The sequence below is a fragment of the Nonomuraea gerenzanensis genome (assembly GCF_020215645.1).
In the GTDB taxonomy this organism is placed as follows: domain Bacteria; phylum Actinomycetota; class Actinomycetes; order Streptosporangiales; family Streptosporangiaceae; genus Nonomuraea; species Nonomuraea gerenzanensis.
Genome location: NZ_CP084058.1, coordinates 10,353,799 through 10,466,260 on the forward strand (window position 1 = coordinate 10,353,799; position 112,462 = coordinate 10,466,260).

The 112,462-nt window shown below is 71.5% G+C and carries 104 protein-coding genes (2 of these 104 running past the window's edge); 45 read left to right on the forward strand and 59 right to left on the reverse strand.

Translation table 11 applies throughout. The features are described 5' to 3' along the window. The 6 genes from LCN96_RS48170 to LCN96_RS48195 all read right to left on the reverse strand — a co-directional run. Positions 1–332 carry the beginning of a serine/threonine protein kinase gene (locus LCN96_RS48170; RefSeq protein WP_225269098.1) on the reverse strand. The gene continues 1,624 nt to the left of window position 1, outside the view, so only the first 332 of its 1,956 coding nucleotides appear in the window; its start codon is at positions 330–332; the stop codon falls past the left edge of the window. Positions 333–463: 131 nt separating this feature from the next. Beyond that, positions 464–976 carry a YbaK/EbsC family protein gene (locus tag LCN96_RS48175; RefSeq protein WP_225269099.1) on the reverse strand — a complete coding sequence of 171 codons (513 nt, stop codon included), beginning with the start codon at positions 974–976 and terminating at the stop codon, positions 464–466. 61 nt (positions 977–1,037) lie between these two features. Then, entirely contained in the window at positions 1,038–2,600 is a 1,563-nt protein-coding gene (locus tag LCN96_RS48180) for a flavin monoamine oxidase family protein (protein WP_225269100.1), read from the reverse strand. After that, complete coding sequence (locus tag LCN96_RS48185; protein WP_225269101.1) at positions 2,593–3,435, reverse strand: M55 family metallopeptidase; 843 nt, start codon at positions 3,433–3,435, stop codon at positions 2,593–2,595. The genes LCN96_RS48180 and LCN96_RS48185 overlap by 8 nt, the downstream gene beginning before the upstream one ends. Beyond that, complete coding sequence (locus LCN96_RS48190; RefSeq protein WP_225269102.1) at positions 3,432–4,643, reverse strand: DUF6395 domain-containing protein; 1,212 nt, start codon at positions 4,641–4,643, stop codon at positions 3,432–3,434. The genes LCN96_RS48185 and LCN96_RS48190 overlap by 4 nt, the downstream gene beginning before the upstream one ends. After that, entirely contained in the window at positions 4,634–5,011 is a 378-nt protein-coding gene (locus tag LCN96_RS48195) for a hypothetical protein (RefSeq protein ID WP_225269103.1), read from the reverse strand. Before LCN96_RS48195 ends, LCN96_RS48190 begins: the two co-directional genes overlap by 10 nt. Positions 5,012–5,244: 233 nt before the next feature. On the opposite strand from LCN96_RS48195, the gene LCN96_RS48200 reads away from it, so the two are divergent. Beyond that, positions 5,245–5,994, forward strand: a complete 750-nt coding sequence (locus tag LCN96_RS48200) for a hypothetical protein (protein ID WP_225269104.1) — start codon at positions 5,245–5,247, stop codon at positions 5,992–5,994. A 131-nt stretch (positions 5,995–6,125) separates the two neighbouring features. On the opposite strand, the gene LCN96_RS48205 is transcribed toward LCN96_RS48200, so the two are convergent. Beyond that, positions 6,126–6,899 (reverse strand): enoyl-CoA hydratase/isomerase family protein, encoded by a 774-nt coding sequence (locus LCN96_RS48205; RefSeq protein WP_225269105.1) that lies wholly within the window; start codon positions 6,897–6,899, stop codon positions 6,126–6,128. 21 nt (positions 6,900–6,920) lie between these two features. Further along, positions 6,921–7,580 carry an endonuclease gene (locus tag LCN96_RS48210; RefSeq protein WP_225269106.1) on the reverse strand — a complete coding sequence of 220 codons (660 nt, stop codon included), beginning with the start codon at positions 7,578–7,580 and terminating at the stop codon, positions 6,921–6,923. Positions 7,581–7,682: 102 nt separating this feature from the next. Between LCN96_RS48210 and LCN96_RS48215 the strand changes: the two genes are divergently transcribed. Next, positions 7,683–7,967 (forward strand): HesB/IscA family protein, encoded by a 285-nt coding sequence (locus LCN96_RS48215; protein ID WP_225269107.1) that lies wholly within the window; start codon positions 7,683–7,685, stop codon positions 7,965–7,967. A 5-nt stretch (positions 7,968–7,972) separates the two neighbouring features. On the opposite strand, the gene LCN96_RS48220 is transcribed toward LCN96_RS48215, so the two are convergent. Together LCN96_RS48220 and LCN96_RS48225 are read right to left on the reverse strand one after the other, a co-directional pair. Next, a complete protein-coding gene (locus LCN96_RS48220; protein ID WP_225269108.1) occupies positions 7,973–8,659 on the reverse strand; it encodes a rhodanese-like domain-containing protein in 687 nt (228 codons plus the stop codon). 144 nt (positions 8,660–8,803) lie between these two features. Continuing rightward, the gene (locus LCN96_RS48225; protein WP_225269109.1) at positions 8,804–9,244 is read right to left on the reverse strand and encodes a PaaI family thioesterase; all 441 of its coding nucleotides are present in this window, start codon (positions 9,242–9,244) and stop codon (positions 8,804–8,806) included. 167 nt (positions 9,245–9,411) lie between these two features. Between LCN96_RS48225 and LCN96_RS48230 the strand changes: the two genes are divergently transcribed. Further along, the gene (locus LCN96_RS48230) at positions 9,412–9,891 is read left to right on the forward strand and encodes a hypothetical protein (protein ID WP_225269110.1); all 480 of its coding nucleotides are present in this window, start codon (positions 9,412–9,414) and stop codon (positions 9,889–9,891) included. A gap of 235 nt (positions 9,892–10,126) precedes the next feature. Here LCN96_RS48230 and LCN96_RS48235 read toward each other — a convergent pair whose 3' ends face one another. From LCN96_RS48235 to LCN96_RS48250, 4 genes are all read right to left on the reverse strand, one after another. After that, positions 10,127–10,408 carry a hypothetical protein gene (locus tag LCN96_RS48235; protein WP_225269111.1) on the reverse strand — a complete coding sequence of 94 codons (282 nt, stop codon included), beginning with the start codon at positions 10,406–10,408 and terminating at the stop codon, positions 10,127–10,129. After that, positions 10,405–11,067: an HNH endonuclease family protein gene (locus LCN96_RS48240; RefSeq protein WP_225269112.1), complete on the reverse strand. Its 663-nt coding sequence runs from the start codon at positions 11,065–11,067 to the stop codon at positions 10,405–10,407. Before LCN96_RS48240 ends, LCN96_RS48235 begins: the two co-directional genes overlap by 4 nt. Before the next feature lie 90 nt (positions 11,068–11,157). Continuing rightward, entirely contained in the window at positions 11,158–12,042 is an 885-nt protein-coding gene (locus LCN96_RS48245; protein WP_404823993.1) for a 2-hydroxy-3-oxopropionate reductase, read from the reverse strand. 50 nt (positions 12,043–12,092) lie between these two features. Continuing rightward, positions 12,093–12,872, reverse strand: coding sequence for a hydroxypyruvate isomerase family protein (locus tag LCN96_RS48250; protein WP_225269114.1), 780 nt, complete (start codon positions 12,870–12,872; stop codon positions 12,093–12,095). Positions 12,873–13,113: 241 nt separating this feature from the next. Between LCN96_RS48250 and LCN96_RS48255 the strand changes: the two genes are divergently transcribed. Both LCN96_RS48255 and LCN96_RS48260 read left to right on the forward strand, forming a co-directional pair. Continuing rightward, a complete protein-coding gene (locus LCN96_RS48255) occupies positions 13,114–13,872 on the forward strand; it encodes a hypothetical protein (RefSeq protein ID WP_225269115.1) in 759 nt (252 codons plus the stop codon). Beyond that, on the forward strand, positions 13,865–15,046 hold the full coding sequence (locus tag LCN96_RS48260; RefSeq protein ID WP_225269116.1) for a helix-turn-helix domain-containing protein: 1,182 nt from the start codon (positions 13,865–13,867) through the stop codon (positions 15,044–15,046). The genes LCN96_RS48255 and LCN96_RS48260 overlap by 8 nt, the downstream gene beginning before the upstream one ends. Before the next feature lie 81 nt (positions 15,047–15,127). Here the strand turns inward: LCN96_RS48260 and LCN96_RS48265 are convergent, their stop codons facing one another. Then, a complete protein-coding gene (locus LCN96_RS48265) occupies positions 15,128–15,766 on the reverse strand; it encodes a TetR/AcrR family transcriptional regulator (RefSeq protein WP_225269117.1) in 639 nt (212 codons plus the stop codon). 104 nt (positions 15,767–15,870) lie between these two features. On the opposite strand from LCN96_RS48265, the gene LCN96_RS48270 reads away from it, so the two are divergent. The 5 genes from LCN96_RS48270 (at position 15,871) to LCN96_RS48290 (ending at position 23,516) form a co-directional block, all read left to right on the forward strand. Then, a complete protein-coding gene (locus LCN96_RS48270; RefSeq protein ID WP_225269118.1) occupies positions 15,871–16,800 on the forward strand; it encodes a zinc-binding dehydrogenase in 930 nt (309 codons plus the stop codon). A 69-nt stretch (positions 16,801–16,869) separates the two neighbouring features. After that, positions 16,870–17,847 (forward strand): zinc-binding dehydrogenase, encoded by a 978-nt coding sequence (locus LCN96_RS48275; RefSeq protein WP_225269119.1) that lies wholly within the window; start codon positions 16,870–16,872, stop codon positions 17,845–17,847. Between the two features lie 67 nt (positions 17,848–17,914). Then, positions 17,915–19,738, forward strand: coding sequence for an ABC transporter transmembrane domain-containing protein (locus tag LCN96_RS48280; RefSeq protein WP_225269120.1), 1,824 nt, complete (start codon positions 17,915–17,917; stop codon positions 19,736–19,738). Further along, positions 19,735–21,486: an ABC transporter ATP-binding protein gene (locus tag LCN96_RS48285; RefSeq protein ID WP_225269121.1), complete on the forward strand. Its 1,752-nt coding sequence runs from the start codon at positions 19,735–19,737 to the stop codon at positions 21,484–21,486. Before LCN96_RS48280 ends, LCN96_RS48285 begins: the two co-directional genes overlap by 4 nt. Before the next feature lie 116 nt (positions 21,487–21,602). After that, positions 21,603–23,516, forward strand: coding sequence for an N-acetylmuramoyl-L-alanine amidase (locus LCN96_RS48290; RefSeq protein WP_225269122.1), 1,914 nt, complete (start codon positions 21,603–21,605; stop codon positions 23,514–23,516). On the opposite strand, the gene LCN96_RS48295 is transcribed toward LCN96_RS48290, so the two are convergent. Further along, a complete protein-coding gene (locus tag LCN96_RS48295) occupies positions 23,479–24,372 on the reverse strand; it encodes a MurR/RpiR family transcriptional regulator (protein WP_187414544.1) in 894 nt (297 codons plus the stop codon). The two genes, LCN96_RS48290 and LCN96_RS48295, sit on opposite strands and share 38 nt — an antisense overlap. A 153-nt stretch (positions 24,373–24,525) precedes the next feature. After that, complete coding sequence (gene glgP, locus LCN96_RS48300; protein ID WP_225269123.1) at positions 24,526–27,108, reverse strand: alpha-glucan family phosphorylase; 2,583 nt, start codon at positions 27,106–27,108, stop codon at positions 24,526–24,528. A gap of 243 nt (positions 27,109–27,351) precedes the next feature. Here glgP and LCN96_RS48305 point away from each other — a divergent pair, with 243 nt between their 5' ends. The 3 genes from LCN96_RS48305 (at position 27,352) to LCN96_RS48315 (ending at position 32,571) form a co-directional block, all read left to right on the forward strand. Then, entirely contained in the window at positions 27,352–29,463 is a 2,112-nt protein-coding gene (locus tag LCN96_RS48305) for an alpha-1,4-glucan--maltose-1-phosphate maltosyltransferase (RefSeq protein ID WP_225269124.1), read from the forward strand. A gap of 72 nt (positions 29,464–29,535) precedes the next feature. Then, positions 29,536–31,236 carry a maltose alpha-D-glucosyltransferase gene (treS, locus tag LCN96_RS48310; protein WP_225269125.1) on the forward strand — a complete coding sequence of 567 codons (1,701 nt, stop codon included), beginning with the start codon at positions 29,536–29,538 and terminating at the stop codon, positions 31,234–31,236. Between the two features lie 3 nt (positions 31,237–31,239). Beyond that, a complete protein-coding gene (locus LCN96_RS48315) occupies positions 31,240–32,571 on the forward strand; it encodes a maltokinase N-terminal cap-like domain-containing protein (RefSeq protein WP_225269126.1) in 1,332 nt (443 codons plus the stop codon). Positions 32,572–32,633: 62 nt separating this feature from the next. Here the strand turns inward: LCN96_RS48315 and LCN96_RS48320 are convergent, their stop codons facing one another. Beyond that, positions 32,634–33,485, reverse strand: a complete 852-nt coding sequence (locus tag LCN96_RS48320; protein WP_225269127.1) for an NAD(P)-dependent oxidoreductase — start codon at positions 33,483–33,485, stop codon at positions 32,634–32,636. A gap of 90 nt (positions 33,486–33,575) precedes the next feature. Here LCN96_RS48320 and LCN96_RS48325 point away from each other — a divergent pair, with 90 nt between their 5' ends. From LCN96_RS48325 to LCN96_RS48345, 5 genes are all read left to right on the forward strand, one after another. Next, the gene (locus LCN96_RS48325) at positions 33,576–36,860 is read left to right on the forward strand and encodes a BTAD domain-containing putative transcriptional regulator (RefSeq protein WP_225269128.1); all 3,285 of its coding nucleotides are present in this window, start codon (positions 33,576–33,578) and stop codon (positions 36,858–36,860) included. A gap of 169 nt (positions 36,861–37,029) precedes the next feature. Continuing rightward, positions 37,030–39,192: a 1,4-alpha-glucan branching protein GlgB gene (gene glgB, locus LCN96_RS48330; RefSeq protein ID WP_225269129.1), complete on the forward strand. Its 2,163-nt coding sequence runs from the start codon at positions 37,030–37,032 to the stop codon at positions 39,190–39,192. Between the two features lie 97 nt (positions 39,193–39,289). After that, entirely contained in the window at positions 39,290–41,269 is a 1,980-nt protein-coding gene (locus LCN96_RS48335; protein WP_225269130.1) for a S8 family peptidase, read from the forward strand. A gap of 192 nt (positions 41,270–41,461) precedes the next feature. Continuing rightward, positions 41,462–42,853: a S8 family peptidase gene (locus LCN96_RS48340; protein ID WP_225269131.1), complete on the forward strand. Its 1,392-nt coding sequence runs from the start codon at positions 41,462–41,464 to the stop codon at positions 42,851–42,853. 155 nt (positions 42,854–43,008) lie between these two features. Further along, on the forward strand, positions 43,009–44,364 hold the full coding sequence (locus LCN96_RS48345) for a S8 family peptidase (protein WP_225269132.1): 1,356 nt from the start codon (positions 43,009–43,011) through the stop codon (positions 44,362–44,364). A 20-nt stretch (positions 44,365–44,384) separates the two neighbouring features. Here the strand turns inward: LCN96_RS48345 and LCN96_RS48350 are convergent, their stop codons facing one another. Both LCN96_RS48350 and LCN96_RS48355 read right to left on the reverse strand, forming a co-directional pair. Next, a complete protein-coding gene (locus LCN96_RS48350) occupies positions 44,385–44,696 on the reverse strand; it encodes a DMT family transporter (RefSeq protein ID WP_225269133.1) in 312 nt (103 codons plus the stop codon). Positions 44,697–44,723: 27 nt separating this feature from the next. Beyond that, positions 44,724–45,071 carry a DMT family transporter gene (locus LCN96_RS48355; RefSeq protein WP_225269134.1) on the reverse strand — a complete coding sequence of 116 codons (348 nt, stop codon included), beginning with the start codon at positions 45,069–45,071 and terminating at the stop codon, positions 44,724–44,726. Between the two features lie 119 nt (positions 45,072–45,190). On the opposite strand from LCN96_RS48355, the gene LCN96_RS48360 reads away from it, so the two are divergent. Genes LCN96_RS48360 through LCN96_RS48370 form a run of 3 tightly spaced genes read left to right on the forward strand, consistent with a single transcriptional unit; the run spans position 45,191 to position 47,532 of the window. Then, positions 45,191–45,652: a MarR family winged helix-turn-helix transcriptional regulator gene (locus LCN96_RS48360; protein WP_225269135.1), complete on the forward strand. Its 462-nt coding sequence runs from the start codon at positions 45,191–45,193 to the stop codon at positions 45,650–45,652. 24 nt (positions 45,653–45,676) lie between these two features. Next, complete coding sequence (locus LCN96_RS48365) at positions 45,677–46,825, forward strand: sensor histidine kinase (RefSeq protein WP_225269136.1); 1,149 nt, start codon at positions 45,677–45,679, stop codon at positions 46,823–46,825. Next, positions 46,822–47,532: a response regulator gene (locus tag LCN96_RS48370; RefSeq protein WP_225269137.1), complete on the forward strand. Its 711-nt coding sequence runs from the start codon at positions 46,822–46,824 to the stop codon at positions 47,530–47,532. The genes LCN96_RS48365 and LCN96_RS48370 overlap by 4 nt, the downstream gene beginning before the upstream one ends. Positions 47,533–47,598: 66 nt before the next feature. Here the strand turns inward: LCN96_RS48370 and LCN96_RS48375 are convergent, their stop codons facing one another. Next, positions 47,599–48,249, reverse strand: a complete 651-nt coding sequence (locus LCN96_RS48375) for a DUF2306 domain-containing protein (protein WP_225269138.1) — start codon at positions 48,247–48,249, stop codon at positions 47,599–47,601. Positions 48,250–48,409: 160 nt separating this feature from the next. On the opposite strand from LCN96_RS48375, the gene LCN96_RS48380 reads away from it, so the two are divergent. From LCN96_RS48380 to LCN96_RS48390, 3 genes are all read left to right on the forward strand, one after another. Next, a complete protein-coding gene (locus tag LCN96_RS48380; RefSeq protein WP_225269139.1) occupies positions 48,410–49,399 on the forward strand; it encodes an NAD(P)-dependent alcohol dehydrogenase in 990 nt (329 codons plus the stop codon). A 79-nt stretch (positions 49,400–49,478) separates the two neighbouring features. After that, positions 49,479–51,176, forward strand: coding sequence for a signal peptide peptidase SppA (gene sppA / locus LCN96_RS48385; RefSeq protein WP_225269140.1), 1,698 nt, complete (start codon positions 49,479–49,481; stop codon positions 51,174–51,176). A gap of 153 nt (positions 51,177–51,329) precedes the next feature. After that, positions 51,330–52,778: a sialidase family protein gene (locus LCN96_RS48390; protein WP_225269141.1), complete on the forward strand. Its 1,449-nt coding sequence runs from the start codon at positions 51,330–51,332 to the stop codon at positions 52,776–52,778. A 51-nt stretch (positions 52,779–52,829) separates the two neighbouring features. Here LCN96_RS48390 and LCN96_RS48395 read toward each other — a convergent pair whose 3' ends face one another. From LCN96_RS48395 to LCN96_RS48415, 5 genes are read right to left on the reverse strand one after another with little or no spacing between them, the layout of a single operon-like run. Continuing rightward, positions 52,830–53,318, reverse strand: coding sequence for a flavin reductase family protein (locus LCN96_RS48395; RefSeq protein ID WP_225269142.1), 489 nt, complete (start codon positions 53,316–53,318; stop codon positions 52,830–52,832). Positions 53,319–53,358: 40 nt separating this feature from the next. Beyond that, positions 53,359–54,288 (reverse strand): ABC transporter substrate-binding protein, encoded by a 930-nt coding sequence (locus LCN96_RS48400; protein WP_225269143.1) that lies wholly within the window; start codon positions 54,286–54,288, stop codon positions 53,359–53,361. 39 nt (positions 54,289–54,327) lie between these two features. After that, complete coding sequence (locus LCN96_RS48405) at positions 54,328–55,020, reverse strand: ABC transporter permease (RefSeq protein WP_225269144.1); 693 nt, start codon at positions 55,018–55,020, stop codon at positions 54,328–54,330. Further along, complete coding sequence (locus LCN96_RS48410) at positions 55,017–55,697, reverse strand: ABC transporter permease (RefSeq protein WP_225269145.1); 681 nt, start codon at positions 55,695–55,697, stop codon at positions 55,017–55,019. Before LCN96_RS48410 ends, LCN96_RS48405 begins: the two co-directional genes overlap by 4 nt. Then, positions 55,690–56,748 carry an ABC transporter ATP-binding protein gene (locus tag LCN96_RS48415; RefSeq protein ID WP_225269146.1) on the reverse strand — a complete coding sequence of 353 codons (1,059 nt, stop codon included), beginning with the start codon at positions 56,746–56,748 and terminating at the stop codon, positions 55,690–55,692. Before LCN96_RS48415 ends, LCN96_RS48410 begins: the two co-directional genes overlap by 8 nt. A gap of 292 nt (positions 56,749–57,040) precedes the next feature. Between LCN96_RS48415 and LCN96_RS48420 the strand changes: the two genes are divergently transcribed. Then, positions 57,041–58,636, forward strand: coding sequence for an RNA polymerase sigma factor (locus LCN96_RS48420; RefSeq protein WP_225269147.1), 1,596 nt, complete (start codon positions 57,041–57,043; stop codon positions 58,634–58,636). A 51-nt stretch (positions 58,637–58,687) separates the two neighbouring features. On the opposite strand, the gene sigJ is transcribed toward LCN96_RS48420, so the two are convergent. The 7 genes from sigJ to LCN96_RS48455 all read right to left on the reverse strand — a co-directional run bounded on the left by sigJ (position 58,688) and on the right by LCN96_RS48455 (position 65,905). Beyond that, the gene (gene sigJ, locus LCN96_RS48425; RefSeq protein ID WP_225269148.1) at positions 58,688–59,578 is read right to left on the reverse strand and encodes an RNA polymerase sigma factor SigJ; all 891 of its coding nucleotides are present in this window, start codon (positions 59,576–59,578) and stop codon (positions 58,688–58,690) included. Positions 59,579–59,688: 110 nt separating this feature from the next. Then, a complete protein-coding gene (locus tag LCN96_RS48430; RefSeq protein ID WP_225269149.1) occupies positions 59,689–60,846 on the reverse strand; it encodes a lipid-transfer protein in 1,158 nt (385 codons plus the stop codon). Further along, positions 60,843–61,220: a MaoC/PaaZ C-terminal domain-containing protein gene (locus LCN96_RS48435; protein WP_225269150.1), complete on the reverse strand. Its 378-nt coding sequence runs from the start codon at positions 61,218–61,220 to the stop codon at positions 60,843–60,845. Before LCN96_RS48435 ends, LCN96_RS48430 begins: the two co-directional genes overlap by 4 nt. Further along, a complete protein-coding gene (locus tag LCN96_RS48440; RefSeq protein ID WP_225269151.1) occupies positions 61,217–62,122 on the reverse strand; it encodes a bifunctional MaoC family dehydratase N-terminal/OB-fold nucleic acid binding domain-containing protein in 906 nt (301 codons plus the stop codon). The genes LCN96_RS48435 and LCN96_RS48440 overlap by 4 nt, the downstream gene beginning before the upstream one ends. Beyond that, the gene (locus tag LCN96_RS48445) at positions 62,119–63,273 is read right to left on the reverse strand and encodes an acyl-CoA dehydrogenase family protein (protein ID WP_225269152.1); all 1,155 of its coding nucleotides are present in this window, start codon (positions 63,271–63,273) and stop codon (positions 62,119–62,121) included. The genes LCN96_RS48440 and LCN96_RS48445 overlap by 4 nt, the downstream gene beginning before the upstream one ends. Continuing rightward, entirely contained in the window at positions 63,273–64,286 is a 1,014-nt protein-coding gene (locus LCN96_RS48450; RefSeq protein WP_225269153.1) for an acyl-CoA dehydrogenase family protein, read from the reverse strand. The genes LCN96_RS48445 and LCN96_RS48450 overlap by 1 nt, the downstream gene beginning before the upstream one ends. Beyond that, a complete protein-coding gene (locus tag LCN96_RS48455; protein ID WP_225269154.1) occupies positions 64,286–65,905 on the reverse strand; it encodes an AMP-binding protein in 1,620 nt (539 codons plus the stop codon). Before LCN96_RS48455 ends, LCN96_RS48450 begins: the two co-directional genes overlap by 1 nt. Positions 65,906–66,092: 187 nt before the next feature. On the opposite strand from LCN96_RS48455, the gene LCN96_RS48460 reads away from it, so the two are divergent. Next, the gene (locus LCN96_RS48460) at positions 66,093–66,743 is read left to right on the forward strand and encodes a TetR family transcriptional regulator (protein ID WP_225269155.1); all 651 of its coding nucleotides are present in this window, start codon (positions 66,093–66,095) and stop codon (positions 66,741–66,743) included. An 18-nt stretch (positions 66,744–66,761) separates the two neighbouring features. Here LCN96_RS48460 and LCN96_RS48465 read toward each other — a convergent pair whose 3' ends face one another. Genes LCN96_RS48465 through LCN96_RS48475 form a run of 3 tightly spaced genes read right to left on the reverse strand, consistent with a single transcriptional unit; the run spans position 66,762 to position 68,196 of the window. After that, positions 66,762–67,388 (reverse strand): dihydrofolate reductase family protein, encoded by a 627-nt coding sequence (locus tag LCN96_RS48465; protein ID WP_225269156.1) that lies wholly within the window; start codon positions 67,386–67,388, stop codon positions 66,762–66,764. Then, a complete protein-coding gene (locus LCN96_RS48470; RefSeq protein WP_225269157.1) occupies positions 67,385–67,861 on the reverse strand; it encodes an SRPBCC domain-containing protein in 477 nt (158 codons plus the stop codon). The genes LCN96_RS48465 and LCN96_RS48470 overlap by 4 nt, the downstream gene beginning before the upstream one ends. Next, on the reverse strand, positions 67,858–68,196 hold the full coding sequence (locus LCN96_RS48475; RefSeq protein WP_225269158.1) for an ArsR/SmtB family transcription factor: 339 nt from the start codon (positions 68,194–68,196) through the stop codon (positions 67,858–67,860). Before LCN96_RS48475 ends, LCN96_RS48470 begins: the two co-directional genes overlap by 4 nt. 104 nt (positions 68,197–68,300) lie before the next feature. Here LCN96_RS48475 and LCN96_RS48480 point away from each other — a divergent pair, with 104 nt between their 5' ends. The 6 genes from LCN96_RS48480 to LCN96_RS48505 all read left to right on the forward strand — a co-directional run bounded on the left by LCN96_RS48480 (position 68,301) and on the right by LCN96_RS48505 (position 74,038). Continuing rightward, positions 68,301–69,290: a sigma-70 family RNA polymerase sigma factor gene (locus LCN96_RS48480; RefSeq protein ID WP_225269159.1), complete on the forward strand. Its 990-nt coding sequence runs from the start codon at positions 68,301–68,303 to the stop codon at positions 69,288–69,290. 42 nt (positions 69,291–69,332) lie between these two features. Then, entirely contained in the window at positions 69,333–70,448 is a 1,116-nt protein-coding gene (locus LCN96_RS48485) for a steroid 3-ketoacyl-CoA thiolase (protein WP_225269160.1), read from the forward strand. A gap of 65 nt (positions 70,449–70,513) precedes the next feature. Continuing rightward, the gene (locus LCN96_RS48490) at positions 70,514–71,536 is read left to right on the forward strand and encodes an MBL fold metallo-hydrolase (RefSeq protein WP_225269161.1); all 1,023 of its coding nucleotides are present in this window, start codon (positions 70,514–70,516) and stop codon (positions 71,534–71,536) included. A gap of 25 nt (positions 71,537–71,561) precedes the next feature. After that, a complete protein-coding gene (locus tag LCN96_RS48495) occupies positions 71,562–72,242 on the forward strand; it encodes a FadR/GntR family transcriptional regulator (protein WP_225269162.1) in 681 nt (226 codons plus the stop codon). Between the two features lie 82 nt (positions 72,243–72,324). After that, entirely contained in the window at positions 72,325–73,272 is a 948-nt protein-coding gene (locus LCN96_RS48500) for a DNA polymerase ligase N-terminal domain-containing protein (RefSeq protein ID WP_225269163.1), read from the forward strand. 82 nt (positions 73,273–73,354) lie between these two features. After that, complete coding sequence (locus tag LCN96_RS48505) at positions 73,355–74,038, forward strand: ATP-binding protein (protein ID WP_225269164.1); 684 nt, start codon at positions 73,355–73,357, stop codon at positions 74,036–74,038. A 30-nt stretch (positions 74,039–74,068) separates the two neighbouring features. On the opposite strand, the gene LCN96_RS48510 is transcribed toward LCN96_RS48505, so the two are convergent. The 7 genes from LCN96_RS48510 to LCN96_RS48540 all read right to left on the reverse strand — a co-directional run bounded on the left by LCN96_RS48510 (position 74,069) and on the right by LCN96_RS48540 (position 81,537). Beyond that, the gene (locus LCN96_RS48510) at positions 74,069–75,004 is read right to left on the reverse strand and encodes an aldo/keto reductase (RefSeq protein ID WP_225269165.1); all 936 of its coding nucleotides are present in this window, start codon (positions 75,002–75,004) and stop codon (positions 74,069–74,071) included. A 108-nt stretch (positions 75,005–75,112) separates the two neighbouring features. Further along, positions 75,113–76,093, reverse strand: coding sequence for an ABC transporter permease (locus LCN96_RS48515; protein ID WP_225269166.1), 981 nt, complete (start codon positions 76,091–76,093; stop codon positions 75,113–75,115). A 5-nt stretch (positions 76,094–76,098) separates the two neighbouring features. Further along, positions 76,099–77,580, reverse strand: coding sequence for a sugar ABC transporter ATP-binding protein (locus LCN96_RS48520; RefSeq protein ID WP_225269167.1), 1,482 nt, complete (start codon positions 77,578–77,580; stop codon positions 76,099–76,101). Continuing rightward, entirely contained in the window at positions 77,581–78,603 is a 1,023-nt protein-coding gene (locus LCN96_RS48525) for a sugar ABC transporter substrate-binding protein (RefSeq protein WP_225269168.1), read from the reverse strand. It abuts the gene before it with no gap. Between the two features lie 32 nt (positions 78,604–78,635). After that, positions 78,636–79,370, reverse strand: a complete 735-nt coding sequence (locus LCN96_RS48530) for an SDR family NAD(P)-dependent oxidoreductase (protein WP_225269169.1) — start codon at positions 79,368–79,370, stop codon at positions 78,636–78,638. Beyond that, positions 79,367–80,695 carry an L-fuconate dehydratase gene (locus LCN96_RS48535; RefSeq protein WP_225269170.1) on the reverse strand — a complete coding sequence of 443 codons (1,329 nt, stop codon included), beginning with the start codon at positions 80,693–80,695 and terminating at the stop codon, positions 79,367–79,369. Before LCN96_RS48535 ends, LCN96_RS48530 begins: the two co-directional genes overlap by 4 nt. Then, the gene (locus tag LCN96_RS48540; RefSeq protein ID WP_225269171.1) at positions 80,692–81,537 is read right to left on the reverse strand and encodes a fumarylacetoacetate hydrolase family protein; all 846 of its coding nucleotides are present in this window, start codon (positions 81,535–81,537) and stop codon (positions 80,692–80,694) included. Before LCN96_RS48540 ends, LCN96_RS48535 begins: the two co-directional genes overlap by 4 nt. Before the next feature lie 710 nt (positions 81,538–82,247). Between LCN96_RS48540 and LCN96_RS48545 the strand changes: the two genes are divergently transcribed. Beyond that, complete coding sequence (locus tag LCN96_RS48545; protein ID WP_225269172.1) at positions 82,248–83,432, forward strand: cytochrome P450; 1,185 nt, start codon at positions 82,248–82,250, stop codon at positions 83,430–83,432. Positions 83,433–83,585: 153 nt separating this feature from the next. Here the strand turns inward: LCN96_RS48545 and LCN96_RS48550 are convergent, their stop codons facing one another. The 4 genes from LCN96_RS48550 to LCN96_RS48565 form a co-directional block, all read right to left on the reverse strand. Next, positions 83,586–84,275, reverse strand: a complete 690-nt coding sequence (locus LCN96_RS48550) for a DUF559 domain-containing protein (protein ID WP_225269173.1) — start codon at positions 84,273–84,275, stop codon at positions 83,586–83,588. A 576-nt stretch (positions 84,276–84,851) separates the two neighbouring features. Further along, positions 84,852–85,688, reverse strand: a complete 837-nt coding sequence (locus LCN96_RS48555; protein WP_225269174.1) for an SRPBCC family protein — start codon at positions 85,686–85,688, stop codon at positions 84,852–84,854. Further along, positions 85,681–86,262, reverse strand: a complete 582-nt coding sequence (locus LCN96_RS48560) for a transcriptional regulator (protein ID WP_225269175.1) — start codon at positions 86,260–86,262, stop codon at positions 85,681–85,683. The genes LCN96_RS48555 and LCN96_RS48560 overlap by 8 nt, the downstream gene beginning before the upstream one ends. Positions 86,263–86,373: 111 nt before the next feature. Beyond that, entirely contained in the window at positions 86,374–87,402 is a 1,029-nt protein-coding gene (locus LCN96_RS48565; RefSeq protein WP_225269176.1) for a GDP-mannose 4,6-dehydratase, read from the reverse strand. Between the two features lie 251 nt (positions 87,403–87,653). On the opposite strand from LCN96_RS48565, the gene LCN96_RS48570 reads away from it, so the two are divergent. The 4 genes from LCN96_RS48570 to LCN96_RS48585 all read left to right on the forward strand — a co-directional run bounded on the left by LCN96_RS48570 (position 87,654) and on the right by LCN96_RS48585 (position 91,784). Beyond that, entirely contained in the window at positions 87,654–88,904 is a 1,251-nt protein-coding gene (locus LCN96_RS48570; protein ID WP_225269177.1) for a glycosyltransferase family 4 protein, read from the forward strand. Between the two features lie 3 nt (positions 88,905–88,907). Then, positions 88,908–89,618 (forward strand): class I SAM-dependent methyltransferase, encoded by a 711-nt coding sequence (locus LCN96_RS48575; protein ID WP_225269178.1) that lies wholly within the window; start codon positions 88,908–88,910, stop codon positions 89,616–89,618. Further along, positions 89,615–90,658, forward strand: coding sequence for a glycoside hydrolase family 15 protein (locus tag LCN96_RS48580; RefSeq protein WP_225269179.1), 1,044 nt, complete (start codon positions 89,615–89,617; stop codon positions 90,656–90,658). Before LCN96_RS48575 ends, LCN96_RS48580 begins: the two co-directional genes overlap by 4 nt. Positions 90,659–90,803: 145 nt before the next feature. Continuing rightward, positions 90,804–91,784 (forward strand): DUF1702 family protein, encoded by a 981-nt coding sequence (locus LCN96_RS48585; RefSeq protein ID WP_225269180.1) that lies wholly within the window; start codon positions 90,804–90,806, stop codon positions 91,782–91,784. Between the two features lie 7 nt (positions 91,785–91,791). Here the strand turns inward: LCN96_RS48585 and LCN96_RS48590 are convergent, their stop codons facing one another. Then, positions 91,792–92,433 (reverse strand): class I SAM-dependent methyltransferase, encoded by a 642-nt coding sequence (locus LCN96_RS48590; protein ID WP_225269181.1) that lies wholly within the window; start codon positions 92,431–92,433, stop codon positions 91,792–91,794. 74 nt (positions 92,434–92,507) lie between these two features. Between LCN96_RS48590 and LCN96_RS48595 the strand changes: the two genes are divergently transcribed. From LCN96_RS48595 to LCN96_RS48605, 3 genes are read left to right on the forward strand one after another with little or no spacing between them, the layout of a single operon-like run. Further along, positions 92,508–92,957 carry a pyridoxamine 5'-phosphate oxidase family protein gene (locus LCN96_RS48595; RefSeq protein WP_225269182.1) on the forward strand — a complete coding sequence of 150 codons (450 nt, stop codon included), beginning with the start codon at positions 92,508–92,510 and terminating at the stop codon, positions 92,955–92,957. Between the two features lies 1 nt (position 92,958). After that, positions 92,959–93,150, forward strand: a complete 192-nt coding sequence (locus LCN96_RS48600) for a ferredoxin (RefSeq protein ID WP_225269183.1) — start codon at positions 92,959–92,961, stop codon at positions 93,148–93,150. 27 nt (positions 93,151–93,177) lie between these two features. Next, a complete protein-coding gene (locus tag LCN96_RS48605) occupies positions 93,178–94,263 on the forward strand; it encodes a Zn-dependent alcohol dehydrogenase (RefSeq protein WP_225269184.1) in 1,086 nt (361 codons plus the stop codon). Positions 94,264–94,308: 45 nt separating this feature from the next. Here LCN96_RS48605 and LCN96_RS48610 read toward each other — a convergent pair whose 3' ends face one another. The 9 genes from LCN96_RS48610 to LCN96_RS48650 all read right to left on the reverse strand — a co-directional run bounded on the left by LCN96_RS48610 (position 94,309) and on the right by LCN96_RS48650 (position 104,447). Beyond that, positions 94,309–95,316: a sugar phosphate isomerase/epimerase family protein gene (locus tag LCN96_RS48610; RefSeq protein WP_225269185.1), complete on the reverse strand. Its 1,008-nt coding sequence runs from the start codon at positions 95,314–95,316 to the stop codon at positions 94,309–94,311. Continuing rightward, positions 95,313–96,464 carry a Gfo/Idh/MocA family protein gene (locus tag LCN96_RS48615; RefSeq protein ID WP_225269186.1) on the reverse strand — a complete coding sequence of 384 codons (1,152 nt, stop codon included), beginning with the start codon at positions 96,462–96,464 and terminating at the stop codon, positions 95,313–95,315. Before LCN96_RS48615 ends, LCN96_RS48610 begins: the two co-directional genes overlap by 4 nt. Before the next feature lie 17 nt (positions 96,465–96,481). After that, positions 96,482–97,537 carry an ABC transporter substrate-binding protein gene (locus tag LCN96_RS48620; RefSeq protein WP_225269187.1) on the reverse strand — a complete coding sequence of 352 codons (1,056 nt, stop codon included), beginning with the start codon at positions 97,535–97,537 and terminating at the stop codon, positions 96,482–96,484. Then, positions 97,534–98,511 carry an ABC transporter permease gene (locus LCN96_RS48625; RefSeq protein ID WP_225269188.1) on the reverse strand — a complete coding sequence of 326 codons (978 nt, stop codon included), beginning with the start codon at positions 98,509–98,511 and terminating at the stop codon, positions 97,534–97,536. The genes LCN96_RS48620 and LCN96_RS48625 overlap by 4 nt, the downstream gene beginning before the upstream one ends. An 11-nt stretch (positions 98,512–98,522) precedes the next feature. After that, on the reverse strand, positions 98,523–100,007 hold the full coding sequence (locus tag LCN96_RS48630; RefSeq protein ID WP_225269189.1) for a sugar ABC transporter ATP-binding protein: 1,485 nt from the start codon (positions 100,005–100,007) through the stop codon (positions 98,523–98,525). Between the two features lie 13 nt (positions 100,008–100,020). Beyond that, positions 100,021–101,178, reverse strand: a complete 1,158-nt coding sequence (locus LCN96_RS48635; protein ID WP_225269190.1) for an ROK family transcriptional regulator — start codon at positions 101,176–101,178, stop codon at positions 100,021–100,023. A 176-nt stretch (positions 101,179–101,354) separates the two neighbouring features. Then, positions 101,355–102,227, reverse strand: coding sequence for an SDR family oxidoreductase (locus LCN96_RS48640; protein WP_225269191.1), 873 nt, complete (start codon positions 102,225–102,227; stop codon positions 101,355–101,357). Between the two features lie 29 nt (positions 102,228–102,256). Further along, entirely contained in the window at positions 102,257–103,204 is a 948-nt protein-coding gene (locus LCN96_RS48645) for a zinc-binding dehydrogenase (protein WP_225269192.1), read from the reverse strand. Positions 103,205–103,388: 184 nt separating this feature from the next. Then, positions 103,389–104,447 carry an MBL fold metallo-hydrolase gene (locus tag LCN96_RS48650; protein ID WP_225269193.1) on the reverse strand — a complete coding sequence of 353 codons (1,059 nt, stop codon included), beginning with the start codon at positions 104,445–104,447 and terminating at the stop codon, positions 103,389–103,391. 45 nt (positions 104,448–104,492) lie between these two features. On the opposite strand from LCN96_RS48650, the gene LCN96_RS48655 reads away from it, so the two are divergent. Then, positions 104,493–105,338, forward strand: a complete 846-nt coding sequence (locus LCN96_RS48655; protein ID WP_225269194.1) for a glutathione S-transferase family protein — start codon at positions 104,493–104,495, stop codon at positions 105,336–105,338. Here the strand turns inward: LCN96_RS48655 and LCN96_RS48660 are convergent. Continuing rightward, a complete protein-coding gene (locus LCN96_RS48660) occupies positions 105,286–106,569 on the reverse strand; it encodes an MFS transporter (RefSeq protein WP_225269195.1) in 1,284 nt (427 codons plus the stop codon). The two genes, LCN96_RS48655 and LCN96_RS48660, sit on opposite strands and share 53 nt — an antisense overlap. After that, positions 106,566–107,132: a winged helix-turn-helix domain-containing protein gene (locus LCN96_RS48665; RefSeq protein ID WP_225269196.1), complete on the reverse strand. Its 567-nt coding sequence runs from the start codon at positions 107,130–107,132 to the stop codon at positions 106,566–106,568. Before LCN96_RS48665 ends, LCN96_RS48660 begins: the two co-directional genes overlap by 4 nt. A 73-nt stretch (positions 107,133–107,205) precedes the next feature. On the opposite strand from LCN96_RS48665, the gene LCN96_RS48670 reads away from it, so the two are divergent. The 4 genes from LCN96_RS48670 to LCN96_RS48685 form a co-directional block, all read left to right on the forward strand. Continuing rightward, positions 107,206–107,850, forward strand: a complete 645-nt coding sequence (locus LCN96_RS48670) for a B3/B4 domain-containing protein (protein ID WP_225269197.1) — start codon at positions 107,206–107,208, stop codon at positions 107,848–107,850. 205 nt (positions 107,851–108,055) lie between these two features. After that, the gene (locus tag LCN96_RS48675; RefSeq protein ID WP_225269198.1) at positions 108,056–111,715 is read left to right on the forward strand and encodes a multifunctional oxoglutarate decarboxylase/oxoglutarate dehydrogenase thiamine pyrophosphate-binding subunit/dihydrolipoyllysine-residue succinyltransferase subunit; all 3,660 of its coding nucleotides are present in this window, start codon (positions 108,056–108,058) and stop codon (positions 111,713–111,715) included. Between the two features lie 113 nt (positions 111,716–111,828). After that, positions 111,829–112,008: a DUF6104 family protein gene (locus LCN96_RS48680; protein WP_080045373.1), complete on the forward strand. Its 180-nt coding sequence runs from the start codon at positions 111,829–111,831 to the stop codon at positions 112,006–112,008. A gap of 130 nt (positions 112,009–112,138) precedes the next feature. Next, positions 112,139–112,462 carry the 5' portion of a DUF4097 family beta strand repeat-containing protein gene (locus tag LCN96_RS48685; RefSeq protein ID WP_225269199.1) on the forward strand. Its footprint extends 480 nt past the window's final position, so 324 of the gene's 804 nt are visible here — the first part of the coding sequence; it begins with the start codon at positions 112,139–112,141; its stop codon lies beyond the right edge, outside the window.

Consider the following 112,462-nt stretch of genomic DNA (forward strand, 5'->3'; position numbering starts at 1 on the left):
ATCCGCAGCAGCGCCGGCAGGTCGAGCGGCCCGTCGTTCTTGACGATCTCGTCAAGCGGCGGGCCCGGCACGTAACGCGTGACGATGTACGGACGATGACCGGTCACATCGGCGTCGAGCACCTCGGCGATGTACTTGCTGCGCACCCGGCGCATGGTCTCGACCTCGCGCGAAAGCCGCCGCCTGGCGACCTCGTCGCCGGCGACCTCTCCGCGCAGGACCTTGATCGCCACCTGCCGCCCCTGAGGGTCGACAGCCAGGTGGACAACGCCCATCCCGCCTTCACCGAGCCGCCTGAGCAGCCGGTAAGGGCCTAGTCGGTCATCGTTCATGGCATGAAGCACCATACCGGCTTAATCCCCGCCCACGAGATGAACCATGAGGCCACATTCCCACTCGTACAACGTCCAGAACGGCCTCATCGGTTTCCCATCCAACGGTCTCGAATCGGCCTCGATTTCGTTCAGCCTGCCAGCGAGAGCACCTCTGCCCTCTTCAGGCCGGCCAGCGTGGCACCGGAGAGGGCCAGCTTCGACCTGCGCACCCCGCTGCCGATCACCACCTTCTGGTGCTCCGCGACGTGCGTGTCCACCAGGATCGGCCACTCCTCGGGCAGGCCGAGGGGCGTGATGCCGCCGTACTCCATGCCGGTCAGCTCGACCGCCTCCGCCATCGGGGCGAAGCTGGCCTTGCGGGCGTCGAGGTGCCTGCGCACCACGCCGTTCACGTCGACCCGCATCGTGGCGAGCACCATGCACGCGGCATGACGCGTCTCACCGCCCCGCTTGGCCGCCACGACGACGCAGTTGGCGGACTCGTCGAGGGTCACGCCGTACTTCTCGCAGAACGCCGCGGTGTCGGCCAGATCGGGATCGATCTCGGCCACCTCGACACCCTCCAGGTCCTGTACGGCACGCGCCACCGGGTCGGCCAGCAGGTCGATCCGTGCGGTGGCGGGCACCCAGTGCAACGTCATTCCATCTCCTCGATCGCCTTTCCCAGGAGCCTACTTGCGCTTCCGGGAGCAGCGGGCGGCGTCACGGAGACTGCAGCACTCTCCTGTGCAGTTGAGTGACGGCGCTACGGGCGGACTCCATGGCCCCCGCCTGCCAGGCGATCAGATGGGTGAGCCAGTCGCCCGCGAAGTAAACCCTTCCGGCGGGGCGTTGCAGAAGAGTGAAGGACGAATCAACGGACGGCCAGCGCACCCAGCCGCCCTGGATGTGCTCCTGACGTTCCCAGGCGATGGAGACGCTGGACAGGACGTTCTGGCGGTACTTCTCACCGTGGATCTTCTTGCCCTGGGTGAGCGCCCTGCGCCGCCTGTCCTCCGGGGTCAGGGCGCCGTACAGCTCGGCTGCGCGCTCGGTGTTGTAGTAGCCGACGAGCAGGCCGCGCTCGGCGTGGTAGTCGTGCGAGGGGTACCAGATGTGGGTGAGGTCGAGGTCGGTCTCTGTGACGCCGCCGTAGATCCGGTCCTCCAGCTCCCACCAGCGCCTGCCGTACTCCAGGCCGATCTTGCCGGCGGCGATCGGGACGGGGGTGGCGAGCGCGGTGCCGACCTGGGCGCCGAGGTTGTGCGGGATTCCGGCGAGCAGGTGGGGCGGGAGGGTGGCGATGCAGTAGTCGGCCTTGATCGTGCCGCCGGTGTAGGCGACCTCGACGCCGTCGGCCAGGGTGGTGATCTTCGTGACCTTGGCGCCGGTCCTGATCCGGTCCTGGCCGACGGCCTGCTGGAGCTTGGTGACGATGGCGTCCATGCCGCCGACGGGCTGGAACATGGGGGTGGCCTGCTCGTAGCCGAAGTCGTTGGTGATGGCGCGGCCGGTGCCGGCGGCGAGGACCTGGTGGAGCGTGCCCGGGTCGGGCAGGGCGGTGCCACCGTCCAAGGCCGGATATCTCGTGAAACCGCGGCGCTCGGAGCCCGCGTAGTCCAGCTTCGGGCCCAGGTCGCCGAAGCGCCTGAGGAACTCCAGCAGGCGCTCCCTGTCGTGCTCGGTGAGGGTCTTGTCCAGGGCTCCGAGGTTCGTGGCCTTGGCCAGTAGTTCGGCGATGTATCCGTACATGTCGGCTCGGGCCGTGCGGGCCCTGACCGTCTGGCCGTTGGTGTGGACGTAGGCGGAGGCGTTGTTGTTGATGAACGTCTCGATGGGGATGCCCAGCTCACGGCAGTAGTCGAGGGTCACCATCCACTGGGCGATGCGGCCGGGGCCGGCGTTGAAGTACACGCCCGCGCCGAACTTCACGTCCTGCGCGGAGCCGTTCAGCTCGGTCAGGCGGTCGCCGCCGCGCAGCGTGAGGTTCCGGCCGCCGGCCCGCTGCCGGGCTTCGAGCAGCGTGCAGTCGTAGCCGGCCTTGCCCAGCTCGTACGCGGCGGTCAGCCCCGCCACGCCCGCGCCGAGGATCACCACCTTGGCCGACGCCCTGCCGCTCAGCGTGAAGTCGCTGCGCCGCGGCGGCGTGTACGCCTTGTCCTGCTCGGCCGGGGCCAGCCCGAGCGCGCCCATCGCGGCGTACATGGCGCCCGCGCCACCGGCCGCGCCGATCCCGACGAGCAACCCCCGCCGGGTCAGCGCGCCCTTCCCGCTCCCCTCAGCCATAGGGCCCGCTGCCGCAGGCGACCTGCCCCGCGATGCTGGCGAACAGGCCGAACAGGGCCATGATCTGCGCGAAGTCGTCGGTGGTGAACTCGGTGTGCCGCGTCCCCGCCGCCTTGACGCCCGGGATCAGCGACACGGCCGCCGCGATGGCGGTGGAGTTCCACTCCACCCCGAGCGTGTACGGCGCCTCCACCACGTACGGCGTGAAGTCGGTCAACCGCCCCAGTGCCCGCGCCGTGGCCTCACGGATGCGGGCCTGGGCGACGACCGGCGGCAGCAGCTCGGCCGAGAACTTGTCGATCCCCTTCTTCACCGCGACGGTCTCGACGTCGCCGAGCAGCTCGCGGGCCTCCTCACCGACGGCCTCGTCCCCGGTCACCAGCGCCACCGGCACCCCGTGGAACCCGGCGCACGCCGCGACCAGCCTGGTCTCGCCGCACAGCTCGCCGTTGAGGTAGACGTTCTGGATCTCCTTGCCCATCCACGTGTGGTTGAGCACCCCGTGCGGCACGCCGGCGCGGGCGTGGTAGCCCACGAAGCACGCCGCCTGGAACGACCCGTCGAGCCCGTGCGCCATCCGCTGCGCCTTGCCGGGCCCCCTGATCAGGCTCGCCCGGGGGTCGAGCAGGTCGATGCGGAGGTTCTTGGTGGAGCCGTGGGCGTCGTTGACCAGCACGCCGCTCGCCCCGGCCGCGAACGCGCCCTCCACCGCGGCGTTCGCGTCGGCCGTCATCAGCTCGCAGCCCCGCTCGTACCCGCGCTTGCCCGCGTGCATCTCCTCCGGGTCGGTCAGACCCGTCACGCCCTCCATGTCCACCGACAGATAGACCTTCACGCACTCCCCCAAGACTCGACCCTGGCCACTTCGGACTCCGTCATCAGCCCCACGTTCGCCTCGATGAACGCGGCCGCCTGCGCCCGCCACCGCTCCGGGATCTCCTCCAGGGCCGGCGGGTAGCAGTGGTCCAGCCAGCTCGTGGACTCCTCCGAGACGTCGAAGTAGTCGAGCGCCGGGGCGAACACCGTGTTCTCGATCCCGGGGACGCGGGCCAGTCCGTACTGGATCATCTCCTGACCCCCGTACGGCGGCTTCTTGAGGTACTTGCGGGCCATCGGACGGTCGGCGGTGATCGGCGTGTCGAGCGGGCGGCGCTCCACGGCGGCCTGGATCAGCTCCTTGTACAGGCACTTGCCGCAGTTGCGGCACGGCCCGTCGGTGCCGCGCAGGCACCAGCGGACCTGCTCCCTGAGCGGCGACCCCAGAGCCAGGCGCATGGTGACGGCCTCGCTCACGCCGCCCACGGGCAGCACGATGTGCACGCCCGCGGCGGCGAACAGGCGGCCCCACCTGCCGTGGGGCGCCCACATGGGATTGTCGGGGGTGAAGCGCCACAGGTAACGCCCGCCGCCCAGCCAGCGCGAGCCCATCTCGTAGCCGAAGCCCAGGCCGCCCAGGTCCAGCCGGTCGGCCAGGAGCAGGGCGCCGGCGGCCACCGCGTGGTGCTCCGGGTAGCCCGGGCGGGGCTCGGCCAGGGTGTACTCCAGGTCGGAGGTGACCGTGCTCAGCTCGCGGCCGGTCCCGGCGGCCAGCTTGGCCAGCACGTCGGAGCGGTAGTGCGGCCAGCGGTTCGGGACGCGTGGGTGAGCGACCCTGCGGAAGTGCACGAACGGGGCCTCGGGGAAGATCGTGGCCGCGGCCACGGAGTCGGCGCCGCCGCTGTAGGAGATCGCCAGCCTGGCCCCCGGCCGCCGGGGCTCGGCGCCCACCGGCCCGGCCTCGACGCCCCAGCCGTCGTGCAGCGCCCGCGCCAGCTCCGCCGAGACGGCCCGGTCGAAGGTGATCCGCTTCCTGGTCCACGGGGCCACGATCGTCCAGGCGGCCACGGCGAACAGGTCGGGGTGCGCGTCGTCGGGGACGCCGCCGATGGAGCACGAGTTGATGGCCAGCTTGATCGGGTACTCGTCGGACGCCTGGCCGGTGATCTCGTCCTCGGGGTCCAGGCGGAACGTCAGGTTCGCGCCCGCGCTCCAGGTCACGCGCACGGTTGCTCCTCCGGCCTCCCCGGCTCCCCACGCCTGGCCCGCAGCTCGTCGATGGCCTGCCAGACCAGCACCTCGTTCTGCAGCACGCCGTCCATGGCCCTGGCCGTCTCCTGGGCCAGGCGGTGGGTGTCGTCGAGCTTGGCCTTCAGCGCCGGGTCAGGCTTGGCAGCCGGAGCCGCCGCCGCGGGGCGGGCGTCGCGCAGCCGCTCGACCTCCCGCTGCAGCGTCGCCATCTCCCGCCTCAGGGTCTGGACCTCCCAGAGCGCGTCCCGGATGTCCTGACGGTGATCGGCGATGGAGATGTAGCGGGAGTCGAACCACGTACGCACGGCCTTCCTGAGCCGGGCTGGGACGGGGACGCGCATCATGAAACGCCACCATAGTGGCAAACCCCCATCGAGATGGACGACCCTTACCGAATGCGTTGACTTCCCGTTGCGGGTGCCACGTCCGGCGTTTCACGGGTCTCGGATATGCCGAACGGTCGGACACGTCCCGCACATGAGTGGTAACGTTCCGCGACATGCCCTCCTCCGTGCATGAGGCGTTGAACGCCTTGTTTCGGAACCGGCCCTCTCTCGCCGTCGATCTGCTCTGCGACGTGTTCGACATCGATCTGCCCTCCGACACCCTGGTCGAGGTGGCGCCGGCCGGGCTGGGCGTACCGGTGTCACTGAGCTGGTGCGAGCCTGCGCACAGCGTCATCGTGGAGCTCCAGCACACCGTGTCCGAGGAGGACCGGCAGGGCTGGGCGCGCCGCAGCGCCGCGCTCTGGCTGCGGCTGCGGCGCCCGGTGCTGGTGCTGGTCCTCGCCCCGGACGCCGGGGTCTACGACTGGGCGGCCCAGCCCGTGGTCACCAGCCTGCCCGGGTACGTGCTGCACCCGCTGGTCGTCGGGCCCGAGCAGGTGCTGCCGATCTCCGACCCCGCGCACGCGGCGGAGTGCCTGGAGCTGGCGGTGCTGTCCGTCCTGTCCCACGGGGACGACGAGGCGGTGGTGGGGACGTTCCTGGAGGCGCTGGCCAAGACGGAGGAGAGCCATGGCGCCCGCTACTACGAGTACGCCTACCGGCTGGCGTCCACGGACGTCCGGCGGGTTCTGGAGGAGACCATGGCGTCCGCCACGTGGCCTGTCTACAGTCCGTTCGCCCGCGAGCACTTCAGCAGGGGGCGGGCGGCCGGGCTGTCGGAGGGCAAGGCGCGGGCCGTGCTGGCGGTGCTGCGGGCGCGGGGCGTGAACATCACGGACGACGCGCTGACGGCCATCACGGCCTGCGCCGACCAGGCGCAGCTCGACGAGTGGGCGCATCGCGCGGCGACCGCCCTGACCATCGAGGAGCTGTTCGTCTGACCCGTTCGGGGTGCGGCGGGGCAGGGCCGGCCGACGGCCGGCCCAGGAGATCGGGGCGGCCGACGGCCCGCCCGGCAACGGGCTGCCGGCCCCGTGAACTTCGGGCGGCCGACGGCCCGCCCGGCAACGGGCTACCGGCCCGTGAACTTGGGCTTGGCCTTCTCCGCGAACGCCCGCAGCCCGATCTTGGCGTCGTCGGTGGCGAACAGCCCGGAGAAGTGCAGCCGCTCGATCTCCATCCCGGTGTCCAGATCCGTCTCCAGCCCGTGGTCCACGGCCTGCTTGGCGGCCCGCAGCGCGACCGCGGGCCCGCCCACGAAGGTGGCGGCCCACTCCAGCGCGGCGGTGTAGACCTGCTCGTCCGGCACTACCCGATCCACCAGCCCGAGCGCCAGCGCCTCGGCGGCGGCCACGTGCCGGCCGGTGAAGATGAGGTCCTTGGCCCGGGCGGGCCCGATCAGCCGGGGCAGCCGCTGGGTGCCGCCCGCGCCCGGGATGATGCCGAGCAGGATCTCCGGCTGCCCCAGCTTGGCCGACTCGCCCGCGACCCGGAAGTCCGCGCAGAGCGCCAGCTCGCAGCCGCCGCCCAGGGCGTAGCCGGTGATGGCGGCGAGGACCGGCTTGCCGATCTTGGCCACCGCGGTGAAGCAAGCCTGGAGTGTCCCGGAGTGGGCGGCCATGTCGGCGTACGACATGTCGGCCATCTCCTTGATGTCCACGCCGGCGGCGAACACCCGCTCCCCGCCGTACAGGATCACCGCCTGCACCTGCGGATCGGCGTCCACGAGAGCCGCAGCCTCCGCCAGCTCCTGCTGGACCTGGCCGTTGAGGGCGTTCATCTTCGGCCGGTCGAGACGGATCGTGGCGATCTGGTCGGCCACCTCGACGCTCACAAACTCACCCATGTGATCGAACCTAACAGGTGCTCACCGGCCCGCCGCCGCGGACTTGACGGCGTCCACGGACTTCTTGCTGCGCGAGACCCGCACCAGCGCGGCCGACAGGCGGGCCAGCTCGTCGCCCGAGTGCGCCAGCTCGGCCAGCGGGCGGGCCTGGCGGGGCAGCCCCAGCTTGCCCGCGCCGTCCAGCACCCGCCGGTCCAGGTGCGGCGCGACCTGCGGCCAGACGGCCTGGACCTCGCGCAGGAAGATGTCGGCGCCGGTCGGCCCGATGCCGGGGAACTCCATCAGCAGATCCATGAGCCGCCGCTCGTCGCCGCCCGCCTCGTCGCGCAGGCGGCGCAGGTCGCCCTTCCAGCGGTCCATGATCAGGTCGGCGCCGTCGCCGAGCATCGTGGCGGTGCGCTCGTCGTAGCGACGGTAGTGGCCGCGGCCCAGCGCGTCCACCCGGTCCTGCCAGCTCGCCTCGCGCATCCCCCTGGGCGTGCCGTACCCGGCCGCGAACAATTCCTTGGCGGCGGCCACCGCGACCTCCGCCGAGATGCGGGCGCTGAGCAGGGTGGCCAGGACCAGCAACTGGTAGAGCGGTTTGGGCTGGTCCGCCAGCTTGATGCCGGCCTCGGCCGCGTACGTGCGGCCGTAGCGGTCGAGCAGGGCGTCCAGCACGGCTGCGTCGGTCTTCCCCATGCCGCTGCGCCTACCCGGGACCCGCCGGGGCATGCCGGGCCCGGGTTTGGGCCGGTGGACGAGGGGGAGGCGGAGTTCTTCCACTGAGTGAAGGAGCAGGTCGTGCTGACATTGACCGACAACGCCGTGGTCGCCATCCGGGACCTCATGGTCGGGGAGGACGTGCCCGCCGACGCGGGCCTGCGCATCTCCCCCAAGGCCGACGAGGCGGGCACGCTGGAGGTCTCGCTGGCGAGCACTCCACAGGCCGGGGACCAGGTGGTGGAGAAGGAGGACGTGCGCGTGTTCGTCGCCGAGGAAGCGGTGCCGATCCTCGACGACAAGTCGCTGGACGCCCAGCCGGGCGCGCCGGGGCAGCCGACGTTCCGGCTCGACCGCCGGACCTGACCTCTTCAGCCCTGGTCGGAGTCGTTCTCGGGCGGCCGGGTGTCGCCGAGGCCGAACAGGCCCACCAGCGTCCCGTCCGCCTGGGTGACCACCACGTGGTCCACCTTCGCCTGGTCCATGCGCCGCACCAGCGGGTCGATCTCCTCGCTCGGGCGTACGGTGGTGGCGCCGACCCGCATCACGCCCTCGGCGGTGCCGTCGAGGTCGGCGCCCTTGAGCTCGCGGGAGCCGATCACGCCCTGAACGACGTCGTCCTCGTCCACCACGACGGCCAGGCCCGCCGGGTCGGCGATGATGCGCTCGGTCAGCATGTCCAGCGGGTCGTCCAGGGCGGCGGTCACCGGGTCTCTTCGCACGTTCCTGGACACCAGGGCGGCGTGGCCGTCGTACGGCAGGTCGGCGGAGAGCCAGTCCATCTTCCCGACCCCGTAGTCGTACACCTCCTCGAACCCCAGCCGTCCGAGCCGGTGCGCGGCCCGCGGGCTCAGGTCGCAGAGCCAGTCGTGGCAGTAGACGATGACCGGACGCCCCCGTTCGAGCGGCGGCGCGCCGTCGATGCGGCCGAGCGGCAGGTTGACGGCGCCCGGCAGGTGCGCCCACTGGTACTCGCGTTCGGGCAGCACCTCGACGAGCTGCGCCTGTCTGGTGGCGAGCAGGTCGTGCACGGCGTCGCGGTCGATGATGTGCGTCATGCCCGCCCCGTACCCGGTGATCTGTCTGGGGCACCGCCTGCCTCGGCAACCGCTGCGGCAACTCGGGCCCGCGGCGGCTCGTCCGGCGGCGCCGGTGGCCGGGTACGTGGTGGTGTCCGACCGCCTGAACGTGCGCGGCCTCGATCAGCCCTGCTTGACCGCCTGGATGTGCGCGGTCGCGGTCGCCACGGCGACGGGCTCGCCGTCGGGGCCGAGTAACTCACCGGACATGAAGCACACCTGACGCCCGCGCCGCACCACCCTGCCCCGCCCCACCAGCCGGCCGGGGCGGGCCGGGCGGAGGAACTGGACGTGCAGGTCGAGCGTCGGCGCGAATCGACCCGGCGGCAGCGTCGCGACCAGCGCCGGCCCGAGCGTGTCATCGAGCATCGCCGCCAGGAAGCCGCCCTGGACGACACCCACCGGGTTGGTGAAGCGCTCATCCGCCGTGAACGCCACCTCGATCGTCCCCTCGTCGGGGTCCACGTGCAGCAGCTCCCAGCCGAGGGTGGTGGCGGCGGGGGGCGGCTGCGCGCGGCCGGCCAGCACGTCCCAGAACGGGCCTTCGCGGGTGGGTGTCTCCATGGAGCCATTGAACGGGACGGGACCGACAGAAATCCGTGCGGAGAAGGGGCTTTCACACCTCGGGTTAGGCTGCTGTGAGTAAGCCGATGGACGAGCAGAGGAAGGCGGCTGGCCACATGAGCGCGCCGGGCCATCTGACGACGGAGGCCGGAAAGGATCGTGGAGTTGTGCTCGCTGACCAGATGGATCGCATGATCGCGCTGGCGGAGGAGGCGCAGGGGGAGGAGACCTGGGCGTTCGATGCGCTCAGCCGGTTCGTGGTGGGTTGTGTGGGGGCGGGGCTGGATCCGCTGGGGGCCGTCTCGGGGGCGCGGGCGGGGGATGTCGCCGCCGCCACCGAGACCCGTACGGCCGGCGCCGCGGCGGGCGACGGTGCGGCGGGCGGGCGGCTGCTGAAGGTGCTCGGAGAGATCGTGCAGGCGGGGCATGGTGAGGGTGCGCTGCGGGCCGATGTGGGGGTCGGTGACGTGGTGGGGGTCGTCGGGCTGCTCGTCCGGGGGGTGCCCACGGTGCCTGGAGGGCTGGGCGAGGAGCTGCGGGAGCGGGGGGCGCGGCTGGTGCTCGCCGGGATGCGGGCCCATCCCGCGCCGCTGCCGCCTGGTGCGGCGTTGACGGCCGAGGAGTTGGTGCGGCGGGTGTCGGGGTAGGGCCGGGCGCCGTTCGCGTTGCGCCGGACTCCGCCGCACGACGACTCGCCGACCCGGCGCCTGCAAGGCGACGCGTGGTTGCGCCGGCGGTCCCGGTTGTCACGCGGGGCCGTGCGGTGCCGCCATGGTCACTGGTCCTCGTCGGGTGTGCCGGAGGCGAGGCGCCGCTGCCCGGCGCACCGCCGCCCCCACGCGTCAGGCGAGGACGGCGGCACGAAGCCGGGCAAGGCAGGGGTCAAACGGGCGGCGGGAAGCCCGTCAGGCCATGGGGGATCCCGCGTCGTACGGCCTGGACGATCTCCTGGTGGAGGCGGGGCCCGGGATCGGTGGCGGGCGCCAGAGGGCTGCCCTCGATCTCGTACCACTCGTCGGCGTCCAGATACTGCACCCGCACAGTCACCCGCTCCCCCACCACCACCGTCCGCACCGTCACCTCACCGGTGATGACGCCGACCTCCTCGGTCATCACCCCGCCGGGCCCGGCGACGACGCTGGTCTCGTAGGTTTCGGCGCTCACTGCGCCCCGTAGCAGGTCGCCACCATCTCATCCAGCGCGTCCCGCTCGGCGGCGGTGACGGTGAGGTCGTAGCGGGACTTGACGTCGATCCAGGCCCGGCTGTACGTGCACCAGTACGACCGCAGCGGCGGCCGCCACTGGTCGGGTGACTGGTCGCCCTTGGAGCGGTTGGAGGCGGCCGAGACCGCGAGGAGCTGGGGCCCGTCCAGGTCGTTGGCGAACTGCCTGCGCCGGGCGTCCGTCCAGGTGTCGGCGCCCGAACGCCAGGCCTGGGCCAGCGGCACCATGTGGTCGATGTCGAGGCTGGAGGCGTCGGTGAAGTCCTTGCCGTCGTACACGCTGTGCCAGGTGCCGCTGATGGCGCGGCAGTTCTCGTCCTGCTTGACGTCGGCGCCGTCGCGGGCGAGGACGGTCTCGCGGGTGTCGCAGGAGTGGCCCTGCTGGGTCCAGTGCGGGAAGCGGGAGCGGCTGTAGCCGGTCATCGGGCGGGGTTCGGCGGTGACGAGCTGCTGGAGCTGGGCCTGGGCGGCTGGGGCGGAGAGGGTGGGTGGGAGTTCGGTGGGGGAGGCGGCGCTCGTGCCGGTCGCCGGGATGAGGACCAGGAGGGTCGTGGTCGCGGCGGTGGCCGTGCGAGCGGGCCATGATCGCAATGAGAACATGGCTCACGACTACAGTGTTGATTACTTTCTGTAGTCGGAGACACCGCCCACTTGTCACTTACAGTGACGACCTTGGGGTGGTCTTGGGATTCAGTCGGTGCCCGAGAGGCGTTCGACGCCGCGGAGCAGCGCCGAGTGGTCGAGGGCGCCGTCGCCGACCGCGTTCGCCGACGCGACGAGCTGCGCCACCAGGGCGCCGAGCGGCAGCACGACCCCCGCCTCGCGGGCGGCCGAGGTGACGATGCCCAGGTCCTTGTGGTGCAGGGCGAGGCGGAAGCCCGGCTCGAAGGAGTGGCCGACCATGTTGGCGCCCTTCTGGGTCAGCACGGCCGAGCCCGCCAGCCCGCCGCCGAGCACCTCCAGCGCCGCCTCCAGATCCACCCCGTACGCCCGCAGGAACACCACCGCCTCCGCCAGCGCCTCGAGGTTGGCCGCCACGATGAGCTGGTTCGCGGCCTTGACCGTCTGGCCGGAGCCGCTCGGCCCCACGTGCACGACGGTTCTGCCGACCGCGTCGAACACCGGCCTGGCCGCCTCGAACGCGTCGGCCTGCCCGCCGACCATGATGGACAGGGCCGCGTTCCTGGCGCCGGCCTCACCGCCAGAGACGGGCGCGTCGAGGTAGCGCAGGTCGCGGCGGCCCGCCTCCGCGGCCAGCTCGCGGGTGACGTCGGGGCGGATCGAGGAGAAGTCGATGATCAGCGTGCCCGGGGCGGCGTGCTCGAAGACGCCGCCGGGGCCGGTCAGCACCTCCTGGACGTCGGGCGAGTCGGGCACCATGAGCGCGACGACCTCGGCGCCCGCCACGGCGTCGGCGATCGACTCCGCCACCCGCCCGCCGGCCTCCGCCAGCGGCCGCGCCTTCTCGGGCGTGCGGTTGTAGCCGGCCACGGCGTGCCCGGCCCGGACCAGGTGGACGGCCATGGGGCTGCCCATGATGCCGAGGCCGATGAAGGCGATGGCGGTCACGTCGATGTACCTTCCCTCCGGTTGTGGGTGGTCGCGCGCCTGTGGCGTACAGGTCGTCACGCTGACGCGCGTTGTTCCCGGGGCAGCCAGGCGAACGCGTCCGGCCCCTTGGCCTGGTACTCGAGGCCGACGTAACCGTCGTACCCGGCGGCGCGCACGGCGTCGATCCACTGCCGCAGCGGCAGCTCGCCGCTGCCCGGGGCGCCCCTGCCGGGCGCGTCGGCGATCTGTACGTGGGCGACGCGCGAGCCGTACCGCTCGATGACGGCCGGGACGTCGTCACCGTTGACGGCCAGGTGGTAGAAGTCGGCGAGCAGCCCCGCGCCGGGCACCCGGTCGAGCACGGCCACCGCGTCGGCCACCGTGCGCAGCGGGTAGCGGGGTGCGCCGCTGACCGGTTCGAGCAGCACGGTGCCCGGCACGCCGGCCACGCAGGCGGCCAGCAGCTCGGCGGCCAGCTCGTCCTGCTCCTCGGCGGAGGCGCCCTCGACGCGGTTGCCGTACAGGGCGTTGAAAGCGCGGCAGCCGAGCCGCTCGCCGATCTCCGCCACCACGGGGATGTTGTCGAGCAGCTCGCGCGAGCGGCCCGGCCACGACACCACGCCGCGGTCGCCGCCCGGCATGTCGCCGGCGAAGAAGTTGAGCCCCGTGAGCCGGACCCCGGCGTCCTCGACCGCCCGGACGAACGCGTCCACCTCCCGGTCACCCGGCACCGCCACGGGCCACGGCCACCAGAACTCCACGGCCGCGAACCCGTCGGCCGCCGCCGCGGCGGGGCGTTCGAGCAGCGGCAGGTCCGTGTAGAGGATGGAGCAGTTGACGGTCCACTCGGTCACGCGAAGGCCCTCTTCCGGATGGCTCGGCGGGCGCCCCTCGCCTGGTCGGGACGGTGGACAGGCGCGGACGTGCCCGCTCGGGGTTCGTCATACTAGTCCTCCCGATCTCCGGCGTTCCTGGCGGAACCATGCGCCGGCCCTCGCCCCGTACGAGATCCAGGGGTGGCAGGTGTGTCGCAGGGGCAACATGAAGCCAGGGCGGGTCTATGATGTTGGAAAGTAAAGCGGCTGGAGGTCGGGCATGCGGATGTCGCAGTGGGCGCACGACACGTTCGGGCAGCGCGTCCCCCTGATCAGACAGGGCATCGCCGAGGCGCTGTCGGTGGCGCTGGAGAATGCGCTCGACGCGCAGAAGGTGGCGCAGACCGACCATCTGCACCCGTTCGGGTTCACGCTGATGTCGCGCAAGTTCGAGGCGCTCGCCGAGGCCTTCGAGGACCTGGGTGACGTGCGCGTGGTCAAGCCCGGCGGCTCCCAGCACGAGCTGGTGGTGCTCGACGGCAAGCTGCTGTTCCCCTTCCGCTACGCCAAGGACCGCTCGATCAGCGTGATGAGCGCGCGCATCGGCGACGGGCGGCCGTCGGCGCTGGTGCAGGCGCTGTTCAACCGGTTCGGGCCCGAGCCCCGGATGCGGCAGCTCGCGCTGCACGACATCGCGCCGCACGCCGTCCCGGTCGCCGAGGCGCTGGGCGACCTGCCGGAGGACACCCGGCTGGTGCTGATCGCCTACGCCTGCAACGCGCACGCCGGGCTGCTCGACGCCTGGTGGGGCGAGGCGGAGCTGCTCGACCGCACCGGCAGCCTGCGCTGGCACCACTGCGAGGAGATCCCGCTCGTCCAGGAGAGCGCGGCGCCCGCCCGGCGCGAGGGCGAGGCCGCGGCCTTCGACCAGGGGGTGCTCCCCTCCCCCGCGCTCAACCCGCGCACGGGCGCCGCCCGGCTCGCGGCGCCCGTCAGCGAGCCGCTCCCGTTCGGGCCAGAAGCCGCCAGCGGTGCATGACTCCGGCACGCGACCGCCGCGTGACGCGGCCGGGCAGGTCTCCAGGGCGGGCGGGCCGAGCCCGCAGGCGGTCGCCGACGCGTTCGACGCCACCCGCCTCACCCAGGCCCGCCACCTGGCCGCGCTCACCAAGAAGGAGGTCGCCGAGCACCTCGGCGTCTCCCCCGCCGCGGTCGGCCAGTACGAGTCCGGCGTCACCCGGCCACGCCCCGACCTGATCCCGCGGCTGGCCGAGGTGCTGTCGGTGCCGATGGCGTTCTTCCTGCCCGGGCGCCCGCACGGCAAGCTCGACGGCTCCATGGCGCACTTCCGCAGCCTCCGCTCCACCCGCGCCTACCAGCGGGCCAAGGCCGTGGCGTTCGTCGAGCAGGTGTGGGAGCTCACCTACGCGCTGGAGAAGCGCGTGCAGCTGCCCCTCGTCGACCTGCCCGGGTTCGCGGGCGGCGAGATGCATTCCGACCTGCCGCGCGACCCGGCGGGGGCGGCCCGCGCGCTGCGCGCCCACTGGGGGCTGGGCACCGGCCCGATCAGCCATCTCGTACGCCGGATGGAGTCGCACGGCATCGTCGTGGCCTTCCCCCGGCACGATCCCGACGCGGTCACCGTCGACGCCTTCTCCACCTCCAGCCTGCCGCGCCCGATCGTGGTGCTGACGCCCAACCGGTTCGACGACATCTACCGTCACCGGTTCACCGCCGCCCACGAGCTGGGGCACCTGGTGCTGCACGGTGACACGGCGGCGGGTGACACGCAGCAGGAGCGGGAGGCCGACGCGTTCGCGGCCGAGTTCCTCACGCCGCGTGACAGCATCCTGCCGCAGCTTCCGCTCCGTGCCGATCTGCGGCGGCTGGCCGAGCTGCGGCAGACGTGGGGGGTGTCGGTCGACTCGCTGCTCTATCGGTGCAGGGAGACGGGGCTGCTGTCCGACTCCGCCGCCGGGCGGGCCTACCAGCGGCTGGCGGCGCTGCGCGATCAGCCCGGGTTCACCAACGAGCCGGTCTCGGGGTATCCGGGGGAGCAGCCGGTGCTGCTGGCGGAGGCGTTCGAGCTGGCCGGGCGGGAGAGCGGGCTGAGCGCGGCCACGCTGGCGCAGGAGCTGGCCTGGCCCATCGCACGGGTGCGCGAGCTGATCGGGCTGCCGGATCGGCGGCCTTCGCTGAAGCTCGTCCCCTGAACTCGTCCACTGACCTCGTCCACTGAACTCGTCCCACTGAAGCTCGTGCCCTGACCCCGGGCGCCACCCGTGTGGTGGCGGTCACCGGGGCTCGGCGCGTGGGGTGGCGGTCAGGGTGAGGCTGCCCGGCAGGGCGGCGACGGCTTCGTGGAAGCGGGCGGCGAGGGCCGGCACGGAGGGGCGCTCGCCCGCCGTGGCGGCCCACCCGCCGACCGCGACCCGCCACGCCGCCACCAGCATGTCGCCCGCCAGCCGCGTACGCGGATCGTCGGGCAGGTCGAGCCGCCGGTGCAGCACCTCCAGCACCGCCCCCAGGGTGCTCTCGCAGAAGTGCAGGTTGTGGGCGTCCATCGAGGACGTCTCACGTGACAGCCGGTGGCTCAGCGCCGCCCGCCCCGCCCACGCCTCGTCGGCCACCCGGTCCAGCGCGGCCAGCAGGGTCGCCTCCATCAGCTCCATCAGCGGCCGCCCGTCCGCCGGGATGGTCTCCAGCTCCTCCAGGAAGGCCCGCCACATGTCGTGCAGCGGCGCCATCGCGACGTCCTCCTTGCCGCCGAAGTAGCGGAAGAACGTGCGCTTGGAGACCTCCACCTCCTCGCACAGCTCGTCCAGCGTGACCGCGCCGTAGCCGCGCGTGCCGAACAGGTCGAGTGCGGTGTCGATCAGGGCCTGTCGGGTGCGCAGCTTCTTGCGCTCGCGCAGCGGCGGGGCGGTGGTCATGCCAGGCAGTGTATGCGAGCGGCGAACGCCCCTTGAGCGCTAACGCCACTGAGTGGCATATGGTGGTCCTGCTTCTGGCAGCCAGACAAGAAAGGCGCCCGCTCATGCGTGCTCTGCTCATCGACCGTTCGACCGACTCCGGCCTGCGCCTCGCCGATACCACCGACCCCGTGCCCGAGCCGCACCAGGCCCTCGTCCGCGTGCATGCCACCTCGCTCAACTTCGGGGAGGTCAAGCACGGCCTCGCCGGTGCCGCCGACGGCGCCGTGCCGGGCTGGGACGCGGCGGGCGTGGTCGAGCGCGCCGCCGCCGACGGGTCGGGCCCGGCCGAGGGCACCCCGGTGATCACCATCGGGCTCGACGGCGCGTGGGCGGAGCTGCGGGCCGTGGACACCTCGACGCTCGGCGTCGTCACCGCCGGAGCCGACCTCGGGGCGATCAGCACGGTCCCGGTCGCGGGCGCCAGCGCCCTGCGCGCGCTGCGCAGGATCGGGCCGCTGCTCGGCAGGCGCGTGCTGGTGACGGGCGCCACGGGCGGCGTCGGCCGGTACGCCGTGCAGCTCGCCCGCCGCGCCGGCGCCCACGTCCTCGCCTCCACCTCGAACCCGGCGAGGCACGGCGACGAGCTGCGCGCGCTGGGCGCCCACGAGGTCGTCGCGCACCCCGGGGAGACCGGCGGCCTGGTGGACGGGGTGATCGACAACGTCGGCGGGCCCCAGCTCGTGGCGGCGTTCGACAGGCTGGCGGCGCACGGCACGCTGGTGTCCGTCGGGCACGGGACGGGCGAGGCGGAGACGTTCCCGTTCGGCGCGATGTTCGGCGACGAGGGGCGGCACGACCGCTCCATCGTCACCTTCTACCTGCTGGACGGCGCGGACCTGGTGCCCGACCTGACCTGGCTGGCCGCCCGCGTGGCCGCCGGCGACCTGGACCCGGGCATCTCCTGGCGCGGCGGGTGGGAGCGGGCGGACGAGGCCGTCGCCGCCCTGGTCGAAGGCCGGTTGCACGGCAAGGCGGTGCTCGACGTCGGCTGACGGCTTGACCTGAAGCAAGCTTGAGGTTGCACGCTCGTAGGAAGCACCGCCACCTACGAGGGGAACATCATGCACGCCGTCGTCCTGCACGCCTTCGGCCCCGCCGAGAACCTCGGCTACGAGACCGTCCCCGACCCCGAGCCCGGCCCCGGCCAGGTCCGCATCGCCGTCAAGGCGGCCGGCGTGCACCTGGTGGAGACCATGATGCGCGCCGGCCTGGCCAGCGACTCGCTGCCTCCGCTGCCCGAGCTGCCGTCGATCTTCGGCGGCGAGGTGTCCGGGGTGGTGGACGCCGTGGGCCCCGGCGTGGACCCCGCCTGGATCGGGCGCGAGGTGGTGACCGCGGGCGGCCGTCCCGGCGGCTACGCGGAGCTGGCCGTGGCCGACCTGGACGGCCTGCACCGGCTGCCCACCGGGCTGAGCCACGAGGCAGCCGTGGCGATGATCGTCACAGGGGTCACCACGCTGCAGTTCCTCGACGTCGCCGAGCTGACCTCCTCCGACGTCGTCCTCGTGACCTCCGCCGCGGGCGGGATCGGGCGGCTGATCATCCAGTACGCGCGCCGCCTCGGCGCCCAGGTGATCGGCGCGGCGGGCGGCGCCGCCAAGGTGGCGGCCGTCCGCGAGCTGGGCGCCGACTTCGCCGTGGACTACGACCAGCCCTCCTGGCAGGAGGAGGCCGCCTCGTGGCTGGGCGGCAGGAAGGTCACCGCCCTGCTGGACGGGGTGGGCGGCGACAAGGCGCGGGCGGCGTTCGAGCTGCTGGCCGACGGCGGCCGGTACGTCACCATCGGCAACGCCTCCCAAGGCGACTTCACGCCGGACCCCGCGACGGTCGAGCAGCGCGGCCTGACCGTGACGAACGCGCTGCTCCTGCTGCTCGGCCGGCCGCAGGAGCGGCCCGCGTACGAGGTCAGGGCGCTGGCGGCGGCGGCCGACGGCACGCTCGTCCCGGACGTGCAGGTGTTCCCGCTGTCGCGGGCCGCCGCGGCGCACGCCGCGCTGGAGTCCCGGCAGACCACGGGCAAGGTCGTCCTCGTGCCGTGAGCGCGTGGCGCGTCGTCCGGTCCACCCGCTCCTCGAAGGGGACTTGTCGCTCATTAGGGTGCAAGACATGGCGGATCGGACAAGAGACCCGGGAACCCCTGACTGCCGTGGTGCCGGACGCTATCTGTGGTGGCTCGTCACGCAGCAGCGCGGCCGGGTCCTGGCGGGCGCCACCCTGGGCACCGCCTGGATGGTCTGCCTGACGCTGCCGCCGTACCTCCTGTCCCGCGCCATCGACGACGGCCTGGCCACCGGACGCTGGCCCGTGCTGGCCGGCTGGGTCACCGCCGTGTTCGGCATCGGACTGCTGAACGCCTGGCTGGCCATCATGCGGCACCGGACCATGACCCGGGTGCGCATGGACGCAGCCTTCCGTACCGTCCGGGTGGTGGCCCTGCAGGCCGCGCGGCTGGGCGCGGCGCTGCCGCGCAAGGTGACGGCCGGCGAGGTGGTCACGATCGGCTTCGGCGACGCCGCCATGATGAGCAGCACGCTCACCGTCACCGGCCCCGGCGTCGGCGCGGTGCTGGCCTACGCCGTGGTGGCCGGGCTGCTGCTGACCGTCTCCCCGCTGCTGGCCGCCGTGGTGCTGCTGGGCGTGCCGCTGCTCGTCGTGGTGCTCGGCCCGCTGCTGGGACGGCTGCGCGGGGCGGAGACCGCCTACCGGGTGCGGCAGGGCGAGCTGGCCGCGCGCTTCGCCGACATCGCGGGCGGGCTGCGGGTGCTGAACGGCATCGGCGGCAAGGACGTCTACGCCGCCCGCTACCGGGAGGGCTCCCAGGAGCTGCGGGAGCAGGGGTATCGCGTGGGGGCGGTGACGAGCTGGATCGGGGCCGTGGGGGTGGGGCTGCCCACGTTGTTCCTGGGCGCGGTGACGTGGCTGGCGGCGCGGATGGCCGTGCAGGGGGACATCACCGTCGGGGAGCTGGTGGCGGTGTACGGGTACGCCGCCGTGCTGGTGGTGCCGGTCGCGTTCTTCGTCGAGGGCGGTTACGACATCGGGCGTGGCCTGGTCGCGGCCCGCCGGGTCGTGCACTTCCTGACCCTCAAGCCCGATCGGGCGGACGGCGGTCGCGACGCTCCGGTGTCACCCGCTCCCCTGCTCGATCCGGAGTCCGGGGTCGAGGTGGTGCCCGGGGTGCTGACCGCGCTGGTGAGTGCGCGGCCCGCGGAGGCGGTGGCGGTGCTGGATCGGCTGGGTGGGTTCGCGGAGTCGGGGGTGAGGTGGGGCGGGATTCGGCTGGGTGAGATCGACCTGGCGCAGGTGCGGGAGCGGATCCTGGTCGCCGACAACGAGGCCGACCTGTTCGCCGGCACGCTGCGCGCGGTCGTCGCCGGCCGCCTCGCGGCGGGCGAAGAGGCCGGCGCGAGCCGCCTGACCGTGGGCGATGAGGCGATCGCCCGTGCCGTGCACGCGGCCATGGCCGACGACATCGTCCAGGCTCTCCCGCACGGGCTCGGCTCCCTCATCGCCGCCCAGGGCCGCAACCTCTCGGGCGGGCAGCGGCAGCGCCTGCGGCTGGCCCGCGCGCTGCTCGCCGACCCGGAGGTCCTGCTGGCCGCCGAGCCCACCTCGGCCCTGGACGCCCACACGGAGGCCACGGTGGCGGAGCGGCTGCGCGCCGCCCGTGTGGGTCGCACCACGGCCGTCGCCACCACCTCACCGCTCGTCCTGGACCGGGCCGACCTCGTGCACTACCTGGTGGACGGCGTGGTGGCGGCCTCGGGCTCCCACCACGACCTGCTGCGCGACCAGCCCGGCTACCGCGCGCTCGTCTCACGCGGTTCGGCCGACGACGACGATCAGGCGGCCCCGACCGGCGGCGACGAACACGGAGACGACGACCATCCCGGCCGGCGAGTCGACGCCGGCGCCCAGGAGCGCCGATGACCTCCCCCGGCTCCGCCCGGCTGCCCATCGCCGCCCCCGCGCTGACCCGCCGCGCCGCCCTGCGCCTGATCCGCCTGGACGCCCGCGCCTTCACCGGCATGCTCGCGCTCAACGCCCTGGCCGCAGCCGCCGGCCTGGCCGCGCCGTGGCTGCTGGGCCGCATCATCGACGAGGTCAAGGCCGGCGCCAGCCTGACCACCGTGGACCGGCTGGCCCTGGCCATCCTGGTCTGCGCGGTGGCCCAGCTCGTCCTGTTCCGGTACGCGAGCTACGTCGGCCACCGCTTCGGCGAGCGCACGCTGGCCCGGATCAGGGAGCAGTTCACCGAGCGGGCGCTGGCGTTGCCGTCGTCGGCGGCCGAGCGGGCGGGCACGGGCGACCTGACCACGCGGGGCACGACCGACGTGGCCGCCGTCGGGGTCATGCTCCGGGACGCGGGGCCTGACGTGGCGATCGCGGCCGTGCGGGCGCTGTTCGTGCTGGTCGCCGTCTTCGTGCTGGATCCGCTGCTGGGCGCGTGCGGGCTGCTGAGCCTGGTGGGCATCTGGTTCGCCTCCCGGTGGTACCTGCGCCGGGCGATGACGGCGTACCTGGACGAGGGTGCCGCGAACTCGGCGCTCGCCGAGGAGCTGGCCTCGACCACCGGCGGCGCCCGCACGATGCAGGCCCTGCGCCTGGAGCGGCGGCGCCTCGACGCCTGCCATCACGCCATCGAGGAGTGCCGCCGCACCCGGCTGCGGACGTTGTCGCTGCGCAGCGTGCTCTTCCCGGCGGTGGACGTCTCGCACGTGCTGCCCGTCACCGCCGTGCTGCTGCTCGGCGGCGCGCTGCTGATGCGCGAGCCCGCCGCGGTGACGCTGGGCACGGTGGTGACCGCGGCGCTCTACCTGACCCAGCTGTCGGAGCCGCTCAACACCATCCTGGAGCAGCTCGAACGCCTGCAGAGCAGCACCGCCTCCTTCGCCCGCGTGGAGGGCCTGGCCCTGACCTCGAAGCCCGCCGGGGACTCCCCCGTGCCGGCCGACGACCGCATCGAGGTGTCCGGGGTGCGCTTCGCCTACGACGGCGGCCCCGACGTCCTGCACGGGGTCGATCTGCTCGTCCGCCCCGGCGAGCGCCTGGCGATCGTCGGCCCGTCGGGCGCGGGCAAGACCACGCTCGGCCGGCTGCTGGCGGGCATGGACGCGCCGAAGGCGGGCTCCGTCACGGTGGGCGGCGTCCCGGTGGCCGACCTGGGCCCGGCCGAGCTGCGCGAGCGCGTCGTCCTCGTCACCCAGGAGCACCACGTCTTCCTCGGCACCATCCGCGAGAACCTGCGCATCGCCGCCCCCTCGGCCACCGACGACGAGCTGCGCGCGGCCCTGGCGGCCGTGGGCGCGGACTGGGTGGGCGACCTGGCCGGCGGCCTGGACACCGACCTCGGCCACGGCGCCCACCGCCCGGACGGCGCCCAGGCCCAGCAACTGGCGCTGGCCCGCGTGGTGCTGGCCGACCCGCACACGCTGATCCTCGACGAGGCCACCGCGCTGCTGGACCCGCGCACGGCCCGCCACACGGAGCGCGCGCTGGCCGCCGTGCTCCAGGGCCGCACGGTCATCGCGATCGCGCACCGGCTGCAGACCGCGCACGACGCGGACCGGGTGGCGGTGATGCAGGACGGGCGGCTGACGGAGCTGGGCACGCATGACGAGCTGGTCGCGGCGGGCGGCACGTACGCGGCGCTCTGGCACTCCTGGCACGGCCGCTGACCCCGGCGATCCGGAGGTTAAGGACTGAAAAATATCTTCGCAAAGATCTCGCCTGCGAAGGAAAATGTTGAGACGCTGAACTGCACGACGCGCCCCCCAGCCCCGAGGAGTGGTCCATGCGCAGACTACTGGCGATCTCCCTGGTCGCCGTACTCCCGTTAAGCAATATCAGCGCAGCTCACGCCCAGCAGCCCGCCGACCGGCAGCAGGCGTTCGCCGCCGCCGCAGCGGAGTTCCAGGTGCCGGAGAGCGTGCTGCTCGGCGTCTCCTACCTGGAGTCCCGCTGGGACGCCCACGCCGGGCAGCCCTCCAGCGACGCCGGGTTCGGGCCCATGCACCTGACCGACGCCGCCGCGTACACCGGAGGCAACCACCACGACGAGGGCGAGGAGGACGCCCGCGGCGACGACAGCCGTCCCCTGCCCGCGCCCGCCGAGCAGCCCGCCCCCGCCGACCTCCCCGCCTCGTTGCGCACCATGGAGCGCGCCGCGGCGCTGACCGGCGAGAGCCACGAGCGGCTGCGCACCGACGACGCCGCCAACATCCGCGGCGGCGCGGCACTGCTGGCCGACTACCAGAAGGCGCTCGGCGCGCCGCTCAGCGACGACCCCGGCGAGTGGTACGGCGCCGTCGCCCGCTACTCGGGCGCCGAGGAGGCCGGAGCGGCCAAGTTCTTCGCCGACGAGGTCTTCTCGGTCATCGAGCAGGGCGTCACCCGGACGACCGACGACGGCGAGCAGGTCGCGCTCAGGGCCGTACCCGGTCTGGAGAAGATCGAGAAGTGGCTGGAGAAGCTCGGCCTGCGCCCGACGCGCCCCGACGGGGTGGAGTGCCCCGCCTCGGTCTCCTGCGAGTGGATCCCGGCCGCCTACCAGGAGCTGCCGGACGACGACTACGGCCACTACGACCTGGCGAACCGCCCGTTCAGCCAGAAGGTGGACTACATCATCATCCACGACATGGAGGGATATTTCCTGCCCTCCATCCGCCTCAACCAGGACCCGAACTACGGCGCGAGCTGGCACTACTCCCTCCGCTCCAGCGACGGCCACATCGCCCAGCACATCAAGACCAAGGACGTCGGCTGGCAGGCCGGCAACTGGTACATCAACGCCAAGTCCATCGGCCTCGAACACGAGGGCTTCCTGGCCGAGGGCGGCACCTGGTACACCGAGGCGATGTACCGGTCGAGCGCCCGCCTGGTCCGCTACCTGGCTCTCAAGCACGCCGTGCCGCTGGACCGGGCGCACATCCTGGGCCACGACAACGTCCCCGGCACCCTGCCGACGACCGTGCGCGGCATGCACGAGGACCCGGGGCCGTTCTGGGACTGGGCGCACTACTTCCAGCTCATGGGCGCCCCGCTGCACGGCTTCGGCAGCCCCAGGTCGGGCTCCGTCATGATCAAGCCGGACTTCGCCACGAACAAGCCGTACTTCTACGGCTGCGACCGCAAGAACCCCTCGGCCGCCTGCCCGCCGCTGCCCGCGAGCACCGTGTGGCTGCGCACCGAGCCGCGCGCGGACGCGCCGCTGGTCAAGGACATAGGCAAGCACCCGACCGGTGAGTCCCTCTACAGCGTGTACGACCACAGCGCCCGCGCCACCACCGGCCAGCGCTTCGCCGTGGCCGAGCGCCAGGGCGACTGGACGGCCATCTGGTACCTGGGACAGAAGGCCTGGTTCCACAACCCGGCGAGCGCGCCGACGGCGGTGCCCTCGATGGGGCTCGTGGTGACGCCGAAGCCGGGCAAGGCGACGGTGCCGGTGTACGGCAGGGCCTACCCGGAGCAGGAGGCCTATCCGGAGGGCATCCCGTACCAGGCGGTGACGCCGCTGCAGTACACGTTCTCGGCCGGCGAGAAGTACACGCTCGCGGGACCGGCCGCGACCGAATACTACCGCGCGGTCACCTTCGACCTGGAGGACCACAAGGTGGTCCGCGGTAAGACGAAGTACCTGGAGATCCAGTTCGGCCACCGCGTGATGTTCGTCAAGGCTGACGACGTGCAGGTGACGTTCTCCGGGTGAACTCCTTGACGGCCCGCCTGGTGCTCGCCAGCGCCTCCTGAGAGGAGTCGAACGTGCGCTGGGCGACGCCGACGAACACGCAGTCGACCACGAGGAGCTGGCTGATCCGGCTGGCCAGGGCGCCGGGACGGAACTCCGTCTCGCGCCCGGCCGAGATCAGCACGTGCTCGGCCAGCTCCGCGATGGTCGAGCGCGGGTTGTTGGTGATCGCCACCGTGGTGGCCCCGGCCTCCTTGGCCCGGCTCAGCGGCTCGATCACGTCGGGGGTCTCGCCGGAGGTGCTGATGCCGATGGCGACGTCACCCTCGCGCAGCAGCACCGCGCTGGTCAGCGCCAGGTGGGCGTCCTGGAAGGCGTGGCTGGACAGGCCGATGCGCAGCAGCTTCTGCGCGACGTCCTCGGCGACCAGGCCGGAGGCGCCGACCCCGAAGGCGTCGATCCGCCGGGCGCCGACGATGGCGTCCACGACCAGGCCGAGCCGCTCGGAGGTGAGCTGGGCGACGGTGTCGTTGATCGCCTCGGACTCGGCCCGCGCGACCTTCTGGATGACCTCCGACAGGGGATCGTCGGGGGCCAGGTCGCCGGGCACCAGCCGGTCGGGCTGCGCGGCGGCGGCCGCCAGCGCCAGCCTGAGCTGGGGATACCCGGCGAAACCGAGCAGCCTCGCGGTCCGCACGATCGTGGCCTCGCTGGTGCCCGAGGCGGCGGAGAGCTCCGTGATGGTGCTCCTGGCGACCGTCGCGGGGTCCTCCAGGATGAGACGGGCGACGGTCTGGGCGGCAGGCGTCAGGGACGGCAGTACACCGCGGACCGTGGCCACCAGAGTGTCAGCCCGCAGGCCGCTGTCGTCCACCATGCCGATTATGCCGCCTTTTCCGCCCTTACTCCGAACCACTTCAAGATCAAGAGCTTTTGGGGAACCCCCACGGGCAGAGCGCCGTCATGCGTGTCGGAGACCCGCCGCGCTCGCCGTAGCTCACGCGCCGGGTCCCGCCGTCCGGCCGTGACCCTAGCGCAGGGTTCCGTTGGTCATGCCCGCCGGCTCCTCCGGCACGGCGATCAGGCCGAGCTCGGAAGGGGTCGCGAGCAGCGGGTGCGACGGCACCACGCGCACCGTGTAGCCGAAGGCGCCCGTGCGGTCGAGCGGCACCGTGCCCGTGTAATGGGCCCGCCCGTCGTCGTCCACCGACCGTACGGTCAGCTTCGTGTACGACGGGTGCACCAGCTCGTCGTGCGGCCCCACCTTCCCGTACGCCGCCTCCACCAGCACGTCGTCGGGCTCCAGGTCACCGAGCGCGATCGTGGCGTGCAGCTCGATGGCCGCGCCGACCTCGGGGGTGTCACCCACGCCCGCGGCCTCCGCGTGCTCGACCCGCACCCCGGGCCAGGCCCTGGTCACCCGCACCCGCCAGGCGGCGAACGCCTTGGCGGGGGCGTAGCTGTCGGCGCTCAGCGCGCGGGCCGAGGCCGCGGCCGGGTTGTACAGGTCCACGACGTAGTCGCGGAGCATGCGGCCCGCCAGCACCTTCGGCCCGAGCGAGGTGAGCGTGTGCTTGACCATCTCCATCCAGCGCCGCGGCAGGCCGTCGAGCGCCCGGTCGTAGAAGCGGTCGGACACCTCGTGCTCGATCAGGTCGTACAGGGCGGCGGCCTCCAGCTCGTCGCGCCGGTCGGGGTCGCTGACGCCGTCGGCGGTGGGGATGGCCCAGCCGTTGGTGCCGTCGTACCACTCGTCCCACCAGCCGTCGCGGATCGACAGGTTGAGCCCGCCGTTCAGCGCGGACTTCATGCCGGACGTGCCGGACGCCTCCAGCGGGCGCAGCGGGTTGTTCAGCCACACGTCGCAGCCCTGGACCATGAGCTGCCCGAGCGCCATGTCGTAGTCGGGCAGGAACACGATCCGGTGCCGCACGTCGGCGCGGTCGGCGAACTTGACGATCTGCTGGATCAGCTTCTTGCCACCCTCGTCGGCCGGGTGCGCCTTGCCCGCGATGACGATCTGCACCGGCTTGTCGGGGTCGAGCAGCAGCTCGGTCAGCCGTTCGGGGTCGCGCAGCATGAGCGTGAGCCGCTTGTACGACGGCACCCGCCTGGCGAACCCGATGGTCAGCACGCCCGGGTCGAGCGCGTCGTCGATCCACCCCAGCTCGGCGTCGGAGGCCCCGCGCTCGCGCCACGACCTGCGCAGCCGCTCCCTGGCCCCCTCGACCAGCCGCCGGCGCAGCACGCCGCGGATCTCCCAGATGTCGGTGTCGGAGATCTTCTGGATGGCCTCCCAGCCGCGGGCCCGCTCCAGCAGCGAGGGCACCTCGCGGCCGGCCAGCTCCATCAGCTCCCTGCCGACCCAGGTGGGCGCGTGCACGCCGTTGGTGATCGAGCCGATCGGCACCTCGTCGAGGTCGAAGCCCGGCCAAAGATTCTTGAACATCTCACGGCTGACCTCGCCGTGCAGCTGGGACACGCCGTTGACCCGCTGGGCCAGCCGCATGCCCATGACGGCCATGTTGAACCGGCCGGGGTCGGACTCGGCGCCCAGCGCGAGGATGCGCTCCACCGGCACCGTCGGCCAGGCGTTGGCGCCGCCGAAGTGCCGCTCGATCATGTCGATGGGGAAGCGGTCGATGCCCGCGGGGACGGGCGTGTGCGTGGTGAACACGGTGCCCGCGCGCACGGCCTCCAGCGCCTCGTCGAACGACATCCGGGCCTCGGTCAGCTCGCGGATGCGTTCGAGGCCGAGGAAGCCGGCGTGCCCCTCGTTGGTGTGGAAGACCTCGGGCTCGGCATGGCCGGTGATCTTGCAGTAGGCCCGGATCGCGCGCACGCCGCCGACGCCGAGCAGCAGCTCCTGCATGAGCCGGTGGTCGGTGCCGCCGCCGTAGAGGCGGTCGGTGACGTCGCGCGCGGCGGCGTCGTTGTCGGCCACGTCGGAGTCGAGCAGCAGCAGCGGGACCCGCCCGACCTGCGCCACCCACACCTGCGCGTGCAGCACGCGCTCGTCGGGCAGAGCCAGGCGGATCTTGACGGGCGTGCCCTCGGCGTCCTTGAGCAGGCTCAGCGGCAGCCCACCGGCGTCGAGCGACGGATAGTGCTCCAGCTGCCAGCCCTCCGGCGACAACGACTGGGTGAAGTAGCCGTGGCGGTAGAGGAGGCCGACCGCGAGGATCGGCACGCCGAGGTCGCTGGCCGCCTTGAGGTGGTCTCCCGCGAGGATGCCGAGGCCGCCGGAGTACTGCGGCAGCGCGGCGGCGATGCCGAACTCGGGCGAGAAGTAGGCGATGGCCCGTGCGGCCTCGGGCAGGGTCTGGTACCAGCGCGGCGAGGTGATGTACTCGCGCAGGTCGTCGGCGGCGTCGGCGAGGCGGCGCAGGAAGCGGCGGTCGGCCGCCAGCTCGCTCAGCCTGGCCGGTGTGACGGCGCCGAGCAGCGCGACGGGATCGTGCCCGACCTGTTCCCACAGATCGGCGTCCACCTCGGCGAAAAGGTCCATCGTCTCCGGGTGCCAGGACCATCGGAGATTGTGGACGAGCTCGCCGAGGGCGGCCAGCTCCGCGGGTAGGACGGTGCGGACGGTAAACCGGCGGATAGCTCTCACGTTTCTGCACCCTACGGGCTAGGAGGGACCTCTGAGTCCTTCACCCTCATGAAGGCCGTTCAAACCCCTTCCGGGAACAAGCATGAAGAGGGACTATTGGGGCAACTTTCCAGGTTGTTGGGCTCTCCCGTACACACCGACGGGAGGTCTATCCGCTGCTGTCCACAATTTACATGCAAGGATCGTTCCTGCCAGGGAAGCCTCCGGCGGCACCGGGAGTGCCGCCGCAAACTCTCGAATGCGATGATCGGACGAATTCCCATCACGGACATCTCCCCCGTCGTCGACTGCGGGCAGTGGCCCGCCAAAGCGGTCGCCGGCGAGACCTTCCAGGTCTCGGCGACCGTGTTCAGAGAGGGCCATGACGCGGTGGCGTCAGGCGTGGTGCTCACCGCGCCCGACGGCCGGCGAGGCCGCCTGAAACCCATGCGCGAACTCGCCCCCGGCACCGACCGGTGGGGCGTGGACGTGTGCCTGCCCGCCGAGGGTGACTGGCTGTTCCGCGTGGAGGCGTGGAGCGACCCGATCAGCACCTGGCTGCATGACGCCGAGATCAAGATCCCGCGCGGCATGGACGTCGATCTCATGTGCGAGGAGGGCGCGCGGCTGTTCGAGCGTGCCGCCAAGGCCGTGCGCGCCGCCGACTGCCCCAACGGCACGCCGGCGGCCGGCAGTAACACTTCGCCGCAGAGTGGTCCTGCCGGGCAGAGCGGCGCCCGCAAGCAGAACGGCAACGGCGACACCGCCTGCGGCCACCGCGCGGCCCTGCTGTCGATCTCGGCCACGCTGCGTGACGAGAACCTCGACCCGCGGGCCCGGCTGTCGATCGCCCAGCTGCCCGAGACGGCCGCGCTGCTTGAGGCCCACCCGCTCCGCGAGCTGGTGACCAGGTCGAAGTCCCACAAGATCAGGGTGGACCGGCGCCGGGCGCTCTACGGCTCCTGGTACGAGTTCTTCCCCCGGTCCGAGGGCGCGGTGGTCAGCGAGCGCGGGGTCTCGAAGTCGGGCACGTTCCAGACGGCCGCCAAGCGGCTGCCCGCCATCGCCAAGATGGGCTTCGACGTCGTCTACCTGCCGCCCATCCACCCGATCGGCACCACGTTCCGCAAGGGACGCAACAACACGCTCAGCCCCGAGCCCGACGAGCCGGGCTCGCCGTGGGCCATCGGGTCGGAGGACGGCGGCCACGACGCCATCCACCCGGAGCTGGGCACCATCGAGGACTTCGAGGCATTCGTCGGCCGGGCCAGGGAGCTCGGCATGGAGGTCGCGCTCGACTTCGCCCTGCAGTGCTCCCCCGACCACCCGTGGGTCAAGGAGCACCCCGAGTGGTTCACGGTCAGGGCGGACGGGTCCATCGCGTACGCGGAGAACCCGCCGAAGAAGTACCAGGACATCTACCCGATCAACTTCGACAAGGACCCGGAGGGCATCTACACCGAGGTCAAGCGGGTGCTGCGGCACTGGATGGACCACGGGGTGCGCATCTTCCGGGTCGACAACCCGCACACCAAGCCGGTGGCCTTCTGGGAGCGGCTGCTGGCCGACATCCACCGCACCGATCCGGACGTGCTCTTCCTGGCGGAGGCGTTCACCCGGCCGGCGATGATGCGCACCCTCGCCAAGACCGGCTATCACCAGTCATATACGTATTACACCTGGAAGAACTCGAAGCCCGATGTGGAGACCTATCTGACCGAGCTCGCCCACGAGACCTCCTGCTACCTGCGGCCGAACCTGTTCGTCAACACGCCGGACATCCTGCACGAGTTCCTGCAGCACGGCGGCGTGCCCGCGTTCAAGATCAGGGCCGTCCTGGCGGCGCTCGCCTCGCCCACCTGGGGCGTCTATTCAGGGTACGAACTCACGGAAAATGTCCCGGTACGCCCGGGCAGCGAGGAATACCTGGATAGTGAGAAATATCAATACAAACCGCGCGACTGGGCTGCGGCTGAACGTGAGGGGCGGAGCCTGGCTCCCTTCATCACGCATCTGAATTTGTTCCGAAGAGCGCATCCGGCGCTTCAGGAATTGCGTAATCTACGGTTCCACAGGGTCGACCAGGCGGACATCGTCTGCTTCTCCAAACGACTCCCGGGCGCCTATGACACGGCCACACGAAGGCACGGGCTGGGCGACGTCGTTCTGGCGGTCATCAACCTTGATCCGCACCACACCCACGAGGCAACGGTCGATCTTGACCTGCCCGCTCTCGGCCTCGACTGGAACGCAGAGTTCGTCGTGGACGACGAGCTGTCGGGCGAGTCGTACCGCTGGCGGCAGAGCAACTACGTGCGCCTCGACCCTCACATCCAGCCTGCCCATATTCTCACCGTACGAGCCGCGCCACGGTAGAAACTGAATTCAGCGGGGAGTCTTCAACGTGTGTGACAGCGCCTCCCTCATGAGCCTCCTGCGAGGCGGCTCATGAGCTCCACACCCATTCCCAACACCTTTGACGAGGAAAAGCCACGCGATCCTTACTGGTACAAGCGCGCGGTTTTCTACGAGGTCCTGATCCGCGGGTTCGCCGATTCCAACGGCGACGGGACCGGTGACGTCAGAGGGCTCATCAGCAAGCTCGACTACCTGCAATGGCTGGGTGTCGACTGTCTCTGGCTGCTGCCCCTGTACGAGTCGCCGCTGCGTGACGGCGGCTACGACATCGCGGACTTCATGAAGATCCTTCCCGAGTTCGGCGATCTCGGAGATTTCGTGAAATTGGTGGACGAGGCCCACAAACGCGGCATGCGCGTCATCGCCGACCTCGTCATGAACCACACCAGCGACGCCCACCCGTGGTTCCAGGCCTCCCGGCACGACCCGGAGGGCCCGTTCGGCGACTTCTACGTCTGGTCGTCCACCGATGAGAAGTACCAGGACGCCCGGATCATCTTCATCGACACCGAGACCTCCAACTGGACCTACGACCCGGTCCGCGGCCAGTACTACTGGCACCGCTTCTTCCACCACCAGCCGGACCTCAACTACGAGAACCCGGATGTGCAGGAGGCGATGCTGGAGGTCCTGCGGTTCTGGCTGGACCTCGGCATCGACGGGTTCCGGCTGGACGCGGTGCCGTACCTCTTCGAGGAGGAGGGCACCAACTGCGAGAACCTGCCCAGGACGCACGAGTACCTCAAGGCCATCAGGGCCGAGGTGGACCGGCTCTACCCCGACCGGGTGCTGCTGGCCGAGGCGAACCAGTGGCCCTCGGACGTCGTGGAGTACTTCGGCGACCCGGTCGGCGGCGGCGACGAGTGCCACATGGCCTTCCACTTCCCGCTGATGCCGCGCATCTTCATGGCCGTACGCAGGGAGTCGCGCTACCCCATCTCCGAGATCCTCGCGCAGACCCCGAAGATCCCCGAGCACTGCCAGTGGGGCATCTTCCTGCGCAACCACGACGAGCTGACGCTCGAGATGGTCACGGACGAAGAGCGCGACTACATGTACACCGAGTACGCCAAGGACCCCCGCATGCGGGCCAACGTCGGCATCCGCCGCCGCCTGGCGCCCCTGCTGGAGAACGACCGCAACCAGATCGAGCTGTTCACCGCCCTGCTCCTGTCGCTGCCCGGCTCCCCCGTGCTCTACTACGGCGACGAGATCGGCATGGGCGACAACATCTGGCTCGGCGACCGCGACGGCGTGCGCACCCCCATGCAGTGGGACCCCGACCGCAACGCGGGCTTCTCCGACTGCGACCCCGGCCGGCTCTACCTGCCGGTGATCATGGACCCCATCTACGGCTACCAGGCGATCAACGTCGAGGCCCAGCAGAAGAACGCGGGCTCGCTGCTGCACTGGACCCGCCGCATGATCGAGATCCGCAAGCGGCACCCCGTCTTCGGGCTGGGCGGCTACGCGGAGCTGAACTCCTCCAACCCCAGCGTGCTCGCGTTCGTCAGGGAGCTGGGCGACGACCGGATGCTGTGCGTGAACAACCTGTCACGCTTCCCGCAGCCGGTCGAGCTCGACCTGCGGAGGTTTGTCGGCGTCTCCCCCGTGGAAACCATGGGAGGCGTACCATTCCCGGCAATTGGCGAACTTCCGTATCTTTTGACGCTTCCCGGGCATGGGTTCTATTGGTTCACACTCCCGCCGGCCATCACCCAGGAGGAGTAAGCCGTGCTTGACGAGCTCCTTGCCGCATGGATCAGCCGCCAACGTTGGTTCGGCGGCAAGGGGCGCCCGATCGACGAACTGTCGATCGACTCGGACGTCGAGCTGACACCCGGGCTGCGGCACCTGATCGTCGCCGTCTGGCAGGAGGGCTCGCGCGACCGCTACCAGGTCCTGCTGGGCGAGCGCGACACGCTGCCCGACCGGCTCAACCACGCCCTCATCGGCACCATCGGCGACCGCCACCTCTACGACGCCGTGCACGACTGCGAGCGCACCCGCTGGCTGCTCGACGGCATGGCCCACGACGAGACCCGCAGCGGCCTGCGCATGCGGCACGTGCCCGGCGTCACCATCGACACCTCCCCGCGCAGCCTGGTGCTCGGCGCGGAGCAGTCCAACACCTCGCTGGTGTACGGGGACGCCTACATCTGCAAGCTCTTCCGCCGGCTCATCCCCGGCCTGAACCCCGAGCTGGAGATCATCACCGCCCTGGCCGCCAGGGACGCGCCGCACATCGCGCAGCCGTACGGGTGGATCGAGACCGACCTCGACGGCACCGGCACCACGCTCGCGATCATGCAGGAGTTCCTGACGCCGGCCAACGACGGCTGGGACCTCGCCCTGGCCAGCGTGCGCGACCTGTACGCCTCGCTGCCCGAGCTGCCGGCGGCGGAGGCGGGCGGCGACTTCGCGGCCGAGGCGCTGCGGCTGGGCGCCGCCACCGCCCGCGTGCACCACGAGCTGGCCGCCGCCTTCCCCACGGGGGTGGTGGAGACCCACGAGATCAAGCGCATGGCCGAGGGCTTCAGGCGGCGGCTCGGCCGGGCCGTGGCCGAGGTGCCCGAGCTGCGCGAGCATGTGAGCGCCATCGAGGAGGCCTACCACCAGGTGGAACTGCTCACCAACGAGGTGCCTGTGCAACGCGTTCACGGTGACTACCACCTCGGGCAGGTGATGCGCACGCCCACGGACTGGATCATCCTCGACTTCGAGGGTGAGCCCGGGCAGCCGCTGGCCGAGCGGCGGGCGCTGTACTCGCCGCTGCGGGACGTGGCGGGCATGCTGCGCTCGTTCGACTACGCGGCCAGGCACCTGCTGGCCGGCCGTCCCGACACCGACGAGCTGGAGCCCAGGGCCCAGGAGTGGGCCGACCGCAACCGGGCCGCCTTCCTCGACGGCTACACCGAGGGCGGCGGCGTCATCTCCCCGGCGGACGCGGCGCTGCTGCGGGCCTTCGAGCTGTCGAAGGCGGTCTACGAGGTCGTGTACGAGGCCCGCAACCGGCCCTCCTGGATCCCGATCCCGCTCGCCGCCTTCCGGCCCCGCTCCACCTGATCAGGCTGGAGCCCCTCGATCCGCCTGGAGCCCCTCGATCAGCCTGGAGCCCCTCGATCCGCCTAGAGCTCCTCGATCAGCCCGGACAGCCCTTCGTGCCCCAGCCCGCGGGCGGTGCGCTGGTCGATGACGGCCTTCAGCGGCAGCAGCAGGTCCGGCTTGACCCCCTGCTCGCGGAACGTCCGCACCAGGTTCTCCACGCCCGCCCGGTTGATCTCCAGGTTGGAGACCTCGGTGCTGTGGTCGCCCGACTCCATCTTCTCGGCCCACAGGGGCTGCTGCGCGGCCATCGCGTTCAGCCACGGCACCAGCAGCGACGGCACGAACTCCGTGAGCGGGTAACCGGCCGACCTGACCAGCGCGGCGGCCTCCAGCAGGCCGGCGATCTGGCCGTACATGCCGGTCAGCATGGCCAGGTCGAGCAGCGGGGCCATGCCGGGATCGGCGCCGGTGTAGCGGGCCTCGGCCATGGCGGCCAGCGCCCCTTCGTACCGGTCGAAGGCCGGCTCGGAGCCGCTGTAGAGGATGAGCGCACCCGGCTTGGCGATCATCTGCGGGACGGCCATGATGCCGCCGTCCACGTACTCGCCGCCGTGGCCCGCCACCCAGGCCGCCAGCTCGCGGGCCTCGGCGGGGCGGCCGGTGGTCAGGTTGGCGACGACCTTGCCCGCCAGTGGCGTGCCCTCCAGCGTGGCCGTCACGGACGGGTAGTCGAGCAGGCACACGATCACCAGCGGGCTCGCCGCCACGGCCTCCCCGGGGGTGGCCGCCTGCTTGGCGCCCTTGGCGAGCAGGGGCTCGGCCTTGGCGGGCGTCCGGTTCCAGACCGTGACCTGGTGCCCGGCGGCCAGGAGGCTCTCGGCGAGCGCGGTGCCCATGAGTCCGAGACCGAGCACGGAGATGTTCTCCGACATTTCGCTGTTCCTTAGGAGGTGAGGATGTCTGTGCGTCCAGGCTGCTCGCGGGCGGTTATGGTCGGGTTCTGAATTCGTTATGGGGGGCGGATGCGGTACGGGGTGCTGGGCCCGCTCGCGGTGTGGGCGCCGGACGGGCGGCCGGTCCAGGTGCCCGAGGTCAAGGTCAGGGCGCTGCTGGCCGGGCTGCTGATCCAGGCGGGGCGGACGGTCTCCGCCGACCGGCTGATCGAGGACCTGTGGGGTGACCGGCCGCCCGCCGACCCCGCGGCTGCCCTGCGGGTGAAGGTGTCCCAGCTGCGGCGGGTGCTGGGCGATCGGGAGCTGGTGGCCCACCGGGCGCCGGGGTACGTGCTGCGGGCCGAGCCGGAGTCCGTGGACGCCGGGCGGTTCGAGGCGCTGCTCCTGCGCGCCCGGCGCACCGGCGAGCCGGAGGCGCGGGCGGCGCTGCTGCGCGAGGCGCTCGGGTTGTGGCGGGGCGGCGCGTACGCCGAGTTCGCCGACGAGCCGTGGGCCAGAGCGGCGGTGGCGCGGCTGGATGAGCAGCGGCTGGTGGCCGTGGAGGAGCTGGCCGAGACGCGGCTCGGGCTCGGCGAGCACGGGCCGCTCGCCGCCGAGCTGGCCGACGCGGTGGCCGAGCACCCGCTGCGCGAACGGTTGCGGGCGGCGCACATCCGGGCCCTGTACCGGGCCGGGCGGCAAGGGGAGGCGCTGTCGAGCTACGCCGACCTGCGGCGGCGGCTGGCCGGTGAGCTGGGGCTGGACCCGGGGCCCGAGCTGGTGGCGCTGCACCAGGCGATCCTGGAGCAGGACCCGGCCCTGGAGGCACCCGCCGCGCGGCCCGTGACCAACCTGCCGGCCCCGCTGACTGAGCTGGTCGGCCGCGACGAGGCGGTGACCGAGGTGCGCGCGCTGCTGCGCGCCAACCGGCTGGTCACGCTCACGGGCCCGGGCGGCGTCGGCAAGACCCGCCTCGCCCTGGCCGCCGCCGAAACGGCACCGGACGCGTCCTTCAGCGGCGGCGGGGTGTGGCTGGTGGAGCTGGCCGCGTTGCCGGCCGGGGCGCGGGTCGTGGAGGTGGCCGAGGCGATCGCGGCCGTGCTGGGCCTGCGGGACGACGCGCCGGGCCGCATCATGGACCGCCTGCCCGCCGCCCTGGCGGCCCGGCCCACGCTGCTGGTGCTGGACAACTGCGAGCACGTGGTCGAGCAGGTGGCCACGCTGACCGCCCGCCTCCTGCGCGCAGCCCCCGGCCTGCGGGTGCTGGCCACCAGCCAGGAGTCGCTGCGGGTCGAGGGCGAGGCCCTGTGGAGCGTGCCGCCGCTGACGCGGGAGGCGGCGGTGGCGCTGTTCGCCGCGCGGGCCGGGATCGAGCCCGACGACGACGTGGCGGAGATCTGCGAGCGGCTGGACGGCCTCCCCCTGGCCCTGGAGCTGGCCGCCACGCGGATGCGCACGCTGACCCCCAGGCAGCTCGCCGACCGCCTGGACGACCGCTTCCGGCTGCTCGCCTCCGGCCTGCGCGGCGCGCCCGCCCGGCAGCGCACGCTGCGCGCGATGATCGACTGGAGCTGGGAGCTGCTGACGGACGGCGAGCGGGTGGTGCTGCGGCGCCTGGCCGTGCACGCCGACGGCTGCACGCTGGAGGCGGCCGAGGACGTCTGCGCCGAGCCCGGCCTGGACGTGCTCGACCTGCTGGCCCGCCTGGTGGACCGCTCCCTGGTGGTGCGGGCGGCGGGGCCCAGGTTCCGGTTGCTGGAGTCGGTGGCCGCGTACTGCCAGGAGCGGCTGCGGGAGGCGGGCGAGCTGGACGAGGTGCGGCTCAGGCACCTGCGCCACTACGCCGCCCTCGCCGAACGCCTGGAGCCGGAGCTGCGCGGGCCGGGCCAGCGTCACGCGCTCGCCCGGCTCGACGCCGAGGCCGCCGACCTGAGGACGGCCCTGGACACGGCGGTACGCACCAAGTCGGCGGGCCAGGCGCTGACCCTGGTGAACAACCTGGCCTGGTACTGGGTGCTGCGCGGCAGGCTGGGCGAGGCCCGCCGCGCCCTGGAGTCGGCCCTGTCCGTGGCGGCACCGTCCGTGGCGGCACCGTCCGTGGCGGCCCAGTCCGTGGCGGCACAGTCCGTGGCGGCACCGTCCGTGGCGGCACAGTCCGTGGCGGCACAGTCCGTGGCGGCACAGTCCGTGGCGACACAGTCCGTGGCGGCACAGTCCGTGGCGGCACAGTCCGTGGCGGCACAGTCCGTGGCGGCACAGTCCGTGGCGGCACAGGACGATCCGGCCACCGCGCGGGCGCGGGTGTGGCGGGCCGGGTTCGAAATGCTGGCGGGTCACCTCGTCCCGCTGGACACCACGCTGTTCGAGCGCGTGGAGGACCCGCTGGCGCGGGCCCGGGCGCGGTGGTTCGCCGCGTTCGCCCTGTTCGGCTACGAGGACCTGTCGGCGAGCGGCGAGCTGGCGGAGACGGCGCTGGCGGAGTTCCGGCGGCTCGGCGACGACTGGGGCACGGCCGCCGCGCTCATCCTGCTGGGCCGGCACGCCGCCATGCGCGGCGACCTGGCGGCGCTGCGGGACAGCGCGGAGCGGGGGCTGGCCCTGTTCAGGAAGGCCGGCGACCGGTGGGGCGAGCTGCGCGCGACGGAGAGCCTCGGCACGCTGGCCGAGATCACCGGCGACTACGGCCGGGCCACCGAGCTGCGCCTGGAGGTGCTGGCCATGGCCGAGGAGCTGGGGCTGTGGAGCTCGGTGTCCGATGCGCTGTCGCGGCTGGGCCGGATCGCCCTGCTGACGGGCGACCACGTACGGGCCGACGACTTCCACGAGCGGGCCAGGCGGCTGGCGGCGGCGCAGTCGAACCGCCCGGCCGAGGAGTTCGCCGAGCTGGGCCTGGCGCTGAGCGCGCGCCGGCAGGGCCGGCTGGACGAGGCTGAGCGGCGGTTGCGGGCCTGGCTGGGCTGGGTCGAGGACGTGGCGGGCGACCCGGGCGCGGCGCTGATCCTGGCCGAGCTGGGGTTCGTGGCCGAACAGCGCGGCGACGCCGCGCAGGCGCTGGAGCTGCAGCGCCGGGGGCTCGCGGTGGCCCGCAAGATGGGCGACCCGCGCGCCACCGCGCTGGCGCTGGAGGGCCTGGCGGGCGCGCTGGCCCTGGACGGCCGGGCCGACGCGGCCGCACGGCTGCTGGGCAGGGCCGCCGCGCTCAGGGAGTCGGTGGGCGCGCCGCTGCCGCCGGGCGAGCGCGGCGACGTCGATCGGATCACGGCGGCGGTGCGCCGGGCGCTGGGCCCGGACGCGCTCGCGGCGGCCCTGGCCGCCGGCTCGGTTCTCCCGCTGGAGGAGGACGGTTCTCTCCCCTCACAGGAGCGCGGCCGGTAGCCCCATCGCGTTGCCCTGCCTGGACGAAAACACCGTCACGGGTATGGTCAGAGCAATCCCCTAAACCCAAGAACACCACTGTTTTTCGCACTTCCCGTGATTGTCCCGGTGAAAGCGGGCAGTGCCTGTGATGGACGGGTCATCATGAGGCAGTGTTGGGAGCATGCCGATGAGGACAGAGCTCGACCGCCTGGCGGGCGGCGCGCACCACGATCCCCACTCCGTGCTCGGAGCACACCCGGCGCCCGGTGGGGTGGTCTTCCGCACGTTGCGGCCGCTCGCCGAACGCGTGCGGGTGGTGCTGGAGGACGGCTCTGCCCATGACATGAAACATCAGGCCCACGGGGTCTTCGAGGTCACGGTCCCGGGGCTGGACAAGGTGCCCGCCTACACGCTGAGCGTCAAGTACGCCGGCGCGGAGCCGTACGAGGTGCGCGACCCGTACCGGCACTGGCCCACGCTCGGCGAGGTGGACCTGCACCTGATCGGCGAGGGCCGGCACGAGCGGCTGTGGGAGGTGCTCGGCGCGCGCGTGATGGAGCACGAGGACGTCCAGGGCACGGCGTTCGCCGTCTGGGCGCCGAACGCGCGCGGCATCAGGGTCGTCGGTGACTTCAACCACTGGGACGGCGTCGCCTACCCGATGCGGTCGCTGGGCCGGTCGGGCGTGTGGGAGCTGTTCGTGCCGGGGCTGCAGGCGGGCCAGCGGTACAAGTACCAGATCCTGGGCGCCGACGGTGTGTGGCGCGACAAGGCCGACCCGATGGCCAGGCGGACCGAGGTGCCGCCGATGACGGCCTCGGTGATCGACAAGTCCGACTACAGCTGGCAGGACGACGCCTGGCTGGTCGAGCGGCGCGAGCGGCAGCAGCAGAGCGGCCCGATGAGCATCTACGAGGTGCACCTGGGGTCGTGGCGGCCGGGCCTGTCGTACGTGGAGCTGGCCGAGCAGCTCTCCGAGTACGTCGCCGACCTCGGCTTCACCCACGTGGAGCTGCTGCCGGTGGCCGAGCACCCGTTCGGCGGGTCGTGGGGCTACCAGGTGACCTCCTACTACGCGCCGACGGCCAGGTTCGGCACGCCCGACGAGTTCCGCCACTTCGTGGACCGCATGCACCAGCGCGGCATCGGCGTGCTGCTCGACTGGGTGCCTGCGCACTTCCCGATGGACGACTGGGCGCTGGCCCGCTTCGACGGCACGCCGCTGTACGAGCACGCCGACCCGGGCAGGGGCGAGCACCCCGACTGGGGCACCTACGTCTTCGACTTCGGCCGCAGGGAGGTGCGCAACTTCCTGGTGGCCAACGCGCTGTTCTGGCTGAAGGAGTTCCACATCGACGGGCTGCGGGTGGACGCGGTGGCCTCGATGCTCTACCTCGACTACTCGCGCCGCGAGGGCGAGTGGACGCCCAACGTGTACGGCGGCAGGGAGAACCTCGACGCGGTGGAGTTCCTCAAGGAGATGAACTCCGTCTGCTACCGGGAGGCGCCCGGCATCTCGACCGTGGCCGAGGAGTCCACGGCCTGGCCCGGCGTCTCGCGCCCGGTGCACCTGGGCGGCCTGGGCTTCGGGTTCAAGTGGAACATGGGGTGGATGCACGACACGCTCAAGTACCTGGGCCACGAGCCGATCTTCCGCCAGTACCACCATCACGAGATGACGTTCTCGCTGCTGTACGCCTATTCGGAGAACTACGTGCTGCCGCTGTCGCACGACGAGGTCGTGCACGGCAAGGGCTCGCTGCTCGGCAAGATGCCGGGTGACGAGTGGCAGCGGTTCGCCCAGCTGCGGGCGTTGCTGGCGTTCATGTGGGCGCATCCGGGCAAGCAGCTGCTGTTCATGGGCGGCGAGTTCGGCCAGGGCTCGGAGTGGTCGGAGAGCCGCGGGCTCGACTGGTGGGTGCTGGAGTTCGACGGGCACCAGGGCGTGCAGCGGCTGGTGCGCGACCTCAACCGGCTCTACCGCGAGACCCCGGCGCTGTGGCAGCAGGACTCCAGGCCCGAGGGCTTCCGGTGGATCGACGCCGACGACGCCCCGGGCAACACGCTGTCGTTCGTGCGCTTCGCCGAGGACGGGTCGGCGGTGGCGTGCGTGGTGAACTTCAGCGGCGGGCCGTACGAGACCTATCGGCTCGGCCTGCCGTACGGGGGCCAGTGGGTGGAGGCCGTCAACACCGACGCCTACGACTACTGGGGCAGCGGCGTGGGCAACCTCGGGGCGGTGGAGGCGGTCGACGAGCCGTGGCACGGGCTGCCGTACTCCACGACGCTGCGCGTGCCGCCGCTGGGCGCGGTGTGGCTCACCCACCAGGGGAACCGGCTGAACGATTGAGGTGCAGCCGCTGAAAGTTCGGTGAGAAACGCCCCGGGGGCCTGTGCCTCTGGGGCAAATCGCCCTAAACTCCGAGATCATCCCCCTCGGAGGACGCGTGCGATTCCGCCCCCTGATCGTCAGCACGATCGCCCTGGCCCTGCTGCCGCTTTCGGGTCCCGCCTACGCGGAGGATCCGGTGCCGACGCCCGCGCCGGGCGTGACGCAGACCCCGACGGAGCAACCTCCGGCCGAGCAACCCCCGGCGGAGCAGCCCCCAGCGGAGGAGACCCCTTCCGCGCAGCCGGAAACTCCCGGTGACAAGGTCGAGGACGGCTTAGGCGTGGACGGTGGCACCGAGCGCGCCATCGTCGAGCTGACCAGCCCCGCGGAGACCGCCCCCGTGGCCACCCAGGCCGCGGCCGAGAGCGTGGACGTGGTGCTGCAGCCGCAGAGCCAGAACTTCATGGTCGTGGAGGGCACCGCCGAGGAGCTGGCCAAGCTGGCCGAGGACCCGCGGGTCGCCGCCATCCGCCGCGACAGGACGTACACGCCGGCCGAGGTGGCCCCGAGCCTGTCCCTGATCGGCGCCGACAAGGTGCACGCCGGCGGCAGGACCGGGGCCGGGCAGGCGGTGGCCGTGCTCGACACCGGCATCGACGTGGACCACCCGTGGTTCCAGGGCCGCATCGTGGCCCAGGCGTGCTTCTCGGCCACGGAGGACAGCGGCGTCGTCTCGCTCTGCCCCAACGGCATGAACGAGCAGCGGGACGGCAACGCGGCGGACGCGACCACCCCCAACTGCCTGCTCGACGGCGTGAACCTGTGCGACCACGGCTCCCACGTCGCGGGCATCGCGGCCGGCACCGGCGGGGTCGCCCCGGGCGCGAGCATCGTGGCGGTGCAGGTCTTCAGCCGGCTCAACGACGAGGACAGCTGCGGCGAGCCGGCGTGCCTGGTGGCCTACGAGTCGTCGCTGCGCCAGGCCCTCGACTACGTGGCGAGCCTGAACCAGCCCATCGCGGCGGTGAACATGAGCCTCGGCGGCATGTTGTACGACGCGAGCTGCGACGCCACCGAGGAAGGCGCGATCTTCAAGGAGAAGTTCGACGCGCTGCTGACCAAGGGCATCGCGACCGTGGTGGCGGCGGGCAACGAGTACTACGAGGGCACCGCCCATCCGGCCTGCGTGTCCACGGCGGTGGCCGTCGGCGCCAACGACAACTCCGACGTCATCGCCGACTGGTCCAACAGGGGCCCGCTGCTCGACCTGTTCGCGCCGGGCGTGGACATCGAGTCGTCGGTGCCCGACAACACCACGGTGGCCTACAGCGGCACCTCGATGGCGACCCCGCACGTGGCCGGCGCGCTGGCGCTGATGAAGGCCGCAGCGCCGGACAAGCCGATGGGCGAGCTGATCGAGACGCTGAAGACCACCGGCCGGCCGTACGTCTACGACGTCGCCGGCACCCAGGTCACCACCCCGCGCCTGGACCTGGCGGCGGCCCTGACCGGCGCGGCCGTCCAGCCGCCCGTCACCCAGAGCCCGTCCCCTGTCGGGGACGACGTCACCCCCGAGCCCGACCCCAGCGACAGCAGCGGCCCCACGCCCGAGCCCGACGACCCGGCGGAGCCCGAGCCCACGCCTTCGTCGTCCTCCACCCCGGTCCCGCTACCGACGGTGACGGTCACGGTGACCGTGACGGAGACGGCCAAGCCGGTGGCCGCGGTCTGCACCCGGGGCACGGCCGCGCAGAAGCTGACGGCCAAGAAGTGGGCCGTGGAGCTGCACCGGTCGAGCGGCACGATCTCCGACGAGACGCTCGGCTGCTACCTGAAGCTGGTCGGCAAGTCGAGCAAGGTGTTCCCCGAGCTGACGAAGGCCTCGTCGCTGGGCAAGGCGTACCGGGTGCTGAAGAGCCCCAAGACCCGCAAGGCAAAGCTGGACAGCGCGCTGCTGGCGGCCTGGCTGAACTGGGCGCACGGCACGAACGGCACGACGGCGCTGACGGCGGCCGAGCAGGTCAGGCTGAGCAGCAAGCCGAGCGCGGCGGCGCTGAAGAAGGCCACCAGCAACATCCTCAAAACCGTCAAATAACAGCATTTCCTGAAAAAGGCCGGTCACTTGCGACCGGCCTTTTCGCTTGTGTCGCATAAAAGCAAAAACGCCTCCATCGTTTATTCGGGTTACATACGTCACTGACATCACACTTGTCGCACGTGGGGATGTAAGCGGTCGTACGCAGCCGGGAGCCGCAAACGCTTCACGGCTCCAGCCTCGGGAGGAAAAGTGAGGCTACGGTCTCTGCTGGTCGGCGCGACGACGCTGGCCATGACGTCCGGTGCGCTCTGCGCCGGTCCGGCTCTGCAAGCCGACACCACCGACACCGGTGACCCGATCATCAGCCCCGCGCTCGTCACGGAGATCCAGGAGAAGAGCGCGGTTCGCTCCATCATCCAGCTCAAGCCAGGTCAGAGCGTCGAGGCCGTGGCCGCCGACCTGGAGCAGGCGTCGGAGGGCAGCCGGGTGCTGGAGGCGGCGGAGTCGCCCAACTTCTTCGTCGCCGAGCTCGACGGCGCGACGCTGGAGAAGCTCAAGCAGGATTCCCGCGTCCAGTCCGTCTACAAGGACGAGCTGAGCATGCCGCTGCTGGACTCCAGCACCGCCAGGATCCGCTCCGTCCAGGCGAACGCGGCAGGCTGGAACGGCACGGGCACCACCGTCGCCGTGCTCGACACGGGGATCGACAGCGACCACCCGTTCTTCACGGGCCGGCTCGCGGACGAGGCGTGCTTCTCCTCGTCCTCGGGCCGGGACGGCGCCGTCTCGCTCTGCCCGAACAACCAGCCCAGCCAGACGGGCCCGGGCGCGGCCAACGTCGAGATCCCGCAGTGCACGGTCAACGGCCAGAACGCCTGCTCCCACGGCTCGCACGTGGCGGGCATCGCCGCCGGCAAGATGGTCACCGGCGCGCCTGCCAACGGCGTCGCGCCCGAGGCCCGGTTGTTGCCGATCCAGGTGTTCAGCCGCATCGACAACCCGCTGACCTGCGCGATCGGCGGTTCGACCGCGCCGTGCTTCCTCAGCTACACCTCCGATCAGAAGCTGGCGCTGGAGTACGTGACGCGGGTGGTCAGGACGTACAACATCGCGTCGGTGAACATGAGCCTGGGCGGCGCCCGCGGCTACACCGAGGCGTGCGACACCGACGCGACCGCCGCGGCGGTCAAGCCGGAGTTCGACGCGCTGGTGGGCCTCGGGGTGGCCCCGGTGGTCGCGGCGGGCAACGCCGGCCTGCCGAACGCCGTCTCCTCGCCCGCCTGCATCTCCACGGCCGTGGCGACGGGGGCCACGGACGACGCCGACGCGCTGGCGCCCTTCACCAACCGCGGCCAGCTGCTCGACCTGTTCGCGCCGGGCGTGGCCGTCAACTCCGCGGTGCCGGACGACGCGTACGGGCAGAAGGCGGGCACCTCGATGGCCGCGCCGCACGTGGCGGGGGCGTTCGCGCTGATGCGGCAGGCGTTCCCGGAGTTCACGGTGGCGCAGAGCCTGCAGCGGCTGCAGAACACCGGCACGCAGATCACCTTCGACTCGTCGGGGACGACGGTGATCAAGTCCCGGATCGACATGGAACGGGCCACCGCGACCACCCAGGCCCCGGTCAACCCCGGCATCTGATCACCTCGCGAAGGGGCCGGGATCTCCCGGCCCCTTCTGCTGTCCGGAGAAAGCAGAACAAGAAGTCATAACGGAACCCACTGCCCTCTCTGACATCAGTTGTCCGATTACTACACTTCTGTGATAAACAACCCCCCGAACCCCCGGAGGAGCAGTTGAGACTCTCGTCTCTGCTGGCCGGCGCCATCGCCTTAGCCGCCACCTCGGCAGCGCTGGTGGCCACACCCGCTCTCGCCGACCCGGACACCAAGATCGACCCCGCGATCACGGCGGGCGGCGAGCACCGCGCGATCGTCCGCGTCCACCAGCCCGCCCAGGTCGCGGCCGCGCAGTCCAGCGCCGAGGCGGTCAAGCGGGACAGGCGGAACGTCGACGCGGCGCCGCCCGCCGAGCTCGCCGCCAAGCTCGACTTCTTCGTCTACCGCGGCACCCGCGCCGAGCTGGAGCAGATCGCCCAGCAGTCGGACGTGGTCTCGATCCGCAAGGACAAGCTCAACGAGCCCGCGCTGGTGGAGAGCATCCCGCTGATCGGCGCCGACAGGGCGCACCGCGCCGGCTACACCGGCAAGGGCACCGCCGTGGCGATCCTCGACTCCGGCATCGACAACGACCACCCCGCCTTCGGCGACCGCATCGTGGCCCAGGCCTGCTTCTCGGGCGCCGACGCGGTGGACGGCTCCACGCCGCTGTGCCCGAACGGCAGCCAGTACCAGATCGGTGACGGGGCCGCGAACGCCGAGACGGCGGCGTGCATGACGGGCGCCCCGCAGCCGCAGTACGGCCTGTGCTACCACGGCACGCACGTGGCCGGCATCGCCGCCGGCCGGCGCACGGCCGAGTTCCCCGCCGACGGCGTCGCCCCCAAGGCCAGGATCATTCCGGTGCAGGTGTTCAGCCGCTTCGACAACTCGCCGTACTGCGCGGGCCGCCCGGTCTGCATCCTGGCCTACGACTCCGCCATCCTGACCGGCATGGCCTACGCCGACCTGCTGGCCGACCAGTACAACATCGCCTCGGTGAACCTGAGCCTGGGCGGCGGCCAGTACGACACGGCCTGCGACGAGGGCGACGGCGCCGACTTCAAGGCCGAGGCGGACAAGCTCCTGGCCAAGGGCACCGCCACCGTGATCGCCTCGGGCAACAACGGCTTCGAGGCGGCGGTGTCGTGGCCGGCCTGCGTCTCCGGCGCGGTGACCGTGGGCGCCACGGACAAGCAGGACGCGGTGGCGAGCTTCTCCAACCGGGGCACCCTGCTCGACCTGTACGCCCCCGGCGTCGCCATCAAGGCGGCCATCGCGGGTAACACGTACGCCACGCTGAACGGCACCTCCATGGCGGCCCCGCACGTCGCGGGCGCGTTCGCGCTGCTGCGCCAGCAGCGCAAGCACGCCACGGTGGAGCGGCTGCTCACCGCCCTGCGGCGGACGGGCGAGCCGATCACGTACCCGAGCGCGGGGGCGGAGGTGACGACGCCGCGCATCGACGTCTGGTCCGCCCTGCGCAAGGGGTAGGCCGCCCGCCCGAGGCACGCTCAGACACCCGCCGCGATCTTCAGCAGGACGACCCCGCCGATGATCGCGGCGAACGAGCCCAGCTTGGCGGGGGTGATCTTCTCCTTGTAGATGAGCGCGCCGAGCACGACCGTGCCGATGGAGCCGACGCCCGTCCAGATGGTGTAGCCGACGCCGACGTCCAGGGTCCTGAGCGCGAGGCTGAGGGTGAAGATGCCGCCGGCGGCCGACAGCAGGGTGAAGACCGACGGCCAGAGCCGGGTGAAGCCCTTGGTGGCGTTGGTGCCGAGGGCGAAGCCGATCTCGAAGACGATCGCGATCGAGAGATACATCCAGGCCATGATGACGTTTCCTCAGGGTCAGACGGTGGCGGAGGGACGGGTCGAGGGCAGGCGGTCGGCGAGCTTGAGCCCGAGCACACCGCCGATGATCAGGACGAAGGCCAGCGCCTTCCAGATGGTGATCTCCTCGTCGAAGATCACGGAGCCGAGCACGACGGTGCCGACCGAGCCGATGCCGGTCCACACCGTGTAGCCCACGCCGACGTCCAGCGTCTTCAGCGCGAGGCTCAGGAAGAAGATCCCGCCGGCCGCCGCGCCGGCGGTGAGCAGGGACGGCCACAACTGGGTGAAGCCCTCGGTGGCATTGGTGGCCAGCGCGAAGACGACTTCGAACACGGCGGCGATGAGCAGATAGATCCAGGCCATCGGCGACTCACTCCTCAGGAATTTGCATGTACTTGCAAGTAGTTGGTGAGCAAGAGAATGTATGTACATGTATCTTCTTGTCAAGCGGGTTCTCGTGATCGACCCTTGGAGGGCAGCCCATGACCGCCGCACCACCTGTCCCCGGCCTCACCTCGACGTGGCACCACGTCCTGCTCCTGCACGCCCGGGTGGAGGGCAGGCTGGGCACCGCGCTCCAGCGCCGGCACGGCATCGGCCTGTCGGAGTACCGCGCGCTCGGCCACCTGGCCGCCTCCTCCACCGGCGAGCTGCGCATGCAGGAGCTGGCCGACAAGCTCGGGCTGAACCAGAGCTCGGTGACCCGGCTGGTGGCGCGGCTCAACGCGGCGGAGTTCACCTACCGGGACCTGTGCCCGGACGACAAGCGCGGCGTCTACACGGTCATCACCGAGACCGGCCGCGCCCGGCACGCCGAGGCCGGCCACACCTACGAGGAGACGCTGCGGAGCGCGCTGGAGGAGGCGGGGCAGGCGGACCCGGCGCTCGCCGCGGCGGTCACGGCCCTGGGCGGCAGGCTGGCGGGCTCACCCGCGACCGGATGAGGCCCGCTCTCGTACCATGATGGCGTGCAGGGCCTCCTCCGCTCGTGGTGGGACGAGCCCCGTCCGCCCCAGGCGCCGCGCCGGGTGTGGCGTGACTGGGCGCTCGTCGGCCTGTTCGTCGTGGCCGCCGTGCTGGAGGGCATGCTGCGCACCGACCTCCAGTGGCGGCCCATCTCGGTGATCTTCCCCATCGTGACGGTGCCCACGCTGTTATGGCGCCGCGCCCGGCCGCTGCTCGCGCTGGCGGTCCCCGTCGTGGTCTCGACGCTGGTGCAGCTCCTCACGGGCGCCGACCCGGCCGAGACGACCTCCTCGGCCTACATCGTGATCCTGCTGTACGCGTTGTCCCGCTGGGGTTCGGGCCGGGAGATCGCCGCGGGGCTGCTGCTGATCACCGTCGCCGTGCTGGCCTCCGTGGTGACCGGGCACATCAGGGCGGCCGACGTCGGCGGCGCGTACGCCGTCGTGTTCGCGGGGGTCGCGCTGGGCGGCACCTTCCGCTACCGGGCCAGGGCCAGGCTGCGCGAGCTGGACCAGGTCAAGCTGCTCGAACGCGAGCAACTGGCCCGCGACCTGCACGACACCGTCGCCCATCACGTCTCGGCGATGGCGATCAGGGCCCAGGCGGGCATCGCCACCGCCGCCTCCGACCCGGGCGCCGCCGTGGACGCGTTGCGGGTGATCGAGGCGGAGGCGTCCCGCACGCTCGCCGAGATGCGCACCATGGTGCGGGTCCTGCGCCGCGACCGCGGGCTTGCGACGCCGGAGCTGGCGCCCAGCCCGCACCTCACCGACCTCCGGCAGCTCGCCGGACGGGCGCGCGTCGGTCCCGCCGTGGACGTGCGGCTCGACGGGAACCTCGACGGCGTGCCCGCCTCCGTCGGCGCCGCGATCTACCGGATCGCCCAGGAGTCGGTCACCAACGCCAGGCGGCACGCCCGGCACGCCACCCGGATCGAGGTCAGCGTGGCCGCCGACGACACCTCCGTGCGCCTGCGCGTGAGCGACGACGGCGACAGCACCGCCGGCCGCCCCGTCACCGTCCCCGGGTACGGGCTGCTCGGCATGATCGAGCGCGCCGGCCTGCTCGGCGGCACCTGCGAAGCCGGTCCCAACCCCGGTCGCGGCTGGACCGTGACCGCCGTACTGCCCCGGACGGGAGCCTCCCCATGACCACAGCGCCGGCTGAGCACCCGGACCCGGGCGGCCCCGCTCGCGGCGGAGCCATCCAGGTGCTCGTCGCCGACGACCAGGAGATCGCCCGTACCGGCCTGCGGATGATCCTGGACGCCCAGCCCGGCATCGAGGTCGTCGGCGAGGCGGCCGACGGGCACCGCGCCGTCGAGCTGGCCCGGCGGCTGCGGCCGGACGTGTGCCTGTTCGACATCCGCATGCCGCACCGCGACGGCATCGAGGCCACCCGCCTGCTGGCCGGGCCCGACGTGGCCGACCCGATGGCCGTGGTCGTCATCACCACCTTCGACCTCGACGAGTACGTCTACGCGGCGCTCAGGGCGGGCGCCCGCGGGTTCCTGCTCAAGGACGCGGGCCCCGAGCTGCTGGCCCAGGCGGTCCGCGCCGCGGCGGGCGGCGACGCGCTCATCGCCCCGAGCATCACCGCCCGCCTGCTGTCCGCCTTCGCCGGCACCGGCCCCGCCCAGCCCCGCGTCCAGCCGATCGAGCCGCTCACCGAGCGGGAGGAGGAGATCCTGGTCACCGTGGCGCGCGGGCGCACCAACAGCGAGATCGCCGCCGAGCTGCACATCTCGCTGAGCACGGTCAAGAGCCACGTCGCGAGCCTGATGACCAAGCTCGGCGTGCGCAACAGGGTCGAGATCGCCATGTGGGCGTACGAGACGAACCGCGTCAAGCAGCACTGACGGCAGCACTGACGGGCAGCACTGACAGGCAGCACTGACAGGCAGCGCTGGCCGGCTGTCCCCACGTCAGGCGGCGCTGACCCGCCATCCCCGCCGGCGGATGATCGCCTCGGCCACGACGGCGTTGATCGCCCAGCCCGCGCCCAGGAGCAGCGCCCGGGTGAGGTGATCGGGCTCGCCCGCGGCCGCGATCCACACCGCCTGCGTCAGCGCCTGAGTGCCCGCGCCGAGCCCCATGGCGTACGCGCGCATCATCCAGGCCCGGTGGCGGCGCACGTCCCGGCGGCGGATGGCGGCGAAGCCGAGCACGAGGGAGCCGAGCATGACCGTCCCCGCCACCCAGCGGAACACCGACAGCAGCCCCTCGTCGCCGGGCGGCAGCTCGGCGAAGGCGGTCATCCACAACCCCGACGCCGCCGCCACCATCCCGAGCCCGGCCAGCACCCGCCCGGCGGCCCGGTGCCACCCGCGCCTGCGCCGCCTGAACCGGGGCGCGAACTGGAACGCGCCCGCCACGCTGTAGACGGACACGGCCACGATGTGCGCCACGATCGGCCCGGGCGCGGCGAAGAACCGGCTGTTGGCCGCCGTGATCTCGGCCCCGCCGGCCAGCTCGGTGAGGCGGACGCCGCCCGCCAGCACGGGGACGAGACTGAGCAGGATCAGCCCCGCCGGTACGAGCCGGCTCGCCCTGGGGGCCGTGAGGTCGTTGGACATGCCCCGATGGTGGCCGCCGGGGCCACCCTTGCTCATCGCCCTGGCGGCCGGACCTGGATGAGCCGATCGGCCAGTCGGCGGGTCGTACTTTCGACCGTTACGCCTTCCCGCAGGTCGCGCCCACACTGAGGCCCATCGACCCCACGGAAGGAGATTCGTGATGAAGGCCTACGTTCTCAGCTCGTACGGCTCCCCCGACGCCCTGGAGCTCAAGCACCTCGACCAGCCCGCCCCCGGCCCCGGCGAGGTCCTGGTACGGGTGCGCGCCGCGTCCGTCCAGCCGGCGGACTGGCACCTCATGCGCGGCGAGCCGTTCATCTCCCGGCTCATGCCCGGCCCCCTGGGGCTGCGCCGGCCGAAGATCACCATCCTGGGCGCGGACGTGGCGGGAGAGGTGGCGGCGGTCGGGCCGGGCGTGACGGGGTTCGCGCCGGGCGACGAGGTGTACGCGATGGTGGCCAAGGGCGGCGGGTTCGCCGAGTACGTGTGCGTTCCCGAGACCGAGCTGGCGCCCAAGCCCGCGAGCCTGTCGTTCGAGGAGGCGGCGGCCGTGCCGCTGGCCGCCTGCACCGCCCTGCTGGCCCTGCGCGACCAGGGCGGGGTCCGGCCGGGCCGTCGGGTTCTCGTCAACGGCGCCTCGGGCGGCGTGGGCACGTTCGCGGTGCAGCTCGCCAAGGCGTACGGGGCGCACGTCACGGGCGTGTGCAGCACCCGCAACCTGGACCTGGTGCGCTCGCTGGGCGCCGACGAGGTGATCGACCGCACGAAGGAGGACTTCACCCGCGGCGGCCAGGTCTACGACGTGCTGCTCTACATCGCGGGCAACCGCTCGTTCTCCGAGTGCCGCAGGGTGCTGGCGCGCCGGGGCGTCTGCGTCCTGATCGGCGGCGCCGCCAGCCGCTGGCTGCAGCCCGCCGGGCACGTCTTCGCGACCCTGGCCGCCTCGGCGTTCGTGTCGCAGAAGGCGGTGCTGACGGACGTGCTCAGCACCACGGGCAACCGGCGGAACCTGGAGGAGCTGACCGCGCTCGTCGAGGACGGCAGGCTCACGCCGGTGGTGGACCGGGTCTACGACTTCGAGGAGTTGCGGGCGGCGATCAGGTACCAGGAGGAGGGGCAGGCCCCCGGGAAGGTCGTCGTTCGGGTGTGACCGGGGCGGGCGCGCCGTTACGCTCCGGGGAGCACGGTGCCCCAGCCCATTTCGAATTGTGTCGCTTAGGGTGGCTTCTATGGACGCAGGTAAGGCGATCTTCGAAACCGTCGGAAAGCTCCGTCAGCGGCGCACGGCCCCGCTCGTCCTGGAGCTCGACCTCACAGAGGGCCTCACCGAGGGCCCGCCGGCGGATCCGCTCGCCGCGGTGCTGTCCATGCGCAAGACGCGCCTGGCCGACGTCCTGTCCGGGCTCAAGCGGGCCAGGCAGGACCCCAGGGTCAAGGCGCTGGTGGTGAAGATCGGGGGGCAGCCGCTGGGCCTGGCCATGGTGCAGGAGCTGCGCCAGGCCGTGATCCACTTCCGCGCCTCGGGCAAGCTGACGGTCGCCTTCTCCGAGACGTTCGGCGAGTTCGGCGGCGGCACGGTGCCGTACTACCTGGCCACCGCCTTCGAGCGGCTCTACCTGCAGCCCAGCGGTGACGTCGGGCTGACCGGGGTGGCGATGGAGCAGCGCTTCGTCAAGGGGGCGCTGGGCAAGCTGGGCGTCGGGTTCGAGGCGGGGCAGCGGCACGAGTACAAGACCGCGCCCAACACCTTCACCCAGGACCACATGACCGAGCCGCACCGCGAGTCCATGGCGCGCATCGTCGAGTCGGTCACCGAGACCATGGTCGCCGGCATCGCCGACGGCCGCCGCCTGGACCCGGGCAAGGTGCGGGAGCTGATCGACCGCGGCCCGTTCACCGCCTCGGAGGCGCAGGAGGCCGGGCTGGTCGACGGGCTGGCCTACCGCGACGAGGTGTACGACGAGCTCAAGCGGGCCGCCGGCGAGGAGGCCCACCTGCTGTACGTCTCCCGCTACGCCAGGGGCGCGGCCGTGCGCAAGCTGCCGCACCCGACGGCCGACGGGGTGGCGCTCGTGCACGCGATGGGCATGATCAGGACCGGCCGCAGCGGCCGCAGCCCGCTCGGCGGGGGCGGCGCGATGGGCTCCGACACGATCAGCGCGGCGCTGCGCGCGGCCAGGCGGGACGAGCACATCAAGGCGGTCGTGCTCCGGGTCGACAGCCCCGGCGGCTCCTACGTGGCCAGCGACACGGTCTGGCGCGAGGTGACGCTGACCCGCAAGGTCAAGCCGGTGATCGTGTCCATGGGCGATCTGGCGGCCTCCGGCGGCTACTTCATCTCGATGGCGGCCGACGTGATCGTGGCCCAGCCGGGCACGCTGACCGGCTCGATCGGCGTGTACGGCGGCAAGCCCGTCTTCTCCGAGCTGCTGGACAAGGCCGGGATCAACTCCGAGCTGGTGGCCGAGGGCGCCAACGCGGGCATGTTCTCCACCTCGCGCGGCTTCTCGCCCGAGCAGTGGGAGCGCATCAACGCCTGGCTCGACCGCATCTACGACGACTTCGTGGGCAAGGTGGCCAAGAGCCGCGACCTGTCCCGCGAGCGTACGCACGAGCTGGCCCGCGGCCGCGTCTGGACGGGCGCCGACGCGCGGGCGAGCGGGCTGGTGGACGAGCTGGGCGGGCTGGAGGACGCGCTGGCCATGGCCAGGAAGCGGGCCGGTCTGGCCGACGACGCGCCGGTGCGCACGTACCCGCGGCTCAACCCGCTGGAGCGCCTGCGCGGGCCCGACTCCAGCGAGGACAAGTCGGCGGCGCTGGCCAGGATCCGGATGGACGCCTGGGGGCCGCTCGCCCGGCTGTCAGCCGAGCTGGGGCTGCCCGCCGTGGGGCCGCTGATCCTGCCCGGCTGGTACACCATCCGCTGACCGCCCGGCCGGGCAGTCGGCGGCCGGCGCACCGCCCGCTGACTGCTCGACGGCCGCGCGGTCGAGGAGCCGGTCAACTCAGGATCACCAGGTCAGACCCGTCTTTCGCGCGTTTCCCGGACGAACCTGATCTTGTCCCGGTAATCTTCCCGCGTGATCCGACCTTCCAGGGCTCTTTTACCCGCGGCCGTCGTTCTGCTGGCCTGCACCGTCACCCAACCCGCCGCCGCCGACGAGACCGGCGCTCCCGGTAACGCCGTCGTGCGGCAGGTCTCGGGGGTCAGCCCGCTGCCCACCGACTGCGGGCCGCCCCCCGCCGACGGCTACACCCTGAACCCGAGCACCGAGGTCCTGCCCATGCTGGCGCGGGACCCGAACCGTCCAGAACGCCTCGTCACGGTCTTCCAGCAGGACCGCTGGAACCGCTACGGCAGCAACGGCACGGGCGTCGCCGTGTCGGACGACCGCGGCCTGACCTGGCGGCAGTCGAAGAACCGGCCCGCCTTCTCCCGCTGCGACGGCGGCGACTACGACGTGGCGACCGACCACTGGGTCACGGTCACCCCGTCCGGCGCGGCCGTCGCGGCGTCCCTGTCGATGTCGCGCGCCGGCGACGTCACCGCCATCCTGGTCTCCCGCTCCGGCGACGGCGGCCGGACCTGGGACACGCCGGTCACCCTGCAGCGCGACGACAACGTGCGCTTCTTCAACGACCGCCCGTCGGTGACCGCCGACCCGTACCGCCCCGGCGTCGTGTACGCGGTGTGGGACCGCATCGACGACCAGTCCACCAGTACGACGCCGAACTGGGTCCAGCCCGTCTACCTGGCCAAATCAACCGATGACGGGCGTACCTGGACCACGAGCAAGGTCTACGACGTACCGGTCAACAGCGGCGTCATCGGCACCCAGCTCGTGGCGCTCCCTGACGGGACCCTGCTGATCGGCATGCACCACGAGACGATCACCGAGGGCTCCACGCAGGTCATCCGCTCGACCGACGGCGGCAGGACGTGGTCGGCGCCGACGCTGAACGTGCCGGCCCCGCTCGCGGTGGGCCCGCGCATCCCCGACCCGGACGACTCCGGCGACCCGATCCGCAACGCCGCCCTGCCGCTGCTGGCGGCCCAGCCGGGCACGCGGGTGGTCAACGCCGTCTGGCCGAGCCAGGACCCCGACGGCACCTTCCACGTGGCCTACTCGCGCTCGGCGGACGGCGGGAAGACGTGGTCAGGCCCGATCCGCGTGGACAGGACGCCCACGGGCTCGGCCGCCGTGCCGGTCGTGGCCGCGTCCAGGACGGGCACCGTGGCGATCACCTACTACGACTTCCGCAACAACACGCCCGACCCCGCCACCCTGCCCACCGACCTGTGGGCCGTCACGTGCGCGAGCGACTGCACCAAGCCGGGCGCCTGGCGGGAGCGGCACGTCGAGGGGCCGTTCGACACCAGGAAGGTGCCGCTGACCAGCGTCGGCCGCCTGCTCGGCGACTACACGGGGCTGGTCTCGACCGGCAGTACCTTCACGGCCGTGTACGGCGTCGCGACCGACGACGCCGCCAACCCGGTGGACCTGCACAGCGCGATCTTCGCCGGCTGAGCAGGCGGGCGCGGGGTCCGGCCACACCGGGCCCCGCCCCCGGCCCTCTGGTCAGGGGGTGGCCGTCGAGCGGTAGCGGCCGCGCAGCCGTACCAGGGGCTGCAGGGCAGGCTCCACGTAGTCGACGTTCAGCACGGCGGCGATGAAGATCGTGTGATCCCCGGCCGGCACCACCTTGGTGGTCTCGGCCTCGATCGCGGCCACCCCGCCTTCGATCACGAGCGCCTCGGTGTGCTCCCCCCGGTGGTGCGGGGTGCCCGCCACCAGCAGCCGCGCGCTGGGCCGGCCGGCGGTGGCGAAGCGGCTGGCGACGGCGGCCTGCCCCGACGACAGCAGGGAGGCGGCCCAGCGGTCCTGCCGGAGCAGGACCTCGGTGAGGTAGCCGCGGCCGGCCAGGCTGACCAGCACCAGCGGCGGCTCCAGCGAGACGGACGTCAGCGCCGACACCGTGGTGCCGAGGTCGTCGCGCCCGTCGCGCGCGGTCACGACGGCGACCCCGGCCGCGAGCTGCGCCATCGCCTCCGTGAACAGCTCACTCACCGCGCGGGCCCCCGGCGGCCGGGGGCCCGCAGGACCGGGGTCATCCGAGACCGTTGGTGGTCAGCCAGTCCTTGGCCACGACCGCGGGCTCGTCCTTGTTGACGGAGATCTTCTGCATCATCTGCAGCAGGGACTCGGTGGTCAGCTTCGCCGAGATGCCGTTCAGGGTGGTCCTGATCGTCTCGCTGGCCGAGGCCTTGTGCAGCAGCGGCGTCACGTTCTGGGCGGGGAAGATGTTCTTGGGGTCCTGCAGCGCCACGAGGTTGTTCGCGGCCATCTTCGGGTCGGTGGTGAAGACGTTGCCGACCTGGATCGTGCCGTCCTTGATCGCGTCGGAGGTGGTCGGCCCGGTGGGCTTCCACTCCTTGAACTCCAGGCCGTAGACCTCCTTGAAGCGCGCCTCCCACCGCTTCTTGAACTCGGGCGGGCCGCCGACGACCATGTCCTTGGAGACCTTGGCGAGGTCCTCCATGGTGTTCAGCGACTGCTTGGTCTGGGTGTCCTTGGAGACGGAGAGGCTGTCCTTGTCCTCGGCGGGCGAGGAGTCGAGCACCTCGAGCTCGGCCGGCAGCTTCTCCTTCAGCGCCGCGTTCACCTCGTCGGTGGTCGCGGCGGTGGCCTTCGGGTCGACGAAGGCGAGCAGGTTGCCGTTGTACTCGGGCACGATCGTCAGCCCGCCGTTCTTGACCTGGTCGTAGACGACCTCGCGGCTGCCGATGCGCGGCTTCTCCTCCACCTGCACGCCCTTGGCCTCCAGCGCCTGGGCGTAGATGGAGGCGAGCAGCACGCTCTCGTCGAAGTCGAAGGAGCCGATGACGGCCTTGCCTCCTGCGGCCGAGGCCGAGCCGGTGGGGGCGGCGCTCGTCGTGTCGAGCGGGTTGCCCCCGGTGCCGCCGCCACCGCCACCGCACGCGGCCAGTGCGAGCATCGCCGTGAGGAACACCCCGGCGACGCCGTACTTGCGTCTCATCTTGCTTTTCCCTTCTAAAGCGGGAGGTAATACAGGAGACTATCGAACCTTCAGTCGCTGGCTCACACCCGGAGAGACCGTCACTCTCTGGAGGAGCGCGAACAGGACCTGCACCACGAGCGCGAACAGCACAATCAGTACAGAACCGCCGACCACGCTCGCGTAATCCTTGGTCGCGAAACCGTCGATCACGTACCGCCCGAGACCACCGAGCCCGGTGTAGGCGGCGACCGTGGTGGTGGCCACCACCTGGATGGCCGACAACCGGCAGCCGAGCAGGATCAGCGGCAGCGCCACCGGCACGAGCACCCGCCCGAGCACCTGCCCGCCGCGCAGCCCCATCCCGTACGCGGCGTCGCGCAGCTCGGGATCGACCCCCTTGATCCCCTCGAACGTGTTGACCAGGATCGGCGGCACCGACAGCAGCACCAGCGGGATGATCACCGGCCAGATCGACGCGGTGCCCAGCAGCAGCACGAACATCACCAGCAGGCCCAGCGTGGGCAGCGCCCTGGCCAGGTTCGCGGACACGACGACGAGCAGCCCGCCCCGCCCGGTGTGCCCGATCGCCAGGCCCAGCGGCACGGCGATCAGCACGGCCAGCACCAGGGCCAGCGCCGAGAACTCCAGGTGCTCCAGCAGGCGCGCGGGGATGCCGCCTGGCCCCGACCAGTTCGCGGCGGTGCCGAAGAACTCGCCCAGCCAGCCGAAGAACGAGGTCAGCCAGTTCATGACGCCTGCCCCTGCCTCGCGCGCACCCAGGGCGTGAGCAGCCGCTGCGCCAGGACCAGCAGCCCGTCGGCGATCAGCGCCAGCAGCACGATGAGCACGATGCCGACGATCACCGGCGGCATGAACGGGTTCTGGTACGCCCGGGTGAACAGCCCGCCGAGGCCGCCCTGCCCGATCAGCGCCCCGACGCTGACCAGGCTGATGCTGGAGACCGCGACGACCCGCATCCCCGCCAGCACCACCGGCACCGCGATCGGCAACTCGACCTGCAGCAGACGGCGCAGCGGCGTGAAGCCCATCGCCACGGCCGACTGGCGCACGTGGTCGGGCACCGAGTTCAGCCCGTCGACCACGGCCGGGATCAGCACGGCCATGCCGTAGAACGTCAGCGGGATGATCACCGTGGTCTGCGACAGCCCGGTGACCGAGATCAGCAGCATGAAGACCGGCAGCGACGGCAGCGCGTACACGACGTTCATCAGCCCCGCGGTGGGCTGGTAGAGCCAGCGCCAGCGCACGGAGGCCAGGCCGAGCGGGAGCGCCAGGAGCAGCGCGAGCACGATCGGCACCACCGACATGGTGAGGTGGTCGGTCAGCAGGTTCCTGATGCTGTCGGCGCGGCCGGTGTCCCAGTTGCGCGCGGTCCACTCCCAGAGGGAGGGCGGCCCGTCACCCATCCGCGGCCTCCGCGAGCGCCTGGTCCAGCGCCTGCCGGGTGACCACGCCGACGGCCCTGCCCCGCTCGTCCACGGCCACCGCGCAGCCGGACGGCGACAGCAGCGCCGCGTCGAGCGCGGAGCGCATGCTGTCGCGCCCGTGCTCGTAGGTGCCGGCGGGCTCCAGCTCGCCCGGCCGGTCGCTCGACCGCCAGCCCAGCGGCCGGCCGTCGGCGTCCACGACCAGCAGCCACGGCTCGGCCGTGCCGCCCTCGAACCCCTCGGGCACGGTCAGGTCGGTACGCAGCCGCAGCCCGGCCGTGGAGATGAAGCGCAGCCGCCTGATCCCCCTGTCCTGCCCGAGGAACTCGCGCACGAAGTCGTCGGCCGGCTCCGACAGCAGCGTCTTGGGGTCGGCGAGCTGGGCCAGCTTGCCGCCCACGCGCAGCACCGCCACCCGGTCGCCGAGCTTGATGGCCTCGTCGATGTCGTGGGTGACGAACACGATCGTCTTGTTCAGCTCGCTCTGCAGCCGCAGCAGCTCGTCCTGGAGGCTGGTGCGGACGATGGGGTCGACGGCGCTGAACGGCTCGTCCATGAGCAGCACGGGCGGGTCGGCGGCCAGTGCCCTGGCCACGCCGACGCGCTGCTGCTGGCCGCCGGAGAGCTGGAACGGGTAGCGGCCGGCCAGCGCGGGGTCGAGGCCGACGCGCTCCAGCAGCTCCATGGCCGTGGCGCGGGCCTTCTTCCTGTCCCAGCCCAGCAGGTAGGGGACGGTGGCGACGTTGTCGACGATCTTGCGGTGCGGGAAGAGGCCGGCCTGCTGGATGACGTACCCGATGCCGCGCCGCAGGGCCGGCGGGTCGATGCCCTGCACCGGCTGCCCGTCGAGGAGGATGCGGCCCTCCGTGGCGTCGATCATCCGGTTGATCATGCGCAGGGAGGTCGTCTTCCCGCATCCCGACGGGCCGACGAACACGGTGATCTCACCCGTGGGCGCCTCAAGGCTGAGGTCGTCCACGGCGACCGTTCCGTCCGGATAACGTTTGGTGACAGACTCGAATGTGATCACGCGCGAACTCTCGCTTCGGGGCCTCCGGCGGCAGCGCCGCAGCCCCCGTGCCACGACCGCCGCATGATCTGCTGAACCCACAGACTACGGCGGCTCGTACCGGCCTGTCCCCTCGGGTTTTCCTTAAGCGTTTCACTTGAGCTGGGAGATTCGTAGGAAATCTCGCATCTGGTAGTGCGCCGGACCACGGTGTGTTGGCATGATTACCCTCACCATTCCTGACGCATCAGCTCACAACTCCTGACGCGCCCCTCACCCCAAGCGTCCGCATCCAGCAAGAGGAACCGGCCCCGTGTCTCAGTCGCTCACCGATCAGCGCCAGCGCGCAGAACTGATCGCAGAGCTCTACGACCTCCATGCCGCCGGGCTGTTCGCGTACTGCGCCGACCAGCTCGGTGACCTCGGCTCGGCCTCCGACGTCCTGGTGGCCGTGCTCAGCGGCGTCCCCGCCACCACGCCGCCCCGCGCCGCGCTCTACGCGTTCGCCCGCCGCGAGATCCACCGGCGCGACGTCGTCTACGCCCCGCCCGCCGTGGACCCGCTCATCGACCCGGCCACCGCGCTCGTCGAGCGCTCCCTGCGCGAGCTGCGCCCGCACCAGCGCGAGGTGCTCGTGCTGTGCGCGGTGTGCGGGCTGAGCAAGCAGGAGCTCGCCTGGGTGCTCGACGTCGCGCCCGACACCGCCGAGGAGCTGGCGGTGGGGGCGGGACACCGCTTCAGGCAGGCGCTGGGCACGGCGCTGGCCTCCACCGGCGTCCGCGTGCCCAAGCCGGTGGCCGACATCTACGGCGCGCTCGGGGTCGCGCCGCTGCGTGACGTGCTCGGCCGCCTGCCGTGGCCGCTGCCGCCGGGAGCGCTGCGGATCCACTTCGCCGGCTCCCGTACGGCGACGCCCGCGCCGCTGTTCGTCAAGCCCCGCTGGCCGAGCCCGCCCGTCTGGCCGCAGCCTCTGGCCGAGGCCGATCCGGCCACCAGCACAGTGATCTTCCCGGCGGAGCTGCTCTCGCCGCCGTCGCCGTCGCACACGCCCGTGCACGAGGCGACCACGGCGCCGATGCCCAAGCTGCGCGACCCGATGACGCCGCCGAGGGACGTCCTGGACCCGGGGCCGCCGTTGCGGGATCCGCTGGGGTCGGCGCGGCCCCTGCGGGAGGCCCCGCCGTACGCCGGGGACCGGTGGGTCGCCGGGCCGGCGTCCGGGCTGCCCCGGGAGCGCCCGTTCTTCATGGCCGCCCCCGACCCCATGGCCGCCGAGCCGTTCGCGACGGGTGACGTGATCCTGCCCAAGGACGCGCCGGACCCGTACATGACCGGCGACGTGCTCCTGCACGACGGCCCCGCCCAGCCGCTCCCGCCGCCCCGCGACCCCGCCGCCGAGCGCCGGCGGGCGCCGCTGCTGGAGCCGCGACCGGCGCCGCAGGAGTTCCGCCGGCCGCCGGCCGCGCCCGCGCGCCTGCCGTCCCGCGCGGAGGAGCCGGTACGCGGCCCGGCGGCCCCGCTGTTCAAGCCGCGTACCAAGCCCGCCAAGCCGTCCAAGGCGGCCGAGCCGGTGTACCGGCTGCCGCAACCGCGCGAGGACGGCGCGGAGCAGGCGGGCTCGCTCGGCCGGCCGCTGGCGAGGCCGCTGACGAAGCCTCTTGAGAAACCGCTGGACAGGCCCCGGCAGGACGACCCCGCACCGCGCAAGGAGAGCTCCTCCGTCCTGGCGCCCCGGCCCGTGCGGGCCAGGCCCGCCCCCAAGCGGCGCCCGGAGACCGGACGCCCCCAGAAGGTGCGCCGCCGCAAGGACCGGCACTACGACTGGGTGTGGGAGGTCGTCGGGTTCCTGCTCTGCGTGGCGATCGCGATGATCGTGTTCTTCTCCATGCCGGTCTTCGTCGACCCGTGACGACCGCCGGGGTGGCGGGCGGGGCACTTCCGCCCGCCACCCGGGGCGCGTTCAGGCCCGGCCGGTGAGGGCGGCCACGTCGAGGCCGGTCAGGCGGGCGGGGTCGCCGAGGATGTCCAGCGTCAGGATCTTGCCGTCGGCGATGGTGAAGGCGCCGACCGCGCTCGTCTTCCCGTCCAGCACCACGAGCGACCCGGCCACGCCGTTGACCAGCACCGGGCGGGCGAACGGCGCCATCCGGCGGAACATGAGCGCCTGCTGCCCGACGGTGAGCGCGCCGCGCAGCTCGTTCCAGCCCCGGGCCGCCGCGGGCCCCACGTCGGTGCGCAGCACGACGTCGGGGTGCAGGAGCGAGACGAGCGTGTCGAAGTCGCCGTCGCGGGCCGCCGCCATGAAGGCGTCCACCACCTCCCGCTGCCGCGCCAGGTCCTGGTCGGGCGACGGCGCGGCGCCGCGCACCCGGCGGCGGGCCCGGCTGGCGAGCTGCCTGGTGGCGGCGGGCGAGCGATCGATGATCGTGGAGATCTCGTCGAACGGCACGGCGAACAGGTCGTGCAGCACGAACGCCAGCCGCTCCGTCGGCTCCAGCTGCTGCAGCACCACCAGCAGCGCCAGCCCCACCGAGTCGGCCAGGAGCGCCTCCTGCTCGGGATCGACGCCGTCCGCCGGGCTCACGATCGGCTCGGGCATGCGCTCCTCCAGCGGGTCCTCGCGGCGGTGCTCGCGGGAGCGCAACATGTTCAGGCAGACGCGCGACACCACCGTGGTGAGCCAGGCGCCCAGGTTCTGCACGTCGCTGGTGTCGGTGCGGTCGAGCCGCAGCCACGCCTCCTGCACCGCGTCGTCGGCCTCGCTCACCGACCCGAGCATTCGGTACGCCACCGCCCTGAGCCGGCCGCGCTGCTCCTCGAAGAGGCCGCTCAGCACCTCGTTGTCGCTCATCCGTCACATTCCTTCTTCGACCCGCGTCATTGCTGTGACCCATGAAAGCGGGTGGATGTGACGTGACCTGCTCCGGCCCCCCTCGCCAGGCGCCGAGGGGGGCCGGTGCGCTAGTCGGCCGACAGGATGAGACCGCTGGTCGGCACGCCGGTGCCGGCGGTCACGAGGACGTTGCCGACGTTCGGGAGCTGGTTGACGGCGGTGCCCCTGATCTGGCGGACGGCCTCGGCGATGCCGTTCATGCCGTGGATGTAGGCCTCTCCGAGCTGTCCTCCGTGCGGGTTGACCGGGAGGCGCCCGTCCAGCTCGATGCCGCCGTCGGCGAGGAACCCGGGCGCCTCGCCGCGCCCGCAGAAGCCCAGCTCCTCCAGTTGCGTCAGGACGAACGGGGTGAAGTGGTCGTACAGGATGGCCGTCTGGATGTCGGCCGGTGACAGGCCGGAGAGCTCCCAGAGGCGGCGGCCGACGACGGACATCTCCGGCAGCCCGGTCAGGTCGTCGCGGTAGTAACTGGTCATCATCAGCTGCCCGGCACCCGCGCCCTGAGCCGCTGCGGCGATGACGGCCGGGGAGCGCCGCAGGTCGCGGGCGCGTTCGGTGGAGGTCACGACGAGCGCGACCGCCCCGTCGCTCTCCTGGCAGCAGTCGAGCAGGTGCAGCGGCTCCACGATCCACCGGGACGCCTGGTGCTCCTCCAGCGTGATCGGCCGCCCGTGGAACCACGCGGCCGGATTGGTGGCGGCGTGCCTGCGCATGGCCACCGCCACGCGGCCGAAGTCCTCCGAGGTGGCGTCGTAGACGTGCATGTAGCGGCGCGCGAACATGGCCACCCACGCCGCCGGCGTCATCAGCCCGTACGGCACGTGCCAGCTCATCTCCAGCCCCTGGGAGCTGGGCTGCCCGGTGAGCCCCGCGTTCGGCCGGCCGAAGCGGCGGCCCGAGCGCTCGTTGAACGCCCGGTAGCAGACGACCGTGCGGGCCGCGCCGGTGGCCACCGCCATGGCGGCGTGCGCGACGGTGCCGCAGGCCGCGCCGCCGCCGTACTCGACGCGGGAGAAGAAGGTCAGCTCGCCGATGCCCGTCTCCCTGGCGACGGCGATCTCCTGGTTGGCGTCCTGGCTGTAGGTGACCAGGCCGTCCACGTCGGCGGGCGACAGGCCGGCGTCGTCCAGCGCCGCCAGCACGGCCTCGGCGGCGAGCCGCAGCTCCGAGCGCCCCGACTCCTTGCTGAACTCGGTGGCGCCGATGCCGGCGATGGCCGTGCTCACGGCCCCTCCAGCGTGACGGTGCCGGTCGCGTGCTCGCCCAGGCTGACCCGGCCGCGCACCTCGACGGTGAGCCGGTCGCCCTCGCCCGCCACGACCGTGCCGCTGAAGGTCAGACGGTCACCCGCGTACGCCGGGACGCCGAGCTTGACGTCGATGCTCCTGATCACCGCGGCGGGGCCCGCCCAGTCGGTGACGTAGCGCTCGACCAGGCCCATGGTGGTCAGGATGTTCAGGAAGATGTCCGTCGAGCCCTGGGCACGGGCCAGCGCCGTGTCGTGGTGCACCGGGGTGTAGTCCATGGTGGCCAGGGCCGTGGCGACCACCACGGTGGGCGTGAGGTCGATCGACAGCTCCGGCAGCGCGGTCCCGATCATGCCGGGGCCCACATGGGCAGCACCAGCCGGTCGTCCATCCGCCGGTACGTCACGCGCAGCGGCATGCCTATCCTCACTTCCTCGACGGGGCAGTCCACGACGTTGCCCACGATCCGTACGCCTTCCGGCAGCTCCACCACCCCCACCACGAACGGGGCCTGCCTGCCCGGCACGGGCGGGTAGTGGTGCACGACGTAGCTGAACAGGGTGCCCGTGCCGGCGGCGAGCCGGTACGCGCGCTCGGTGGAGCGGCAGCGCGGGCACAGCGGGCCCGGCGGGTGACGCAGCTCGCCGCAGTCGGCGCACGACTGGACGCGCAGCTCGCCCTTGGTCACGCCCTCCCAGAAGAACGCGGTGTCCTGGTTGACGGCGGGCTGGAGGGGATACGGCTCGGTGGCCTTCCTCTCCGGTGGGCGGAACTTCAGCACCCGGAACATCATGTCGGCGACCGGCTCGTCGTCCTCGGTGTACCAGGTGATGTTCCACGTGGCGAAGTACCCGACGCCCAGCGCCGTCCGCTTCGGGCCCGCCAGGCCGGAGAACCGCGTGGCGGGCGTGAGCCGCTCGCCGACGCGCACGTAACGGTGGTAGGTCTGCTCGCAGTTGGTCGCCACCACGCCCGTGTAGCCGCTGCCGTCGAGCGCGGCCATCATGTCGTCCACCGGCGAGCGCTCCCTGGGGCCCCTGCGCAGGCCGGGCATGGTCCACACCTGGGCCATCGCGGGCGGGGCCAGGCCCTGCTCCAGGTAGCGCGGGTTCTCGTCGCCCATGGCGGTCAGCCAGTGCCTGATCATGGGGACGTTCACGGGGTCGGCGGCCGGGGCGCCGCGCACCTCGCCCAGCGCCACCTGCTTGCCCGCCAGCTCGTGCAGCTCCTCCTCCGTCATGGCGCGCCCGCTCATCGCGGCGGCCTCGGCAGGCTCAGGCCGAGCATGGCGATCAGCTCGCGCTGCACCTCGTTCACCCCGCCGCCGAACGTCAGCACCACCGCCCCCTTGACCCCGTGATCCAGGCGTTCGAGCAGCTCGGCCGTCTCCGGGTCCGACGGGTCGCCGTACCTGGCCAGGATGTCCCCGACGATCCTGCCGATCTCCTGCATGCGCTCCGAGCCGTAGATCTTGGTGGCCGAGGCGTCGGGAGCGCCCAGCCAGCCGAGGTCCATGTTCGCCGCGACCTGCCAGTTGAGCAGCTCGTTCGTCCGGAAGGCCGCCCACACCCGCGCCAGCGCGCGCCGCACGTCGGGCTCGGCGTCCAGGCCGGTGCGGCGGGCCCAGGCGCGGAAGCGGTCGTAGGTCTGGCCGAGGTTCCCGGCGGGGCCGAGCGTGACGCGCTCGTGGTTGAGCTGGTTCACGATCAGGTCCCAGCCCCTGTCCACCTCGCCGACCACCATGTCCGCCGGCACGCGCACGTCGGAGTAGTACGTGGCGTTGGTGTGGTGGCGGCCGTCCATGGTCACGATCGGGGTCCACGAGAAGCCGGGGTCGTCCGTGGCGGCGATCATCATGGTGATGCCCTTGTGCTTCTTGGCCGCGGGGTTCGTGCGGGCGGCGAGCCAGATGTACTGGGCGTAGTGCGCGCCGCTGGTGAAGATCTTCTGGCCGTTGACGACGTAGTGGTCGCCGTCGAGCACCGCCGTCGTGCGCAGCGAGGCCAGGTCGGTGCCCGCCTCCGGCTCGCTGTAGCCGATCGCGAAGTGGCACTCGCCCGCGAGGATGCGCGGCAGGAAGTGCTCCTTCTGCTTCTCCGTCCCGTACTGCATGATCGTCGGCCCCACGGTCTGCACCGTGATGATCGGGTACGGCACCCCGGCGCGGGCGATCTCGTTGGCGAAGATCTGCTGCTCCAGGGGGCCGTAGCCGCTGCCGCCGTACTCCTTGGGCCAGCCGAGGCCGAGCTTGCCGTCGCGGCCGAGGCGGCGGCAGTGCTCCATGTACGCCCCGCCGAACGGGTCCGCGGCGATCTTGGCGCGGTCCTCGGCGGTCAGGCAGCCGTGGAAGTACTCGCGCAGCTCGTCGCGGAGCCTGCGCTGCTCGGGGGTGAGGTCGATGAGCATCAGACGAGCGCTCCGATCAGGTCGAGCTGGGCGTCGGCGCCGCCGAGCAGCTGGGACAGGTGCCTGGCCTGGGCGAAGTAGCGGTGCAGCGGGTAGGTGACGTCGAGGCCGAGGCCGCCGTGCAGGTGCTGGCAGGTGTAGAGGGCCTGGTAGGCCCCGCTGACGTGGTAGGCGGCCAGCGCCAGGTCCTCCTCGGCCGGCAGCCCCTCGCCCAGCCGCCACAGCGCCGACCACATCGCCACGTCCAGCGCCCTGGCGGCGATGTAGACGTCGGCGATCTGCATCGTCACGGCCTGGAACTCGGCCAGCGCCCGGCCGAACTGCCTGCGCTGCTTGATGTAGGCGGTCGTCAGCTCCAGCGCGCCGGCCAGGACGCCGCTCGCCTGCGCCGCCACGGCCGCCGTGAAGATCCGCCGCGCGTCCGCGACCGCCTCCGGGCCCGCCACCCGCTCCGCCGGGGTGCCGTCGAGCACGATCGTGGCGGCGGGCTCGCCGGTGGAGGTGAACTCGGCCGCCGTCACCGGGTCCGCCACCAGGAACAGGCCCGTGTCGGCGGTGACCAGCGCGGCGCCTCCCGGGTACGGCACCGAGACCTTCCTCCCGGTCAGGCTCCACCCCGGGTCTCCCGCGTGCCGGGCGTCCGGCGTGGCGGTGGTGGCGGGCGGGCCGGTGAGGGCGCGGCCGGGCTCGCGCAGGGCGAGCGTGAGGCGGCCCGTGTCCTTGTCCGCGTGGCGGCGCTGCTGGTCGGGGGTGCCGTGGCGGGCCAGGAGCAACGTGGCGGCCAGGGTCGGCAACGCGGGCACCGTGGCCGCCCGCGCACCCACCTCACGCAGCACCACGGCCAGCTCGACCGGCCCGAGCCCGGCGCCGCCCGCCTCCTCCGGCACGCACACGCCCATCAGCCCGGCCTGCCACAGCCGCTCCTCGGCCGCGTCCTTGTCGCCTTCCTTGGCGAGGACCTCGGCGGCCAGCTTCTTCAGATCCTGCTGGGTCTCGTCCAGGTTGAAATCCACTACGTCTCCAAAAGGTGTTGCCTGCCGTGCCGTACGAACTCCTCCTCGATCCCCTTCGCATCCGCCTCCGTCAGCAGCCGCAGCCCATCGGGGCCGCGCACCCACACCGGGTCGGCGGTGCGCCAGCCGTCCCTGGCGAGGTGCCGCTTGATGACCTTGTGCGAGGCCGTCTGGGGCAACTCCCGGCAGACGCGGACGAAGCGCGGCACGGCCTTGACGCCGAGGTCGCGGCGCGCGGCCAGGAACGCGGTGAACGCGCCCGGGTCGAAGGCGCCCTCCAGCACGAGCGCCGCCATGACCTGGTCGCCGGCCGCCGGATCGGGCACCGGGTACACCGCCGCCTCCACCACCCCGCCGAACTCGCGCAGCGCCGCCTCGATGGGCGCGACCGCGAGGTTCTCACCGTCCACGCGCAGCCGCTCGGTGCCCCGCCCGGCGAAGAAGACGTAGCCGCCGGCGTCGGCGTAGGCCAGGTCGCCGGACCAGAACGCGCCGTCCCTGATCCGCTCGGCGTCCGCGTCCGGGTCGTTGTAGTAGCCCTCGAACAGCCCGAGCCCGGCCGTGTTGACCAGCTCGCCGATGGCCTCGTCCGGGTTGAGCAGGCGGCCGTCCTCGATCCGGGCGGTCGGGCAGGGCCGGCCGGTGAACGGGTCGAGTATCCGCACGCCCTCGGGCAGGCGGCCGAGGCAACCGGGCGGCCCGGCGGGGTCGGGGGTGAGCGAGATGGCGGTCTCCGTGGAGCCGAAGGCGTCGATGACCACGCAGCCGAACCGCTCCCCGAACCTCCTGACGGCCACCGCGCTGCCCTCGTTCCCGAACGCGATCCTCAGAGGGTTGTCGGCGTCGTCCGGCTGTTCGGGGGTGGCCAGGGCGTAGGAGAGCGCCTTGCCGACGTAGTGCAGGTACGTACAGCCGTATCGCCTGATGTCGGGCAGCAGGCCCGAGGCGGAGAAGCGCCGCCGCAGCACCAGCGCCGCCCCGGAGGCGACGGCCGGGGCGTAGGAGGCCATCAGCGCGCCGGAGTGGAACAGGGGCATCGAGCAGTAGACGGCGTCCTCGGGGGTGAGCAGGGCCGCCAGGCTCACCCCTGGCACGGCCAGCTTGCGCTGCGTGATCCGTACGGCGCGGGGGCGGCCTGACGTGCCGGAGGTGAAGATCAGCATCACCAGGTCACCCGGAGCCGGCTCCACCTGCCGCACGGTGGCCACGGACGCGGCAGCCGCGGGTGCGTGCTCTTCAGGGGCGAGCGGCAGCGCCGGGACGCCCAGCGCCTCCGACAGGGCCTGCGCGATCCCGCCGTAGGGCGCGTCGGCCAGGACCACGTCCACGTCGGTGGCGCGGGCGTCGCGGATCAGCTCGTCCACCGACCTGGTGGGGTTCAGCGCCACGACCACATGCCCGGCCAGCGCCGCACCGCCGATCAGGGAGACCAGCTCGGGCACGTTCTCGCTGAGCACCCCGGCATGCGTCCCCGCTCCCAGCGCCGACAGCCGGGCCCCGGCGGCGAGGCACGCGGCGACGTGCTCGCGCCACGAGCACACCCCGCCCTCGAACACGACCCCGGGCCGGTCGTCCTCGGCCCGGGCGAGCAGCAGGGAGGCGAGCGTGTCCGCGGTCATCGCTCCTCCAGCAAGCGCTAGGTAAGCCAAATCGCAAACTAGAACAGATTCTAATAGCTGTCCAGCAGCAATCTTTGGCGATAAACCGCGATATATCCGTGTAACGCCGGAGACATGGGCCTATACGGCTAGTTTGTGACCCGCTAGTAACAAGCCGCGTCCCCAAGAAATCAGATAACGTGTTCTTATGCGGACGACGCAGCCCCCCACCACCGCGCCCCCGAGCGAGACCGAGGGACCTTTGGACAGCCACCCCGCGCCGGGCGGGCACAGTGTCCGCACCCGCAGCCAGCACCAACGCCGCAAGCGCATCGTCCAGGCCGCCGCCGCGCTGGCCTCGCGCGGCGGGGTCGAGGCCATGCAGATGCGCACGGTGGCCGAGCGCGCGGGCGTGGCGCTCGGCACGCTGTATCGGTACTTCCCCTCCAAGATGGACCTCGTCGTGGCCGTCGTCGGCGAGGAGATCGACCTGCTGGAGAGCAGCATCGAGCGCCGCCCGCCGGGGGCCGCCACCCCGTCCAGCCGGGCGGTCGACGTGCTGATGCGGGCCACCCGGGGGCTCATGCGCGAGCCGGAGCTGGCCGACGCGCTGATCAGGTCGCTGATCCTGGCGGAGGTGCAGACCCCGTTCGGCGACCGCATGACCGGCCTGCTGCTGCGCGTCTCGGCCGACGGGCTGACGCTTGAGGAGGCCAGCGAGGAGCAACTCGACCTGGCGGGGTCGCTGTCCAGCGTGTGGGTGCAGGAGCTGCTGGAGATGCTGCGCGGCCGCCGCACCTACGACCAGATCCAGCGCCGGATCGAGACCGCCGCCGCCCGGCTGCTCTCCGGCATGTGAGCGGCGCCCGCCCCGCCGTCAGACGAAGGCGCCGACGCCCTCGTACGTGCCCATCGACGCCCGGCCCACCGGCTCGTACTCCAGGAGCAGCAGCCCGTTCGGCGTCGCCTCGTGGTGCATCAGGCGCAGGCCCGACGCCGGGCCCTGGCCGGCGAGCAGGCGGCGGCCGGCGCGCAGCACCGTGGGGGCGACCACCAGGCGGAGGGCGTCGATCAGGCCCGCCGCCAGCAGCGTGTCGCCCAGGCGGGCGCTGCCGTGGATCTGCAGCTCGCGTCCAGGGCGCGACCGCAGCTCGGCGACCGTTTCCACCGGGTCGCCCTTGAGCACGGTCGTGGGGTGCCAGGCCCCCTCGGTGAGGGTGTCCGACACGACGTACTTGGGCAGCGTGTTCATCCGCCGGGCGTACGGGTCGGCCGGGTCGGTGATCCTCGGCCAGTCGCGCGCGAACGCCTCGTAGGTGCGCCGCCCGAACAGCAGGCCGTCGGCCAGGTCGAGCCAGCCGGAGGTGCGCCGGACGAACGTCTCGTCGAGGTGCGGCACGAGCCAGCCGCCCCGGGTGAAGCCCTCGCCGGGGTCCTCGTCCGGTGAGCCGGGGCCCTGGCTGACCCCGTCGAGCGTGACGAACTCGGTGAGCGTGATCCTCATCGGGCGGCCAGGCCCTCCGCGACGGCGGCGAGCTGGCCGGTGACCATGCCCCAGCCCTCGGCGAAGCCCAGCTTCTCGTGCCGGGCGCGGGACTCGGGGTCGCCGTGCTTGACGAGGACCCGGTAGCCGGTGCCGTCGGGGTGGTCGGTCAGGGTGACGGTGGCGGTCATGGCGACCGGCTCCGGGATGGCCGGCCGCCAGTCACTGGTCACCGCGTTGGTGAACACGAGGCGTTCGAGCTCCTCCACGAGGAGGAAGCAGGCGTCCAGGTTCGGGGCGTAGACGGCCCCGTCGTCGCTGAGCCGCGTCACGAACGCGCCGCCGGGCCGCACCTCCAGCCGGTCCACCCGGCAGCGGGACGGGGCGGGGACCCACCACTGCGCCAGCTTGGCCGGGTCGGTCCAGGCCGACCAGACGGTGGCGCGGGGGGCGCGGATGATCCGCTCCAGGACGAGGTCGAGATCGGGGTTCATGGGCTGCTCTCCTCCGGGCCGGTGACGAACTGTTCGAGGCGGTCGGTGCGCTCCTCCCAGATCCGGCGCTGTTCCGCGAGCCAGTCGTCGACGAGGGCGAGGCGCTCGCGGTTGAGCACGCACGTGCGTACCCGGCCGGACTTCACCGTGCGGATGAGCCCGTTCGACTCCAGTGTCCGCACGTGCTTCATGAACGAGGGGAGCGTCATCGGGAACTCGCGAGCGAGCTCGCCGACGCTGGTGGGCCCGAGGCCGAGGCGGCGGACCACGGCGCGCCTGGTCGGGTCGGCGAGGGCGACGAAGACGCCGTCCAGCTCCGCCGAATACTGTGCCATGCGGCTAAGTATTTCCGGCAGCCATGGTTAGCGCAAGGGCTAAGTTTTGAGCCTTCTTGGCCGGGGTTCGGCTTTCTGTCGGTGGCGGAGGCTATACAGGGGGCATGACCGACAAGCCGACGAACGAGGATTTCCTCCGGCTGGCTGACCCCATGCGGCGCGAGCTGCTGGCCCACTGCTACCGCATGATGGGTTCGGTGCACGACGCCGAGGACCTCGTGCAGGAGACCTACCTACGCGCGTGGCGCGGCTACGAGAACTTCGAGGGGCGCTCCTCCCTGCGCACCTGGCTCTACCGCATCGCCACCACCACCTGCCTGACCGCGCTCGACAACCGCGCCAAGCGCCCCCTGCCGACCGGGCTGGGCGCGCCGAGCCTGGAGGCGAGCGCGCCGCTGGTGCAGGACAACGAGGTGCCGTGGCTGGAGCCCGTGCCCGACGCGCTGGCGGGCGTCGGCGGCGACGACCCCGCCTCCATCGTGACCTCGCGCGAGAGCATCAGGCTCGCGCTGATCGCCGCGCTGCAGCACCTGCCGCCCCGCCAGCGGGCCGTGCTCATCCTGCGCGACGTGCTCAAGTGGAAGGCCGCAGAGGTGGCCGAGGCCGTCGGCACCTCCGTGGCGGCGGTCAACAGCATCCTGCAGCGGGCCAGGGCGCAGCTCAGCGAGGTGTCGCCGAGCCTCGACGACCCGGTGGAGCCGCTGACGCAGGAGCAGCGGGCCCTGCTCGACCGCTACGTGGCGGCGTTCGAGAGCTATGACGTCGACGGCCTGGTCGACCTGTTCACCAAGGACGCGGTGTGGGAGATGCCGCCGTTCGTCGGCTGGTATCAGGGCCCCGAGACGATCGCGGAGCTGACCAGGACCCAGTGCCCGGCGGAGAAGGCGGGCGATCTCAAGCTGGTGCCCGTCGCCGCCAACGGCCAGCCGGCCTTCGCCCTCTACTACCGCCGGGGCGAGGTGTACGAGCAGTTCGCGATCGCGGTGCTGACGTTCTCGGGCGAGCGGATCGGCCACGTCGGCATGTTCTTCGAGCAGTCGCTGTTCGAGACGTTCGGGCTGCCGGCCAAGTGGGAGGGTTCCGAAACAAAGTAGAACGCGTTACAGTCGCGCCAGAGCGTCGTTCTGGAGGCGGCCATGGGCACACCGGTAATAGTCGAGGCCGTTCGCACGCCCATCGGCAAGCGGGCGGGATGGTTGTCGGAGCTCAAACCGCAACAGGTTCTGGCCACAGCGCTGAACGGGCTCGTCGCGCGTTCGGGCCTCGATCCAGGGGCGGTGGAGCAGGTGTTCGCCGGCTGCGTGACCCAGGCCGGCGAGCAGGGCGGTCACGTCGGCCGGCACGCGTGGCTGTATGCCGGGCTGCCCTACCAGACGGGCGTCACCACGGTCGACGCCCAGTGCGGCTCCTCCCAGCAGGCGGTGCACCTGGCGGCGGCGCTGATCGGCGCCGGCGTGATCGAGGCCGGCATCGGATGCGGGGTCGAGGTGATGAGCCGGGCGCCGCTGGGCAGCAACGTGCGCCCCGCGCAGCCCAGGCCCGACGACTGGAGCATCGACCTGCCCGACCAGTTCACCGCCGCCGAGCGCATCGCGCGACGACGCGGGCTCACGCGCGAGCGGCTCGACTGGTTCGGGGCGCGCTCGCAGCACCTGGCCGGCAAGGCGTGGGCCGACGGGCGGTTCGAGCGCGAGATCGTGCCCGTCGGCGAGGTCCGCAGGGACCAGGGGCTGCGCGAGACGACGGTGGCGGGCCTGGGCGGGCTCAAGCCGGTCGCCGAGGGCGGGCTGCACACGGCCGGCACCTCCTCGCAGATCTCCGACGGAGCGGCGGCCGTGCTGGTGACCAGCGAGCAGGCGGCGCGGCGGCACGGGCTGCGGCCCAGGGCCAGGATCCTGGCGCAGGCGCTGGTCGGGGCGGAGCCGTACTACCACCTGGACGGGCCCGTGCAGGCCACGGCGCGCGTGCTGGAGACGGCCGGGATGACGATCGGCGACATCGACAGGTTCGAGGTGAACGAGGCGTTCGCCTCGGTCGTGCTGTCCTGGGCGAGCGTGCATGAGCCCGACCTCGACCGGGTGAACGTCAACGGCGGCGCCATCGCGCTCGGCCACCCCGTGGGCGCCACGGGCGCGCGGCTGATCACCACCGCGCTGCACGAGCTGGAGCGGTCGGACTCGGCGACCGCGCTGATCACCATGTGCGCGGGCGGCGCCCTGTCCACGGCGACCATTCTCGAACGCATCGGCTGATCAGGTATCTGACCGCCATTCTCGGCGCTCGGAGCACATATGCACTTTTCTCGATCGGGGAGCAGATGAAGTCCAGGCGCAGGCCGTACGCAGAGCAGCGCCCGCAGGAGCTCGGCGGCGGGGTGTTCAGCGTGCCCGTGCCGATACCCGGCAACCCGCTGGGCTACACGCTCGTCTACGCCGTCGAGTCGCCGCGCGGCCCGGTGCTGGTCGACGCCGGCTGGAACCATCCGGACGCCTGGGAGGCGCTCAGCGGCGGGCTGGCCGCGCTGGGGCTGGACGTGGGCGCGGTGAGCGGGGTGGTCGTCACCCATTTCCATCCCGACCACGCCGGGCTGGCGGGGCGGGTCAGGCAGGCGTCCGGCGCCTGGATCGCCATGCACGAGCACGACGCGGCGCTGGTCAGGCTGATGCACGAGTTCGCCGACGGCGAGCATGCGGCTTTCCAGAGCGACATGCTCAGGCGGGCGGGGGCCGATCCGGGCGAGGCCAGGCAGGCCATGGGCGAGCGGCCGGCCCCGCCCGCGCTGCCGGACCGGGAGCTGCGTGACGGCGACCTGGTGGACCTGCCGGGGCGCAAGCTGCGTGCCGTGCACACCCCCGGTCACACCCCCGGCCACATCTGCCTGCACCTGGAGGACGCCGACCGGCTGTTCACCGGCGACCACGTCCTGCCCGACATCACCCCGCACGTCGGCATCTATCCCTACGATCGCGACGACATCGATCCGCTGGGCGACTTCCTGGACTCGCTGGACCGCGTGGGCGACCTCGGCCCTCTCGACGCCCTCCCCGCCCATGAGTGGATATTTCCTGATGTGGCCGCGCGGGCCGCCCAGATCCGCCACCATCACGAGGAGAAGCTCGAACGGCTGCGCGCCCTCCTGGTCCAGCGGCCGCAACCGCTGACCATCTGGGAGGTCGCCGCGATGATGACGTGGAACAGGCCGTGGGCCGAGCTGGCCCCGCCGCTGAAGGGCATGGCGGCCGGCGAGGCCGCGGCCCACTTGCGTACCCTGGAGGCCAGAGGACAGGTGCGCCGCGTCTCCGGTGTCGATGCCGTCCGCTTTCACGCTCTAGACTCCTAGACATCCGATGTCTAGGGAGAAAAGCGTGGCGGTCACCGATGCGGCCATCGACAAGATCAAGCAGATGATCCTCTCCGGCGAGCTGGCCCCGGGCGACCGGCTGCCGAAGGAGGCCGACCTCGCCGAGCGGCTCGGCCTGTCACGCAACTCGCTGCGCGAGGCCGTGCGCGCGCTGTCGCTGATCAACGTGCTGGACGTGCGGCAGGGCGACGGCACGTACGTCACCAGCCTGGAGCCCCGGCTGCTGCTCGACACCATGTCGTTCGTGCTCGACCTGCACAGGGACGACACCGTGCTGCAGTTCTTCGAGGTGCGCCGCATCCTGGAGCCGGCCGCCACCGCGATGGCCACCGAGCAGATGTCCGACGCCGACATCGCCGAGCTGCGGGTGGTCCTGGAGTCGCTGCCCGCCCGGCCCACGGTGGAGGAGCTGGTGGCCAACGACCTGCAGTTCCACCTCCGGATCGCGCAGGGGTCGGGCAACAGCGTGCTGTGCTCGTTCATCGAGAGCCTGTCGGGGCCGACCACCAGGGCGCGGATCTGGCGCGGGCTCACCCAGGAGGGCGCGATGGAGAAGACGCGGGAGCAGCACACCGCGATCTACGAGGCCATCGCCGCCCGCCAGGCCGACGTCGCCCGCTCCTGGGCCACGGTGCACGTGGCCGGCGTGGAGTCGTGGTTGCGCCGGGCACTGGAGCTCGACTGACGCCGTAGGCACACATCGGAGGGCTGCCCGCTCGAACGCGCCCAGCGCCTACGAGCCCGCCCGACCGGGTAGTACCGCTCCTGTGTCCGACAAACTCTCGAAATACCGGAGCAAACGCGACCCGAAACGCACCCCAGAGCCCGTCCCCGACGCCCCCTCCCCCTCCCCCGGCGGCAACGCCTTCGTCATCCAGGAGCACCACGCCCGCTCCCTGCACTGGGACCTGCGCCTGGAACGCGACGGCGTGCTCGTCTCCTGGGCGGTCCCCAAGGGCCTGCCGGCCGACCCCGACACCAACCACCTGGCCGTGCACACCGAGGACCATCCGATGGAGTACCTCACCTTCCACGGCGAGATCCCCCAGGGCGAGTACGGCGGCGGCACCATGACCATCTGGGACACCGGCACCTACGAGACGGAGAAGTGGTTGGACCGCGAGGTCAAGGTCGTCCTGCGCGGCGAGCGGGCCAGCGGCCGGTTCGTGCTGTTCCAGACCAGGGGCAAGAACTGGATGATCCACCGGATGGGCGCCGCGGTCCGCGACCCGTTCCCGTCCGTGGCGCCCATGCTGCCGTCGCCGCGCGCCCGGCTCCCCAAGGACGTCTGCGCGTACGCCTTCGAGTTCGCCTGGGGCGGCCGGAGGCTGCTGGTGCCCATCGACGGCGGCCGCACGGACGCGGCCCGCGAGCATCCGTGGCTGCGCGGGCTCGCGGAGTCGTTCGGCAGCCGCACGGCGGTGCTCGACGGGGAGGTGGTCACGCTCGGCGGGGCGGAGATCCTCCTCTGCTACGACCTGCTGTACGACGACGGGCGCTCGCTGCTGGACGAGCCCTACACGGCGCGGCGGGCCGCCCTGGAGGCGCTGGAGCTGACCGGCGCCCGCTGGCAGACCGCGCCGTCCTGGCCCGGCGAGGCGGGCGCGGTCCGGCAGGCGGCCCGCGAGCAGGGGCTGCCCGGGGTGGTGGGCAAGCGGCTGGACTCGCCGTACGAGCCGGGGCCGTCGAAGTGGTGGCTGTTCGTCGAGTCCTGAGCCATGGCGACTTCTGCGTCACGTCGGCGGCGACCGTTGCGTCAGGGATATGGCGACCGATGCGTCAGCAGTGTGGCGACCCATGCGTCACAGCGGTGTGTCATGCTGGTCCGCCCTGATCGCGCGGGACGTACGGCAGCTCGCCGAGATCGAGCGCGGCCCCGAGATGCGGGCACTGATAGACCTCCTGACCGCCCGTTCCGGCCAGCTGCTGGTCGCCAACGGGTTGAGCAACGAGCTCGGTGTGTCCGCGAGCACGGTCAACCGCTATCTCGTCCTGCTCGAAGAGGTCTTCCTGATCAAACGCGTGCCGGCCTGGTCCAGAAACCTCAGCAACCGCGCGGTCGCCACCCCGAAAGCGGCATTCACGGATTCCGGCGTGGCGGCGAACGCTCTCGGAGCCGACGCCCGCGGGCTCATCCGCCCGGGTGGCGCCTTCGGGCCGCTGCTGGAGGGTTTCGTGCTCATGGAGCTCGCCCGCCAGCTCACCTGGTCCGATGAGCTGGTGGAGCTCTACCACTACAGGACCAAGGACGGCACCGAGGTGGACGCGGTGCTGGAGAACCGGCAGGGACGCGTGGTGGGCATCGAGGTCAAGGCCGCCTCCACCGTGCGCGCCACGGACTTCAAGGGGCTCAAGCACCTCGCCGACCGGCTCGGGGACGACTTCGTCGCGGGCGTGGTGCTCTACACCGGCACGCAGACTCTCCCGTTCGGGGATCGGATGAGAGCCAGGCCGGTCGGCGCGCTGTGGGAGGTCGGGTAGGCCCGCCGAGGCGACGGGCCCGCGCGACCCTCACGTGGCCGCTGCCAGCAGCCCCTCCCCCTCCAGGTCCGACCACAGCTCCTCCGGCACCGGCCGCGACCACAGCTCCGCGTTCCGCCGGACCTCCTCCGGTGTCCGCGCGCCCAGCACGATCGTGGCGATCGCCGGGTGACGCAGCGGGAAGGCCATGGCCGCGTGCGGCAGCGTGACGTCGTGCCGCTCGCAGACCCGGGCGATCCTCGTGGCCCGGTCGAGCAGCTCCGGCGGCGCCGGCGCGTAGTCGTAGGTGCCCGCCGGCTCGTGCGTCGCCAGGATGCCGCTGTTGAACACCCCGGCCGCCAGCACCTGGACGCCCCGCCTGGCGCACTCGTCCAGGAGCGGCAGGCCCGACTGGTCGAGCAGGGTGTAGCGGCCGGCGAGCATGACGACGTCGATGTCGGTCTCCTGGACGAAGCGCAGCGGCGCCTCCCACTGGTTCATGCCGACGCCGACGGCCCGCACCCGGCCCTCGGCGCGCAGGTCGGCCAGCGCCGGGTACGCCTCGGCGATCGCCTGGTCCACGTGGTCGTCCGGGTCGTGGATGAGGGCGAGGTCCACGGCCGGGAGCCCGAGGCGTACCAGGGAGTCGTCCAGGGAGGTGCGGACGCCGTCCGCGGAGAAGTCCCACACCCGCTCCAGGTCCCCGGCGACGTCGAAGACGTCGTCGTCGCGGCCGTCGCCGGACGCCTTCGGCCGCAGGAGGCGGCCGACCTTGGTGGACAGGAGGTAGCCGGACCGGCCCGCGAGCGCCGCGCCCAGGCGGCGCTCCGAGAGGCCCAGGCCGTAGTGGGGGGCGGTGTCGTACAGGCGCACCCCGCTCTCCCACGCCGCGTCCACCGTGGCGCGGGCCTGCTCCTCGGCGACCTCGTCGTACAGGTTGCCGATGGGTGCGCCGCCGAAGCCGTGACGGGGCAGGTCGATCGCCATCAGTCGTGCACCCTTCCGCCCGCGTTCGCCATCAGTCGTGCGCCCTTCTGCCCGCGTTCGCCATCAGTCGTGCGCCCTTCCGACCCCGCTCGCCACCCGCGTTCGCCATCAGTCTTGTGCCTTTCCGCCCGCGATCCGGCTGATCATCAGGGCGATGAGGATGATCGAGCCGTAGATGACCGGCTGCCAGAACCCGGAGACCCCGATGAGGGTCAGGATGTTCTGGACGAGGCCGATCACCAGCACGCCGGTGAGCGCGCCGAGGATCGTGCCCTTGCCGCCGTCCATGCTGACACCGCCGATGACGGCCGCGGCGAACACCATGAAGATCCAGCCCACGCCCTGGTTGTTGCCGATCGCGCCGAGGCGCCCGGTCTCCAGGATGCCGGCCAGCGCCGCCAGCGTCCCGCCCAGGATGAAGACGCCGTACAGGACCCGGTCCACCCGGATGCCGGCGGCGCGGGCCGCGTCGATGTTGCCGCCGATCGCGTACAGCGCGCGGCCGAGCCGCAGGTAGCCGAGCCCGAAGATGCCGGCCGCGAACAGCACGCCGGCGATCCAGATGGCGGCCGGCAGGCCGAGCCACATGGCGCTGCCCAGGTAGAGGATCGACTCGGGGAGCTGGAACAGCGTCTTGCCCTCGGTCGGCCCCTGCAGGAAGCCGTGCACGATGATCAGCATGGCCAGCGTGACGATGAACGCCGAGAGCTGGAACTTGATGATCAGGAAGCCGTTGAACGCCCCGATCGCCGCCCCGATGAGCAGCGCGAACGGGATCACCAGCGCCCCGGGCAGCCCGATGCCGAACCCGCCCGCCGCCACCGGGATCACCAGCATCACCGCGATGGCCGGCGCGGTGCCGACCGTGGATTCCAGCGAGAGGTCGAACTTGCCGGCGATCAGGATCATCGCCTCGGCCAGCACGAGCAGCGAGATCGCGGCCTGCTGCTGGAGCACGTTCGTCAGGTTGCCCGCGGTCAGGAAGGTCGGGTCCAGGAACGCGCCCACGATCAGCAGGAGCACGATCACCGGCACGAGCGTCAGGTCGCGGAACCTGGCCAGCTTCAGCCGGGGGGCCGGCGCAGTCAAAGTCGTCACTCTTCCATGCCTTCCATCACGGCCACGAGCTCGTGGTCGGTCCAACCACGTGGCACGTCCTTCACCACCCTGCCGTGGAACATCACCAGCACCCTGTCGCAGATGCGCAGGTCGTCCAGCTCGTCGGAGACCACCACGGCCCCCGCCCCGCGCTCGACCGCGTCCTCGACGGCGCCGAGCAGGGCCTGCTTGGCCTTGACGTCCACGCCGGCGGTCGGGTTGATCACCACCAGCACGGTCGGGTCGTCCACGAGCGCCCTGGCGAACACCACCTTCTGCGCGTTCCCGCCGGACAGGTCGCCGACCGGCTGGTCGGGGCCCTCCGTCTTGATGTCCAGCGTCTCGATCATCCGCTCGGCCGTGGCGCGGCGCCTGGCCGGGGAGAGCATCCCGTAGCGGCCCAGCTTGCGGGCGATCGGGAACGTGGCGTTCTCCCCCACCGAGAGCAGCGGGACGAAGCCCTCGTGGTGGCGGTCCTCGGGCACGAACCCGAGCCCGGCCCGCATGGCGGCGGGCACGTCACCGGGCTTCACCCGGGTGCCGTTCACCGTGACGGTGCCGGTGTCGGGCCTGCGCAGCCCGACCAGGGTCTCGGCGAGGCCGACCTTGCCGCTGCTCGCGGAGCCCGCCAGGCCGACGACCTCGCCCTGCCTGACGGAGATGTCGATGCCCGTGTAGCGGCCCGCCAGGCTGAGGCCCGCGCCCTCCAGCACCACCCGCTCGCCGGGCGTGTGGTGGCGCGCCTCGTAGGCCGCCGTGGCCTCGCCCGTCATCGCGGCCACCAGCTCGTCGTGCGGCAGGTCGGCGACCGCCCTCGTGGTGACGTGCCGGGCGTCGCGGAAGACGGTGACGCTCTGGCAGATCTCGTAGACCTCGTCGAGGTGGTGGGAGATGTACATCATCGTGACGCCCTGCTCGCGCAGCGACCGCATGCGGGTGAACAGCCGCTCGATGGCCGGGCCGTCCAGCCGCGCCGTCGGCTCGTCCAGGATGATGAACCTGGCCCCGAACGACAGCGCGCGGGCGATCTCCACGAGCTGACGCTGCTCCACGCTGAGGTCGCCGGCCAGCGCCTGCGCGTCCACGTCCACCTCGTACGTGTCCAGCAGCTCGCGCGCCCTGGCCCGCAACGCCCGCCAGTTGATCCTGGCCCCCTTGGCGGACTGGCGGTTGAGGAACAGGTTCTCGGCGACGGTGAGCGCCGGGATGATCGTGGACTTCTGGTAGACGCAGGCCACGCGCTGCCGCCAGGCGTCCCGGTCGGCCAGGGCGGGCGCGGCCTCTCCCGAGAACCGCACCTCACCCTCGTCCGGCCGCTGCAGCCCGGTCAGGATCGACACGAGCGTGGACTTGCCCGCGCCGTTCCTGCCGACGAGCGCGTGCGTCTCGCCCTCGGCGATCACGATCTCCGCGCCGTTCAGCGCGGTGGTCGGGCCGAAGCGCTTGACCACGTTCCTGGCTTCGACGTGCGTGTTCATCTACTTGACCTGGTTGCCCCAGAGGGCCTTGTCGTCCACGTTCTCCTTGGTCACCAGCGGCGCGGGGAGCTGGTCCTCCAGGCCGTTGGGGAGCTGGATGATCGTGCTGTCGTGGTCGGTCGGGCCCGGCTTGAACGTCTTGCCCTCCGCCGCGGCCTTGGCGTAGAAGAGGGCGTACTTGGCGTACAGGTCGGCCGGCTGCGACACCGTCGCGTCGATGTCGCCCTTGCGGATCGCCTCGAACTCCTGCGGGATCCCGTCGTTGGAGATCACGAAGATGTGCTTGGGGTCCTCCGGCGCGACCAGCAGCCCCTTCTGCTTGAGCACCTGCAGCGTGGGCGCCAGGTGCACGCCGCCCGCGTGCATGTAGATGCCCTTGATGTCCGGGTTCTGCTCCAGGCGGGTCTGCAGCATGGACGCCGCCTTGCTGCCCTCCCACTCCGTCGGCTCACTGAACACCGTGATGCCGGGGAACTTCGTCTTCATGCACTCCGAGAACGCCTCCGACCTGTCACGGCCGTTGATCGAGCTGAGCGCGCCCTGGAGCTGCACGACCTTGCCCTTGCCGCCGAGCTTCTCGCCGAGGAACTCGCACGCCTTGGTGCCGTACGCGCGGTTGTCGGCGCGTACGACCATGTAGACCTTGCCCTTGTCCGGACGGGTGTCCACGGTGACGACCGGGATCTTCTTGTTCTCCAGTTGCTGGAGCGTGTTGGCGATGGCGCCGGTGTCCTGCGGGGCCATGACGATGACCTTGGCGCCCTGGCCGGTCAGCGCCTGCACGTTGTTGACCAGCTTGGCCACGTCGTTCTGCGAGTTCGTGGCGGGCATGAGGTCCACCTTGAGCTCGCCGGCCATCTGCGGGACGTACTTGATGTAGGAGTTCCAGAAGTCGGAGTCGGCGCGCGGGTGGTCGATGCCGACCTTTCCGCCGCCGCTTCCTCCTTCCGCCGTGGTGCCTGATCCGCACGCGGTCGCGACCGCCAACAGGGCCGCTGCCGCGACCGCCCGTCCGAACTTCATGGGGGGTTACCTTCCTTAGTCGCTTGGCCCGCTCAGTTGGCGGGCCGGAGCCGCAGCCCCTGCATGCCACCGTCGACCGCGAGCGCGGTGCCGGTGGTCGAGGCGGACTCGGGGCTCGCGAGGTAGGCGATCGCCGCGGCCACCTCCTCCGCGGTGACCAGGCGGCCCATCGGCTGCCTGGCGTTCAGCGCCGCCCGCTCCGCCTCGGGGTCGTCGGCCGCGTCCAGCAGCCTGCCCACCCACGGCGTGTCGGCGGTGCCCGGGTTGACGCAGTTGACGCGGATGCCCTCGCGGAGGTGATCCGCCGCCATGGCCAGCGTCAGCGACAGCACCGCGCCCTTGGTGGCGCTGTACAGCGCCCGCTGCGGCAGCCCGGCGGTGGCCGCGATCGAGCAGGTGTTCACGATCGCGGCGTGCTCGGACCTCCTCAGGTACGGCAGCGCCGCGCGCGCCACCCGCACCATGCCGAGCACGTTGACGTCGAACACCCGGTGCCACTCGCTGTCCGGGTTGTCCTCGATGGTGCCCTGCGCGCCGATGCCCGCGTTGTTCACGAGCACGTCGATGCCGCCCATCCGCTCGGCCGCCTCGGCCACCGCCGCGCGTACCTGCGCGTCGTCGGCGACGTCGGCCTTGATGCCGACGAACGGCTCACCCGGCGGGTTCAGGTCCAGACAGGCGACCGTCATGCCGCGCCCGGCCAGCGCCTGCGCCGTCGCCAGGCCGATGCCGGACCCGCCGCCGGTCACGACCGCTCTCAGACTCACGCCTCATCCCTCCAGACCTCGCCACCGGGGTACGTGTGGGCGGCGATCGACTCCGCGTGCATCTCCGCGCTGAACCCGGGCCTGGACGGCGCCACGTACCGGCCGTCGCGGATCACCACCGGGTCCACGAAGTGCTCGTGCAGATGGTCGACGTACTCGATGACGCGGCCGTCCATGGTGCCGGTGACCGCCACGTAGTCGAACATCGACAGGTGCTGCACCAGCTCGCACAGCCCGACCCCGCCCGCGTGCGGGCACACCGGCACGCCGAACTTGGCCGCCAGCAGCAGGATCGCCAGGTTCTCGTTGACGCCGCCGACGCGGGCCGAGTCGATCTGCACGAACGAGATGGCCCCGGCCTGCAGGAGCTGCTTGAACACGATGCGGTTCTGGACGTGCTCGCCCGTGGCCACCGGCACCGGGGCGATGCCCCTGGCGATGGCGGCGTGCCCGAGCACGTCGTCGGGGCTCGTCGGCTCCTCGACCCAGTGCGGCCTGAACTCGCTCAGCGCGCCCACCCACTCGACGGCCGAGCCGACGTCCCAGCGCTGGTTGGCGTCGATCGCGATGGGGAAGTCGGGCCCGCACACCTCGCGCGCCACCCTGAACCTCCGCCTGTCGTCCTCCAGGTCCGCGCCGACCTTGAGCTTGATCTGCCCGAACCCTTGCTCCAGCGCCTCCTTGCAGAGCCGCCGCAGCTTCTCGTCGTCGTAGCCGAGCCAGCCGGGGGACGTGGTGTAGGCCGGGTAGCCCGTCTCGATCAGCCGCTCGATCCGCCCCGCCTTGCCCGCCTCCTGCCCGCGCAGGATCTCCAGGGCCTCGTCCCTGGTCAGCGCGTCGCTCAGGTAACGGAAGTCGATCAGCTCGACGATCTCCTCCGGCGCCATCTCCGCCAGCAGCCGCCACAGCGGCCGGCCCGCCCGCTTCGCCTTGAGGTCCCACAGGGCGTTGACCACGGCGGAGATCGCCATGTGCATGACGCCCTTCTCCGGGCCCAGCCAGCGCAGCTGCGAGTCGCCCACCATGTCGTGGTAGAGCGCGCCGAGGTTCTCCACGTCCTTGCCGAGCACGTACGGCTTCAGTGCGCTGATCGCCGTGGTCTGCACGTCGTTGCCGCGGCCGATCGTGAACGCGAACCCGTGCCCCTCGTACCCGTCGTCCGTCTTGAGCACCACGTAGGCGGCGGAGTAGTCGGGGTCGGGGTTCATCGCGTCGGAGCCGTCCAGCTCGCGGGAGGTCGGGAAGCGCACGTCGTGCGTCTCCATCTCCACGATCCGGTACGCCCCCGGCGCGGCGGCCGTGGCGGGACCCGTGGCGGCGCTCATGCCTGCCCCACTGTCTGCCGCTGCCGCCCGAGCCCCTCGATCTCCAGCTCCATGACATCCCCGGCCCGCAGGTACGGCTGCCCGGGCATGCCCATGGCCACGCCGGCGGGCGTACCGGTGTTGACCACATCGCCGGGCTCCAGCACCATGAACTGGCTCAGGTACCGCACGACCTCGGCCACATCGAAGATCATGTTCTTGGTGTCGCCGTCCTGCCGCAGCTCCCCGTTCACCCGGAGCCGCATCGCCAGGCTCTGCGGGTCGCCCACCTCGTCAGCCGTCACCAGCCACGGCCCCAGCGGGTTGAACGTCTCGCACGACTTCCCCTTGTCCCACTGTCCGCCCCGCTCCAGCTGGAACTCCCGCTCCGAGACATCGTTGGAGATCGCATACCCGGCCACCACGCCGAGCGCCTCCTCCCGGCTGCCGAGGTAACGGGCCCGCTGCCCGATGACCACGGCCAGCTCCACCTCCCAGTCGGTCTTCACGCTGCCCCGCGGCACGAGCACCTCGTCGTACGGACCGACCATGGTGTTACTGGCCTTCATGAACACGACCGGCTCCGCAGGCACCGCCGCACCGGACTCGGCGGCGTGGTCGCTGTAGTTCAGCCCGATGCACACGATCTTCCCGGGCCGCGCGATCGGCGCCCCGACCCGCACCCCGTCGCTCTCGACCACGGGTAGCTCACCCCGCTCGAGCGCCTGCCGGACACGCGCCACTCCCCCGGAAGCGAGGAAAGCCCCGTCGATCTCGGGCTCTCCGATGTCGCGCAGGTTACCGGCGTCGTCCATGACCACCGGCCGCTCCTGACCGACGGGTCCTACTCGCAGCAGCTTCACACCGCATCCTTCTTATCGATACATCGGATGTCTCGTTTCAAGATGCTCGTGCTGGTGACGGGAGTGTGTCAAGGGCAACAAGGGGGATACATCCGATCCGTGACCACGACATACACCCGCAAACTTCCCGTCCCGGTCTGTGAAGCCACTTAACCGGGCCGAGCCGGGTGTTCCCGTAGGCGAAACTCCGTCCGCGCATACATCCGACCACAAACCCTTCACCGTCCCCACCCTCCTGCCACCCTGATGACCTGCACGCATCACCCGGCGCGGTGCGGCCCGGCGCGGTGCGGCGCGTGACGGCGCGGCGCGTGACGGCGCGGGGCGGCCGGCATCGCAGACGAGGCAGGGCGGCGCGACGCGGGGCGCGACGCGGGGCTGGGTGCGACGCAGGGCGCGACGCAGGGCGAGGAGCGGGGCGGAACGCGGCGCGGGCGCGGGCGCGGTGCGACGCGAGGCGGGGCGCGGGCGCGGCGCAGGGCGGCGCAGGGCGGCGCAGGGCGGCGCAGGGCGGTCCGACAACGCGAGGCGACGCAGTGCCGGGCGTCCCACCGCAACGCGGTGCCATGCGAGACCTACGCAGGCCAGCGCCATTTCAGGCCAGCATGCATCAGGAACGATCCATGCCCATCCTTGACGCCCGTACAGCTCCGTAATAGAACACGTTTCAGATACGCAATAACCAAGCGCTTGATCAAGAGGTGACCCGCGTGCACATCGACCTTGTCGACAGGGACATTTACGCGAACGCCGGCCCACCCCACGACCAGCTCACCTGGCTGCGCGCGAACTCTCCCGTCCACTGGCACGAGGGCGAGCCCGGGTTCTGGGCGGTGACCCGCTACGAGGACGTCGTACACGTGTCGCGGCACTCCGACCTCTTCTCCTCGCACCGTAAGCTCGCCCTCTTCGAGGACCTGCCGGAGGACCAGATCGCGCTCCAGCGCCTCATGATGCTCAACCAGGACCCCCCGGAGCACACGAGGCGGCGCTCCCTGGTCAACCGCGGCTTCACCCCGCGCACGATCGGAGCGCTCGAACAGCACATCCGCGACATCTGCGATGACCTCCTCGACAAGCTGACCGGCGAGATCGACTTCGTCACCGAGGTCGCCGCGCCCCTGCCTCTGTACGTGATCTGCGAGCTGCTCGGAGCCCCGGCGACCGATCGCGACAAGCTCTTCAACTGGTCCAACCGGATGATCGGCTCCCAGGACCCCGACTACGCCGCCAGCCCGGAGGAGGGCTCCGGCGCCGCCATGGAGGTCTACGCCTACGCCAACCAGCTCGCCGCGCAGCGCAGGACGAACCCCAGGAACGACATCGTCACCAAGCTCCTCCAGCCCGACGAGCACGGCGAGACCCTCGGTGAGGACGAGTTCGACCTCTTCGTCCTCCTTCTCGTGGTCGCCGGCAACGAGACCACGCGCAACGCCGCCTCCGGCGGCATGCTCGCGCTCTTCGAGCACCCCGACCAGTGGGAGCGTCTCGTCGCCGATCCGTCCCTGGCGAAGACGGCCGCGGACGAGATCGTCCGCTGGGTCTCCCCCGTCAACCTCTTCCGGCGCACCTCGACCACCGACCAAGTGCTCGGCGGTCAGGAGATCAAGGAGAACGACAAGGTCGTGGTCTTCTACTCCTCCGCCAACCGCGACACCTCCGTCTTCCCGAACGCCGGCACCTTCGACATCGCCCGTGACCCGAACCCGCACATCGGCTTCGGCGGCGGTGGAGCCCACTTCTGCCTGGGCAACCACCTCGCCAAGCTGGAACTCCGCATCCTCTTCGAGCAGCTGGCCCGCCGCCACCCCCGCCTGCGCCAGACGGGCGAGGCCCGGCGGCTGCGCTCCAACTTCATCAACGGCATCAAGGAACTGCCGGTGACCATCGGCTGACTCACCTCCGGCTCGTACCGGGTGAGATGGCCATGGGGAGCGGCCGTCCGCTCAAGGCAGAGCCGCAGCCGCCGAGCAGCACAAGCTTGCGAGCCGCTGCCATCGCGATGCCGCGTCGATGGGTGACGTCCATGACGGTGGACGGCGACGGGGTCATCGTTGGCCGCCGAGGAGAGGTAAGCGGTAGCGGCGGCTGCGGCGGGCTGCGCGGATGCGGCTCAGGATGCGGATCGTGCCCTGGGGGCCCGGGCGCCAGCCGCGTTCGATCAAGGCGCTGGCCACGTGGTGGAGGAGGTCGGCGATCTGGCCGGGGATGACGTCGCGGCGGACGGCGATCACGCGCCAGCCGCGTCGGCGTAGCTCTTCGCGGCGGTCGGCGTCGTGTTGCTGGTCGCTGGATGAGGTGTGGTGTTCCTGACCGTCGTACTCGACCGCGACCTTGAAGTCCTCCCAGCCCAGGTCGAGGTAGGCGAAGCGGTCTTCGCCCAGCTCCACCCTGATCTGGGTGGTGGGTCTGGGGAGGCCGCCGTCCACCAGGATGACCCTGAGCCAGCTCTCCCGGGGAGAGGCGGCGCCGCGGTCGGCGAGGCTGAGGGTTTCGCGGAGGGACCAGGTGTTGAGGGGGCGGTGCCACAGCGCTTCCAGGTCCACGCCTCTGCGGGCGAACTGGTCGAGGGCGGCCACGGCGTCCATGCGCGGGAGCCAGCGGGCGCAGTCGAGGGCCGTGCGTTCGATGGTGGTGAGGCGGATGCCTCTGTGCTCCGTGATGTCCTCGGCGGGAAGAGGCACCACGTAGGTGACGCAACCGGGGATGGCGAGGTGGCGGGGGGCGGTCAGCTCCACCGGCCAGTCTTCCTCTGGGGTGGGGAGGGTTTTGATGCCCCAGATGTGAGCGGCGGTCTGACGGCTGATGGTGGCTTGTGGGGCTGATCGGGTGATGATGCGGGCGCGGTACAGGAGGGAGCGCGTTGGTGAGGTGTTGGGGGGTGGTGAGGTCGTAGGGGTATGTGGAGATGAGGGGAGCGGTGGAGTCATGGCCCCAAGGGTGCCGGGCTGAGCTGAGGGGGAAGGGGCCGAACGGGGTTCTGTGGATGACGGTCGCGGGCGCCGTCCGACGCAGTACGACGGTTGGGGGCGCCGTCCGACGCAGCCGCCGTCGAGCGCACGCATCGCCAGCCGTCGCGCCCCCCACCCCGGCGGTAGGACGCCTACCTGAGCTGGCATTGGATGGGCGTGACATGGGAGCGGCCTGACATGGTGCCTGGCATGGTGTGGGGGCATCTCGCGAAGCGGTAGCGCGGGAGGCGTAGCGCGGGAGGCGTAGCGCGGGCCTGGCCTGGCATGGCGCCGGGGTCAGGTCGCCACCACGCCGTACCACGCCGCCCGCACCACGCCACCAGGCCGGACCAAGCTGAGCACCTAAGCCATGATGACCGGCTTCCACTCCGCCATCTCCAGATAACGCCGCAACTCCGCCACCCCCGACAGGAACCCACCCCACCCCGCGTACGGCGGATCAGCCTGGTCGAACCCACTCTGCACCAGCGTCAACCGCGTCTTCCCACCGGACCCCGCCAGCTCCCATGTCCCAACCCCCACATCCCCCCAGTCCACAACGAACTTCTGATCGGGCACCACCTCCAGTACCTTGGCCGGTTCCGGATTGTCGTCGAACCCCCCCATGGCCAGCCGCCCGCCCTCGTACGGCTCGATCTCGATCCTGTAGCCGAACCACCGGGTCACCGCCTCCGAGTCGGTGATCGCGTGGAACACCTCGGCCGCCGACGCGTCGATCTCGACCTCGACCCGCATGTCCGTGGAGGTGTAGTCCTGCATCGGCGTGAGCGCGCGGCCCTCCAGGTGCTCGGCCAGGTTGGTCAGCACCTGGCACCAGTACGTCTCGAGCACCCCCCGGATGCTCTTGCCCGTGATGACGTCCTGGAAGTCGAAGTGGGTCTGCGACAGGGTGAGGATCGTCCGGTCGCCCCCGTCGGGCTCCACCGACAGCTCGGAGGTGGTCTCCTCACCGTCGAGCAACCAGGCGAAGCGCACCGAGCGCTCGTCGGCGTGCAGCAGCCGCTGGTGCGGCGCGTCGCCCTCCGGCGTCGTACGCCCCCAGAACGCGAACCGTCCGGGCAGCTCCACCTCGACGTGCTCCGCCAGCCAGACGCGCAGGTCGTCCGGGTCCGTCAGCGCGCGGCTCACGCGTTCGACCGGTGCCGGGATGCTCGCGCGGATGATCAGGGGGTCAGTCATCGGTCTCGTCTCCTTCTGGGGCTTGGGCGGCGGTCTGGGGATAGCAGGCGAGGGCCAGCTTGAAGGCGTCACCCTCCGCCCCGCCGTAGCGGGTGAACAGGCCTTGCAACAGGCTCTGCAACTCGTTCAGGAACTCCTGGCGGCTCTCCGGGCGCACGCGGATCTCTCCGGACAGTCCGATGGACGGCAGCTCCGGGGCGGTCCTGTCGAGCGCCGCGATGTCGGCCTGGACCTCCTCCATGAGATCGAGCAGGTAGCCGAGGCTGAGCTGGTCGCGGGCCTTGCGCAGGCCGAGCCGGCCCACGAGGCGGGGTGACAGCCAGTACGAGCGGGCGCCGGCCTGGTAGATGCCCTCGTGGATGCCGCGCACCTTGCGTTCGGACACCTGGTCGACCAGGCCCGCCTCCACCAGGCGCTTGACGTGGTAGTAGACGCGTTGTGGGGTCTGGCCGAGCCGTTCGGCGACCTCCGAGCAGGTGCGGGGCTCGGCGAGTTGCCTCAGCACTTCGATGCGCTGGGGCTTGAGCAGGGTCTCGGCCTGCTCGATCTCTTCGAGGTACAGGACGTCTCTCATCGCAAAAGCGATTTTTTACGTAAAAAAATGGCTTGTCAATGGGCATGCGAAAAGCGGAGGCGGCACCTCAGAGAACGAGCGCCTCCGGAGTGACAGGAATCACAGGCGAGATCAGGGCCAGGAGCTGTCGTCGTGCGGGTCCCCACCGTCCGTGAGCAGCCGCAGATCAGCCTCCACCATCATCGCCACCAGCTCATCGAAGGAGACCCGAGGCTCCCACCCCAGCTGCACCCGGGCCTTCTTCGGATCCGCGCAGAGCAGATCCACCTCCGCCGGCCGATGCAACGTCTGATCGGTGACGACGTACCGCTCCCAGTCGAGCCCAGCGGCGTGGAAGGCGGCCTCCACCAGCTCCCTGACCGACTTCATCCGCCCGGTCCCGATGACGTAGTCCTCGGGCTTGCCCGCCTGCAGCATCAGGTGCATCGCCTTGACGTAGTCGCCGGCGAACCCCCAGTCGCGCCGCGCCTCCAAATTCCCCAGCCGCAGCTCGGTGGCCAGCCCCAGCTTGATGCGGGCCACCCCGAGCGACACCTTCCTGGTGACGAACTCGGCGCCACGCCGCGGCGACTCGTGGTTGAACAGGATCCCGGAGACGGCGAACATCCCGTACGACTCGCGGTAGTTCTGGGTGAGGAAGTGCCCGTAGGCCTTGGCCACCCCGTACGGGGAGCGCGGGTGGAAGGCGGTGCGCTCGGTCTGGGGCGTCTCGCTGACCTGGCCGAACATCTCGGAGGACGAAGCCTGATAAAAGCGGATCTGTCCGCTGGCAGCCGCCGAAGCTCCCCGCGACACGCCCGAGCACACCCGGATCGCCTCCAGCATGCGCAGCACGCCCATCCCGGTCACCTCGGCCGTGAGCTCGGCCTGCTCCCACGACATGGGCACGAACGAGATCGCCCCGAGGTTGTAGACCTCGTCCGGCTGCACCCGTTCGACGGCGGAGATCAGCGACCCCTGGTCCAGCAGATCACCGCGCACCACCCGGACGTCCGTCAGCAGCTTGCGCATCCGCGACACGCGCGGGTTCGCCTGCCCGCGGGCCAGCCCCCACACCTCGTACCCCTGCTCCAGCAGGTGCTCCGCCAGATAGGAACCGTCCTGGCCGGTGATGCCGGTGATCAGAGCGCGCCTGGCCAAGGGGTCCTCCAACTATCGCCTGCCCTGTCCCTTTGAGACGGGAATGTACAGCTAAGCACCCCACAAGCACATCGGGCCACATAGAACACGTTCCACCGAACCACGCTCGGTTACAGCAATGTCGCAGTTCGCACGCCCTGCGACGGCCATTGTGAACAATTCCACCTGACCTACCGAATGGTAGCCTTCTCGGACTAAGGTCATCTTTCACGGTACACGCCCGACTCCGGGCCCTACCGGCGGAGAAAGGGGTGTCCGTGCGGGAGCGAAGGCTGCGGATCGCGCTTCTGTCCTACCGCAGCAAGCCCACCTGTGGTGGCCAGGGGGTCTACCTCCGCCACCTGAGCCGGGAGCTGGTCGCGCTGGGGCACCACGTCGAGGTGTTCTCCGGCCAGCCCTACCCCGAGCTGGACGAGGGCGTCATCCTCCGGAAGGTGCCCAGCCTCGACCTCTACCGCGACGAAGACCCGTTCAGAACGCCCAAGCTGCACGAATACCGCGACTGGATCGACTGGCTGGAAGTCGGCACCATGTGGACCGCCGGGTTCCCCGAGCCGCTGACGTTCACCCTGCGCGCCCACCGCGAGCTCAAGAAGCGCGTCGGCGACTTCGACGTCGTGCAGGACAACCAGACCCTCGGGTACGGCCTGCTCGCCATCCAGAAGCTGTTCCCCGTGGTCGGCACCATCCACCACCCGATCAGCGTGGACCGCCGCATCGAGCTGGAGGCGGCCCAGGGCGTCAAGAAGCTCACCATGCGCCGCTGGTACGGCTTCGTGAAGATGCAGTCGCGCGTCGCGCCGCAGCTCAAGCCGATCCTGACGGTCAGCGAGTCGTCGCTGGCCGACATCCACCGCGACTTCAACGTCCCCCAGGCGAACATGCGCCTGATCCCGCTCGGCGTCGACACCCGCTACTTCCACCCGCGCCCCGGCAAGCCCAGGCGCAGGGGCTCGATCGTGGCCGTGGCCAGCGCCGACTCCCCCATGAAGGGCGTGGCGACGCTGCTGCGGGCGGTCGCGAAGCTGGCCACCGAGCGCGACGTGAACCTGACCGTCGTCAGCAAGCCCACCCCGGGCGGCCCCACCGAGCAGCTCGTGCAGGAGCTGTCGCTGCAGGACCGGGTGCGCTTCGTGCACGGCATCTCCGACGACGAGCTGGGCGAGCTGATCGCCACCTCGGAGATCTCGGTCGTGCCGTCCCTGTACGAGGGCTTCTCGCTGCCCGCGGTCGAGCACATGGCCTGCGGCACGCCGCTGGTCGCCAGCCGTACGGGCGCGCTGCCCGAGGTGGTCGGCGACGCCGCTGTGCAGGTGCCGCCGGGCGACCCCGAGGAGCTGGCCGCGGTGCTGCGCCGCCTGCACGACTCACCGGAGGAGCGCGAGCGGGTCGGCAAGGCCGGCTACGACCGCGTCATGGAGCGCTACACCTGGCACGTCGTGGCCAAGCGCACCGTCGAGGCGTACCACGAGGCGATCGAGAACCACAAGAGGAGAGGCTGACCAGTGCTGACCGTGGACTTCGCCCGACTCCCCGTCGGCCCGGGCGTGCGCGTGCTCGACCTGGGCTGCGGCGGTGGCAGGCACGCCTTCGAGGTGCTGCGCCGGGGAGCGGACGTGATCGCGTTCGACATGGACCAGTCCGAGCTGGACGGCGTGGCGAGCATGTTCGTGGCGATGGACAAGGCGGGCGAGGTGCCCGACGGCGCGACCGGCGAGACCGTCCAGGGCACCGCGCTGGACATGCCGTTCGAGGACGACAGCTTCGACCGGGTCATCGCGGCGGAGGTGCTGGAGCACATCCCCGACGACATGGCGGCCATGCGCGAGATCTTCCGCGTGCTCAAACCGGGCGGCACGGCGGCCGTGACCGTGCCCAGCTTCCTGCCCGAGCGCATCTGCTGGGCCCTGGACGAGGACTACCACACGGCTCCCGGCGGCCACGTGCGCATCTACACGCTCGCCGAGCTGTCGGCCAAGCTGAAGTCCATCGGCTTCGAGATCGGCCCGCACCACCACGCTCACGGCCTGCACGCGCCTTACTGGTGGATCAAGTGCGCGGTCGGCGTCAACAACGACGAGCACCCGCTCGCCAAGGCCTACCACGAGCTGCTGGTCTGGGACATCATGAAGCGCCCCGCCGCCACCAGGATCGCCGAGGCCCTGCTCAACCCGGTCATCGGCAAGAGCGTGGTCCTGTACGTGCGGAAGCCATGATCTCCCGCGAGGAGGTCGTCCGCACGGCCCGGAGCATCGCGGCCATCCAGCAGGACGACGGCGGCGTGCCCTGGCCCGAGGGCCACGTGGACGCGTGGAACCACATCGAGTGCCTGATGGCCATGTCCGTGGCGGGCCTCGACGAGCCGGTCCGCCGCGGCTACGCCTGGCTGGCCCGCCACCAGCGCGCCGACGGCGCCTGGCCGATGAAGCTGGTCGGCGGCGTGCCCACGGAGCCGAACGGCGAGACCAACCACGCCGCCTACGTCGCGGTCGGCGTGTGGCACCACCACCTCGTCACCGGCGACCAGCGCTTCACCGAGGAGAGCTGGCCGATGGTCAAGGCCGCGCTCGACTTCGTGGCGGGCCTGCAGACCGAGCGGGGCGAGATCGTCTGGGAGCGCGACGCGCACGGCAGGCCGGGCGCGTACGCGCTGCTGACCGGCTGCTCCTCCATCCACCAGGGGCTGCGCTGCGGCGTGCTGCTGGCCGACCACCTGGGTGACCCGCAGCCGCACTGGGAACTGGCCGCCGACCGGCTGGCGCACGTGCTGTCGGCGCACCCCGAGGCGTTCGCGGACAAGAGCCGCTACTCCATGGACTGGTACTACCCGGTGCTGGGCGGGGCGGTGCGCGGGGCGCAGGCGTTCGAGCTGCTGGAGCGCGAGTGGCCGACGTTCGTGGTGCCGGGGCTGGGCATCCGGTGCGTGTCCGACCAGCCGTGGGTGACGGGCGCGGAGACGTGCGAGCTGGTGCTGGCGCTGGACGCGCTGGGTGAGGAGGAGCGGGCGCACACGCTCTTCGCCGACATGCAGCACCTGCGGCACGAGGACGGCTCGTACTGGACCGGCTGGCAGTTCGCCAACCGCAAGCACTTCCCGCACGAGCGCTCCGGCTACACCGCCGCCGCCGTCGTCCTGGCGGCCGACGCGCTGCTCGGGCTCTCGCCGGGATCGGGGCTGTTCCGCGACATCGACGGGACCGCCGTGTTCGACCCGGAGGTGTGCGGCTGCGCCGCCGTGCGCACCGAGGGCCTCTGAGACGCCCGCACAACCGCTTTTGCCGGTTCTTTGCCCATACCAGCCGGTGCGCCGCCGATGGGTCGCTCAGCGGGCTTACTAGCTTCTGAGTGACGTACGAGGCGTCTTCGGGGGAAGCGTGGGCGACACGGGCACACCATCGTTCTTGGACCAGGTCAGGACCGAGCCGACACCCGGGCCGGCGCTGTCGGGAGCCGGCGGGCTGCGGCGGTTGCTGGCCAAGGATCCGCTGGAGTCCGATCTGAGCCGGCGCAGGTTCCGCCACAGGGGCGGCGCCCCGCGCACGATCTTCATGCAGGCCGAGCGGTCGTACGTGTTCGGGTACAACGCGGTGATGTCACGAGAAGCCGAGAAGATCGAGGAGCTGCCCGAGGACCAGCGCCCCTTCGCCTACGAGGGGGCCGCGGCCGGCTGCACGCTGCTCGACCTGCTCACCCTGACCCGGGGCCGGCGCCTTCACGAGCTACTGGCCGGCCCCGCCCAACCTCACCGCCACGCCGCCTACCTGGGCGCCGGGCGCGCGTACGCGCTGGCGCGGCTGCGCCCGGTATGGGGCGCACGGCGGGCGCACCCGCTGCTGCGCTGGCTGGCCCTGGACGGTTTCGGCTTCCAGTGGAGCCTGTCGAGGGCCGACCGCATGGTGGGCGAGCGCACCATGCCCGACCTGCTCACCAGGGCGCACTGCGCGCTGTTCGACCAGGGGCTGGGGCGGCTGCTGTGGTACCACGAGGGCGGCGCGCCCGACGACGTCTCCGCCCGGATCGGCAGGTTCCCCATCCCGCGGCGGGCCGACCTGTGGAGCGGGGTCGGGTTCGCGGCGGCGTACACGGGCGGCGCCGAGGCCGACGAGCTGTGGTCGCTGACCGAGCGGGCCGGGGCCGACGGCTTCCGCGCGTACCTGGCGCAGGGCTGCGCCTTCGCGGTGGCGGCGCGGCTGCGCTCGGGCGAGCTGCCCGGCCACACGACGCGGGCGGCGCCGATCCTGGCGGGCGCCGAGCCGGAGGAGGCGGCCTCGTGGACCGACCGGGCGCTGATCGCGCTCGGCCACGAGGCGCACACGCACGAGGACTTCCAGAGCTGGCAGTCGCAGACCCGCCGCTCGTGGACCCGCCGCCACCACCGCTAGCCGGGGCTCAGACGCCGGGCCCGACGCGCTCCAGGACGCGCAGCGAGCCGGTCACCGACACCTCCTCGAACGCGCCGCTGTCGAGCGCCCGCCGGTACACCCGGTACGGCGCCTGCCCCCCGTCGGCCGGGTCGGGGAAGACGTCGTGAAAGACCAGCGCCCCGCCGGTCATCACGTGCGGCGCCCAGCCCTCGTAGTCGCGGGTCACGGGCTCCTCGGAGTGACCGCCGTCGATGAACAGCATGGCCAGCGGCGTGTTCCAGAGTGCGGCGACCCGCTCCGACCTCCCGACGATCGCGATCACCTCCTCCTCCAGCCCGGCGGAGGCGATCGTGGCCCGGAACGTCGGCAGCGAGTCCATCTTGCCGAAGCGGTGGTCCATCAGGGTCGGGTCATGGTGCGCCCACCCCGGCTGGATCTCCTCCGAGCCCCGGTGATGGTCCACCGTCACGACCACGGACCCGCTCTGGCGGGCCGCCGCGCCGAGATAGACGGCGGACTTGCCGCAGTAGGTGCCGATCTCGCAGATGGGACCGAGCTTGCCGTACCGGCAAGCCGTCTCGAACAGGGCCAGCCCCTCGTCGGGCGGCATGAACCCCTTGGCGTGCTTCGCCGCGTGCAGCAGCTCCGACGGCATCGTCATAGCCATGCACCCTAGCCGAACCGAATAACATTCCAGCCGCCTCTTGCAGGGCCGATCTGCAACCTGTTCTACTTGGCAGCGTGAATCAGCGCGCTCGCATCGCCATGTCGGACGACGAGGTCACCGCCTTCCTGGAGGGCTCGCGCAAGCTGCAGCTCGCAACCATCAACCGGGACGGCACGCCGCACCTCGTGACCATGTTCTACGGCCTGGACGAGGGCCGGATCGCCTTCTGGACCTACGCCAAGGCGCAGAAGACCCGCAACCTGGGGCGCGACCCGCGGGTGAGCTGTCTCGTGGAAGCCGGCGACGACTACGGCGAGCTGCGCGGCGTCCTGGTGTACGGCAAGGCCGTGCAGGTGGACGACCGCGACAGGGTCATGGCCATCGGCATGGCGGTCGCGCGCCGGATGACTCCGGGCGTATCGGATGAGCTGTTGCGCCCGTACGTGGAGAAAACCGGCGCCAAGCGGGTCGCGTACGTCGTCGAGCGTACGAAAGTGGTCTCATGGGACCACAGGAGGCTCTGAGATGAAGGTCAAGGTGGACGAGCTGGTCTGCGAGGCCAACGCCGTGTGCATGGGGCTCGCGCCGGAAGTGTTCGAGGTGGACGACGACGACCAGCTGCACATCCTGCTACCGGAACCACCCCCCGAGATGCAGGACCGCGTCCGCCACGCGGTCAGGTCCTGCCCGAAAGCCGCTCTGTCCCTCGAGGAATAGCCCGCAGGCAACGAGGAGGAACCCCCCATGCGCGCCGCGATCCTGCACGCCGTAGGCAACGACAAGCTCGACATCCGCGACGACGTCACCCTGGCCCCCGTCGGGCCGGCGGACGTCCGCGTCCGGATCAGGGCGACCGGCGTCTGCCACTCCGACCTGTCGGCCATGACCGGCGTGCTGCCCCAGCCCGTGCCGCTCATCCTGGGTCACGAGGGCGCGGGTGAGGTGGTCGAGGTGGGCGAGCACGTCACGTCGGTCAAACCGGGCGACCACGTCGTGATCAGCTGGCGCCCGGCCTGCCAGGAGTGCGAGCTGTGCGTGGGCGGCCAGCCGTTCCTGTGCATGAAGTACGTCATCGAGTCCTTCAGCAAGGGCAACTTCCGGCTCGGCGACGGCTCCACGGTGTTCGGGATGGCCGGGTGCGGCACCTGGGCCGAGGAGATCGTGGTGCCGTGGCAGGGCGCGATCAAGATCGACGACGACGTGTCGTGGGAGGCGGCGGCCCTGATCGGCTGCGGCATCACGACCGGCGTGGGCGCCGCGCTCAACACCGCGAAGGTACGCCCCGGCTCCACCGTCGCGGTGGTCGGCTGCGGCGGCGTCGGCCTGGCCGTCATCCAGGGCGCCCGGGTCTCCGGCGCCAGGACGATCCTCGCGGTGGACCCGCTGGAGTCCAAGCACGAGCTGGCCAGGAAGGTCGGGGCCACCCACGCGGTCACGCCCGAGCAGGTGCCGGAAGCGCTGAGCGAGCTCACCGGCGGCGGCGGCTTCGACTACGCCTTCGAGGTGGTCGGCAAGTCGGCCACGATCCAGAGCACCTGGCAGCTCGCCCGCCAGGGCGGCGACGTCATCGTGGTCGGCGCGGGCGCGATGGACGACATGGTGTCGATCTCCGCCTTCAGCCTGCTCTTCGAGGGCAAGAACCTGCTGTCCAGCCTGTACGGCGAGGCGGACGTGCGGCACGACTTCCCGTACTTCGCCAAGCTGCACAAGGCGGGCCTGCTCGACCTGGAGTCGATGATCAGCTCCCGCATCCGCCTGACCGACCTGAACGACGCCGTGGCGGCGCTCAAGGGCGGCGAGGTGCTGCGCCAGATCGTCCTGATGGACTGACGGGCGCGGGGCCGCCCCGATGCCTCAGGGCGGCCCCACAGCTCGCTACTCGGTGGAGAAGGCGGCGTCGAAGGCCGTCGCCGGCGGGGTGATGGAGTTGAGCTTGCGGATGTAGGCCAGCGCCTCCCTGGCCCCGTCGAGCCGGTCCATCCCGGCGTCCTCCCACTCGATCGAGATCGGGCCTTCGTACCCGATCGCGTTGAGTGCGCGGAAGCAGTCCTCCCAGGGCACGTCGCCGCGCCCCGTCGAGACGAAGTCCCAGCCCCTGCGCAGGTCGGCCCACGGCAGGTGCGACGACAGCCGTCCCCTGCGCCCGTCGCCGACCCGCATCCGCGTGTCCTTGCAGTCGACGTGGTAGATGCGGTCCTTGAAGTCGAGGATGAACCCGACCGGGTCGAGGTCCTGCCACACCATGTGGGAGGGGTCCCAGTTCAGCCCGAACGCGGGCCGGTGACCGATGGCCTCCAGCGTGCGCACGGTGGTGTGGTAGTCGTAGGCGATCTCGCTCGGGTGCACCTCGTGGGCGAAGCGCACGCCCACCTCGTCGAAGACGTCGAGGATGGGGTTCCAGCGGTCGGCGAAGTCCTGGTAGCCGGCCTCCACCATGGACGCCGGCACCGGCGGGAACATCGCCACCGTGTGCCAGATCGACGAGCCCGTGAAGCCCACCACGGTGTCCACGCCGAGCAGCGCGGCGGCGCGGGCGGTGTTCTTCATGTCCTCGGCCGCGGCCTGGCGCACCGACTCGGGGTCGCCGTTACCCCAGATGCGGGCCGGGAGGATGGTCTTGTGCCGCTCGTCGATCGGGTGGTCGCAGATCGCCTGGCCGACGAGGTGGTTGGAGATCGTCCACACCTTCAGGCCGTGCTTGTCGAGCTGGGCGCGCTTCTGCTCCACGTACGAGGGGTCGGCCACGGCCTGCGCCACGTCGAAGTGGTCGCCCGAGCAGGCGATCTCCAGGCCGTCGTAGCCCCACTCGGAGGCCAGCCTGCACACCTCCTCGAACGGCAGGTCGGCCCACTGTCCGGTGAACAGCGTGACGGGTCGCATCAATCCTCCACGTTCGTGTAGCGGCTGCCGTCAGCCGCGCTGCGCTCGACCGCCTCCAGCACCCGCTGCACCCGCAGCCCGTCGGCGAACGACGGTGACGGGTCGGCGCCGGTGGCGACCGCTTCCAGGAAGTCCTTGATCTCGTGGGTGAAGGTGTGCTCGTAGCCGAGGCCGTGGCCGGGCGGCCACCAGGCGCCGACGTACGGGTGGTCGGGCTCGGTGACCAGGATGCGCTCGAAGCCGCCGCCGTCCGAGCTGAACCACAGCTCGTTCATGGCCTCGAAGTCGAAGGCCAGGCTGCCGAGCGAGCCGTTCAGCTCGATGCGCATCGCGTTCTTGCGCCCGTTGGCGAAGCGGGTGGCCTCGAACGAGGCCACCGCGCCGCCCGACATCCGGCCGATGAACAGCGCCGCGTCGTCCACCGTCACCTCGCCCCTGGCGGCGGATCCGGTGGCGCCCAGGCCGGCCGACTCGGTCGCCAGCGGGCGTTCCTTGATGAACGTCTCGGTCAGCGCCGACACGCCCACCACGTTCTGCCCGGTGATGAACTGGGCGGCGTCCACGATGTGCGCGCCGATGTCGCCGAGCGCGCCCGAGCCCGCCTTGTCCTTCTGCAGCCGCCAGACCAGCGGGAACTCGGGGTCGACGATCCAGTCCTGCAGGTACTGTGCCCGCACGTGCCTGATCTCGCCGATCCGGCCCTCCTCGACGTACCGGCGGGCGAGCGCGATCGCGGGCACCCGCCGGTAGTTGAAGGCCACCATGCTCTTGCCCTGCGCGGCGGCGGCCGCCGCCACCATGGCCTCGGCCTCGGCGACGGTGTTGGCCAGCGGTTTCTCGCAGATCACGTGCTTGCCGGCCTGCAACGCGGCGATGGCGATCTCGGCGTGGGAGTCGCCGGGCGTGCAGATGTCGACGATCTGCACGTCGTCGCGCTTGACCAGCTCCCTCCAGTCCGTCTCGACGCCGGCCCAGCCGAGCTGCGCCGCGGCGGCCTCGGTGCGGTCCTTGGACCGGCCGGCGAGCACCGCCATGCGCGGCGCCAGCGGCAGGTCGAAGAACGCCCCGACGCTGCGCCAGGCCTGGGAGTGGACGCGGCCCATGAAGGCGTAGCCGACCATGCCCACGCCGATGGTGGTTCTGTCTGACATGCAACCCCCGATCAGGATCAGGATTCGAAGCCGAGTGACAAGTACTGCTCGACGTTATCCTTCGTGATGGTCTCGGACGCGAGCGTGATGGACTGCGGAACCTGCTTCTCCACCAGATCACTCATGCCCTTCGCCTGTGCTATCAGACGCGCCAGCTTGATCGCCGAGGAGGCCATGGTGGGCGAGTAGGTGACGGTGGCCTTGAGCACCGAGGTGCCCGACTGGATCTCCTTCATCGCGTTCAGCGAGCCGGCGCCGCCCACCATGATGAACTCGTTGCGGTTGGCCTCCTTGATCGCGGCCAGCACGCCCACGCCCTGGTCGTCGTCGTGGTTCCAGAGCGCGTCGATCTTCTTGTGCGCCTGCAGCAGCGAGGTGGCGACCTCGTTGCCCGTCTCGACGGTGAACTGGGCGTCCTGCTGCGCCGTGACCTTGAACCCGTACACCTTGAGCGCGTCGGCGAAGCCCTTGCTGCGGTCCTGCGTCAGCGGCAGCGTGGCGATGCCCTGGATCTCCACGATCACGGGGTTCGTCACGCCCTTGGCCTTGAGGTCCTTGCCGATGTAGTGACCGGCGGCCACGCCCATGCCGTAGTTGTCGCCGCCGACCCAGGTCCGGTAGGCCAGCTTGTCGGGGAAGATGCGGTCCAGGTTGACCACCGGGATGCCCGCCTCGGTGGCCTGCAGCGCGACCTGGTTGAGCTGCTGGCCGTCGTTGGGCAGGATGACCAGCACGTTCACCTTGGCCGCGATCAGCGACTCGACCGCGGAGATCTGCTGGTTGATGTCGTTGGTCGGCTCGACCGGCTTGAACTCCACGTCGGTGTACTGCTTCGCGGTGGCCTCGGCGTTCTTGGCGATGGCCGCGATCCAGCCGTGGTCGGCCGCGGGCGCGGAGAAGCCGATCGTCACCTTGGTGCCCGGCTGGTCGTTGCCGCTGGCCGCCGGGGCGGGCGCGGGCGCGGCGCTGGTGGGGCTCGCGGCGGGCTCGTTGCTGGTGCAACCCGCCGCTAACAGCGCGGCTCCGCCGAGTCCGCCGATGAGGAATCCCCGGCGCGCGACGTTGTCACTCATGGTGCTCTCTCCTTCAGATTCCGCCGCTGGAGAAGGACGGCGACGACGATGATCAGGCCCTTGGCGATCAGCTGGTCGCTGGTGTTGAGGCCGTTGAGGATGAACAGATTGGTGATGACGGTGAAGATCAGCAGGCCCAGGATCGAGCCCACGATCGTGCCCCGGCCCCCGGTGAGCAGCGTGCCGCCGATGATCACGGCGGCGATGGCGTCGAGCTCGTACAGGTCGCCGTGGGTGGAGGAGCCCGTGGTGGTGCGAGCCATGATCAGGATGGCCGCGATACCGCAGCACAGGCCCGACAGCGCGTACAGCAGCATCGTGTGCTTGCGTACGTCGATGCCGGCCAGGCGGGCCGCCTCCGGGTTCCCGCCGACCGCGTACGTGCGCCGCCCGAACGTCGTGCGGTTGAGCACGATCCAGCCGAGCACCACGACCAGCGCGAAGATGTAGACCAGCAGCGGGATGCCGAGCCACCGGGTGGTCGACAGCTCCACGAGCGCGGAGTTCTCCTGCTGGATGAGCTGGGTCTTGCGGTCCGACATGCGCTGCGCCAGCCCGCGCGCGGCCACCAGCATGGCCAGCGTGGCGATGAACGGCACCATCCGCCCGTAGGAGATGAGTAATCCGTTGACCAGCCCCGCCCCGGTGCCGACGAGGATCGCGCAGACGGCCATCACCACCGGCCCGTAGGACTGCGTGGCAAGCGTGGTGGCCCACACGCTGGCCAGCGCCATGATCGCGCCGACCGACAGGTCGATGCCGCCGCCGATGATGACGAACGTCATGCCGACCGTGATCACGCCGATCGTGGCGGCCAGCGACAGGATGCTGACCAGGTTGGAGGCGGTGGCGAAGTTGTCGGGCCTGGTCACCAGGCCGACGACCACCAGCAGCGCCAGCGCGCCGAGCAGGCCGAGATGGCGCATCTCGCTGACCCCGCGGATCGACGGCAGTGCCGGTGCCGTCTTCGTCATGGGCTCGCCCATCAGGCCGCCCTCCCATTCATGATCATGTCCAGTACGCGGTGCTCGTCCAGCTCGGCTGCCTCTCCCTCGTGGATGACGACCCCTTCACGCAGCACCAGCACGCGGTCGGCCAGGCCCAGCACCTCGGGCACCTCGCTGGAGACCAGCAGCACGCCGATGCCCTGCTCGGCCAGGTCGTGGATGACCGCGTACAGCTCGGCCCTGGCTCCGACGTCCACGCCGCGGGTCGGCTCGTCGAGCAGGAGCAGCTTGCGGCTGCCGAGCAGCCAGCGGGCGAGCACGGCCTTCTGCTGGTTGCCGCCTGAAAGGGTTCTGATCGGGCGTTCGGGGTCGGGGGGCCGGATGTCCAGCATCTCCGACAGGCGCTTGGCCTCGCTCCGCTCCCGCTTGCGGTCGATCCAGCCGAACCTGGCGAAGCCCGGCAGGCTGCCCAGCGTGATGTTGGCCGTCACGCTCTGGTCGAGGAGCAGGGCCTGGGCCTTGCGTTCCTCGGGGGCCAGGCCCATGCCGCGCCTGACCGTGCCGACCACGTTGCGGCGCATCGGGCGGCCGTCGAGCACCACGCGGCCCGTGGCGGGGCGGGCGCCGTACACGGCCTCCAGGATCTCCGAGCGGCCCGAGCCGACGAGCCCGGCCAGGCCCACGATCTCGCCCGCCCGTACGGAGAACGAGACGTTCTTGAAGACGCCCGGCGAGGTCAGGTCCTCGACGCGGAGCACCTCCTCGCCCGGCTCGCGCGTGCCCTTGGGCGGGAAGACGTACTCGACGTTCCTGCCCGTCATGAGCGAGACGATCTGCGTGGTCGGCGTGTCGCGGGCGGGCAGGCCGACCGCGACCGTGCGCCCGTCCTTCAGCACCGTCACGCGGTCGCCGATCTCGCGGATCTCCTCCAGGCGGTGGGAGATGTAGACGACGGCCACGCCCTGGGCGGTCAGCTCGCGGATGATGCGGAAGAGGTTGGCCACCTCGTCGTGGGCGAGCGCGGCCGACGGCTCGTCCATGATGATCAGCCGGGCCTCGTGGGAGAGCGCGCGGGCCATCGAGACGACCTGCTTGGCCGCCGGCGACAGCCGCCCGACCTCGACCGAGGGCCGGATCTCGGGGTGGCCCAGGCGCTCCAGCACCTCGCGGGCCGCGCGCCGGTCCGCGGCCCTGTTCACGAAGCCGAGGCGGGAGTGCTCGTGGCCGAGGAAGATGTTCTCGGCCACGCTGAGGCCGTCGACCAGGTCCAGCTCCTGGTAGATGGTGGCGAAGCCGAGCTTGATGGCGTCGATGGGGCTGCCGGGGCGCACCTCGGAACCGTTGAACGAGATCGTGCCCTCGTCCGGCTGGTGCACTCCGGCCAAAACCTTGATCAAAGTGGATTTGCCGGCGCCGTTCTGGCCGAGCAGGCAGTGCACCTCGCCGGCCCGTACGTCCAGATCGACCCCGTCCAGCGCGCGCACGCCGGGGAACTGCTTGACGATGCCCTTCATGACCAGCATCGGGAGGTCCCTTTCAGGCGTTGACGATGCGGTTGATGTTGTCCGGTGACAGATAGTGCTCGATGGCGAGGATCCCGGCGCCGAGCGCGGCGGCGTTGATCCCCGTACGGCTGGGCGTGATGGACAGGTGGTGCGTGGCCAGCGGCAGCGATCTGCGGTAGACCGTCTCCCTGATCCCGGCCAGGAGGTGCTCGTGCACCCGCGACAGCGCGCCGCCGATGACGATCACCTCGGGGTTGAAGAAGTTGACCAGGCTGGCCAGCACCTCGCCGATGAGCCGGCCCGCCTCCCTGACCAGGCGCAGCGCCTGGGTGTTGCCCGACTGGACGAGAGCCACCACGTCGGCGCCGGTCTCGGCCGGCAGGCCCAGCTCGGTCAGCCGCCGCGCGATGGCGGCCCCACCGGCCACGGCCTCCAGGCAGGCGCTGTTGCCGCACCGGCAGCCGGCGTCCTCGTGGCCGCTGACCCGGATGTGGCCGATGTCGCCGGCCGAGCCCTGGGCGCCCCTGTGCAGCTTGCCCTCGGCCATGATGCCGCAGCCGATGCCGGTGCCGACCTTGACGAACAGCAGGTGCCTGGTGTCGGCGAAGGCGCCCCGGTGCTCGCCCAGGGCCATCACGTTGACGTCGTTGTCCACCAGGACCTCGACGCCGCCGAAGTACTCGGGGATGGGGTAGTCGTTCCAGCCCGGCATGATCGGCGGGTTGTTCGGCCGGCCGGTGGCGAACTCCACCGGCCCTGGAACGCCGATCCCGACGGCCCGCAGGGCGCTGCGGGGCCGACCCGCCTGCCCGAGCAGGTGGTCGAGCCGCTGGTCCACGTGCGCGAGCACCTTCTCGGGGCCCTCGCCGATCAGCAGCCCGTCCTCGCACTCGGCCAGCACATCGCCCGAGATGTCCATGAGAGCCACCCGGCAGTGGGTGGCGCCCAGGTCCACACCCGCGAAGGCGTGGTCCTCGGTGTGCAGGCGAAGCTGGCGCGGCGGGCGCCCGCCCGTGGACTCGCCGCTCTCGGTCTCCTCGACCAGGCCGCGCTCGATCAGCGCGTCCACACGCTGGGAGATCGTGGAGCGGGCCAGGCCGGTGAGCCTCGCCAGATCGGAACGGGTCGTCGCGGAGCCCGCACTGATCAGCGTCAGCACGTCGCCGGCGGAGCCCGGCTGGGGGGTCATGCCGCGACAATAAGATCACCGAAGTGGCAAATCAAGAGTGAGGATCGACCAAACTCCCCCAACTTCCGCCGAAGATCGAACAAAGCCCGCTTATTACCCCATTTGTCCTAGAACGCGAAAGCGCCGGCCCCCGTTCACCCGGGAACCGGCGCGTCACCTTCCGCCGATCCGGCCGGCTAGAGCATGGCCTTCATGGAGTCGGCCGCCGTCAGCACGTACGGCTGCTCCGTCATCACCGACCCCCAGTTCTCCGCGATCGACTCGGGCGTCAGGTCGTCGCTCTTCCACCCCGGCCCCTCGGCCACGAACACCCGGGCCACCTTGCCGCCGCCGACCGTGAACACCTCGCCACTGGCCTCGCACGACTCGTGCACGAGGTAGGCCACCAGCGCGCTGACCCGCTCCGGCGTGAACTTGGCCTCGAACTCGGCCGGCAGCAGCGCCTCGGTCATCCGGGTCCAGGCCACGGGCGCGATCGCGTTGGCCTTGATGCCGTTGCGCGCGCCCTCGATGCCGAGCGTCTTGGTCAGGCCGACCAGGCCCATCTTGGCGGTGGAGTAGTTGGCCTGGCCGAAGTTGCCGAACAGGCCGGCGGGGCTGGAGGTGTTGACGACCCGGCCGTAACCCGCCGCCTTCATCAGCGGGTACGCCGCCTGGCTGACCAGGTAGGAGCCGCGGACGTGCACGGCCAGCACCGCGTCGAACTCCTCGACCGTCATCTTCCCGAACGACTTGTCACGCAGGATGCCCGCGTTGTTGACGACGATGTCGACCTTGCCGAACGCGTCCACCGCGGCCTGGACGATGGCCTGGGCGCCCTCGGGCGTGGCCACGTTGTCGGTGCTGGCCACGGCCTGGCCGCCGTTCTTCGTGATGAGGTCGGCCACCTCGGCCGCGGGGCCCGCCGAGGCGCCCGTGCCGTCGAGCGCGCCGCCGAGGTCGTTGACGACGACCTTGGCGCCCCGCTCGGCCAGCAGGAGCGCGTGCGACCTGCCGAGGCCGTGCCCGGCCCCCGTGATGATCGCGACCCTGTCATCGAACCGAAGCATCGAACCTCCCAGGCGAGGAGAACAACATTCTAGTCCTCAGTACGATAACCGCCCCTACCCCGGGTTTCGAGGTCGAAGACCGCCTTTCCGCGTACGCGTCGCCCGCGCAGCGCGTCGGCCGCCTCGGCGAAGCGCTCCCAGGAGCCCCGCCAGCCGATCTCGGGCACCAGGGCGCCCTCGGCCGCCAGCCGGACCAGCTCGGCCAGGTCGCCGGCGGCGCCGAACTCGTTGACGTACGACGTGAGGGTCTTGGGCGGCCCGACCGTCGCGTACGGCGGGAAGACGGCCGGCCGCCCCGAGGTCCAGCCGACGGACTGCAGGCTGCCGCCGGGCGCGAGCAGCTCCCACGCCCTGACCAGGTGTGGCCCGCCGACGTTCTCCACCACGACGTCCACGGGCTCCTTGACGTCGTCGAGCCCCACGACGACCTCGCCGGCACCGGCCTCCACCAGGCCGTCGCCACGCGCGGGCGCGCCGACCGAGGCGATGACGTACGCCCCCGCGCGGGCGGCGAGCCGCACGGCGTACCGCCCGACGCCGCCCGAGGCGCCGGTGACCAGCACCCGCTTGCCCGGCGCGACCCCGGCGGCCCGCAGCGAGCGCAGCGCCGCCAGCCCGGCCGTGGGCAGCGCCGCCGCCTCGGCCAGCCCGAGGCCGTCCGGCACGGTGGCCAGCGCCGACACCTCGACGGCCACCTGCTCGGCGAACACGCCCTGCGCGAAGAGCACGACCCGCGTGCCGGCGGCGGGGCCGGTGCCGTCCGCCGCCTCCCGCAGCACGACGCCCGCCGCGTCCAGGCCCAGCGGCGCACCGGCCGGGACGCGGCCGGAGGTGACGTCGTTGAGGTCGGCGTAGTTCAGCGAGGCGTGCAGCACCTCCACGAGCACCTGGCCGGGCCCGGCGACAGGGGTGGCGATCTGCCCGAAGGCGAGGCCATCGGGGGTGGACGGGTCGACGATGAGGGCGCGCGTGGCCATGGGCCGCTCCTTGGGACGAGTGGGGCGTGACGACAAGAGAGACATTAGCAGATAGTTTTGTTGCAGACTATCTACTTCTCGCCTTCCTGGCCGGATTCCGCCGCCTTCGCCATGCGCCGCCTTCGCCATGCGCCGCCTTCGCCATGCGCCGCCTTCGCCATGCGCCGCCTGGCCTACCGGTGGGTCAGGGCAGGCGCCACAGGTCGGGCTCGCCCGCCTCCTTGACCACCCGCCCCTTCGCCTCCAGCCACACGAGGTGCGCCAGCGTCTCGTTGTTGGCCGAGCGCCGCATGAACGGCGGGATCGTCTCCCACGGCCGCGACCACGTCAGCCGGGTGGCCACGTCCCAGCAGGCGACGGCGCCGGCCGCGCCCACCACCTGCTCGATCTCGGCCAGGCGCTCGTCGTGGTGGGCCATGACGGTGTCCACCCGCTCGGTCAGCTCCATGAACCGGTACTCGTGCGCGGGCAGCACCTCCTCCACCTCCAGCTTGCGCACGGCGTCCAGCGAGTCGAGGTAGTCGGCCAGCGGGTTCGGGCCCGACTGGGGGTGCACGGCCACGATGGGCGTGATCTTCGCCAGCACGTGGTCGCCGGAGAACAGCACCCTGCGCTCCGGCGAGAGGAAGCACAGGTGGCCGGGCGAGTGGCCGGGCGTCCAGATGGCCCGCAGGTCCCAGCCCGGCAGGTCGAGGTCGTCGCCGTCCTCGACCAGCCGGTCCGGCTTGGCCATCGCGACCAGGTGCCTGATCCGCATGGAGGCGCCCGCCAGCTCGTCCAGCGTGAGGTCGGGGACGCCGCAGCGGCGCAGCAGCTCCCGCTCGCGCCGGACGAGGGAGTCGATGGCCTCGTCGTCGTAACGCTCGTGGACCAGGCGGGCGTCGGCCGGGTGCAGCGCGATCCAGGCGCCCGAGCTCTCCCTGACGCGGCCCGCCAGGCCGTAGTGGTCGGGGTGGATGTGGGTGACCAGGACACCCTTGACGTCGGTGATCGCGTATCCGGCCACGGCCAGGCCCGCCACGAGCGCGTCGTACGCCTCGTCGGTGTTCCAGCCGGCATCGATGATCACCACCCCGCCGGGCAGCTCCAGGACGTAGACGAGCACGTACCGGAGGGGATTGATCGGGATCGGCACGGGCACGGACCACAGACCCGGGCGCACCCGCTCGACCTCGGGGAGCGCGCCGCCGACCCACGCCTCCCGCTGTGCCGGGTTCGCCGGGGTCACCACAAATTTCGCCACACACCCGAATATAGTTCTGCGTCCGAATCATGTTCTACTTGGGTCATGAAGCTGAGCCGCGAGATCTCCGATGATGGCCGCTTCGTCCGGCAGCCGAACCGTTTCACGGATCGGCTCGGCCCTCCCGAGCCCGGCCGCTACCGGGTCTACGCGTCCTACGCCTGTCCGTGGGCGCAGCGCGTACTGATCGTCCGAAAGCTGCTGGGCCTGGAGGACCTGCTGGACGTCACGATCGTCGATCCCATCCGCGACGAGAAGGGCTGGCGGGTCCCCGGCGGCGACCCGGAGTACCTGTCAGAGCTGTACCACGCCACCGACCCCGGCTACTCCGGCCGCTACACCGTCCCGTGCGTCTGGGACGTCAGGCAGGAGCGGATCGTCACCAACGACTTCCCGCAGATCACCCTCGACCTGGAGACGTCGTGGGGGACCTCACCCAACCTCTATCCCGAACGCCTGCGCCCCGACATCGACATCATGAACGACCGCCTCTACCACGGGCTCAACAACGCGGTCTACGAGGCGGGCTTCTCCCGTGACCAGCAGGTCTACGAGGAGGCGGTGGCCCGGGTGTTCACCACCCTCGACTTCCTGGAGGTGCGGCTGGCCGAGTCGGAGTTCCTCTTCGACACGCTCACCGACAGCGACGTGCGGCTTTACACGACCCTGGCCAGGTTCGACTCCGTCTACTACGCGCACTTCAAGTGCTCGGTGCGGCGGCTGACGGACTATCCGGCGCTGTGGGCGTACGCGCGCCGCCTCTACGCGATCCCGGCCTTCTCCGAGACCACCGACTTCGACCAGATCAAGCGCCACTACTACGTCACCCAGACCAACATCAACCCGACCCGGATCGTGCCGGTAGGGCCCGAGCTGGACTGGAGCCTGTAGGCGCGGGCATCCGCACGAACAGCAGCACCGAGGTCAGCATCACGACGGCGGCGACACTCCAGGCGGCGGCGAGGCCCGCCTGGGCGGCCACCGAGCCGAGCGTGAGATTGGCCGCGATGCCGCCGGACTGCAGGGCCAGCGAGCTGGTCGAGGTGACCGTGGTGCGCTCGGCCGCGGTGACGGCGTTGTGGGTGAGCTCCAGGCACAACACGGCCGTCACCGCGCCACCGACGAAGAGGCAGACGTAGGCGAGCCCGGCGCTCACCATCCCGGGCAGGCCGCTCAGGCCCGCCGTGCCGGCCAGCGCGCCGACGGACAGCGCGGTGAGCACCGTGCCCGCGATCGCGCCCCTGGCGGAGCCGCCCGCCAGCCGCGCGGCTCTGGGCGCGAGCGCGCTGCCCAGCGCGCTGCCCGCGAACCCGAGCGCCGCCACCACGGCGTAGACCAGGCTGCCCTCCTCGGCCGTGCCGGCGAGCTCGGCCAGGCGGCCTGGCGTGAGCAGCTCGATGCTCGTCAGCACCACGCCCGACGCGGCGGCGGCGAGCATCAGCCTGCGCAGCATCGCGCCGCCCAGCGCCAGCCGGACGCCGCCCGCCACGGTGGCCGGCACCTCGCGCAGCACGCCCGCCAGCGATCTGCGCTCGTGCGCCGGCTCCGGCAGCGCGAAGACCACCACGATCAGCAGGACGAGGGCCGCCATCGCGCCCACCAGGGGCGGCGCGGCCAGCGGGAGCATCAGCGAGGGCGGCACCAGGAGCGGCAGGGCGCCGCCCGCCAGCACCCCGACGCACAGGGCCACAGACTCCATCGTGCCGCCCCTGGCCAGGCCGGGCCTGAGGTCGGCCCCGTGGCCCTCGACGCCGTGCAGCGTGTCGACGTACCAGGAGGTGGCGGGACCGCTGGACAGCGCCCGCGCGACGCCCTTGCACACCCCGCTCAGCAGGAACATCCAGAACGTGGTGGACACGCTCATCAGCGCCAGCCCCGCGACGGTGAACGCGGCCGAGGCCGCCAGCACCATCCGCCTGCCGACGACGTCGGCCAGCCCGCCCGTCGGCAGCTCCAGGCTCACGGTCACGACCGAGAACACGGTCACCACCAGCCCGATCCGCGCCAGGCCGAGGCCCCGCTCGGTCATCAGCAGGACCATGGTGGCCATCATGATCCCGGGCGGCAGCCAGGTCAGGAAGCTGACCAGCATGTAGCGCCGTAAGGCCGATCGCGCGGTCACGGCTCCTCCCTCCGTTTACGGGGGAAGCCCCCCACCCAGACGTGCACGAGCTGCGTGCCGGCGGCGCCCTCGTGCCGCGCGGCCAGCTCGGCCAGGAGCTCCCCGGCACGCGCGGTGAACTCCTCCAGCGCGGCCGGCGGCAGCTCGGCGAGGTGGTCGCTCATGCCCGCGGCCGCCGTCCACGCGGGCGACCAGTCACCCTCGTCGAACTCCTCGATGACCTGGCCGAGCAGGTCGGCCTGGAGCAGCCGCATGACCTTGACCGTCTCGCGGCCCTCCGGCGTCACCGCCATCTCGCGGCTGTTCCACGAGGTGTAGCGGTGCCGGGCCCGCCAGCGGCGCTCGCGGCCGTCGCGCTGCTCGGGGTCCTCCTCGATGAACCCGTACTTGAACAGCTCACGCAGGTGGTAGCTGGTCGAGCCGGAGCTCTCGCCGACCGCGCGGCCCAGCTCGCTGGCGGTGGCCGGGCCGTCGGAGCGCAGCAGGCCGAGCAGTCTGGCCCGCAGCGGGTGCGTGACCACCCGCAGCACCTGCGGATCGCTGATCTTGTAACGCTCTTCCACGTCTTCACGGTAGATCGCAAAGACGATTTTGCAAAGGGGATTTTGCGGTTTCGGCGCTCCCTAGACTGTGGGGATGCTCGACGACATCTGGGTGGACGACTCCGTCTTCGCACTTCGCCCCGACTTCGCGGTGCTCATCGTGACCGCGCACGGCCTGCGCAACGGCCCCACCGACGACCGCTCCCGGGCGTGGCTGGAGGCCGCGTCGGCGGTGGAGGTGCAGACGGACAAGATCGACGCGTGGAAGGACGCCTACAAGGCGTTCGGGGCCAAGCCGCAGCGCACCCGCCCGTCGGTCGACGCCCTGACCCGGCGCATGCCGCTGCCGGAGATCAACCAGGTCGTCGACGCGTACAACTCGATCAGCGTCAAGCACGCGCTGCCGATCGGCGGCGAGGACCTCGACCACTACGCGGGCCCGGCCCGCCTGGTGCGCGCGACCGGCGAGGAGACGTCGGAGGAGGCGCTCGGGCAGCCGGAGCCCGGCGAGGTGATCTGGCGCGACGACATCGGTGTCACCTGCAGGAGATGGAACTGGCGCCAAGTGGTGCGGACCCGTCTCACCGAGGAGACGACCAACGCGATCTTCCTGCTGGAGCGGCTGGAGCCCATGTCGCTGGAGGAGCTGAAGCAGGCCGGCGAGGAGCTCTCAGACCTTCTGTCCGAGTTGTCCCCCGAGGTGCGCATCGCCAGCAGGCTCGTGACCGGCGGGAAATAAACCTCATGTCGAGGTGTTGATACCAAAGAGTAATAATCGCTACCGCACCCCGGATTGACGAGGCGGGCGTGACCTCTTTGCACGGTCCTGAGAGGATCGTTCGAGGCGGCACGGGTCCTTCGGCGCGCGCTGCCAGTCCGGGCGAGTAGCCTTGGACAGGTTCTCTAACATCAACGCCGATCTGCGGAAGAGGGCGATTTCCGCCGTGTCGTCTGAGTCGTCGCGGACAAACCCGCTGGCAAGCTTTGGTCAGAACGAGTGGCTTGTCGACGAGCTGTACCAGAAGTACCTCCAAGATCCAGAGTCTGTCGACAAGGCCTGGTGGAACTTCTTCGCTGACTACAACCCTGATTACGGACCGGGCCGAACCCCGGTCAGGGAGGCGGCGAACGGCACGGTGACCGCGCCCGCCCCTCCCCAGACCCCCAAGGCGCCTCCCAAGGCTCCTGCCAAGACGCCGCCGGCGGCTGAGAAGCCGAAGCAGCCCGCCACCCCGGTGCCCAAGGGCGCCGAGGAGGTCAAGCTGCGCGGTGCCGCCGCGCGCACGGCCGCCAACATGGACCTGTCCCTGGCGGTCCCGACGGCGACCAGCGTCCGCGCCATCCCGGCCAAGCTGCTCATCGACAACCGCATCGTGATCAACAATCACCTCAAGCGGGGCCGCGGCGGCAAGGTCTCCTTCACGCACCTGATCGGCTTCGCGATCGTCAAGGCGCTGAAGGCCATGCCGGAGATGAACTACTCCTACGCGGAGATCGACGGCAAGCCGACGCTCGTCAAGCCCGAGCACGTCGGCTTCGGTCTGGCGATCGACGTGCAGAAGAGCAACGGCGAGCGCCAGCTCCTCGTGCCCTCCATCAAGGGCGCGGAGGAGATGGACTTCCGTCAGTTCTGGATGGCCTACGAGGAGGTCGTCCGCAAGGCCCGCGCCGGCAAGCTGGGCGTCGACGACTTCTCCGGCACCACGATCTCCCTGACCAACCCCGGCACGATCGGCACCGTGCACTCCGTGCCGCGTCTGATGCCCGGCCAGGGCACGATCATCGGCGTCGGCGCCATGGAGTACCCAGCCGAGTACCAGGGCGCCTCGCCCGACACGCTCTCGCGCCTGGCCGTCTCCAAGGTCATGACGCTGACCAGCACCTACGACCACCGGATCATCCAGGGCGCCCAGTCGGGCGACTTCCTGCGCCAGATCCACCGGCTGCTGCTCGGCGAGGACGGCTTCTACGACGAGATCTTCGAGGCGCTGCGGATCCCGTACGAGCCGGTCCGCTGGGTCCAGGACATCTCGGCCACCCACGACGACGACGTGGCCAAGTCCGCGCGCGTGATCGAGCTGATCCACGCCTACCGCGTACGCGGCCACCTGATGGCCGAGACCGACCCGCTGGAGTACAAGCAGCGCAAGCACCCCGACCTCGACATCCAGTCGCACGGCCTGACGCTGTGGGACCTGGAGCGCGAGTTCGCGACCGGCGGCTTCGGCGGCAAGCCGCTGATGAAGCTGCGCGACATCCTGGGCGTGCTGCGCGACTCCTACTGCCGCACGGTCGGCATCGAGTACATGCACATCCAGAACCCCGAGGAGCGGGCCTGGATCCAGGCGCGGGTGGAGAAGCCGCACAAGTCGCCCGAGCGCGACGAGCAGCTCAACATCCTGTCCCGGCTCAACACCGCCGAGGCGTTCGAGACGTTCCTGCAGACGAAGTTCGTCGGCCAGAAGCGCTTCTCGCTGGAGGGCGGCGAGTCCCTGATCCCGCTGCTCGACTCGGTGATCAGCGACGCCGCCGACGAGGACCTCGACGAGGTCGTCATCGGCATGGCCCACCGCGGCCGGCTCAACGTGCTGGCCAACATCGTGGGCAAGTCCTACGCCCAGATCTTCGGCGAGTTCGAGGGCAACATCGACCCGCGCACGGCGCACGGCTCCGGCGACGTGAAGTACCACCTCGGCGCGACCGGCACGTTCACCGCGCCGAGCGGCAAGACGATCACCGCCTCCGTGGTCGCCAACCCCTCCCACCTGGAGGCGGTCGACCCGGTCCTGGAGGGCGTCGTCCGCGCCAAGCAGGACCTCCTGGAGCGCGGCGAGGAGGGCTTCACCGTCCTGCCCGTCCTGGTCCACGGTGACGCGGCCTTCGCCGGCCAGGGCGTCGTGGCCGAGACGCTCAACCTGTCGCAGCTGCGCGGCTACCGCACCGGCGGCACCGTGCACGTGGTGGTCAACAACCAGGTCGGCTTCACCACCTCGCCCGCCTCCTCCCGCTCCTCGGTCTACGCGACCGACGTGGCGCGGATGATCCAGGCGCCGATCTTCCACGTCAACGGCGACGACCCCGAGGCCGTGGTGCGCGTGGGCGAGCTGGCCTACGAGTACCGCCAGGCGTTCCGCAAGGACGTCGTCATCGACCTCATCTGCTACCGCCGCCGCGGCCACAACGAGGGCGACAACCCCGCCTTCACCCAGCCGCTGATGTACGACCTGATCGACGCCAAGCGCTCCACCCGCAAGCTCTACACCGAGGCGCTGATCGGCCGGGGCGACATCACGGTCGAGGAGGCCGAGCAGGCGCTGCGCGACTACCAGGCCAAGCTGGAGCAGGCGTTCACCGAGACCCGCGAGGCGGCCAAGAAGCCGGCCGAGGCGGCCGCGATGCGGGTGCCCCCGACCGAGGTCGTCAAGTGGTCGCACGACGACACGCCGACCGGCATCACCCACGAGACGCTCAAGCGCATCGTCGACACCCAGCTCAACCTCCCCGAGGGCTTCACGCCGCACCCGCGCCTGGCGCCGGTGCTGCAGCGCCGCGGCCAGATGGTCGAGCAGGACGCGATCGACTGGGCGATGGGCGAGACGCTGGCCTTCGGCTCGCTGCTGATGGACGGCCACCCGGTGCGCCTGGTCGGCCAGGACTCCCGGCGCGGCACGTTCACCCAGCGCCACGCCGTCCTGGTGGACCGGATGACCGGCGCCGACCACACGCCGCTCAAGACCTTCAACCAGGGCACCACGAAGTTCTACGTCTACGACTCCCTGCTCAGCGAGTTCGCGGCGCTCGGCTTCGAGTACGGCTACAGCGTCGTACGCCCTGACGCGCTGGTCCTGTGGGAGGCGCAGTTCGGCGACTTCGTCAACGGCGCCCAGACGATCATCGACGAGTTCATCTCGTCGGGCGAGCAGAAGTGGGGCCAGAAGTCCTCGGTCGTGCTGCTGCTGCCGCACGGCTACGAGGGTCAGGGCCCCGACCACTCCTCCGCCCGGATCGAGCGGTTCCTCCAGGTCTGCGCGCTCGACAACATGACGGTCGCGCAGCCCACCACCCCGGCCAACTACTTCCACCTGCTGCGCTGGCAGGTGGAGTCGGAGCGGCACAAGCCGCTGGTGGTCTTCACGCCCAAGTCGCTGCTGCGCCACAAGGCGGCGACCTCGAAGGCGTCCGACTTCACCGCGGGCTCCTTCCAGCCGGTCATCGGTGACGCGACGACCGAACCGGGCAAGGTCACCAAGGTCGTGCTCACCTCCGGCAGGCTCTACTACGACCTGGCGGCGCACCGCGACAAGTCGGGCCGCGACGACGTCGCGATCGTCCGGCTGGAGCGCCTCTACCCGTTCCCGTCCGAGGAGCTCGGCGCCGAGCTGGCCCGCTACGGCGACCAGGTGGAGCTGATCTGGGCGCAGGACGAGCCGGCCAACATGGGCCCGTGGCCGTACCTCACACTCAAGCTGGCCGAGGACCCGCAGACCCTGAGCGGCCGGGCCATCCGGCGCGTGTCGCGCACGCCGAACAGCTCGCCGGCGACCGGGTCGCACAACTCGCACGACACGGAGCTCGAGGAGATCCTGCACCAGATCTTCGGCTGAGTCACCGGCTTTCGAGCCCCCGGCCCGCGCACCTTCGGCGGCCGGGGGCTCCTTGCTGCTCAGGCAGGCTAAAGTGCAGGCCGGGTGCCTGCTGCAACTGTGAATGGAGAGCGATGTACTTCACCGATCGGGGGATCGAGGAGCTGGTCGAGCGGCGTGGCGAGGAGGAGGTGAGCCTGCTGTGGCTGGGCGAGCGGCTGCGCGAGTTCGTCGATCTGAACCCCGAGTTCGAGACCCCCATCGAGCGGCTGGCCACCTGGCTGGCGCGCCTCGACGACGACGAGGACGACTGACGAGCCCCGCCGCGCGGCCGGGCCGGGAAAGCCGTAGTCTCGAATAACGCGATACATCTTGAGTTTCCCATAGACGCGACATATCGTGACTTGTGGAGAGTTGGTGTCGCCACGAGAGGGGCGGGGGAGCATGCAGCAATGGACGATCGACGAGCCGGGGCAGCTGACGTTCGGTGAAGTGGAGACGCTGGACGTCCGCATCGTCGCCGGCCGCCTCGACGTGCTGGCCAGCGACGGCCCACCGACCCTGGAGGTCGCCGAGATCCTCCAGGAGTCGCCGCTCACCGTGACCTACGACGAGGCCACCAGATCGCTCACCATCGCCGACCGCGACCTCACCTGGGACGGCGTGCTCGGCTGGCTGCGCCGCGAGCGGCACCGCACCGTGCTGTCCATCGCCGTGCCCAGGACCTGCAAGGTCAGGGCCGGCGTGGTGTCCGCGCCCGCCGTGCTG

Excerpts from the sequence above, each read along its gene's own strand:
- LCN96_RS48175 (WP_225269099.1), bottom strand. The coding sequence starts at position 976 with ATGACGTTGCACTGGGTGCCCGCCACCGCACGGATCGACCTGCTGGCC.
- LCN96_RS48180 (WP_225269100.1), bottom strand. The coding sequence starts at position 2,600 with ATGGCTGAGGGGAGCGGGAAGGGCGCGCTGACCCGGCGGGGGTTGCTC.
- LCN96_RS48195 (WP_225269103.1), bottom strand. The coding sequence starts at position 5,011 with ATGATGCGCGTCCCCGTCCCAGCCCGGCTCAGGAAGGCCGTGCGTACG.
- LCN96_RS48205 (WP_225269105.1), bottom strand. The coding sequence starts at position 6,899 with ATGGGTGAGTTTGTGAGCGTCGAGGTGGCCGACCAGATCGCCACGATC.
- LCN96_RS48210 (WP_225269106.1), bottom strand. The coding sequence starts at position 7,580 with ATGGGGAAGACCGACGCAGCCGTGCTGGACGCCCTGCTCGACCGCTAC.
- LCN96_RS48220 (WP_225269108.1), bottom strand. The coding sequence starts at position 8,659 with ATGACGCACATCATCGACCGCGACGCCGTGCACGACCTGCTCGCCACC.
- LCN96_RS48225 (WP_225269109.1), bottom strand. The coding sequence starts at position 9,244 with ATGGAGACACCCACCCGCGAAGGCCCGTTCTGGGACGTGCTGGCCGGC.
- LCN96_RS48240 (WP_225269112.1), bottom strand. The coding sequence starts at position 11,067 with ATGTTCTCATTGCGATCATGGCCCGCTCGCACGGCCACCGCCGCGACC.
- LCN96_RS48255 (WP_225269115.1), top strand. The coding sequence starts at position 13,114 with ATGCGGATGTCGCAGTGGGCGCACGACACGTTCGGGCAGCGCGTCCCC.
- LCN96_RS48265 (WP_225269117.1), bottom strand. The coding sequence starts at position 15,766 with ATGACCACCGCCCCGCCGCTGCGCGAGCGCAAGAAGCTGCGCACCCGA.
- LCN96_RS48270 (WP_225269118.1), top strand. The coding sequence starts at position 15,871 with ATGCGTGCTCTGCTCATCGACCGTTCGACCGACTCCGGCCTGCGCCTC.
- LCN96_RS48275 (WP_225269119.1), top strand. The coding sequence starts at position 16,870 with ATGCACGCCGTCGTCCTGCACGCCTTCGGCCCCGCCGAGAACCTCGGC.
- LCN96_RS48280 (WP_225269120.1), top strand. The coding sequence starts at position 17,915 with ATGGCGGATCGGACAAGAGACCCGGGAACCCCTGACTGCCGTGGTGCC.
- LCN96_RS48285 (WP_225269121.1), top strand. The coding sequence starts at position 19,735 with ATGACCTCCCCCGGCTCCGCCCGGCTGCCCATCGCCGCCCCCGCGCTG.
- LCN96_RS48290 (WP_225269122.1), top strand. The coding sequence starts at position 21,603 with ATGCGCAGACTACTGGCGATCTCCCTGGTCGCCGTACTCCCGTTAAGC.
- LCN96_RS48295 (WP_187414544.1), bottom strand. The coding sequence starts at position 24,372 with ATGGTGGACGACAGCGGCCTGCGGGCTGACACTCTGGTGGCCACGGTC.
- LCN96_RS48305 (WP_225269124.1), top strand. The coding sequence starts at position 27,352 with ATGATCGGACGAATTCCCATCACGGACATCTCCCCCGTCGTCGACTGC.
- treS (WP_225269125.1), top strand. The coding sequence starts at position 29,536 with ATGAGCTCCACACCCATTCCCAACACCTTTGACGAGGAAAAGCCACGC.
- LCN96_RS48320 (WP_225269127.1), bottom strand. The coding sequence starts at position 33,485 with ATGTCGGAGAACATCTCCGTGCTCGGTCTCGGACTCATGGGCACCGCG.
- LCN96_RS48325 (WP_225269128.1), top strand. The coding sequence starts at position 33,576 with ATGCGGTACGGGGTGCTGGGCCCGCTCGCGGTGTGGGCGCCGGACGGG.
- glgB (WP_225269129.1), top strand. The coding sequence starts at position 37,030 with ATGAGGACAGAGCTCGACCGCCTGGCGGGCGGCGCGCACCACGATCCC.
- LCN96_RS48350 (WP_225269133.1), bottom strand. The coding sequence starts at position 44,696 with ATGTATCTCTCGATCGCGATCGTCTTCGAGATCGGCTTCGCCCTCGGC.
- LCN96_RS48355 (WP_225269134.1), bottom strand. The coding sequence starts at position 45,071 with ATGGCCTGGATCTATCTGCTCATCGCCGCCGTGTTCGAAGTCGTCTTC.
- LCN96_RS48360 (WP_225269135.1), top strand. The coding sequence starts at position 45,191 with ATGACCGCCGCACCACCTGTCCCCGGCCTCACCTCGACGTGGCACCAC.
- LCN96_RS48370 (WP_225269137.1), top strand. The coding sequence starts at position 46,822 with ATGACCACAGCGCCGGCTGAGCACCCGGACCCGGGCGGCCCCGCTCGC.
- LCN96_RS48375 (WP_225269138.1), bottom strand. The coding sequence starts at position 48,249 with ATGTCCAACGACCTCACGGCCCCCAGGGCGAGCCGGCTCGTACCGGCG.
- LCN96_RS48380 (WP_225269139.1), top strand. The coding sequence starts at position 48,410 with ATGAAGGCCTACGTTCTCAGCTCGTACGGCTCCCCCGACGCCCTGGAG.
- sppA (WP_225269140.1), top strand. The coding sequence starts at position 49,479 with ATGGACGCAGGTAAGGCGATCTTCGAAACCGTCGGAAAGCTCCGTCAG.
- LCN96_RS48400 (WP_225269143.1), bottom strand. The coding sequence starts at position 54,288 with ATGAGACGCAAGTACGGCGTCGCCGGGGTGTTCCTCACGGCGATGCTC.
- LCN96_RS48405 (WP_225269144.1), bottom strand. The coding sequence starts at position 55,020 with ATGAACTGGCTGACCTCGTTCTTCGGCTGGCTGGGCGAGTTCTTCGGC.
- LCN96_RS48410 (WP_225269145.1), bottom strand. The coding sequence starts at position 55,697 with ATGGGTGACGGGCCGCCCTCCCTCTGGGAGTGGACCGCGCGCAACTGG.
- sigJ (WP_225269148.1), bottom strand. The coding sequence starts at position 59,578 with ATGAGCGACAACGAGGTGCTGAGCGGCCTCTTCGAGGAGCAGCGCGGC.
- LCN96_RS48435 (WP_225269150.1), bottom strand. The coding sequence starts at position 61,220 with ATGATCGGGACCGCGCTGCCGGAGCTGTCGATCGACCTCACGCCCACC.
- LCN96_RS48440 (WP_225269151.1), bottom strand. The coding sequence starts at position 62,122 with ATGAGCGGGCGCGCCATGACGGAGGAGGAGCTGCACGAGCTGGCGGGC.
- LCN96_RS48445 (WP_225269152.1), bottom strand. The coding sequence starts at position 63,273 with ATGCTCATCGACCTCACCCCCGAGCAGCGCAGGCTCCGCGACGAGCTG.
- LCN96_RS48455 (WP_225269154.1), bottom strand. The coding sequence starts at position 65,905 with ATGACCGCGGACACGCTCGCCTCCCTGCTGCTCGCCCGGGCCGAGGAC.
- LCN96_RS48460 (WP_225269155.1), top strand. The coding sequence starts at position 66,093 with ATGCGGACGACGCAGCCCCCCACCACCGCGCCCCCGAGCGAGACCGAG.
- LCN96_RS48465 (WP_225269156.1), bottom strand. The coding sequence starts at position 67,388 with ATGAGGATCACGCTCACCGAGTTCGTCACGCTCGACGGGGTCAGCCAG.
- LCN96_RS48470 (WP_225269157.1), bottom strand. The coding sequence starts at position 67,861 with ATGAACCCCGATCTCGACCTCGTCCTGGAGCGGATCATCCGCGCCCCC.
- LCN96_RS48475 (WP_225269158.1), bottom strand. The coding sequence starts at position 68,196 with ATGGCACAGTATTCGGCGGAGCTGGACGGCGTCTTCGTCGCCCTCGCC.
- LCN96_RS48480 (WP_225269159.1), top strand. The coding sequence starts at position 68,301 with ATGACCGACAAGCCGACGAACGAGGATTTCCTCCGGCTGGCTGACCCC.
- LCN96_RS48485 (WP_225269160.1), top strand. The coding sequence starts at position 69,333 with ATGGGCACACCGGTAATAGTCGAGGCCGTTCGCACGCCCATCGGCAAG.
- LCN96_RS48490 (WP_225269161.1), top strand. The coding sequence starts at position 70,514 with ATGAAGTCCAGGCGCAGGCCGTACGCAGAGCAGCGCCCGCAGGAGCTC.
- LCN96_RS48505 (WP_225269164.1), top strand. The coding sequence starts at position 73,355 with ATGCGTCACAGCGGTGTGTCATGCTGGTCCGCCCTGATCGCGCGGGAC.
- LCN96_RS48510 (WP_225269165.1), bottom strand. The coding sequence starts at position 75,004 with ATGGCGATCGACCTGCCCCGTCACGGCTTCGGCGGCGCACCCATCGGC.
- LCN96_RS48520 (WP_225269167.1), bottom strand. The coding sequence starts at position 77,580 with ATGAACACGCACGTCGAAGCCAGGAACGTGGTCAAGCGCTTCGGCCCG.
- LCN96_RS48525 (WP_225269168.1), bottom strand. The coding sequence starts at position 78,603 with ATGAAGTTCGGACGGGCGGTCGCGGCAGCGGCCCTGTTGGCGGTCGCG.
- LCN96_RS48535 (WP_225269170.1), bottom strand. The coding sequence starts at position 80,695 with ATGAGCGCCGCCACGGGTCCCGCCACGGCCGCCGCGCCGGGGGCGTAC.
- LCN96_RS48555 (WP_225269174.1), bottom strand. The coding sequence starts at position 85,688 with ATGACTGACCCCCTGATCATCCGCGCGAGCATCCCGGCACCGGTCGAA.
- LCN96_RS48560 (WP_225269175.1), bottom strand. The coding sequence starts at position 86,262 with ATGAGAGACGTCCTGTACCTCGAAGAGATCGAGCAGGCCGAGACCCTG.
- LCN96_RS48580 (WP_225269179.1), top strand. The coding sequence starts at position 89,615 with ATGATCTCCCGCGAGGAGGTCGTCCGCACGGCCCGGAGCATCGCGGCC.
- LCN96_RS48590 (WP_225269181.1), bottom strand. The coding sequence starts at position 92,433 with ATGGCTATGACGATGCCGTCGGAGCTGCTGCACGCGGCGAAGCACGCC.
- LCN96_RS48600 (WP_225269183.1), top strand. The coding sequence starts at position 92,959 with ATGAAGGTCAAGGTGGACGAGCTGGTCTGCGAGGCCAACGCCGTGTGC.
- LCN96_RS48605 (WP_225269184.1), top strand. The coding sequence starts at position 93,178 with ATGCGCGCCGCGATCCTGCACGCCGTAGGCAACGACAAGCTCGACATC.
- LCN96_RS48615 (WP_225269186.1), bottom strand. The coding sequence starts at position 96,464 with ATGTCAGACAGAACCACCATCGGCGTGGGCATGGTCGGCTACGCCTTC.
- LCN96_RS48620 (WP_225269187.1), bottom strand. The coding sequence starts at position 97,537 with ATGAGTGACAACGTCGCGCGCCGGGGATTCCTCATCGGCGGACTCGGC.
- LCN96_RS48625 (WP_225269188.1), bottom strand. The coding sequence starts at position 98,511 with ATGACGAAGACGGCACCGGCACTGCCGTCGATCCGCGGGGTCAGCGAG.
- LCN96_RS48630 (WP_225269189.1), bottom strand. The coding sequence starts at position 100,007 with ATGCTGGTCATGAAGGGCATCGTCAAGCAGTTCCCCGGCGTGCGCGCG.
- LCN96_RS48635 (WP_225269190.1), bottom strand. The coding sequence starts at position 101,178 with ATGACCCCCCAGCCGGGCTCCGCCGGCGACGTGCTGACGCTGATCAGT.
- LCN96_RS48640 (WP_225269191.1), bottom strand. The coding sequence starts at position 102,227 with ATGCTTCGGTTCGATGACAGGGTCGCGATCATCACGGGGGCCGGGCAC.
- LCN96_RS48645 (WP_225269192.1), bottom strand. The coding sequence starts at position 103,204 with ATGGCCACGCGCGCCCTCATCGTCGACCCGTCCACCCCCGATGGCCTC.
- LCN96_RS48655 (WP_225269194.1), top strand. The coding sequence starts at position 104,493 with ATGAAGCTGAGCCGCGAGATCTCCGATGATGGCCGCTTCGTCCGGCAG.
- LCN96_RS48670 (WP_225269197.1), top strand. The coding sequence starts at position 107,206 with ATGCTCGACGACATCTGGGTGGACGACTCCGTCTTCGCACTTCGCCCC.
- LCN96_RS48680 (WP_080045373.1), top strand. The coding sequence starts at position 111,829 with ATGTACTTCACCGATCGGGGGATCGAGGAGCTGGTCGAGCGGCGTGGC.